Origin of the sequence: Rhodococcus sp. P-2 (genome assembly GCF_016598535.1) — a bacterium.
In the GTDB taxonomy this organism is placed as follows: Bacteria; Actinomycetota; Actinomycetes; order Mycobacteriales; family Mycobacteriaceae; genus Rhodococcus_F; species Rhodococcus_F baikonurensis.
Genome location: NZ_CP066779.1, coordinates 1,265,841 through 1,380,284 on the forward strand (window position 1 = coordinate 1,265,841; position 114,444 = coordinate 1,380,284).

The window sequence follows — 114,444 nt, forward strand, 5'->3', positions numbered from 1 at the left end:
GATGATGACGTGGGGCGGCATCACCGGCATCGCGGCGGTCAACGGATCACCGGCCAAGTTCAAATCGGTACCGCATCCGCTCGTCAAGCCCGCCGAGGACTGACTCGCCCGAGACCGAACTTTCGAGCCACAGGGGTCGATCCTGTGGCACTCTTTCGGCATGGCACAAGACTCGCTGTGGGAAACACCGGCCGCCAAGACACTGCGGGCAGAGCCCGGGTTCGAACTCGATCAACTCGATCGCAACAGCACTCCGGGATTCACCGGAAACAAAGCTGACGGCGAGCGTCTGCTCGAGGAGCGCGGCGCGGTTCTGTCCGACCTGCAGGAGTTGCTGTACGCCAACGGCAGGTCCGGAGACAGCCGTTCGATCCTGCTGGTCCTGCAAGGCATGGACACCGCCGGCAAGGGCGGCATGGTCCGACACGTGATCGGTCACGTGGATCCTTCGGGAGTTCAGCACGCGGCATTCGGCGTGCCGACCGAAGAGGAAAAGCAACACCACTACCTCTGGCGGATCAAGAAGGAACTCCCCCGCGGCGGCCATCTCGGCGTGTTCGATCGCTCCCACTACGAGGACGTCCTGGTCGTGCGCGTCCACGATCTTGTCCCCGAGGATGTCTGGAGCAAGCGCTACGACGAGATCAACCAGTTCGAGAAAGAACTCGTCGACGCCGGAACCACCATCGTCAAGGTGGCGATGTTCGTCTCGCTCGACGAGCAGAAGAAGCGACTCGAAGAGCGTCTCGACCGCCCGGACAAGTACTGGAAATATAACCCCGGCGACGTGACAGAGCGCGGATTGTGGCCGGCTTACCAGCAGGCGTATCAAGCGATGCTCGACAAGACGTCGACCGAACATGCTCCGTGGTACGTCGTGCCGTGTGATCGGAAGTGGTACAGCCGAATTGCGGTCACGGAGCTACTGATCGACGCTCTGGAAAAGCTCGATCTCGACTGGCCGCCTGCCAACTTCGACATCGAGGCGGAGAAGGCGCGACTCGCACAGTCCTGATCAGAAGCAGTCCCGATCAGAACAGGTGTGGGGATTCGCGGTGCACTTTGTGGTCGTGATGAACGGTGCTGGTGTACAGGGCAACCGCCAGTCCGATGGACGCGACACCGGCGAGCCCGGCAATCAACGCCCAACCACCGTGCCCTGAACCGGCGGCCACGAGAAAGCTGCCGAGGCAGACAACTGTGGCCAGCACCAGGAAATACGACGCCCACGCTGCAAAGAGATTGAGCTTCATCTTTCGCTCCTCCGGTCGGATCTCTTTCGTTTCGACCGTACGCCGGAGCATGACGGTCGACAAGACACTCCCGTCGCGAGGTTTCCCGACGTCTACGCCGGGTAGCCGAATTACATGGACATCGGAACTCTTTACCGCGGAATCGAATCCGCTCGCGGACTGGACGGTCCGTCCACTGGCCTTCGGCGCAGAATCCTCGAGATCACCGAGAGATCCGACAGATCGCGCACTGTCGCAGCGCTTCTGCGCGGCGCCGCCGTCGGGCATCCCCTCCACCCCGCTCTCGTGGCCGTTCCGGCAGGCGCATGGACAGCTTCGCTGATCTTCGACACCGTGCTCCGCGATCCGAAGACCGCACGACGATTGATCGGCCTCGGATTGATCTCGACGCCGCCGGTTCTGCTGACCGGCTGGCTGGACTGGTCCGAACGCGGCGACGTCGCCCGTCGTGTGGGCCTGGTGCACGCAGCGTCGAATGCCGTGGGCATCTGGTCGTTTGCCGCGTCATACCGGCTACGCGGAAAGGACTCGCTCGCACTGGCACGTGTTTTCTCGGTGCTGGGACTCGCTGCGGTCGGTGTCGGTGGTGCGCTCGGCGGTCACATCGTCTTCAAACTGATGGACGATCCGGCCGTCGAGGCTGCAGCAACTCCCGTTCTCGATCCCATCCTGGACGTGGTCAACTGAGCGGGCAAGGACTGAATACTGTTCAGGCGTAAGCACTTCCGGAGTAGCTTCGCAGTTCTCGCGCAGTCTCGTCCGAATCCGCCAGGGGTCTGTTCATGACCCAGTGCGGGCTGCGGGTGCCCAGCGTCGCGGCAAAGTCGGCGACGGCGTCCGGGGTCGGCACAGCGTGTTCGCCCAGATATCCGAGAACGATGAGGTCTTCCCCTGAACGAGTCTCCACGGCCAGGGCCCAACCGCATGTTTCCTCCCAGAGCAACGCCACCTCACGCCCTGGAAAACGCGGCACAGTTCGGTCCAACGCGATGTAGGCCTCCAGAGGGTGCTCGCGCCTGCAACACCACTGCTCGATGCCGGCCCCCACGCCGACCGCCACCCGTTGTACGTACCGCTCGAACCCGAGTCCGACGGTTGCGTCGACCAGCATTTGTTCTGTCATCGAACCTCACTCCTCGCCATCGTGTTTGGAATGTGCCCACCGCTGACCACGTCGAAACCCGGTTCAGATCACGGACTCCGGGTATCCCCAGACGAACCGATCAAGTGGAGAGGGGACCCGATGAAGTACTCGCCCGCTATGGCTCCCGGACGAATGCTGAAGATCTCCATGGTGTCGGTGAACGCCGATCCACTCGCACCGGTGGGCTGCTCGGCAGCCGGTGCACAGAACCTGCACGTCGACGAACTGTCCGCGGCCCTGGTGCGAGCCGGACACGACGTCACCGTCTTCACCAGACGGGCACACGTCGGAGGGCCGGACCGCGTTCGCGCCCGCGCCGGGTACTCGGTCGACTACCTCGAGGCCGGCCCGACGCAGGCGCTCCCGGACGCCGACATCCTCCCCCACCTGGGAACCTTCGCCAGCATTCTGCGCGCTCAGTGGAGTACCGACCGGCCCGATGTAGTGCACTCGCACTTCTGGATGTCAGGTGTGGCAACGGAACTCGCGACGCGCTCGCTCGGCATCCCCGTACTGCAGACTTTCCATTCCCTCGGATCTGCGGCGCATCGCCATCTCGGAGCAGCCGACGACAGCCCCTCGGAACGGACTCACCTGGAACCGTTGATCGCCAGGGGCGCAACCCATGTCATCGCGACGAGTTCCGACGAAATCTTCGATCTGGTCCGGCAGGGCTCGCCGCGATCGCGGACCACGATGGTGCCCTCGGGCGTCGACACCGACGCGTTCACCCCGGAGGGCCCCGCCGCGAAGAAGAACGCACCGCACCGATTGATCTGCGTCGGAAGGCTGGTGGAGCAGAAGGGCTTCGATGTTGCCGTCGCCGCGCTGGCTTCGCTGCCGGATACGGAGTTGGTGGTGATCGGCGGGCCACCCGTCGCACAACTGAGCACCGACGAGGTAGCGATCCGCTTGGTCAAGCTCGCCGAGCGACTCGGTGTCGCAGATCGAGTCCAATTATTGGGGAGGGTACCGCACCGCCAATTACCCAAACTGATGCGATCGGCCGACGCCCTCGTGTGCACCCCCAGATACGAACCGTTCGGAATCGCGGCTCTGGAAGCGATGGCATGTGGCGTTCCGGTTGTCGCGACTCCTGTTGGCGGACTGCGGGATACCGTGATCGACGGACTCACGGGGCGCCGGGTCCCGGTCAACAATCCGGTGGAAACCGCGCGTGCAGTCCGCCATCTTCTCGACGACGAGGACGAAGGCGCAGCGTTTGCACGGCAGAGCCGGGCCCGCGCCTGCGAATCGTATTCGTGGGATCACGTCGCCACCGAAGTGGTCCGCACCTACGGCCGTTGCGTCACAGCACCGCCGAGAGCCCGCCAGCACAAGGGCACTCACCGAAGTGAAGTGCACTGACACTGACGGGCTCTACGAAACCGAATTCACGAAGCTGATTTCACGAAGCTGTGGGTGAAACCGCGGGTTCAAGCCGGGAAACGTCGAGTCTCTTCCAGACCGATCGCGTGATCCAAAGACTCGTAGCAGGCAAACATCGACTCCTGACCAGCTGCTTTGAGCAACCTTTGCACCGGGCGGGCGCAGACGAGCGCCAGTGTGCCGCCCACGTCGCGCGATCGCGTCGACAGGACCGACAGCACGGACAAGCCGCAGGTCCCCATGAATTCGAGTTCGGAGAGATCGACCACCAGCGTCCGGTCCGCGGCCACGTGGTACGTCAAGAAGTCACGAAAAGCATTGGCGCTCATCAGATCGATCTCGCCACGAACTTGGATCACAGCGGTGTGTGCACTGATACGGTGCGCGTGAAACGATGCGGTCGCTGTCCCGGTCGCGGGAGGTCCGTAATCTACCGATCCCTTCGCCGCGTTCGTAAAGCCTGAAATTGATGATCCTGGAACAACAGTCATGGTTCTCCCATCCCGCAACGGTTTACACTCTGCAAAAGAGAAGGGACCTCCGAAGGAGACGCACGATGAACGGGTCTCCAGAAATACGGATAAATCCCTCATCGGCTGTGTGCTCAACCTCGGTTTGAAACAGTACGCCAGCATGACGGACGTCACAAGTGCGTTGCGACCATTCGTTTCGGTGTTCCGAACAAAAATGTGGTTTGGTCTGCGGTTCCGCGAGGTAATCCGATGTTGCGATCGCCAACGGTCGTGAGCAGAACTGTGTCGTTTACCCCGGCACCACCATCGACGAAATTTCGTGTTCGGGGGTCACTGTGAAGGTCGGGATGGGTATCGTTCTCGGCACCAGACTTCACGGGGACCCCTGGTACGACGATCCGGAGAACTTATGGCACACCTCAGCGCACTCGAGCCCGATCAAGATCAGACTCAGCCCGTCGTGGAGTTGAGGATTCAAGCGACTCTCGATCAGCTGTCGATTTTGCGTGCACTGGCCGCCACCGTTGCCATTCAGGAAAACTTCGACCTCGACGCCATCGCCGACATCAAACTGGCCATGGACGAAATCTGTACGCATCTGATCGTTCGTGCTGCGCCTGATTCGGTTCTGGTGTGTCGGTTCGTCTTCACTCCCCCGCATTTGCACGTGTCCGTGTCGACGACCACCACGGAGTACGAGGACAGCAGTCAGCGTTCGTTCGGGTGGCACATCCTCACCGAACTCACCGATTCGATTTCGCTCGATCAGGAAGAGAACCTCGGCGGCGTCGGCTACATCACGACCATGAAGTTCACCAAGGCCCTCAGCGGGCGCCTGTGACCGCTTCCGCAGACGGCCCGTCACGCCCGCGTCGGCGGTCCACCGACGAATATCGGGACGTCATACCAGTTTTCGAGGAAATGCGGACCCTCGAGCCACACAGCCCCGAGTACGAACGAGTGCGCACCGCACTCATCACCAGGTGCCTACCGTTGGCCGAACACATCGCCAGACGATTCGACGGGCGCGGCGAGGCGCACGACGATCTGGTTCAAGTGGCGCGGCTCGGTCTGGTCAATGCCGTCGACCGTTTCGATTCCACCCGCGGATCCGATTTCGTCTCGTTCGCGGTGCCCACTGTGATGGGCGAGGTTCGACGACACTTCCGCGACACCGGTTGGGCATTGCGGGTTCCGCGTCGGATGAAGGAATTGCACTTCCAACTCGGGCAAGCCATCAGCGAGCTGTCACAACAACTCGGTCACGCGCCGACCGTCGACGAGTTGGCCGAGACCTTGGGGATCGAACGCGAAGAAGTTGCCCAGGCGCTGATCGCCGGCAACGCGTACCAGACCGTCTCGGTCGACGGGGCCGCGTCCAATCACACCGACGATCTGCCGCTGGTGGAAACACTCGGTGACTACGACGCAGCCCTCGAGAACGTCGAGAATCACGAGGCTTTGCGTCCGCTTCTCGACAAGCTGCCCGAACGAGAGCGGACGGTGTTGATGCTCAGATTCTTCGGAAATCTGACGCAAACACAGATTGCCGAGAAAGTCGGTGTGTCCCAGATGCACGTGTCGAGGTTGCTCGCGAAGACACTGAGTAATCTTCGCGAGCAACTCGACTGAGCTCCGCGAACAATTCGACTGAGCTCCGCGAACAATTCGACTGAGCAGGACCGAGCGGGTCAGATTGTTGCGGTGTCGATCACGAATCGGTAGCGAACGTCGCTCTTGATCACGCGCTCGTAAGCGTCGTTGATGTCGCTCGCCGGGATCAGTTCGATTTCTGCACCGATACCGTGCTCGGCACAGAAGTCGAGCATCTCCTGTGTCTGCGGAATACCGCCCACCATGGAGCCGGCGAGGCTACGACGGTTTGCGGCGAGGGAGAATGCGCGAACTTCGATCGGCTTCTCCGGCAGGCCCAGTTCGACGAGCGTGCCGTTGATGGCGAGCAAGGACATGTAGGCGTCGATGTCGAGATTGACCGAGACCGTGTTGAGGATCAGGTCGAACTCGCCTCGAAGTGCCTTGAACGTCTCGCGGTCGTTGGTCGCGTAGTAGTGGTCGGCACCGAGACGAAGCCCGTCTTCCTTCTTGCCGAGTGTCTGGCTCAGGACGGTGACTTCCGCGCCGAGTGCCTTGGCGATCTTCACGCCGACGTGACCGAGGCCGCCGAAACCGATGATGGCGACCTTCTTGCCGGGTCCGGCGTTCCAGTGCCGCAACGGTGAGTACAAGGTGATGCCTGCGCACAGCAGCGGCGCGGCGACGTCGAGCTCGATGCCTTCGGGGATCGAGAGAACGAAGTGCTCGGTGACGACGATGTGCGTCGAGTAGCCACCCTGAGTGCGTTCGCCGTCGCGTCCGGTGGCGTTGTACGTACCGGTCACACCCTTGCGGCAATACTGCTCTTCGCCGGCCAGGCAGGCGTCGCACTCCCCACACGAGTCGACGAAGCAGCCGACGCCGACGCGGTCGCCGACCTTGTGCTTGGTGACGTCCGAACCCACGGCGGCGACGACGCCGGCGATTTCGTGACCGGGAACGATCGGGTACTTGGCTCCGCCCCACTCGTTGCGAGCGGTGTGGATGTCGGAATGGCAGATGCCGGCAAATTTGATGTCGATGAGAATGTCCAGTGGACCGAGCTCGCGGCGTTCGACGGTGGTCTTCTCGAGGGGACCGTCAGCGGACGTCGCGGCATAAGCAGCAGCAGTAACCATGCACACATGCCTACCCGTGCATGGAGGGACCTGCAAATCGCAGGCCCCTCCATGACTTGTTCTTTACGCGACTTACCCGGCGTCGCGCTCGGCTTGCTCGGCCCGACGACGCAGGCGCCTCGCAGCCGCGACCATGTTGCGCAGCGAAGGCTCGAGCTGCCAGGGATGGCGGGTTTTGAGGCCGCCGTCCGGGTTGGCCCACAAACGATCGAGTGAGATCGATTCGCTTGCCTCCGTGAGCAATTCGTCGAGCTCGTCGATGTCGGGGATCCGAGCCGAACGAGATTCGTAGACACCGGGGCCGACGCCGTGTGTGAGCGCGCCTTCCTTGAGCGCTTCGAGAACCCACGTGATGGAGCGGGTCGCGACGATAGCCGTCACATCGGCGTCCAACCGTTCGATGGCGTCGACCACCGACGACCGAGCGGAGTACGTCAGATGTGTGTGGATCTGTGTTTCCGGCTTCGCTCCACCTGTTGCCAGACGGAACGCGTCGACGGCCCACTCCAGGTAGGCCTCCCGGCCGTCCTCACGCAGTGGCAGCAGTTCACGAATTGCCGGCTCGTCCACCTGGATGATGGCGATTCCGGCGGCTTCGAGATCCGCGATTTCGTCTCGAATGACAAGTGCCAGTTGCTCTGCCGTTTCGTAGAGCGGCTGATCCTGACGAACGAACGAACGAGCGATCATGGTGACCGGACCCGTCAGCATGCCCTTGACCGGCTTGTCGGTCAGCGACTGCGCGTACGCGATCCACTCGACCGTCATCGGCTTCGGACGTGCGATGTCGCCGTAGAGAATCGGCGGACGCGTGCAACGAGATCCGTAGGCCTGAACCCAACCGTTGTGTGTGAAGGCATAGCCCTCGAGCAGTTCGGCGAAGTACTGGACCATGTCGTTGCGCTCGTGCTCGCCGTGCACGAAAACATCGAGACCGATGTCCTCTTGCAGACGGATTGTGCGCTCGATCTCTTCCTGGATGCGCTTGTAGTAGTCGTCCCACTCCAAACGGCCCTGGCCGAGTTCGTAACGAGCCTGGCGAATCGCGTCGGTCTGCGGGAACGAACCCAGTGTCTGGGCCGGAACCAAAGGCAGGTTCAACCGTTCCTGCTGAGCCTTACGACGCTCCTCGTACGGTGCACGCACACGATCTTCGGGCTTGATCGCGTTGACCCGAGCACGGACAGCGTGCTTGAGCTTGAAGTGCACCTTCGTCGGACGCTTACGCCACTTGTCCGAAGGACCTTCGGTGAGCGCCTTCGCCAGTGAGACGACCTCGCCGACCTTCTGCTTCGCAAAAGCCAGACGGTCTGCAACGTCTCCCGGAATGTCGTACTCGGAGAGCACGTCGTACGGCACGTGTAGCAGCGACGACGACGTGGAGACGACGAGGTCAGGTACAACGTCCTTGAGTTCGTTCAGGTACGTCAAGGTGTTGAACCGGTCGACGCGCCAAACATTGCGACCGTCGACGACGCCCGCGTAGATGCGCTTGCGCTTGATGTTCGGCACCGCGGCCAGTTCCTCGGCCGTGATCTTGCCGTGCACCAGGTCCAGACCGAAGGCCTCGATCTTGGTGGGCGCCAAGATATTGAGGGCTTCGCCGAACTTGCCGTACGGACCGGTCACCAACAGACGCGGGCGCAGCGGAGCCGTCGACAGCTTCTCGTATGCACGCCCCAGAGCGGCGAGCTCCTCGGCGGTGCGGTCCTCGGTCACCGAAGGCTCGTCCAACTGAACACAGGTGGCACCGGCCTTGGCGAGCTGCTCGAAGAGCTTCTCGTACTCGGGCAGAAGCGAGTCCAACAGGTCGAGTGGGGTGAAGTTCGGATCGGACTTCTCGGTGGCCGGCCCGACCTTCGAGAGCAGGAGCAGCGAAACCGGTCCCATGATGACGGGGCGCAATTCGATGCCGCGCGCCTTCGCACGATCGAACTCGTCGAGAAGTGCCTCCGAGTTGAGCGAGAACACGGTGTTCGCTTCGATCTCGGGCTGACGGTAGTAGTAGTTCGTGCCGAAGAAGCGCACCAGCTCGAGAGGCGGGAAGTCCGGACGACCGCGTGCCATCGTGAAGTAGAAATCGAGCGGATCGAGGGCGCCCTCGAGCGGCTTGAACCGCTCCGGCACGGCGCCGAAGAGCAGCGCGTTGTCGAGCACGTGATCGTAGAAGGAGAAAGTGTTGCCCGGAACCTGGCTCAATCCCGTCGCAGCCAATTCACTCCAGGTCGATTCCTGGAGTTCCTTGGCGACCGCGAGGAGTGCGTCCTTGTCCGAAGTGCCGTGCCAGTAGGACTCGAGGGCGCGCTTGAGCTCACGGCGCGGCCCGATGCGCGGATACCCCAGGACGCTGGAGCCGAATGCTGCAGTGCTGCTGGACATGCGGTCGACCTTTCTAACCGAGGGGCGCGAGCGCCCTGTGCGCGCTTATGGAGTCTCTACACTCCACAAACGCGCACAGGGGGCTGTGGGCCTTAGCTTGCCTGCTTGGTGGAGCGACCGTTGTCGGCGTATTCGTAGAAGCCCGCGCCGGACTTCTTGCCGGTCAATCCGGCTTCGACCATACGCAGGAGCAGCGGCGGAGCGGAGTACAGCGGCTCCTTGAACTCTTCGTACATTGAGTCGGCGATGGACTTGACGGTGTCGAGTCCGACCAGGTCGGTCAGAGCCAGCGGGCCCATGGGGTGCGCGAGGCCGAGAACGGTTGCCTTGTCGATGTCTTCCTTGGTCGCGAATCCCGACTCGACCATGCGGATCGCCGAGAGCAGGTACGGCACCAGGAGTGCGTTGACGACGAAGCCGGAGCGGTCGGCACTGCGGACGACCTGCTTGCCGAGGATGTCGCTGGCGAAAGCCTCGGCGCGCTGCGAGACGGAGGCACTGGTCTTGAGCGTCGTCACCAATTCGACGAGCGGCAGAACCGGAACCGGGTTGAAGAAGTGCATACCGATGACTCGCTCGGGACGCTTGGTCGAGATGCCGAGCTTCATGATCGGGATCGACGACGTGTTGGACGCGAGAACCGCATCCGGGTCCGTCACGACCGCGTCGAGCTCGGCGAAGATTTCGCTCTTGATCTTCTCGTCTTCGACGACGGCCTCCACGACGAGCTGGCGGTCCGCGAAATCTCCCAGATCGGAGGTGAAACGGAGACGCCATGCGGCCTGCTCACGCTCACGTTCTGTGATCTTTCCGCTGCTCACGCCGCGGTCGAGCGAACGCAGGATGCGTGAACGCCCGGCTGCTGCAAGCTCGCGAGTCTGCTCGAAGACCAGAACATCGACATGTGCGCGGGCGCACACCTCGGCGATTCCGGCACCCATGATTCCGGCGCCGATAACGCCGACGCGCTGAATTTTTTCGCTGGTCACGTCAGCTCCTTGTTTGTCTCGTGGAGTTTGTCTGGTGAAGGTGTTGCAAGAGAAGCACTTCGAACTGCGTCGACGCTGGTGGCCGACGCACTCGGAACTGCCCTGAAGACGAGAGAAGTAGTGCGGTGATACAAGCAGGGGAGAGACCCGAAGCCGAGCCTCTCCCCCACTCGAAGTCAGTTCTTAGTGGAACTGTCCCTCTTCGGTGGAGCCCTTGAGAGCTGCCGTCGAGGTGTTGGGGTCAACGGTGGTGGCGATGGTGTCGAAGTAGCCGGCGCCAACCTCACGCTGGTGCTTGATGGCGGTGAAGCCACGCTCTTCGGCAGCCTTGAACTCGCGCTCCTGCAGGTCGACGAATGCCGTCATGCCTTCGCGGGCGTAGCCGTAGGCCAGGTCGAACATGCCGTAGTTGAGCGAGTGGAAGCCGGCCAGCGTGATGAACTGGAACTTGAAGCCCATTGCGCCGAGCTCCTTCTGGAACTTCGCGATGGTCGCGTCGTCCAGGTGCGCCTTCCAGTTGAAGGAAGGGGAGCAGTTGTAGGCCAGGAGCTGGTCCGGGAATTCGCTGCGAACGGACTCGGCGAACTTCTTTGCAACCTCGAGATCCGGCACGCCGGTCTCCATCCAGATGAGGTCTGCGTACGGTGCGTAAGCCTTGGCGCGAGCGATGCAGGGCTCGATGCCGTTCTTGACGCCGTAGAAGCCTTCAGCCGTGCGGGTTCCGTCGAGGAACGGGCGGTCACGCTCGTCCACGTCGGAGGTGATGAGGGTTGCAGCCTCAGCGTCGGTGCGGGCGATGATGACGGACGGAACGTCCGCAACGTCGGAAGCCAGGCGAGCCGAGGTCAGGGTGCGGATGTGCTGCTGCGTGGGGATGAGCACCTTGCCGCCGAGGTGGCCGCACTTCTTCTCCGAAGCGAGCTGATCCTCCCAGTGGACACCGGCAGCGCCGGCGCCGATCATGGCCTTCTGGAGCTCGTAAGCGTTGAGAGCGCCACCGAAGCCGGCTTCGGCGTCGGCAACGATCGGAGCGAGCCAGTTGCTGACGGAGGTGTCACCCTCGGTCTTGGCGATCTCGTCGGCGCGCAGCAGTGCGTTGTTGATGCGACGAACGACGGTCGGAACCGAGTTGGCCGGGTAGAGGCTCTGGTCCGGGTACGTGTGGCCCGAGAGGTTAGCGTCGCCGGCAACCTGCCAACCGGAGAGGTAGATGGCCTTCAGGCCGGCGCGAACCTGCTGCACAGCCATGTTGCCGGTAAGTGCACCGAGGGAGTTGATGTAGTCCTCGTTGTTCACGAGATCCCACAGGATCTCGGATCCGCGACGAGCGAGGGTCTGCTCCTCGACGACGGTGCCCTGGAGCTTGACGACCTGATCGGCCGTGTAGTTACGAGTAACGCCCTTCCAGCGAGGGTTGGTGTCCCAATCCTGCTGGAGCTCAGCTGCGGTCTTCGGGGTGCCGGTGGTCGACATCAAGACTCCATCTCTTTGATCTGCTGGTCCGGCCTGTTGTGAGCAGTACGTGCGTACTACTTCACATACTTGCCAGGCCCTTCTTGTGTACTTACCGAGAATGGCACATCGAAAAAGTGCCGTCTACCTGTTGCTAATGCCAATCTTCGCTACCTTTTCAACACACTTTGCTAAGTCTGTGAAGATTCCTACACCGCCGACACTGCCCAATCGGACAGATTCCGTACTCGCGAGTAGCAAAGAAACCGCAGGCTGTGAACGAAATGCACACAACTCCGCCGCTTGCGAATTCCGGCAGTTCACGCGGCACTCGGAACAGGCCCGTCCGCTACTTCGGAGCCAACTGCACTACCTGCAAGTGACCGCAATCACTCCGCGGCAACAGCCCTCACTCGGACAATTCCGGGAACTACCCTTCGGAAAGCCACAGACAACCCGTTCGCCAGCCATATGCTGTCGAACCATGACTTGTCGTTCGACACCCTCGACACCACCGACCGGGCGATAAAGCTGTGTCGAACAACTACCAGCAGCCGTCGAACAACCAGGCATGGTCGCAATCCGGTCCGCAACCGCCGCAGTTGGGATATCGAGCCGCCCCACAGTCCTATCCCCCACCGCAAGGGTTCCCACCAGGTCCACCGCGTGGGAACCCTCCGCCACGGCGACCCGGCTGGGTGATTCCGCTAGCTGTCATCGGTGTCGTCACAGTGTTGGTGCTCTTCGGCGGGCTTGCATGGGTTCTCTGGCCGAAGGACGTTCCCAACTCGGCCGCCGGTGGCGCCGCCCACACCACCACCGCCACGAACACACCCGGCACCACGACAACCGCTCCCAGCACGACATCCCCGACGACCACACGCGCCGCGAACTTCCCGGCAGGTGCGGCCGCCTGCCCCGGTGGGCAGGCGGCCGGAAGTTACAAGGAGTCCGCGACCAGTGGAGGCAAAACTTCGTGCGAGTTCGCCGAGGCAGTTCGGATGGCCTACGGAAACTCCGGTGCCGCGGGTACATCCAGGACGGTATCCGCACGTAGTCCGGTGACCGGCAAGGAGTACACGATGGCGTGCAAGGCGGCCTCCGGCATCGTCACCTGCACCGGCGGTGACAACGCGGTTGTGTACTTGCGCTGACGTACGCACTTGCGGCATCGGTTACCCGGGGTTTGTCGTTCCGGTGTCACCCTCGCCGTTCCAGTGTCACCCTCGCCGTTCCAGTGTCGCACTGACGGATCCTCCGATAGCGTGACCGCATGCCTCTGTACGAGTTTCGCTGTACCGGCTGCGGCCCGCTCGAGCGGTCGTTCGCGATGGCCGAAGTGCCCCAGTCGATTACTTGCCCCCAGTGCAGTCTCGAGTCCAAGCGGGTGGTCTCGTCTCCCCGGTTGAGTCACGCGTCGTCGGCCGCGATGGGTCTACTGGACAGCACTGCCCGATCAGCGCACGAGCCTGCCGTGGTCAGTGGGTCACTACCGGGCCGCGGCCAGCGATCTGCCCCGACGACGTCCAATCCGTTGCACCGCAAGCTACCTCGCCCCTGAGCGACATCTTCGCGAGCCCCGATCCGACACGAAAGTCCTGCCGCCACGAGTTTTCCGTTTCGTCGAGAATGAGGAGTGCATATGCCTGAACTACTGTTTCCACTCGATTCCGCCAAGAAATTCACCGACCAGGCAATCGTCGGCCACAATCGGTGGCACCCGGACATCCCCGCGGCGGTGACGGTGAAACCCGGTGACTCGTTTCGTGTCCATTGCCGCGAATGGTTCGACGGCGCAATCCACAACGACGACTCGGCCGACGACATTCTCAATGCACCGCTGACGACTGTCCACACGCTGTCCGGCCCCTTTGCCGTCGAAGGCGCAAAGCCCGGCGACCTCTTGATCGTCGACATCTTGGACATCGGGCCTATCCCCCAAGAGGATTCGGGTCCGTTGGCCGGTCAAGGCTGGGGTTACACCGGCATCTTTCCACGGAACAACGGCGGCGGCTTCCTCACCGAACAGTTCCCCGACGCGTACAAGGCCGTCTGGGACTTCTCCGGGCAAACGGCGACGTCGCGCCACATTCCGCACGTCTCGTTCACGGGCATCGTCCACCCAGGACTCATGGGCACGGCCCCGTCGGCAGCGTTGCTCGCCAAGTGGAATGCCCGCGAGGGAGCCCTCATTGCCACCGATCCCAATCGGGTTCCCCCGCTTGCACTTCCGCCCGAGCCCCGTGATGCAGTACTGGGTACCTTGACCGGCGACGAGTACACACGCGTGGCCGGCGAGGCGGCCCGCACCGCTCCCCCGCGCGAGAACGGCGGAAACCAGGACATCAAGAACCTCACCAAGGGCAGCCGAATCTTCTATCCGGTATTCGTGGACGGCGCGAATCTGTCGGTCGGCGATCTTCACTTCTCCCAGGGCGACGGTGAGATCACATTCTGCGGCGCCATCGAAATGGGCGGCTTCATCGATCTTCGTGTGGACATAATCAAAGGCGGCATGGATACCTACGGCGTTTCCGAGAACGCCATCTTCATGCCGGGAAACACGGATCCGCAGTATTCCGAGTGGCTTGCGTTCTCGGGCACTTCCGTCACGCTCGACGGCGAGCAGAAGTACCTGGATTCACATCTGTCCTACCAGCGTGCGTGCCTGCATGCGATCGAGTATCTGACCAAGTTCGGTTACGCGCCCGAACAGGCGTACCTGCTGCTGGGTGCGGCGCCGATCGAGGGCCGTCTGTCGGGCGTCGTGGATATCCCCAACTCGTGTTCGACGGTGTATCTCCCGACTGCGATCTTCGACTTCCCCCTCGCTCCGTCTTCGAGCGGACCGTTCCAGATCGATCCCGGAATCGGCGCCCCGCGTTCGGAGAACAAGGTCTAGGCCTCCGGCCCGTGCGTGGTTAAGGAGTGCCAGGACTCCTTAACCACTCACGGGGGCGGAGCCCCTGTGCGAAGTCTGCGAACCCACCTTTGCGAAGCCGGGCCGTCACTCGTATCCTGGGGAAATGTCGAAAACCTTTGTCGGTGTCCGGCTCCGCCAACTGCGGACCGAGCGCGGGTTGAGCCAGGCTTCGCTGGCCAAGACGCTGGAGATCTCGGCAAGCTATCTCAATCAGATCGAGCACGACGTTCGCCCGCTCACCGTGCCGGTCCTCCTGCGAATCAGTGAAGTGTTCGGTGTCGACACCACCTTCTTCTCCCCGCAGGACGACACACGTTTGATCGCGGAAATGCGCGAGGTCGCTCTCGATCAGGAGATGGGCATCGACGCCGACGCCCACGAAATCGCGGAGATGGTCTCCACCCACCCCGGCCTCGCCAAGGCGATGGTGAACATGCATCGCCGCTTCCGCAACACGACGGCGCAGCTCGCCGCAGCGACGGAGGACCGATTCTCGGACGGCAGTGGCAGCGGTTCGATCACCATGCCGCACGAGGAAGTGCGCGACTACTTCTATCAGCGGCAGAACTACATTCACGATCTCGACACCGCGGCCGAAGAACTCACTGCCCGGATGCGCTTTCACCGCGGCGACGTCGCCGGCGAGATCGCCAGACGCCTCGAGACCGTCCACGGCGTGCAGATCGTTCGACGAGTCGACCTGGGCGAGAACATACTTCATCGATACGACCCGGACACCAGAGTCCTGGAAATCTCCGCGAGGCTCTCCGGCGGGCAACAGGTCTTCAAGTTTGCGACGGAACTCGCCTATCTCGAGCACGGCGACCTGCTCGACTCGTTGGTGGCCGAGGGCAACTTCACCAGCGAAGCGTCGGTCTCCCTGGCGCGACTTGGATTGGCCAACTACTTCGCGGCGGCCACCGTGCTCCCCTACAGCCAGTTCCACGACGTCGCCGAGGACTTCCGGTACGACATCGAGCGCATGTCCGCCTTCTATTCCGCTAGCTACGAGACGATCTGCCACCGCCTCTCGACCCTGCAGCGCCCCAAACTTCGCGGGGTTCCGTTCATGTTCGTACGTGTCGATCGTGCCGGTAACATGTCGAAGCGTCAGTCCGCCACCGGCTTCCACTTCTCCACCAGCGGCGGTACGTGTCCGCTGTGGAACGTCTACGAGACGTTCTCCTATCCGGGCAAGATCATGCCCCAGATCGCACAGATGCCCGACGGCCGCCGATACCTCTGGGTTGCGCGCACGGTCGAACGTCGAGCGGCTCGATACGGGCAGCCCGCAAAGATCTTCGCCATTGGATTGGGATGCGAGATTCGACACGCGCACCGGCTCGTCTACAGCGACGGTCTGGATCTGGACGAGTCGAATCCGGGAACGCCGATCGGCTCGGGCTGCCGCGTCTGCGAACGCCTCAACTGTCCGCAGCGTGCCTTCCCTCCGTTGGGCAAGGACCTCGACATCAGCGAGCACCGGAGTTCGATTTCGCCTTACGTGATTCGCTGAGCGCGCTACCGCACGTGGTTGCGAAGGAACGCGACTGTGCGATCGAACGCGATCATCCCGTCCACGGTATCGAGGTCGAACTGATATTCGTGGTCCAGCGCAGGCTCGTGGTCGTCGGGGTAGAACAGTGCGTCGACTTCGACGCCGAGATCGGCGAGCCGTTGCGCCATGGGTTTCGACTGACTGGCGGTCAGCGGGTCGATGTTTCCGCCGGTGATGAACGTCGCGGGAAAGGTCGAGGTCACATGCCCGAGTGTCGACATCTGACCCACTGCAGTCGACCCGTCGAAGTCCCTCGTTCCGAGGTATCCCCACAACGATTGCTTGTCGACGCCCCAACCGAGGTACTTCCCCTGTGACAGCAGCGGTTTCAGATCGAACACCCCGCAGTCGAGGACGACTCCACGTATCTGTTCGGGGCGTAGTGCCGGTTCAATCCCCATCTGCGACGCGTAGTCAGGGCTGGTCATGACGGTAGCCAACTGACTGGACAATTGCGCGCCTGCCGAATCTCCCGCAAGGAAGAGATTGTTCGAATCGACATGCAGCCTGTCCGCATTGCTCGAGAGATATCGATACGCGTCGTTCAGCTGATTCACGGCGGTGGGGTAATACGCATTCGGCCCCAGTGAGTAGTCCACCGAAACTACGGTGAACCCTTGATCTGCCAGCAGTTTGTAGTAACCGGACGCATCGGTTCGCGAACCTGAAATCCAGCCACCGCCGTGTACCCAGATCACCGTCGGCAGCGGAGAAGTGGACTCCGACGGGTAGTACACGTCGAGTTGCGCATCGGCGTCGCCGTCGCGATACGACTGTTCGAGGACCGAGACGATTCCTGATGGCGCCTGCCTGTCGAGTTGTGCGTGAGTCGCTTCGGAGCCACCCGCCGACATCCACCGTACGAGGAGAACTCCTGGCCACGGACTGACGAGTGCCGCGGTTACCCCAGACAGCAGAATGACGACGAATACCGCAGCGATTCCGACAATGCGCCTTCGCCGTCTGTCGGGGGAAGACGCGCGCACAACAACTCCTGGGGTCGGATCGGATTCACCCAGGCTAGACCAAAAGGACTAGTCGAGAATTCCCTGGCAACGCATCCGCGGCGCTTTGTCTGAAATGACCATTTATGTAGCGACTCAGCATCATCCGACAACTAGCGGGTATGTGCGTCGAGAAACTGAACCGTGCGATCGAGTGCAGTGAGACCGTCGGCATTGTCCAGATCGAACTGATACTCGTGACCGAGCGCCGGAACGTGATCGGCCGGATAGAACAGTGTGTCGACCCCAACTCCCAACCCCGTCAATTTGTCAGCCAACGGTTTCGACTGAGAATCTGTCAAAGGATCCGCGTTGCCGCCGCTGACGTAGACCGGCGGAAATCGATCGGTGACGTAGTTCAAGGTCGACATCTGATCCGCCGCTTCGGTACTCATGAAGTCGCGCACCCCGGTATACGCCCAGAGGGACCGATCAACTCCCCAGCCGATGATGCCTGGCCCGCCGACCATATTCCCGACATCGTAGATGCCACAGTTGAGGACTACTCCGCGCAACTGATCCGGCCGCAGCGACGGGTTCACGCCCACACGGTCCGCATACGCGGGATCAGTGATGAGAGCGGCGAGCTGACTCGAAAGTTGTGCTCCCGCAGAATCACCGGCGAGAACAATCTTCGTCGGATCAACATGCAGTCGTTCCGCATTCGCGACGACGTACGCGTGAGCGTCGTTGAGCTGCCGCACTGCAGTCGGATAGTGGTGCTCGGGTCCGAGTGAGTAGTCCAGGGACACAACGGTGTAGCCACGAGAGGCCAGCAACTCGTAGTACGGCGCGTAGTTGGACTTGCTTCCCGAGATCCAGGCACCGCCATGAGTCCAGATCACCGTAGGCAGCGCGGTCGTCGTCGCCGCGGGAAAATAGACGTCCAGATATGCGTCGTCGTCATCGGCGCGGTACCGCTGGTCCTTGATCGAGTCGACACCATCCGGAGCGTGCTTCTCCAGCGCCTCGGTGACTTTCACGGCGTCACGATCGAAGACCCAGCGCACGGTGAGCGCGCCGGGTCTCGGGCTGAGCACAAAGGCCAGAACCACGGCGCCGACAAGGACGATCACGATCCCGAGTGTCCACAGTGCTCGCTTGCGCCATCGGTGCGGTGAAGGGTTCGTCATCGGGTTTCCCTCACTCTCGGCACAATGTCCGGATCAGCCTAGCGCGAAGCCGATACCGCCAAAGCGCGATCAGCCGAGTTCAGCGATCCGCCGCTGCGCGAGTGCCTTGACTTCGCCCTTGGCTACTTTGCCGCCTGCCGCCATCGGCAATTCGGCGACCGTCATCACGTACTCGGGTATGTACTCGCGGGTCACTCCTCGGCTCTGCAGCCAGGCGGTCAGGTCCTCCGAACTCAGATCGTCATCGGCGGACACGACGACCGCACAGACCTTCTCACCGAACAGCGGATCGTCGACTCCGACCACGGCAACCAGTTCCACCGAAGGGTGCGCGCGCACGTACTCCTCGACTTCGACCGCGGAGATGTTCTTGCCGCCTCGAATGATGATGTCGGCCTTGCGCCCCACCACCCGCACCCGCCCGGTCTCGTCGATCTCGACGATGTCGCCGAGAAGCATCCAACCGTCGTCGGTGTACAACTCGTCGTTTGCATCGACGTCGCCCCAATAACCCTGACACATCAGCGGGCCGTTGACCCCAGGCTGACCACGACGGACCGAGCCCGTCACTTCCTTTGCCGCATCGTCGAATACACGAACTTGCATACGATCGATGACGTGGCCACACGTCTTCAGTCGGGTATCGGAACCGTCCGAAACCGTCGTCACCGAGACCGCGCCGGTTTCGTTCGAGCCGTAGAACTGCAGAACCGCCGCTCCGGTACGTTGTTCGAAGGCCAGTGCCTCCGAATACGGCACGGCTTCACCACCGGTGAACATGAAACGAAGTGACGAGAGATCGGCGGATTCCGCGGCCTCCGAACGCAACAGCATCTTGAATTGTGTACTCACACAATTCAAAGCAGTCACCCGTTCGCGCTCGATCAACTCGATCATCACCGAAACGTCGAAGCGTTCCATGACGACATTACGAGCACCGAGTAGCGCCGGCAGGAAATGCGAAGTCCAGAGACCGAATCCGAAAGGCGCCGGAACCCCGCCGAGGAACACCTCATCCGGACCGATCGCCGCCGCCTCGGCTGCAATCTCGGAGAAACCAACCCAACGATCCTCGGTTTGTGTGACCAGTTTGGGCAGGCCCGTCGTGCCGGAGGTCGAGTTCAGCATCGAAACGGCTGACGTGACAAAACACGGACTGGTTGCGGGGAACTGCTTTAGCTCGACCGGCAACGAGGTGAGTTCGCCGTTTGCGCTCACGCGTTCGAAACTCACGTCGGCGCGTTCGTCGGCGAAGACGACGTCCAGTCCGGGATGCTCTACCCGCAGACTCGCGACGAGTTCGGCGGTATCGACGCCTCGCAGCGTGCGAGTGGTGACGAGTACGGAGGCTTCCGAGCGGGCGATCAGATGAGAGATCTCGCGAATGCCCGAGCGCGAACCGATTCCGACGGCGACGCGGCCGGTACGAAATGCTGCGCAGAGAGCGGCATGGAATACAGCGGTGTCGGGGAGCAACACGGCTACATGTCCGTACCCCTCACCAGCTAGATCCAGCGCCGACGCGATCGCATCGGCAGCCGCGTCGTACTGTTTCCACGACACCTTCGAATCCGGAGTAACGAAGGCGGTTTCGTCCGGGATGGTCTCAGACCAATGCCTGACCATTTCGCTGATGCTGACGCCGGCGAACCGGTCCGGATTCGTGGCGAATTCACCGACGGTGAAGTCGAGTGTCTTCGTTTCAAGCATGATCGTCGATCATCTCCCGTCGGCGCTGAGGACGCCCATCGATTGTTTGTACGCGTTGTCCAGTGTCGCTGCGGAATCGCATTCGCGGACGAGTTCGCCGCGCTGCATGACATATCCGCGGTCGACAACCGATTTCAGTGCAGTAAGTGCCGGTTCCGTCACGATGACGGTCACGCCCTCGGCGGCCAGACCCCCGACCAGCGCTCGCAGCTCCGCGACGATTTTCGGCGCCAGTCCTGTCATCATCTCGTCGAGGAGCAGCACCTTCGGGGTTTCCAGAAGGGCCCGCCCCAGAACCAACATCTGCTGCTCACCACCGCTGAGGACCCCGGCATAACTCTCCGAGCGTTCACGCAGGATCGGGAACCTCTCGAAAGCTGTTTCCACGGCTTCGGCTTTCAATCCCAGCAGGTCTGCGCCGACGCGTAGGTTCTCGCGAACGGACATTCGCATGAACAGTTGCCTGCCTTGGGGAACGTAGGCAAATCCGCTGCGGACACGATCCAGTGCCGATAATTTCTGGATCTCTCGACCATCGAATCTGATTGTCCCGGTGGCGGGAACCGAGCCGTAGATGGATCCCGCCAAGCTGGTCTTGCCTGCACCGTTCGGTCCGACGATCGCTGTCACTTCTCCGGCGGGGGCGACAAGGGAGACTTCCCGGACGGCGACAGAGGATCCGTATCGAACTGTGACTCTGTCGAGTTCGAGCATGTCAGGCGCCTTCCTCGTATTCGGAACCGAAATAGACTTCTCGCATCGCGTCGCTGGCCAAGCACTCCTGCGGTGGTCCGTAGAACGCCACTGATCCGAAATTGAGCAGCACGATCTTGGTGGCGAGCGCCGCGATGAGATCGACGTTGTGATCGACCAGGACTACTCCTTTGCCCTGCGCGGCAATCGATCGCACGGCACCGGAGATGGCAGCGATGCCGTCGTGATCCGCGCCGGCAAACGGTTCGTCCAACAGGAGAACATCGGGTTCGGTCGCCATCGCCCGCGCCACCTCGACCAGACGCTGCGCGCCCAAACTGAGATCCCCGCAAGCACTCTCGACATCGGTGACCGAGTATCGCACAGCGATCTCCCGGGCCCGCTGTGCTGTCCGGTCCCAGTTCTCGAAAGGTCCTTTGATTGCCCACCACAGCGAGTGCAGCGGTGAGGTGATCTTGTGCCCGTACAGTCCCGGGATGATGTTGTCGACGGCGTCGAGTTCCGCCGCGAGCTGCGGATGTTGAAACGTGCGCGAGAGCCCTTGCCGTGCACGGCGCTCCGACGGCCCGGTCAAGGGAGCACCGGCGAGCGCGACGGTTCCGGAGTCTGCTTGCTGTGTGCCGAAGATGCAGTCCACCAGTGTGGTCTTGCCTGCCCCGTTCGGGCCGACCAGGCCGATCACCTCTCCCGGTCCGACGCTGAACGAGACATCGTCGACAGCGCGGACGCCGCCGTAGGACTTGTGGAGCCCGCTCACTTCGAGTAGCCGCGTCATCGATTGCCACGCTCCTTGTACAGACGGTTCATTCGACCGAGAACGTTCTGACTCCACCCGATCACCCCACCAGGCGCGACGGTGAGGATCACCAGGACGGCTCCGGCAAGCAGGAGTTCGCCGCTTCCCTGGTAGCCGGGCATGTTCAGCGTCACGATCACCACGATCAATGCACCGAGCGGCGCACCCCACGCCGAGCCGCGACCGCCGATGATCGGCATGAAGATTGCGAGGAAAACAATACTGAGAGTGAAGGTTTCAGGGGTGACAGCTTGCACCGACACGGTGAACAGCGATCCGCCGGTCGACGCGATCGCGGCACCGATCGCCAGCGCCACGACGGTCAGGTGCGCAGGATTGACGCCGGAAGACCGTGCGACATTACGATTGTCGCGGGCAGCTTGCAACATCAGCCCCCACACCGATTTCCGGAGTCGATCGACAGCGACCGCGATCAGACACACGAACAAGATCGCGAACACGACCAATGCGTAGCGCGGTGGCTCCCAGCCGAACATCGTCACAGTCTCGACGCCCGAAATCCCGGCCGAACCGCCGGTGAAACTCGGCCCGTCGATCAACCAGTGCTCGAAAGCGATACCGAACAACAAGGTCACCGCGGCAAGGTAGAAGCCGGAGAGTTTCTGCGTTGCCAAGCTGAGGAGTACTGCAACCGCTGCAGCGGCGAGGGCGCCGAGAATCCATCCCCACCACATCGACAACCCGGTCCGAACCGAAATCAGCGCAACGGCATACGCGCCGATCGCCGCGTACGCGCTGTACGCCATCGACAATGATCCCGCGAGAACGAATGGCACGTACATTCCGAGTGCGATCAGCGAATACGTCGCAGCGAGAAACACCAGATCCTGCCGGTACAGACTCGGACCCATCCACAGAAGCACGGCGGCAACCACGGCTACGGTGATCAGCGCTTCTCGTGACACGGCGAGCATCCTCGTCCGGGAACCGCCGGCCGGAGTGGGCGGACGTGACGTCAGCGGACTGGTAGAAAGCGAGGCCATCACACGCGAACCTTCCTCGAGAGCAAGCCTTCCGGACGGAAAGCGAAGAACACCAGGGCAATCAACAGAATGGCGGTTTGAGCAGCACTCGCACCGAAGTAGTACGGGGCGAAAACCTGGACGACGCCCAACACCATTCCGCCGATCAGCGGAGCCCAACTCCGGCCGGTACCACCGATGACGAGTGCGATGAATGCCGTCAGCGTCCATGACAGACCGCTCGTGAACTGAACACCGGCCTTGGGAGCGAACAGAAGTCCGGCGACGGCGGCGATCACGCCTGCGAGGGTGAACGCGATGAGGCGAACCCGATCCACCGGCAAGCCCAGGACGCGGGCGGCATCCGGACTGTCGCCGACGGCGCGAAGCAGACGGCCCGACGTGGACCGGTTCAGCCACAGTCCGATACCGACGAAGATCGCTGCGGTACCGACGACGAGTACAACGGTCGAGCTGTCTACGGTGGCACCGAGCACCGATATCGGATCGAAGTCGAAGATCTTCTGCCCGGGAAGTGGTGTGCGGCCGAAGACAGTACCGGCGAGCTGCTGGATCCCGAACAGTACTGCCGTCACCGCCACCAACGCCGGTAGTTCACCCCGACCCGAACGCTTCTGAACCTGTTTGACCACAAGCTTTTCCGTCAGGACCGACAGCGCCACCGCCACCGCGATCCCCAGCGGCATGGCTATCCAGAGAGCGAGCCCGTAATTGATCGCGACCCAACTCGACGCCATGGCCGCAGCCATCGCGTACGGGCCCATCGCAAAGTTGAAGAAGTCGGCGCCGACCACCACGAGGTACATTCCGAGGGCTATCAGAGAGAAGAAGGCACCGATCTCGATGGCTGCGAGCCACAGTTGTGCATCTGTCATGTCAAGGCTCCTCGGTTATCCGCACGGGGGTTGGTAGGAATCCCACGGATGGGCCGGTTTGTTGTCCTCACCGAATTCGACGAGCACCAGTCCGCAGAGGCTGTCCGGCGCCAGGTGATCCTGAGGGGAAAACGACAGCGTCAATCCGTCCTGGCCGAAGCTCGCGGGAAGTGCCGAAACCTGTTGAAGAGCATCACGAACGGCCGTCCGATCTCGGTGGTCGCCGGCAATCTCGATGGCCTCGGCCAACATCATGACGGCGTCGTACGCCTGAGCGTCGTAGGCGGTCAGTTGATAATCAGACCCCTTCACCGCCTGCACCTTGCTACGCAGTTCGGCGGTTCTCGGGTTGTTCTCACTGAGCGAGCCCATGTACACCATGCCGCTCAACGCCTTCGGGTCTGCCAAAGCCCAAGATGCGGGCTGGTTTCCGATGGAAGCGAGTGAGAAGCGTTGCGTCTGCGGGGTTATCTTCGACAAGGTGTTGTGCGCGAGGATTTCGAAGTGCCCGCCGATACTGGCGACCAGAATCGCGTCCGGTTCGGTTTCCGCGAGACGTGAGACCTGTGCGGTGATGTCCGCGGCATCCACCGGCGCCTTTTCGACGCCCGTCACTCTCGCGCACTTCTCGAGCGCCGGCCGCAGGGTCTTGATGATTCCGTCGATGGATGCACTCGCGTCACCGAGAATTCCCAGGGACTTGTACCCCATCTTCTCGAAAGCCCCGCAGTACACCTGGGCGTACTGCTTCAGGGAGTTCGGAATCATGAACGAGTAGTCGTTGTCGGGCGCCGAGGCAAAGGCGTCGCTGAGAACGACCGGAGCTATCGCGGGAATCTTCGACTGCTGGAGAATCGACTTGGCCTGCAGCACCGACCCGCTGCCGGTAGCGAGGATGACCGCACTGGACCCGTGATCGACCAACTTCCGAATGATCGACGGGGTCTTGGTGGGACTGCTCTCGTCATTCTCGACAACCAATTCGACCTGCTTGCCGTTGATTCCGCCGGCCTGGTTGATCAGGTCGACAGTCATACGCACGGTCTTTCCGGCGATCGTGCTGTACGACGCACCGGGCCCGGTGGAATCCTCGTCCAAACCGATGACGATGGTGTCTTCAGGAATGACACCGGCAGATGCGCACCCGCTCGCCCCGAGGACCACTGCCGCGCAGACGGCGATCGCCTTTCCGAGTCTCACATCGAACTCCCGTCCAAACTCTGCTTGGTAAATCAAACAAGCGCTTGATTTACGAGTGTGGACAGAAGTATGCACTGGGTCACACCGATAGTCAAAATGCGAACTACATGCGCAGGAACTGCGGTGTTACGGCTTCTGCAGCAGCCGGATCGAGGAGCTGAGTTCGCGAATGACGGACTTCAATTCGTCGACATCCGAACGGAGTTCGGCTATTTGGGAGACCGAACGGAGTTCGGCAAGTTCAGAGTCGGGAGATTCGGTCTGCGCTTCCTTCTTCGCCGTGCGTCGCGCAATGCGTGCGACCGGCTCGCCGTCGACGGAGCGTGCGGCGAACCCGTCGAGGAACACCGAGATCAGATTGCGCTGCAGATCGTCCGCCAACTCGGAAAGCTGCGGGCGATACTGCGCGACGGTGGACCAGACGGATTCACGCAGGAGACGGTGAAACTGTTCGGGATCGATGTCTTCCCGAAACTCCGCGTCGGCAATTCCGCGCGTGATGGCCGATCGCCAGTAACTGTGTGCCTTCTGAACCAGAACGGTGATGGGCGCGTCTGCCGGCTGCGACGAAAGTATGGCTCCTCCCTGATACACCTCGGTGGCATACGGGTGATCGACCGCGGAGGCGAAAGACACCGAAACCATCGTGGCCAGGCGATCTCGGGCCGAACCTTCCGGCTCGATCGAGTCCTCGTACCGGACGTTGAGATCTTCGAGGAACCGGACGACGATCTCGTTGGCTATCGCGTCCTTGGAGTCGAAGTAGTGATAGAGGCTGCCGGAAAGGATCCCGACTTCGTCGGCGATGTCTCGCACCGTCGTCGCGGCGATTCCCCGCTCACTGAACAGCTTGGCCGCATGAGCGAGTATTTCGTCCCGTCGGGTCGAGCGCACGAGAAGATCCTTCCGACGTTCCGATCGTCAAGCGAGTGCTTGATCAATTTCTCGTCGATGCTAACACCGCACCCTCTCTGACCTGCGGTGTGAGGTCCTGGATACCCAATCGAAACACCGGACACACACTTGTCATCGACAGTCATTCCACCGCAACAACTTCCACCTACTCTGTGCACTCGACGAATACAGCGTTGTATACGCACTCCGGATACAGATCTGTCAGAGCCATTGTCTGCCAGAGCCATCGACACGAAAGGCCCGTACATGCGAACCTTCTCGAAGCGCACCCTTGCCGCGCCGGCCGCTCTCGCCGCGCTGGGCTTGGTTCTCACCGGCTGCGGAAGCAAGGCGACAGACACCGCATCGGGAGATTCGACGGCTACGTCGTGCGTCGACACCTCGGGAGACACGATCAAGGTCGGTTCCCTGAATTCACTCTCGGGCACCATGGCCATCAGTGAAGTGACGGTCCGCGACTCCATCTCGTTGGCGGTGCAGGAGATCAACGATTCCGGCGGTGTGCTGGGCAAGAAGATCCAGATCGTGGCAGAGGACGGCGCGTCGGAGCCGACAGTGTTCGCCGAGAAGGCCGAGAAACTGATCAGCAGCGATTGCGTCGCAGCAGTTTTCGGTGGCTGGACCTCCTCGAGCCGCAAGGCCATGCTGCCCGTGTTCGAGGACAACAACTCTCTGCTCTACTACCCGGTCCAGTACGAGGGACTGGAAGATTCGAAGAACATCTTCTACACGGGTGCAACGACCAACCAGCAGATCATCCCGGCTCTGGATTACCTGAAGGAGAAGGGCGTCAAGTCGCTGTATCTGGTCGGCAGCGACTACGTGTTCCCGCAGACCGCCAACCGCATCATCAAGGCATACGCGGCAGCAAACGGCATCGAGATCAAGGGCGAGGATTACACGCCATTGGGTTCGACCGACTTCTCGACCATCGTGAACAAGGTCCGCACTGCCGACGCGGATGCCGTGTTCAACACACTCAACGGCGATTCCAATGTTGCGTTCTTCCGTGAATACTCGAATGTCGGCCTGAAGCCCGCCGACATGCCCGTCGTCTCCGTCTCCATTGCGGAGGAAGAGGTCGGCGGTATCGGAGTCCAGAACGTCGAAGGCCAGCTGACGGCGTGGAACTACTACCAGACCATCGACTCCCCCGAGAACAAGAAGTTCGTCGCGGCGTACAAGGCGAAGTTCGGCCAGGACAAGCCGACGTCCGATCCGATGGAAGCGGCATACACCTCCGTCTACCTCTGGAAGAACACCGTCGAGAAGGCCAACTCGTTTGCGGTCAAGGATATTCAGGACAACGCCGACGGTGTGACCTTCCAGGCACCCGAAGGACTCGTCACCATCGACGGCGACAACCATCACATCACCAAGACTGCCCGAATCGGCGAAATCCGTTCCGACGGACTGATCTACACGGTCTGGGATTCGGGACAGCCGATCGAGCCGGATCCGTACCTGAAGAACTACCCCTGGGCCGAGGGACTCGGCAGCTGATCGACGAAAGGCGGAATTGACGGAATCGACGAGTAGAGAGGTGGAGCGTCTGTCATGGATGTTGTGATCGGACAGTTGTTCACGGGTTTGAGTATCGGATCGATTCTCCTGTTGGCAGCGTTGGGATTGTCTCTCACGTTCGGGCAGATGGGTGTCATCAACATGGCACACGGCGAGTTCATCATGGCCGGCTCGTACACCGCATACGTAGTGCAGCAGGTGATCTCGAATGCAACGGGATCGTTGATCATTTCTCTGCTCGTCGGTTTCGTCGTCGGCGGACTGATGGGTGTCGTGCTCGAAGTGGTCCTGGTATCGCGGATGTACCACCGACCCCTCGACACGCTGTTGGTGACCTTCGGCGTCGGATTGATTCTTCAGCAGTTGGCGCGCGACATCTTCGGCGCGCCCGCAGTCAATGTTTCGGCGCCGAGCTGGCTTTCGGGCGGGGTCGATATTTTCGGCGCCGTGGTACCGAAAACCCGCATCTTCATTCTGGTGTTGGCGATCGCAGCGGTGATCGCGCTTTCGGTCGCACTGAAGCAGTCGTCGATGGGTAGACGCATCCGGGCCGTCGTCCAGAATCGCGATCTGGCCGAGACGAGCGGAATCTCTTCTCGTCGTACGGACATCACGACCTTCTTCCTCGGTTCCGGGCTCGCCGGAGTCGCGGGTGTGGCGTTGACGCTCATCGGTTCCACCAGCCCGACCATCGGCCAGTCGTATCTGATCGACGCCTTCCTGGTTGTTGTTGTCGGCGGTCTCGGTCAGATGAAGGGAGCTGTGATCGCAGCCTTCGCCCTCGGCATCTTGAACTCGTTCATCGAGTACTCGACGACGGCGTCGATCGCGAAGGTGATCGTGTTCGTCATCATCGTCGTCTTCCTTCAAGTTCGGCCACAGGGCCTGTTCGCAGTCAAGACGAGGAGCCTCGTATGAGCATCCTGAACAACTCCCGAATTCGGGTGTGGGGCGGTTTTGCACTCGCCGCAATCGTGCTGTTCGCCATCGCTCCGGCTGTGCTCTCGGACTTCAGACTGTCACTGTTGGCCAAATTCCTGTGCTTTGCCATAGTCGCTGTCGGCATCGGTTTAGCCTGGGGCAGAGGCGGAATGCTCACGCTCGGCCAGGGCGTGTTCTTCGGAATCGGCGCATACGTGATGGCGATGCACCTCAAGATCGCCGATGCCGAACTCAAGGGCGACGCGGTCCCGGACTTCATGTCCATCGCCGGCAAGACCGAACTTCCGGGATACTGGCAACCGTTCGCCTCGCCATTCGTGGCGATCTTCGCGATCCTTTTCCTGCCGGCCGCTGTTGCCTTTCTGCTCGGGCTCGGTGTGTTCAAGCGGAGAGTCAAGGGCGCGTACTTCGCGATCCTCTCGCAGGCACTCGCCGCGGCTTTCGCGATCCTCTTGATCGGCCAGCAGTCGATCGGTGGCAGCAACGGCCTCAACCGCTTTCGCACGTTCTTCGGTTTCAACCTCAATGATCCGGCGAACAAGCAGATGTTGTTCTTCATCGCCGCCGGAGTTCTTCTCGCATCGGTCGCCCTGATTCGCCAGCTGATGAACTCCCGATACGGCGAACTCCTCGTCGCCGTCCGCGATCAAGAGGAGCGCGTACGTTTCCTCGGATACGATCCGGCGAACATCAAACTGGTCGCCTACGTGACCGCGGCGTTCCTCGCCGGTATCGCCGGCGCGCTGTTCGTTCCGATCGTGGGCATCATCTCCCCCGCCGACGTCGGGATCGTCCCGTCCATCGCCTTCCTCATCGGGGTAGCGATCGGCGGCCGCGCAACGCTTCTCGGTCCTGTACTGGGTGCGATCGGCGTCGCGTGGGCACAGTCGACGTTCTCGGAGAAACTCCCTTCGGGATGGATCTACGCACAAGGGTTGATGTTCATCGTCGTTGTCGGGTTCTTCCCGGCAGGTGTGGCCGGACTGTTCGCCCTGATGCGCCACCGCAAGAAGCGTGAGACCCCGGCCGACCCGCCGGTCAAGGTCTCCCAACCCGAACCAGTGGAGGTGTCGTCATGACCAACACAACCGCCATCAGCGAACCCACACCGGCACTGGGCGGCAACGCCGGAATGTCGTCCGAGTACCTCGAAGTACGGAACCTTTCGGTCAGCTTCGACGGTTTCAAGGCCGTCGACGGCGTCGACTTGACCCTCATGCAGGGCGACCTCAGGTTTCTCATCGGCCCGAACGGGGCGGGAAAGACAACGCTGGTCGACGCCATCACCGGACTCGTTCCCGCGACGGGTTCGATCACGAAGTCCGGCGAGCAGCTGCTCGGCAAGAAGGTTCACAAGATCGCCCGTCTCGGCGTCGGACGAACCTTCCAGACGGCAAGCGTCTTCGAAGAGCTCTCGGTACTGCAGAATCTCGATATCGCGGCCGGAGCCGGCCGATCACCGTGGAACCTGCTCAGAAAACGCAAAGGTGTGCTTCCCGAGATCGAAGAGGCTCTGGAGACAACTGGGTTGGAGCACCTCAGGAACACTGCCGCGGGCATCCTGGCGCACGGGCAGAAGCAGTGGCTCGAAATCGGAATGTTGTTGGTACAGAACTGTTCCGTGCTCCTGCTCGACGAGCCCGTCGCAGGCATGAGCCTCGAGGAGCGCGAGGAGACCGGGAACCTTCTGCGGCGCATCGGCGGTGCGCGAACCGTCGTCGTGGTCGAGCACGACATGGACTTCATGCGATCCTTCGCCACGTCCGTCACGGTGCTCGCCGCTGGGAAAGTGCTTGCCGAAGGAACTGTGGCGGAGGTTCAAGCCGACCCCAAGGTGCAAGAGGTCTACCTCGGCACAGCCGCTGCCGGAACAGATCTCGGCGCCGACACCGAACCGACCCCGGAGGACTGAATCATGCTCGAACTCGTCGACATCCGCGCCGGCTACGGACGTACCGAAGTGATCCACGGCATTTCCCTGCTGGTTCCCAGTGACGGGGTTGCGGCAGTCATGGGTCACAACGGTGCGGGTAAAACCACCTTGCTGCGCGCCGCCGTCGGTCTGATCAAACCCACACGGGGAAAGGTACTTCTGAACGGTGAGGACATCACCGGATTACGGCCGAGCGCCCGCGTCGCTCGCGGACTCGCCTACGTACCGCAGGGTCAGCAGTCGTTCGGACAACTGACGACTGCCGAGAATCTTCGGGTGGTCGCCGACGGGCGCAAACGCGGAAAGGCACTCATCGCAGAGGCATTGGATCTGTTTCCCGCGCTCACCACACTCCTCGACCGTCGCGCGGGACTTCTCTCCGGTGGGCAGCGACAACAGCTTGCCATCGCTCGCGCCCTGATCACCGAGCCCAAGATCCTCATTCTGGACGAGCCGACCGAGGGCATTCAGCCCAACGTGGTCGCCGAAATCGAAAGGACCGTCATGGAACTCACCGAACGCGGCGATCTCGGTGTCCTCCTCGTCGAGCAGCACATCGGTTTCGCACTCCAATCTGCGCAGCATTACAGCATTCTCGCGGCCGGACACGTGACCTCGACCGGTGAGGGCGGCACCACGTCCACCGACGCGGTTCGTCGAGCGATGGCAATCTGACATGAGTGTGCGCCCGCCGCTGCGCGAGCAGGTCTATCGGTCGATCCGAAGCGATCTGATGTCGGGCCAGATCGCCCCATCCGAACGGCTCGGCGAAGAACGGTTGGCTCATCTGTACGGTGTCTCGCGAACACCGGTCCGCGAGGCGCTCGCGAAGTTGGAATCCGACGGGCTGGTCGAGCGGGACGAACACGGGCTCTTTCCGTACCGACCGCACCTCGACGAGTTGGGTGGCCTCTACGAGCTGCGCATACTCCTCGAGGTGCACGGGCTCCGTCGGGTACTCGACGGTGAGGCCCCCGCTCATGATCGAGACGCGCTCGGTTCCGAGCTCGACAGGTGGTACGCGTTTCGCACACAGATGCCGGTACCGGACGCCGGTTTCGTGACGCTCGACGAGGAGTTCCACATCGCGCTCCTCGCCTCGTCCGGAAACCACGCGTTGGTCGACGCTCTTCAGGCCGTCAACTCGAAACTGCGCCCCGTGCGGATGTTCGACTACCTGACTCCCGACCGTATGAAGGCCACCGTGGACGAACATATCTCCGTCGTCGAGCTGGTGCTCGACGGCAAGATTCCGCAAGCGCACGAGGCACTGGTATCGCACATCGACAGCTCTCGCACGGTCGTCCTCGACCGCGCTCGGCAGGCCCTCTCGTTGGCCGCAATGGCCAACGCTGTGCGGAACTGATCAGCGTCGTGTCGCTGACTTCAGGGTGACTACTTCGGTGACGTGGTCTCTCGTCAGGGGGACCAGCAGGTACTCCCCCGCTACGGTTGGCTGCGGGCCGAGTTCAGAACCGGGGACCGTACCCGTTGTGCCGTCCGAGCATTCGACTGCAACTTCGCGCGAGTAGTCCGCATCAGGAGCAACCTCGCAGGTGAGTCCGTCATCCGTGGTGAAGGCGGAGATACTCGAACCGACCGGCCCCTGGATTACTGTCCCGATCGGGTCCGCCGGAGCCGGTGTACTCGTGGTTGGTGTAGCCGTCGTTGTCGGGGTTGCCGTCGTTGTCGGGGTTGCCGTCGTTGTCGGGGTTGCTGTCGATGTCGGGGTTGCTGTCGGTGTCGGCACAGACGCGGTGGTCGTCATCCCTGCAGTGTTCTCAGCTGCCGTGTTCTCAGCTGCTGTGGTCGAAGAAGTCGTCGATGACGGGGGTTCGCTCACCGAAGTAGGCGTCGGGCTGACCGCACGCGCAGCAAATCCGGTTGGGAGGCTCAGCGGCGTGACCGGGTATGTCGCGCTGCCAATTCCGCATTGGGCCGTTACAAGATTGAACGCGACGTTTGTGGTGCCCAGTATCTGCGCCCCCAGAATCGCAAAAGCTGCCATCGAAAGACTCACGCTCAGCGTCGATTGCGCCGTTGTTGCCGTGGACGTTCGCGTGCTCACGAGCTTGATGTTCGTGTATTGAATCGTCGCCAATCCAGCGGCATTCACAGTGGCGTCCGCCCCTGTCACCGTCACCGATGCGTTCTCGGCAGGCTGTGGAATCGTGAGGACGCGAGATCCCACCGTCACCTGATTCGTAGGGCTACTCGCCGATACCGATGCCCTGTTCGAGATATCGCACGCGGCCCCGGCCGTAATCGGCGATGCCACAGTGACTATCGGCGCACTTACCAGATCAATCCCCAGTAGAGACAGCAAGTTCACTGTCACGGTCATCGATGTGAGTGTCGACGTCGAATCGGTATCCGAAACAATTGCCGACTGGCAGCGGCCGCTCGCAGGCTGCCCGACCGAGTAGGCAGCGCACGACGAGATCGATCCGGTCCGGGACAACGAGTTGACACCCAGCAGCTTTGCAACCACCAGATTGGTTGTGTCCAGGTCCTTTCCAATCGTGTTCTGTTGTGAAACACCTTCGAACATCGAACTGCCGAAAAGATCGATCACGATTCCGCCACTGGACAACCCGAGCCCGCCGGCGCCTCTGCCGTACCCACTCGTCGTCCATGAGCCGGTGGAAATCGGGCCGGTAACGTACTCGGAGTCTGTCCACGCCGCGTCTGTCTCACCGAGTAGTGGGTGAGACGAGAAACCAGAGCCCAGAACAACCGCAACTGCCAATACGATGATTGAGAACAGGTGGCGACGCTTCATTGTCTACCGCCGTCTGGCGGTAGAAGAACCTGAATGGGTTCGGTTTTCGGGTCGGCCGAGTCGGCATCGTCGTCATCGGTATTGCGCGGCCAGAATACGGCGACCACCAAAGCGGCCATGGTCAGCGTGATCGCCCCCAGAACAAGAGGATTCGAGAAGTAGACGATCACCCGCGCCAATCCCGGAACGTGCCAGAGCACCTTTCGGACCGTGGTGACCTCGTATACCGCGGGATCAGCCGAGGCGTTGGCATCACCCTTGAGATCGAGAATCGTGATGCCGTTGTCCTGGGTACGAGCGGAGACGACCCGGTGGGTCACCGGCAGTTCGGACACTCCCCGATCGACGGTGACGACGTCGCCAACCTCGACGGAATCCGCAGGTACTTCACGCACAACGGCGAGCGAACCCGTCGGAATGGTCGGCGACATCGAACCCGTCTTGAACATGATCAGTGTGATGTCGAAGGCGAAGGCACAGATCACCAAAGCGATACAGATGACCCCACCGACTGCAAGAACCTGAAGGATGCAGTCCCCGATGAGCGTGGGGACCGAGCGCTTCTTCGTCCGGGCATGTGTTGTCCGGGCACGTGTTGGCATTGCAGCTCCTTCAGGGTGTTGCACTGAACTGCCAAGTGGGAGTTGCTGTCTTACTGATCAACGCCGGATTACTCCAATTCGCCGAGGTTCCGGGCAGTGAAATCTCGAAGCACAGCGCCACCGGAGCTCCCGGGGACACTCCACCGGTGGGTAGCGCGATGGCCCCGGCTGCGGAACCAATTGAGAGCGACGGAAACACCGTCGCGCTTCCCACCACGAATTGTGGTGTTCCCGTGGAGAAGGCTGACGCATCACAAGTCGTCGACTTGACCACCCGATACCGCAGCGCCGACGCCAGAGTGGGGTCGCCGGCAACCGTGGCCGCCTGCAGAGTGACGGATGCGGCCGGCGAGACCGGCACTGTTCGAAGCGATATCGGGCCGTACGAGAACGCGCCGGGGCGAATCAGGAGCGCCGAGGGCGTGTACGTGAAAACGCCAGGGCCACTGGATGAATGCGACGACCATCCACCGCCGACGTTCGACTCGATTCCGAATGTTCCAGTGCGAAACGATGCATCGCCCATCGTGCTGTCCACCCAACTGGCAGCCACGGTGGTTGCACCGATACCCAGGGCGAGTCCCGAAGCCGCTAGTGCGTACACCTGACGCATTCGCCTTGTGACCACGCAGGCGTCAGGGGGTGGACTGGCCGGTGAACTGCCAGAGCAAGCGCCCGGTGTTCTTGCCCGACACGATCGAAGGGTCGACTCCGGCAGGCAGCGTGACCGCGAAGCACAGTTCCACCGGCACACCCGTGCCCAGCAAGGCGACGTCCGAACCCGAACCTGCCGTCAAGGCCACCGGACTGGCTGTGGTGCCTACCCATGCTGTGCCTGCTCCAATTCCCGCCGCCGTGCAGGTCGTGGAGGGGACACCTCGATACACCGAGTACCGCAGAGCAGGTTTGAGGTCGGCATCACCGCCTGTCGCACCGAGTAGTTGTACCGTCGCGCCGGAAGTGCTGGCCGTGGGACCGATCCGAAGCGCTACCGGCGCGTATACCGTCGTTCCGGGTGAGAGTGCGTCGAATCCCGTGCTGAATTGGAAGTGGCCGGCGGAAGCGTCCACTTGATACTCACCCCAGGTCGTCAGTCCGTCGAAGCTGCCCTGGAGATTCCAACTTCCCGTCTTGAACTGCGCGTCGCCGAAAACGTTGTCTGTCCACGCCGCCAAGGTGACAGCGGCGCCGATACCGAGGACAAGTCCTCCGGCAAGCAATGCACGTACTTTGCGCTTGTTTACAGCCTTCCGATCAGTGGTCATGCTGGTCTCGATTCACTTGGAATGCGAAAGAACCTCCGATTCGGGAAATCTAGCCCCCACTTTCACCCGAAATATCCGAAATGACCGAAATTGAGACAAAGACTTGATGCCTTCTCCTCCCGCCGCCATCCGTGGGCGTTGACCAGGGGGAAATAGGAAAGCCGGCCAGATCGTTGCACCTTCCAACGACACTTGCGTTCTATTCGCTGAGAAAGGCACCACATTCATGGCCGTCCCACTTTCCATCCTCGACCTCGCCCATATCGGCGACAACGAAACCGCCAAAGACAGCTTCGACGCCAGCGTGACCTTGGCGCAGCGAGCCGAGGAGTGGGGCTACAAGCGAATCTGGTACGCCGAGCACCACAACATGGGCTCCATCGCGTCTTCGGCAACCAGCGTTCTGATCAGCCACGTCGCCGCGCACACCAGCAAAATCCGCCTCGGCGCCGGTGGCATCATGCTTCCCAACCACGCACCGCTGACGATCGCCGAGCAGTTCGGCACGCTCGAGACTCTGCACCCGGGGCGCATCGACCTCGGCCTCGGCCGCGCGCCCGGTAGTGATCAGAAGACGATGCAGGCTTTGCGACGCGACCCGAGTTCTTCCGACAGCTTCCCGCAGGACGTACTCGAGCTTCAGGGTTACCTCGGCGACACCTCGCGCGTCCCCGGAATCAATGCCGTTCCCGGTAAGGGCACTCACGTTCCGCTCTACATTCTCGGATCGTCACTGTTCGGCGCCAAGCTCGCCGCGATGCTCGGCCTGCCGTATGCATTTGCCTCGCACTTCGCCCCCAACGCCCTGCGCGACGCCGTCGCAATCTACCGACGCGAGTTCAAGCCGTCGGAGCAGTTGGCGGAGCCGTACGTCATCGCCGGCGTCAACGTCATCGCCGCCGACACCCATGAGCAGGCTCAGCAGGACTTCCTCGCGGCCAAGCGTTCGCGCGTCAGTCTTCTTCTCGGGCGTGGACGCAAATTCACGGACGACGAAGCGGACATGCTGCTCGACTCCCCCGCCGGTCAGCAGGTTCTGCAAATGACCAAGTACAGCGCCATCGGCACGCCTACGGAGGTCCGCGCCTACCTCGACGAGTTCACCGAGCATGCGCAGGCCGACGAGCTGATCACGGTGTCGACCGGCACCAACCGCGAGGCATGGTTGCGCACGTTCGAACTCCTCGCCAACGTGAGCGATCTGGTGCCCGCCTAAGCTGCCGGTATGGGCGATCCATCCCGTCGCGGGTTCATCTCGGTACTGGCCGTACTACTTTCGACGGGTTGGGCCGCCAACCACTTTGCCTCGCTCATCCCGGTTCTCCGGGTGGACGAGGGCCTCTCTCATGCCGTACTCGATGGCGTTTTCGGTATCTACGCGCTCGGACTCCTGCCCGGCCTGTTGACCGGTGGAGCACTGTCGGACCGCGTCGGCCGAGCCGTAGTCGTTCTGCCCGGTGCGCTCATAGCCTCGCTCGGAACCGTGATTCTTCTTCTCTGGCACGACTCGCCCGGGCTCATGGTCGGGCGCCTCGTTGTCGGTATCGGTGCCGGTCTGGCAATCGGCGCCGGTACCGCGTGGGCAGGTGACCTTCGTGGCAAGTCCGGAACCGTGATGGCGGGCGTCGTACTCACCTCGGGCTTTGCACTGGGACCACTGTTTTCGGGTCTGTTGGCACAATTTGCCGCCTTCCCACTCGCTACGCCCTTTGTCGTCTCGGCCGTCTTGTCGGTGGGTTCGGTTGCCGCGGCGGCTGTGTGGAGTCGTACTCCTGCTCCCACCAAAGCTGCGACGTTCACACAGGTTCCCGACCGTGCAGAGCGGTCGGGAACCAATGTGAAGGGCGCACTGCTCTGGGCACTTCCGTTGGCGCCATGGGTGTTCGCCAGCGCAACAGTGTCTTTCGTGACCATGACGGCCAGGCTCGGGGACCGCTACTCCGGTCCTCTCCTTCCGGGTTTCGCGGCGGCGCTGACCTTGGGTGCTGGAATCCTGGTTCAAACTGCTGCGCGCCATCGCAATTGGGGTCCTCAGGCCGGCACGGTCGGCGCCTCGCTCGCGGCGCTCGGATACCTTCTGGTCGCGGTCGGCGGCGCACACCCCGCGCTCGGTTTGTTCATCGTCTGCGCGCTCGTCCTCGGCACCGCCTACGGACTGTGCCTGCGTGAGGGACTGCTCGACCTCGAGTCGCTGGCTCCCCCGGCGTCACGGGGCGCGTTGACCGGGATCTTCTACGTCGGCACCTATCTCGGATTCGGTCTGCCGGTGCTCCTGGTTGTCATCGAACCCACGATGGGTCCGTCACTGCCGTTGGTGATCCTCGCCGCTGTTGCCGCCGTCGTTGCCGTGGTCCGATTCCGTCGATTGCGGTCGACCCAGGCTTCCACGTCACATCCGCGTCTCGAAGCCGCATCGGTCTGAACACCCGTTCGGACGGAGTTGGCGGTACTTGCAGTCGCAGCTACCCGGCGGTGTTAGCGTCGGAGGACCAGAAGGTAACTGCGTAGGGACACAGCACATGGGTAAGAGCGAGGCGGGCAAGGCCGAATCAGGCAAGAGCAATGCCGACGATCTGACTGGTCGGCGCATCCTGATCACCGGTGCCGCCCGCAACATCGGTTCTTCGCTGGCCAGACGCCTCTACGACCGCGGTGCGTCCGTGGGACTGCTCGGCCTCGAGCCTGAACTTCTCGAACAAGTCGCCACTTCCTGCGGCCGCGCACCGTGGCAGTTGTGCGATGTCGCCGACCCCGAGCAGGTATCTCGCGGCGTCAGCTACATCGCTGAGAAGCTGGGAGGCATCGACGTAGTCGTGGCCAATGCCGGTGTCGAGGCAAATTCGTCGATCCTCGGCGGCGACCCTTCGGACATGCGCCGCGCCGTCGAAGTCAACCTCATGGGCACGTACTTCACCCTGCGCGCAGCGGGTCCCCACATCAGTCACGAAGATGGTTACGCCCTGGTGGTCGCCTCGGCCCACGGCGCGGCGAAGCACCCGTTCCGCGGACCGTTCGGTGCTTCGCGCGCCGGCGTCGAAGCGTTGGGTGACGCATTGCGCTTGGAAATGAAACACCTTGGTACCAAGGTGGGCGTCGCGTATATCGGAGACATCGACACCGATACCACCGCACTCTCTTTCGACGGCGCTCGCGGAACCCTCGCCAGCGCCGGCACCACGACCGTCGCCGACGCCGTCGACGCGTTCGAGCGCGGTATCGTCGGCCGGAAGTCACGCGTACACGCGCCCCGCCGCAGCGCTGCGGTTCGCCACATCGCGCAACGAGCTATCGACCTCCGTCCCTCTCACATCCGTGGAGTCGCATGAACCCCCGCATCCCACCCGGCCGATTCAAGGACCTCGGTCCGATCAACTGGGGAATCTGGCGCGTCCTGTCGAAGGCTGCCGGAGCACCCGATGCGCATCTGTTCAGCACCTTGGGGCGCACGGGCGGACTCTTCCGCGGTTGGCTGCACTACTCCGGCTCACTCATGCCCGGCGGCAAGATCTCTCGGCACGACACCGAACTGATCATCCTGCGGGTCGCACATCTGCGGGACTGCGGTTACGAGATGGATCACCACATCAGGCTCGGCCGCAAAGCCGGAATCGACGCAGAAGAACTGGCCCGGATCATCGAGGGCCCTGGCGCTTCCGAGTTGAGTCCGCGTCACCGTGCGATCTTGACTGCGGTAGACGAGTTGGTCACCACCAAGGACATCACCGACGACACCTGGGGAACGCTCTCGCAGCATCTCGACGATCGTCGGTTGATCGAATTCACCTTGCTGGTCACTCAGTACGACGGCCTGGCCACCACGATCGGAACCTTGCGGGTTCAGCGCGACTTCTCCTGAGTCGCACGTCGGCCGTAACTCAGCTCTAACCCGAAGACATCTGGACGAAACACCTGATCAATAGCGTATACAGGTATGTCGACAGGGATGAATACGGCTCCGGAGCCACTGCGTGAGGTGGTCTACCGGGAACTACGCACCGAACTGGTCAACGGGACCATCGGGTTCGATCAGCGCCTGACGGAACCGAAACTCTCCACGCGTTTCGGCATTTCTCGCACGCCCATACGGGAAGCGTTGACGATGCTGTGCGCCGATGGACTCCTGCGCCGGGAAGAGTACGGATTCTCCGCCGTGCGCCCGAGCATCCCGCTGATCCGAGATCTGTACGAACTCCGAATCACCCTGGAATTACAAGGAATTACCCGGGCGATCGCAGATCCGACGATCCGGCACGATCGAACGATCCTCGACGACGAGCTGGTGCGGTGGCGTGCCCTCGCTCTCGATCCGCCCGCTCAGGAACCGGGGTTCGTCGAACGGGACGAGGAGTTTCACGTCGCCGTACTCAGGGCGTCGGGCAACAATGAACTGGTCGCGTCACTGCTGTCGGTGAATTCCCGTATCCGGCACGTTCGGATGTACGACTTCATGGTCAACGGCCGCATCGACACCTCGATCGCGGAGCACATTCGAATCCTCGAAGAACTACGTGCCGGCAATCTGCCCGAGGCCCGCACGCTTTTGCATCAGCACATCGGCGAGTCTCTCGACGTCGTCCTCGACCGGGTGACCCGCGCGATCACCGCGCTCTCACTCGCCAACATCACGGACTGATCGGAGCAGTACACACCATGACCGTCGCAGCAGAAGTTTTCACCCCGACAGCCCGGGTCGAGCAGGCATTCCAGCGGATCGAGGAAGTAGACCGCCCCGAAGTCTGGATCACGTTGCGTTGCAAGGAAGATGTGCTCGCCGACGCCGCCTCGGTGGAGGCCAGACTCGCTGCGGGCGAGCACCTTCCCCTGGCGGGGCGTCTGGTCGCCGTCAAGGACAACGTCGATGTCGCCGGTCTACCGACCACAGCGGCGTGCCCCGAATTCGCGTATGAGCCGGATGAAACGGCCAGTGCCGTTGAACGGTTGATCGAGCACGGGGCTGTTGTTCTGGGGAAGACCAATCTGGACCAGTTCGCCACCGGACTGGTCGGAACGCGTAGTCCGTACGGAGCCGTTCGCTGCGCATGGGACGAGAAGTTGATCTCGGGCGGTAGTAGCTCCGGATCCGCCGTCGCCGTGGCACTGGGGATTGCGGATATCGGAATCGGTACCGACACTGCCGGTTCGGGCCGGGTGCCGGCAGCGTTCCACGGGCTATACGGACTCAAGCTCTCGCTCGGCGTCATTCCCGTCCACGGAGTGGTGCCCGCCTGCATCGACTACGACGCTGTGACGGTATTTGCCGGCGACCTCGAATCGGCAACCGCGGCAGCGGCAATCATGGTCGGCCACGAACCTCGAGATCCCCGCAGCCGAGTCTGGCCTTCCGACGTTCGTCTCGCGGCGGCGCCGAATCCCCGCGTCGCCGTGCCCCGAATCGAGGATCTGACGCAACTGAGCCCGTCGTATCTGGCAGCGTTTCAGGACACCGTGGCAGCTCTGGTAGCCGGCGGCGCCGAGACCGAGACCGTCGACATCTCCGGGCTGCTCGACGCGGCCCGATTGCTCTACGACGGCGCCGTGGTAGCGCAGCGATACGCCGCGGCCGGCCAGTTCCTCGAAACCCGCCCTGCCGGAGCCGATCCCGCGGTGTCCGACATCGTGCTCGGCGCGAAGCACCCCACCGGATACCAGCTGGTCGACGATCTCGACGCTCTCACCCGCGCCAAGGCCGCTGCCAGGGCACTCCTCGCCGGGTTCGACGCCCTACTGCTTCCCACCACCACCGAACATCCGACGATCGCCGCCGTGACCGAGGATCCGTTCGGAATCAACCGCCGGATGGGAACTTTCACCAACTTCTGCAACCTGCTCGACATGGCGGCCGTCGCGGTGCCTGGACACCGCACCGTCGAAGATCACCCGTTCGGCGTCATGTTCGTCGTACCCGCTTTCGACGACCAGATCGCCATCGACCTCGCTGCGCGACTCGGTGGTGTGCCATCACCCACCCTCGTCAATACCGGAATCGACCTCGCAGTATTCGGCGCTCACCTGCGCGGTCAACCCCTCAACACACAGCTGGTCGACCTCGGCGCGCGGTTCGTCGAAACCGTCACGACCTCGGATGCCTACCGGCTCTTCGCTCTCGACACGACGCCACCGAAGCCCGGCCTGGTACGCCGTGGCCCTGGACTCGGCGCACCGGTCGTCGGCGAGATCTTCCGGATCTCACCGGCCGGCCTGGGAGCATTCCTCGCTGCCTTGCCGGCACCGATGGCGCTCACGAGCGTCGAGTTATCCGACGGCAGAACAACTGTCGGTTTCAGCTGCACTCATGACGCCATAGACGGCGCAGCTGACATCACCGGCCACGGCGGTTGGGCCGCGTACCTCTCTCGCTGACAGTCACGGCTTGCAGATTCGAGTGACGGCCTCGCGCACCACTTCACGGCGGCGCGCGATCTCGTCGGCGTCGACGTTCTGGTTGTCGGCTACGCCGGGGGCAACCACCCAGCCGAACACGAGGCCGAACAGCATCGTGATCAGGTCCTGGGGGTCCCAGTGCTTGGAGATGAGGCCGTCTTCTTGAGCCTTGCGGATCGTGGCCATTCGCGGAACCCAACTGGAATGTTCCTCGGCCAGCTTCTTCATCCGTGGTGCCTCACCCTGCAATTGACCCCAGATCATCATCCGTTGAATCTGCGGTTTGCCGAGCATCGCGTCGAACAGTTCGACGGCATGCGCGGGCATGTCCTCACCGGTGAACTCGACGGACTCCATCGCCTGCTCGAAGTCGACGTCGAGCACCGCGTGGAACAACGCGACCTTGTCACCGAAATAGGCGTAGAGGCGCTCCTTACTGGCGTTTCCGTTCTTCGCGATCCGATCGATGCGCGCACCGGCAAGCCCGTAGGTACCGAATTCTTCTTGCGCAGCGTCGAGGATTCGCTGTTTCGTCGCGGTCACGTCAGTGGGAGCCATAGTGATGATGGTAACCGAACGAACTATTTCGTTTGACTCACCCGAGAAGGCTGGAATACCTTTTTCCAATGACCACCACGTCCCACGTCGACGGCGGCACTCTGCCACCGATCCCGGCTGCCTCCGAGAATCCGAATCATCAACGTCGCTGGCTGGTGCTCTGCATCGTCGCGTTCGCTCAACTCATGGTGGTGCTCGACGGCACCATCGTCTCCATCGCACTACCGGCGGCCCAGGAGGAACTGGGCATCAGCGACCTTGACCGTGCGTGGGTGGTCACGTCGTACGCCTTGGCGTTCGGTGCGCTGCTGCTCCTCGGCGGACGTATCGCCGACTACTGGGGCCGCAAGCGATCCTTCATCGTCGGCATGGCCGGCTTCGCGGTTGCCTCCGGCATCGGCGGCATCGCGCAGAGCGGTATCGAACTGTTCATCGCTCGCGCCGGCCAGGGCGTCTTCGCAGCATTGCTCGCGCCCGCTGCGCTGTCGATGCTCACCACCACCTTCATCGGAGAGAAGGAGCGCGCCAAGGCTTTTGCCGTCTACGGCGCGATCTCCGGCGGTGGCGCTGCCATCGGCCTGCTCCTCGGTGGAGTGCTGACGCAGTACGTCGACTGGCGCTGGTGCCTGCTCGTCAACATCCCGATCGCGCTGATCGCCATCGCTGCGGCCGTCCCGATCGTCAAGGAAACCAAGGCGCACGGCGACACGAGCTACGACCTTCCCGGCGCTGTCCTCATCGCCCTGGGGCTCGGCTCACTGGTCTACGGATTCACACGCGCCGAGCACGGCTGGGGTCAGGCTGACACTTTGCTGTTCATCGCACTGGGCCTGGTCTTCCTCGCCATCTTCGTGGTCGTCGAGAGCCGCAGCAAGAATCCGCTTCTACCGCTGAGCGTTCCGTGGCATCGCGATCGCGGCGCTGCTCTGATCGGCTCCATGCTGGTGGGCGCCGCCCTGCTCGGCGGCACGTTGTATCTGACGTTCTACCTGCAGATCGTGCTCGGATTCAGCCCGGTCATGGCCGGCGTCGGATCGCTGCCGATGGCATTCTTCATCGTCTTGGCGTCGACCATCGCAGCGCAGTTGTCCACCAAGATCGGCCCCAAGCCGCTCATGGTCGCGGGCCCGCTGGTGGCTGCGGTAGGACTGCTCATGCTGACCCAGATCGAGGTACACAGCTCCTACTGGACGCACGTGTTCCCCGGCCTCGCGATCTTCGGCTTCGGACTCGGTCTGCTGATGGTGCCGATGCAGAACCTCGCACTGATCGGCGTTCCCGACCACGACGCCGGCGCTGCCAGTGCCCTGGTCAACGCCACCCTGCAGATCGGCGGTGCACTCGGCACCGCACTGTTCACCACGATCTACGCTTCGGCCAAGTCGGCCTTCACCGCCGACAACGCGGCGCCGATCCCGCCGGAAGGCATTCCTGTCGACATGTCGAATGCGACCATCCCGACCGGCGATCAATTGGCACTACTCCCCCAGCCGGTGCAGGACTTCGTCGCCTCGATGACGGACTACTTCTTCGGCGCCGAGGTATCCGGATACTCGGCCGCATTCGGTTGGGCGGCAATCCTGTTGGCGATCATCGCACCGGTAGTGCTGGTGCTGGTCCGCGCAAAGAAGGGTGATCTGCCCGCCGAGGGTGCCGTCCACATGGGGTAACCGCTGTGCGCCTTTATTAACCGCCCGCGGTTAATAAAGGCGCACAGCAGGTCAGGCCTGCTTCAACACCTCAGCCACCGGAGTGCTGCTGCGGCCGATCAACTTCTGCAGGTCACCCGACTCGGTGTCCAACGCCCCCTTGGCAATTGCGGCATCGGAATCGGCGAGGATCTGCGCAACCGGTGCAGGTAGTCCGACACCTTCGAGAATGCCTTCGTATGCCTGCTCGTCCACGAACTGGTACACGACGGGCTTGCCCGCGAATTCGCTGATCTTCTCGGCCAATTCGGCGTAGGTGAGCCTCTCGTCACCGCCCAACTCGTACACTGCCCCTTCGTGGCCATCGGTGGTCGCGACCACTGCTGCGGCGTCGGCGTAATCCGCACGCGCCGCAGCCGCGATCTTGCCTTCCGCTCCCGCACCGACCAGTGCGCCGCGTTCGATCACACCGGCCAGGTCGTTGGTGAAGTTCTCCCAGTACCAACCGTTGCGCAACAGCGCGAACGGAATACCGCTCCGAGTGAGCACGTCCTCGGTCGCCTTGTGCTCGGCAGCAAGCTTCATCGGCGTGTCCTGAGCATTCAAGATGCTCGTGTAGGCGATGAATCCGACGCCGGCAGCCTTCGCCGCGTCGATGATGTTGGTGTGTTGCGCGAGCCGTGACCCCACTTCACTTCCCGAGATCAGCACCAGCTTGTCGACGCCCGCCAGTGCGGTTTCCAACGCCGAGGCATCGGCGTAGTCCGCTTGGCGTACAACTACTCCGCGGGCGGCGAGGCTTTCCGCCTTCTGTGGATTCCGGACGACTGCGACGATGTCGGACGCGGCGGTTCCCCGCTCGATCAACGACTCGACGACCAGTTGTCCGAGGTTTCCGGTTGCGCCGGTGACTGCAATGCTCATGCGAACTCCCGATCCAGGTTGAAGCGTAAATGCGTTCTGCAACCATCATGCACTTATTTTTCGTAAGTGCAACACGTCGAGTTAGCGCTATGGGATCGTGCAGTAGTAGCCTGGGTTCATGACCAGCACCGACTCACCTTCACGTGCTGCCCAGACCCCTGATCCGAATGCCGACGGCGTGGACCCGACCCTCGAGGCTGACGTCTTCGCTCGCGGGTGCAACTCTCGGGCGGCATTGCAGAATGCAACCGGACGCTGGGGCGCACTCGCACTGGCAGCATTGAACGAGGGCCCGTACCGGTTCAGTGCCCTGCGCCGACGCGTCGACGGAGTCAGCGAGCGCATGCTCTCGCAGACCCTGCAAACACTCGAGCGGGATGGCCTCGTGCACCGTGAGGTACTCGAAACCATCCCGCCCAAAGTGGAATACAGCCTGACCGAACTCGGCGCCGACGTCGCCGCAAAGATCACGGCCCTCATCGAACTCCTCGAATCGCAGGTTCCGAAAATCGTTGCGTCACAAGCGTCGTACGACGCTCGGAATCAGCTCAGCTTGTCCGAAAGCTGAGCGATGAACTCGTCGAAGGCGTAGGGAACGCTCAGCACCGTCGGAGCGGACGTAGCCATCGCGTAGTCCATTCCGACCAGGCGAACCAGGCGGCCGTTCGACACCGAGGTCATGTTCGCGAACGGACCGAAGGACATGAGCTTGTCCAGGTTGGTGCCGTCGGCGTCGACGAGAATGAAGACGTCGGAGTCGAGTGTGTCGATGGATTCCATGCCCACGGACACCGAACTGTCGCCGGAAGTGCACACCGCGTCGACACCGGGCGAGGTCTTCAGCCCGAGCTGGCCGAGAAGACGGATCCGCGGGTCGGTGCCGCAGAATACGATCAAACCCTCGTCGGTGCGCATTGCATACGTGGCGGTCTTGCCCTGGAACTGCGGGTGATCTGCGGCCTGCTTCTCGAAGTACGCCCCAGTCTCGTCGATCAGCGTCTGAGCCTGCGCCGGCTGTCCGAGTGCCGCGCCGATCATGCTCATCTGCTTGTCCCACGCCGTATCCCACGGCTGGTCGGGGAACGCGACAGTCGGCGCGATGTCGCTGAGGCGCTTGTACTCGCCCTCGTCGATGCCGGAGTAGACGGCGAGGATCACGTCGGGATCGAGCCCGAGGATCTGCTCGAACGGGATATCGGGATTGGTCGTCATGAGAACGGGCTTGGCACCGTTCAGACGCGAAGCGTCCCAGGGCAGGATGTTGTTCTCGATGCCGTCGCCGGAGAAGCTCTCCATGGCGACCGGAACCTTGTTCAGCGCGATCACCGAATCCTGGCCACTCCATCCGATGGTCACGATGCGCATCGGCTCCGCGTCGATCGTCGTCGAGCCGTAGGCGTGGTCGACGGTCACGGGGAACGCCCCCGCCTCGGCGGCACCCGAAGCTTCGGTGTCCGATCCGGAGTCAGCTGAGGTCCCACAGGCGGAGAGCGTCAGCGCGACGCAAGCCGCGAGCAGTACGGAACGAGTTTTCATGAGTGGTCCTTCGAAAGCCGGATGGTCGACTCGGGACGCTAATGCGTTGCGCGCCTACACCCCGACTCGAAGGCCTCAGATGGCGGTTTCGCAACACAACTCGACACAAAAGACGAAAAACCCCGTGTGCCTTTCCGGTAGAGCGAACTACCGAAAAAGGCGCACGGGGCCGAAGGCCTGCCGTCAGAAGTTGATCATGTGGCCTGCGAGGCCGTGGATCGCTTCCTGCAGAGCCTCACTGAGTGTGGGGTGGGTGTGGACGTTGCGTGCCAACTCGTTGACCGTGAGGTCCCACTTCTGGGCCAAGGTCAGCTCGGGCAGCAGTTCCGAAACGTCCGGTCCGATGAGGTGCCCGCCGAGCAGTTCGCCGTACTTCTTGTCGGCGATCAGCTTGACGAAACCGGTCGGGTCACCGAGACCGTGTGCCTTGCCGTTGGCAGCGAACGGGAAGTTCGCGACCTTGACGTCGTAGCCCTCGGCCTTGGCCTGCTCCTCGGTCAAACCGAACGAGGCGACCTGCGGCTGGCAGAACGTCGCACGCGGCATCATCCGGTAGTCACCGAGTGTCTGCGTCTCCGCGCCGCCGATGGTCTCGGCAGCGACGACAGCCTGAGCTTCTGCGACGTGCGCGAGCTGCAGCTTGGCGGTGACGTCACCGATGGCGAAGATGTGCGGGACGTTGGTGCGCATGTAGTCGTCGATCGCGATGGCGCCGCGATCGGTCAACGCGACACCGGTGTTCTCGAGACCGAAGCCCTCAACACGCGGTGCGAAGCCGACGGACTGCAGAACCTTGTCGACGACCACGGTCTCGATCTCGCCGGACTTGTTGTCCTTGATCGAGACGGTGACCTTGCTGCCGTCGTCGCTGATGGACTGCACAGCGGCACCGGTCTTGATGGTGACGCCGAGCTTCTTGTACTGCTTGGCGATTTCCTTCGAGACGTCGGCGTCCTCGTTGGGCAGTGCCCGATCGAGGAACTCGACGATCGTGACGTCGACGCCGTAGTTCTTGAGGACGTAACCGAACTCCATGCCGATCGCGCCGGCACCGACGATGAGGATCGAACCCGGAAGGTCACGGGTGAGGATCTGCTCTTCGTAGGTCACTACGTTCTCGCTCAGCGAGGTGCCGGGCAGCAGCTTGGTGTACGAACCCGTCGCGATGATCGCGTTGTCGAACGTGATCGTCTCGGTGCCACCCTTGCTCAGCTCCACGCTGATGGTGTTGGCGTCGACGAACGTGCCCTTGCCGTCGTACTCCGGGATCTTGTTCTTCTTCATCAAGAAGTGAATGCCCTTGACTCGCCCGTCCGCGACCTTGCGGCTGCGATCGAAAGCGGAGCCGAAATCGAAGGACACGTCTCCGGACATGCCGAACGTCTTCGCTTCTTTCGTGAAGATGTGCGCGAGTTCGGCGTTACGGAGAAGCGCCTTGGACGGAATGCAGCCGACATTCAGGCATACACCGCCCCAGTACTTCTGCTCGATGATGGCGGTGCTCAGGCCCAGTTGTGCCGCGCGGATAGCAGCGACGTACCCACCGGGGCCGGCTCCGAGGACAACGACGTCATAGTGTGAGGTCACGATTCACCAGGGTAGTCCTGCATCGTTTCGCTGTCCCCAGATGGTCGCATTACCCGTCGGTAGCCCACACTTCTCGGGCAACTCGGGCGAAATTTCCGCCGTACACGGCCTCGATCGACGGCTCGTCGAAGCCCCGGTCACGCAATACCTGATCAAGTGTCAGCACGTCCTCCGGTGGAGTCCACTGCAGTGGCCCCCACGCCGTGTAAGCCTCGGAGAACCACGACGGGTTCTGCTCGATCTCTTCGCGGAAGTCGTCGGCGTCTAAGGAGAAGTCGGAGCCGATCCCGACGTGATCGATGCCGACGAGTCCGACAGCCTCTTCGATGTGGTCGGCCATCGCGGACAGCCGAGCCTGGTCGTCATCCGGTCCGTTGACGCCGAGGAATATGCCCACGCCGTTGATCCCGATGACGCCGCCGGTCTCCGCACACGCTCTGGCCTGATCGTCGGTGATGTTGCGCGGATGCTCCCACAACCTTCGGAGGTTCGAGTGGCTGTAGATCATTGCTCGCTGGGCGATAGCTGAGATGTCCAACCCCGTCTGTACCGAACAATGTGAGCCGTCGACCGTCATTCCGACGCGATTCATCTCGGCAACCAGGTCACGGCCGTATCCACTCAACCCCGTGTCCGCCAGGTCCAAACATCCGCAGCCGGCAGCGTTCATGTAGTTGTACGTCGGCAACATCGAGCGGACTCCGAGGTCGTAGAAGTACGAGACGTTGGCCAGGTCTCCCTCCAGCGGATTCGAGTCCTCCAGGTCGAAGGCCAGGGCGATTCCGCCGGACTCCTGAATCTCGACGACGCCGTCGACGGTGAAGACAGGGGTTATCTCCGGGAACTCGACCCGCGCCTGCCACGCGAAACTCTTGGCGATTGCCGTCGAGTCCGCGCGAGTCTGCGGCGAGTAACCGACGTTCACCGAAACGTAACTCCCCGCTGGGCGCTGATATCGGAGAAGATCTTCGACAGACGCGTTCGACTGCAGAGGTAGGCAACAATGTTGTTCCCATAGTGGATATGTCCGGTTCACTCACTAATCCCGTCGATGATCAGGGAAATTCACCTGAAACTGGTCGTACGTTCAGCAAATCTCTGGTTCACTGGCGGATAACGCACCGATGCGGTAGAACTTACAAGACTCACACGCCCTGTACCTATCGACAGAGCATGTACCCAGCATGAATTCCCGTACGGGAACAGCAACAAAGGACCGTTCACTCCTGGGCGGATTCGAAGGAATTTTAGGTGGAGGTTTCTGAACGTATGCGTGCTCGCACTTTCAAGCGTGGCCGTCTGGTCGCCGCTGTAGCCGCAGTATCCGTGCTGCCGATGCTGATCAGCCCTGCAGTGTCGTCCGCAGGCGGAGATCCGTCGACCACCACGGCAACTGTAGCCAAGGCAAACACAACGGGTTCCAAGCTCTCGAGCCGCACGGACAACGGGCGCATCGCCACCATCAAGGTGTACTCCCCTTCCATGGAACGCGATATTCCGCTCGAGGTCATCCTCCCGGCAGACGGCAGCGAACCCCGCCCGACGCTCTACCTGCTCAACGGTGCAGGCGGCGGCGAAGACCGGGCGACGTGGCAGCGTCAGACCGACGTCAACGAGTTCTTCGCTGACAAGAACGTCAACGTCGTCACCCCGCTCGAAGGTGCATTCAGCTACTACACCGACTGGGTGAACGACGACCCGTCCCTCGGCCGTCAGAAGTGGCAGACGTTCCTGACCCAGGAACTCCCGCCCGTCATCGACGCCGAGTTCAACACCAACGGCGTCCAGTCGATCTCCGCGATCTCGATGACCGCGACCTCGGTCCTCAACCTCGCCATCGCAGCTCCGGGCCTCTACAAGGGCGTCGGTGCATACAGCGGATGCGCCGAGACCAGCACACCGGTCGGCCAGTCCTCCATCGAACTGGTTGTGGGCATGCGCGGCGACGCTGACGTGACCAACATGTGGGGCCCCCTCGACGGCCAGGGCTGGATCGACAACGACCCCGTCGTCAACGCCGAGAAGCTCCGCGGCACCGAGCTCTTCATCTCCACCGGCTCCGGACTCCCCGGCCCGCACGACACCCTGAACAACGAGGCGATCAACGGACAGGTCGGCACACTCGCCAACCAGGTGATCGTCGGCGGTGTCATCGAGGCAGCAGTCAACTACTGCACCCACAACCTCGCCTACCGCCTCAACGATCTCAAGATCCCGGCCACCTTCGACTTCAAGCCGACCGGCACCCACTCGTGGGGCTACTGGGAAGACGATCTCCACAACTCCTGGCCGATGCTCGCTCGCTCGATGGGCATCTGACCGAAATCGATTCAGCTCGACCCCGCTCCCTGCACTTCCGGGAGCGGGGTCGAGTTCTTTTCAGGGCTAGTTCGAGGGTTAATTCCGGGGCCAATTCAATTGTCAGGCAATCGAATCGCGTCACTTTCTGCGCCCGCTCTGCTTTACTGACACATAACAAAAAGTGAACCTGTTCCAGTAAGGGCTCACAGGCACTTCGATCCGTTCCGGATCCGAAGACATTCAGGTGGAGGATCCGAACGTATGCGTGCTCGAATTTTCAAGCGTGGCAGTGTGATCGCCGCTCTCGCAGTGGCCACGGTGCTGCCGATGCTGATCAGTCCGGCGACAGCTTCTGCGGGCGGTGACACGTCCGGATCGCACGTCGTGAGCAACACCAAGACCGGCGACCGCAAGGTCACCATCTCGGTCTTCTCCCCGGCGATGGATCGCAACATCCCGCTCGAGGTCATCCTCCCCGCAGACAACAGCGAACCCCGCCCGACGCTCTACCTGCTCAACGGTGCAGGCGGCGGCGAAGACTCGGCGACCTGGCAACGCAAGACCGACGTCATGAACTTCTTCCAGGACAAGAACGTCAACGTCGTCACTCCACTCGAAGGCGCGTTCAGCTATTACACCGACTGGGTGAACGACGATCCGGTTCTCGGTCGCCAGAAGTGGCAGACGTTCCTCACCAAGGAACTCCCGCCCGTCATCGACGCCGAGTTCAATACCAACAAGGTCCAGTCGATCTCCGCGATCTCCATGACCGCGACCTCGGTCCTCAACCTCGCCATCGCGGCTCCCGGCCTCTACAAGGGCGTCGGCGCGTACAGCGGATGCGCTGAGACCAGCACTCCCGTCGGTCAGAGTGCGATCGAACTTGTCACAGGTACCCGCGGCGGAGCTGACATCACCAACATGTGGGGCCCGCTCGACGGTCAGGGCTGGAAGGACAACGATCCGGTCCTCAACGCCGAGAAGCTCCGCGGCACCGAGCTCTACGTCTCCACCGGCTCCGGACTCCCCGGCCCACACGACACTCTCGCCAATCCCGCGATCAACGGTCAGGTCGGTGCGCTCGCCAACCAGGCGATCGTCGGCGGCATCATCGAGGCAGCGGTCAACTACTGCACCCACAACCTCGCCTACCGCCTGAGCGACCTGAAGATCCCGGCCACCTTCGACTTCAAGCCGACCGGCACCCACTCGTGGGGCTACTGGCAGGACGATCTCCACAACTCCTGGCCGATGCTCGCTCACTCCCTGGGCGTCTGACCCGATTCGTTCTCACTCGACCCCGCTCCAGTGTTTCGGGAGCGGGGTCGAGTGCTGTCGGGAGCGAGCAGTAAGAATGGACGTATGACTTCCGATCAGCAGCCCATCACCGGCGACGACCCCTACCTCTGGCTCGAAGACGTGACCGGTGAGTCTGCACTCGATTGGGTCCGTCAGCACAATGCCGTGACCGAGGAGCAGCTCACCGACAACGAGCGCTTCGATCGACTGCAGAGCGACGTGCGCGAGATCCTCGATACCGACGCGCGAATTCCCTACGTCCGCCGTCGAGGTGAGTTCCTCTACAACTTCTGGCGCGACAGCACCCACGTTCGCGGATTGTGGCGACGCACGACGTTCGATCAGTACGTCACCGACAACCCGGAATGGGACGTCCTCGTCGACCTCGACGCCCTGGCCGAGGCCGAGGGCGAGAACTGGGTCTGGAAGGGCACGCAACTTCTACGGCCACACCGCAACCGTGCATTGATCAGCCTCTCCCGCGGCGGGGCAGACGCGGCGGTCGTTCGCGAGTTCGACATCGACAAGCGCGAGTTCCTCGCTCCCGAGGGCGAGAATCCCGGCTTCTACCTTCCCGAGGCCAAGACCGACGTCGACTGGATCGACATCGATACCGTCTACGTCGGAACGGATATCGGACCAGGGTCGCTCACCGATTCCGGATATCCCCGTCTGGCCCAGCGGTGGAAGCGCGGCACTCCCCTCTCCAGCGCCGAGACCGTCTACGAGGGCCAGGCCACGGACGTGGCCATCTCGGCTTCGCACGATCCGACGCCCGGGTTCGAACGAGACTTCGTCACTCGCTCGGTCGATTTCTACAACTCTCAGCATTTCGAAGTTCGCCCCGACGGTGAACTGGTGCTCGTGGACGTCCCCGAGGACGCCGGGATCTCGATTCACCACGAGTGGTTGTTGATCCGCACCAAGTCCGTGTGGGCCGTCGAGGACACCGAATATCCGACCGGCGCACTGCTTGCCATCCGTTACGACGATTTCCTAGCCGGCTCACGAGCACTGACATCGATCTTCGAACCCGACGCACATTCGTCGCTCGAGCACTACACCTGGACACGCGATCATCTGATTCTGGTGGTCCTGACCGACGTGCGCACGACGCTGCGCATCCTGACGCCAGGCGAAAACGGCTGGGAGGATCGACCTTTCGAAGGGCTTCCAGAACTGACCAGTATCGAAATTCTCGACACCGACCCTGATGTCAGCAACGAGTACTTCGTCAATTCGAGTGGATACACCTCCCCTGCAACTCTTTTGCACGGCGTGATCGGCGAAACCGAACCCACTGCCCTCAAGCAGGCTCCCTCGTTCTTCGACGCCGAGGGCATCACCACGGAGCAGTTCTTTGCCACCTCTGCCGACGGCACCCAGGTTCCGTACTTCGTGGTGCGCAGTCCGCGTAGCGAGCCTGGCCCGACCCTGCTCTACGGGTACGGCGGATTCGAGATCTCGCTGACACCGTCGTACAGCGGTTCCCTGGGCCGCGCCTGGCTGACGCAGGGCGGAACCTATGTGGTCGCGAATATTCGCGGTGGCGGCGAGTACGGACCCGGTTGGCACACACAGGTTCTCAAGGCCGGTCGCCACAAGGTGCACGAAGACTTCGCTGCCGTCGCGAGAGACCTCGTCGATCGCGGAATCACGACCCCGGATCTTCTGGCAGCTCAGGGCGGAAGCAACGGCGGCCTGCTGATGGGCATCATGCTGACCAAGTACCCCGAACTCTTCGGCGCCATCGTCTGCCAGGTCCCGCTGCTGGACATGCGCCGATTCCATCTCCTACTGGCCGGCGCGTCCTGGATGGCCGAATACGGTGACCCCGATGTCCCGGAGGAGTGGGCATTCATCTCGGAGTACTCGCCGTATCAGAACATCGACGCCGCCGCGTCGTACCCACCGATCCTGATCGCGACGTCCACCCGCGACGACCGCGTCCACCCCGCGCATGCCCGCAAGATGGCCGCACGGCTGGAAGAGCTGGGCAAGCCGGTGCTGTATTTCGAGAACATCGAGGGTGGCCACGGCGGCGCCGCGGACAATGCTCAGCTGGCCTTCAAAACTGCGCTCACCTACGAGTTCCTCTGGCAGAAACTCGGCTGATCTTTCAGCGGTCGCGCAACCACGCGACGACGCGCTCGCTCACAGCGGTGGGATTGCGTATCCAACCGTTGTGACCGAGTGGTTCGTCGATGTGCGTCATCGTCACTTGGGCCCCGGAGAGCTTGTCCACCAGGTTCTTTGCCGACCGGCGTGGAGCGAGATCGTCCCCTTCGATCGTGATCGACAGAACCGGCAAGGTCAGGCGAGCGATCCGCTCCTCGTAGTCGATATCCGCACCGACGGGTTCCATGCGACCGGTCCTGGCGAACCGGGCCCAATCGGTGATCAGTACTTTCGACTGTCGACCGAAGCCGCCGACGTTGACCCGGTCTCCAGGCCAGAAGCCGGCGATGTTGGCTGTCACCGACATCGCGGACGAACCCAGATAGAGTCCGGGCGCACGGATTCCGGGGAATCCGCGGTGATACGGCGATCCGGAGGCAACCAGGATCAGTCCGCCGAGCCGGCCCCGAATCCTGGACGCGTACATGACCCCGATCTGGCCGCCCATGCTGTGCCCCATCAGAAATGGTGTGCTGGCCGGAAACCGCTCACGCACCACCTCGAACGTCGCCGGACAATCGATCGAGACCAGTTCCTGATATCCGAAAACACTCGACGCGCTCGGGCGCGGTTTGCTGTCACCTTGGCCGCGCAGTTCACCGATGGCCGCATTGAAGCCGGCGTCGACCAGGGCCTGCGCCACCGGGTCGTAGAACCCGGCGGGAACTCCGAGCCCGGGCAACATCACCACCACGGGTGCGTCGTCGTTCGGTCCGGGAAACAGACGGATCGGGGTCACGGTGCCGTCGGGGAGTTGGATCGGTACGGTCTCCATTCAACTCACACTAACCACCCACGCCGCGGATGGGCAGAGCACACGCGCCGACTATTCGAGGCTTCCCACGATCAGCGGATCCGGAGTACCCACGATCTCGTAATCCTTGTTGTCGTAATCGAACTGACTGAGCACGTGACGCATCGCGTTTATCCGCGCGCGCTTCTTGTCATTGCTCTTGATGACGGTCCACGGAGCGGTGTCGGTATCGGTGAACCGGATCATCTCTTCCTTCGCCGCCGTGTACGCATCCCACTTGTCCAGAGAAGCGATGTCCATCGGCGAAAGCTTCCACTGCCGAACGGGATCGACCTGTCTGATCGCGAACCGCGTGCGCTGCTCCAGCGGGGAAACCGAGAACCAGAACTTGATCAAGCTGATGCCGTCGTCGACGAGCATCTGCTCGAACAACGGCACCTGGCGCAGAAAACGCTCGTGCTCCTCGTCGGTGCAGAAGCCCATGACCCGCTCGACCCCGGCCCGGTTGTACCAAGACCGATCGAACATCACCAGTTCCCCGGCAGCCGGAAGGTGCTGCACGTAGCGCTGGAAGTACCACTGCGTCGACTCGCGGGCCGACGGCTTCTCCAGCGCCACGACGCGAGCGCCTCGAGGATTGAGGTGCTCCATGAATCGTTTGATCGTTCCGCCCTTGCCGGCAGCGTCGCGTCCTTCGAACACGATGGCGTGCCGTGCGCCGGTTTCCTTCGACCAGTTCTGCAGCTTGAGGAGTTCGATCTGCAGCAGACGCTTGGACATTTCGTACTCGTCCCGAGGCATCCGTGCCTCGTACGGGTAGCCCTCCCGCCAGGTGTCGACCTCGAACCCGTCCGGCGACGTCAGCAGCACCGGATCGTCGTCGTCATTGTCGTCGACGGTGAAGGCGGCGGTGTCGGCCAGATCGACGGCGGTCGAGAGATCCGCGAAGGCGCTGAGGAACGGTCGGCGTTCTGCTAAATCGGTCACCGCCGACAAGTTAGTCTCCCGCAGCAACTGTTCGGTGAAGCTGGGATGAACTACCGGGGTATGACACGGCGGCCTCAAAAGATCAGGGTGCAGATGGGGGTCGTCCCCGATGGTGCGCGGCGCCATCTCGCTTCAGAATTGAAGCATGACATTCGAAAGCAACACACCTCGCCCCTTCACCCGTTCCAACGACAAGAAAATGTTCGCCGGAGTGTGCGGCGGAATTGCAGATTACTTCGGCGCCGACGTAAATCTTGTCCGTCTACTCGCCGTTATCGCGGCTATTTGCACGGGCGGAACCGCGGCTTTGGTATATCTCGCCGCCTGGATGCTCATGCCGTTAGGTTGAGAATTCCGACACTTGACATGGCGAGAATTACGCGCCGACAAAAGGTATTTCGGGGCCTACGCGCCAACACGAGCAGGCCCCGAAATCAACAATCTACTTGGCGGCCTTCAACTCTCCACCGCTGAGCGCAGCGAGGGCCTCGAGACCCTTGACGGCCAGGCCACTGACGCTGCCCAACCCCTGACCGATGATCGCACCGACTGAGCCGGCAGCGTCCATGACAGATCCTTCAAGCATGACGTTCTCCTTTAGATGTTCAGTGGTTCACTTGGGACGAGCAAATGACGCCGATCAGAAAACTCAGGGAACGACAGGCGGCGTAAAGCTGAGGGTGTCGAGAGATCCGAAGATTCCACCGGCGGTATCAGCCAGTGAACCGAAGAGGTTTGCACCGACATTGTCCAATCCCAGCAGCATTGTCAGCAAAGCCTGCATCGGTGCACCGTCCCCATTCGGACCACCGAGAATATCCATCAACGAACCCATGTTCAGCTCCTCGCGTAGGTGATTCTTTTTACCGTCGGTGACGATTATCGAACCAGTCCGGCGGTAGACACTCGACGTGTCGACAGTCACATTAATCCGCGAGATAACGACTCGACACCACTACGGACAATTACCTTAATTAGGATGAATTCGACAGAAATTTCCCGAACACAAATCGTCGATTCACCACAAGTTCCGACGCAAGTTGCTCTTTATCGTTCGACTACCTCACGATTTTGGTCAGAAACTGCCTGCAGAAGCGTCGTGAACCCCACCCGCAACAATTCGACGTAGTGCTCGATATCCGGCATCGTCTCTTGCGAGACGATGACATTGAGCGTCAGAGAACCTCCACGCGCGGCAATGAGGAAGTGGCGCAGAATGTCTCCGTCGACCGGCGCCTGCCCGCCGAGAACTGCCACCGCAGGCGCACCTTCGAAGACATTGCCGTCGACCGATACCGGGACATTGCTGATCGTCGTGTTCTGAATGACCTTGTGCGAAGGGTCCAGCTTGTTGAGCCGGCGCGAGAGACCGGTGAGTCTGAGCAGAGCCGCAGGCGAGGTTTCGATGCGCGTGCCGTAACGACGGACGGCTGGGTGTGAACTCCGCCCTTTGGCCCTCAGCGCCGAATCTCTGATTCGTGTCAGCCGCTCGACCGGATCTTCGACGTCTGTGTGCAGATCGACCGTCAACAGCGCCAGTTGGTTGGCCGACTCCCATTCGGCGATCTTCCGCATCGATCGGGGAACCATCGCCGCCAACCCACTGGCCGATTTCTCGCCCTTCTCCGACAGGTATGCGTCGAGAGCACCGGCGACGACGGTCAGGAAGATGTCGTTGACCGTCACGCCCGGAACGGCCGCTCGGATCGCCTTGATGTCTGGGCCGTCCAGCGTCAGGAAATCGATCGTGATGTCTCCGCCCAGCACGCCGTTGAATCGGGTCGGTAGGCGGTCGGCCGAGTACGTAGGTAGCTCTCCGGCCTCTTCCGCCTCCCGAACCGTCTCGGCCGCAACCTTTGTCACGGACAGACCCCGGCCGAAGCGGATCGCCTGGCCGGGCAAACCGACGACCGTGCGCCCGATCAAATCCAGCGACGAAAGCCCCGAACCGGCACGCTTCGTCTCCGGCTTCGGCGGACCGGAGAACAGAAGGTTGGTCAGATCGCGGATCGCCAGACCGTCACCGGCTCCGTGGTGGGTCTTGAGCATGATCAGCGTCAGATTGCCCGGCAGCTCGTCGATCCCGTGCACTCCGGTCATGACGTGCAACTCCCAGGGCGGCCGGGACAGGTCCATCGGCTCCCCGAGCGAGCGCCCGAGCAATTCACGAACCGGCGCCCACCCGGCAACAGGGGCACGATGGACGTGCACATGATCATCGACGTCGAAATCGGCCGGGACCCAATAGGGATAGTCCAGATCCAGCGGAACTCGCTGGAGGCGACTCGTGAACAGTGGCCAGTACCCGAATCTTTCGGTGATCCACCGAACCGCGTCGGCGTGCGTCATCTCTGCGAGCGGATGGCCCGTCGTGTCGAAGAAGTAGGCGCAGACCATGTGGCTCAGATGTCCGCCGGACTCGTTGTAGACGAACTCCGCGTCTCGCGGTCCCATCTGAGATACCGCGGCTGGCAACGAGTTCCGAAAGATCATGCATGCCCCTCAATTCCGACGCTGAACGAATGTCCGAATTGTAGCGAGCTGACATGCAGATCCTCTGGGTTCTGCTCGGAATCGTTGGGTATCACCAAATCCATCAATCGGAGAAGGTGCCTGCGATTCCGATCGATCAGGAGGCAACCTCTTGGTCAGGTGAATCCGCAGTCTGCATCGCGGCTGCCGCCGCCAAATCATCGAAACTTGCTCGCAGTAGTTCGATGTAATGGTGGAGATCGGGCATGGTCGCGGTATCCGCGATGACGTTGAGGGTCAGTCCCCCACCTGCTGCGGCGACCATGAAATGCCGTAGCCCATCCCCGTCGATGGGCGCTTGCACTGCAAGCACAGCCGCGCCCGGAGCGCCGGCAAGCGTCAACCCTTCGACCGAGAGTGGAATGTTACTCACCATCGTGTGCTGGTAACGCGGTCGATCGAGGCTGTGATCGTTCTGCTTGCGCGCATACGCCATCAATCTCATCAACGGCGCCGGCGTGGTCTCGACTGCGGCCCCGGCACGCCTGACCGCGGGATGGGACGTACGCGCCTTCTCCGACCGTGCCGAACTCGAAATGAGCGCCAACCTCTCCAACGGGGACTTGACCTGGGTGTGCATATCCACCAGCAGAGCCACCAACTGATTCGCCGATTCCCACGCTTCGACCTTGCGTACCGAGCGAGGAACCATCGCAATCAAAGAACCGCTTGGCGTGTCATCTTTTTCCGTGAGGTAACGCGTCAGAGCGCCTCCGACAACGGCGAGTAGAACGTCGTTGACAGTGGCACCAGGCACCGAATCCTTGATCTCACGGACCTGCTCCCCGGACATTGTCATCGGTTCCAGTGAGGCAGCTCCACTCACCTTGCCGTTGAATCGAATTGCAGGCCTTTCGTTGAGGCTCTCCACCCATTCTCCGGCCTTCTTCGCAGCGTCAGCATCTCGCTGAGCGCGTCGGTTGCCTGGTACCTGCCTTGCGAAGCGATATATTCGGCCGGGAAACCCCAGTAGCGACTTGGTGAATATCCTCGCTCGCACAAACGGCACAGACGGTTCGGACCCAGCCTGCTGCACCTTGCCCGAAAAGATAGTTTCGCCCAACGTCCTGATGGCGATACCGTCAGCTGCACTGTGGTGAGACTTGAGCACCACCGCCGTCAGTCGGCCCGGCAATTCTTCAAGTCCCTCCAAACCTACGAAGAAGTGCAGTTCCCACGGCGGACGGCGCAGGTCCATCTTGGTGGTCAACAACGCGCTCAACGGCTTTTGCAGTGCTGCCCATCCTGTGTCACTGATCTTGTTGACGTACACGTGCTTTCGGACGTCGAAGTCAGGGTCCGTCACCCAGTAGGGATGGTCCAGTCCCAACGGAGTCCGTTGGACTCGTTGAGTGAACATACGATCACATCCAAGGCGTGCGGTAACCCAGTCCACTGCCTGTTCTGCCGTGAATTCCGCGCTTGGGTGCAACGATGTCTCGAAGAAGTACACAGCGATCAGATGATTCAGGTGACCAGCGCCCTCGTGATAGATGAATTCGGCATCGCGTGGGTTCAGCTGCGCCATCCTTGCGCCTGACGTATTGGACGCGCCCATTGAACTCCTTGTATCGCGGCTGGTTGCCCGCACATTCGCCTGAGTGCAAAGCTTGTGACTATAAATCCGGTGATTGCAAAACCAATGGTCCCCGAAGCCACAAGGCTACGGGGACCAAAGTTTCAAGCAAGTGGAGGTTGTGCAGGTTCGCCTGACTGCTCCGCTACGATGATGTCCTCGACAACCGAACAATATGGTGCAGTCGCTGGAGTGATCACGGCTTCTGTGGAGGATCCTTGATGATCTTGCTTCCAGTGGAAGTGAGACCAAGCATGTTCGATACCCACGTGATCATTCCGGTTATATAGGTTTGCAGCATGACCGATTCCGTTCTTCTATGGCGTGGGGGAAGACGACAGCGCGTTGAAATACTTTACAAACGTGCCCACGAGATCGACCGATCCGAAATCGACGATCTTGGACAGGTAGTCCAGGAAGAGATCGAACATCTTTTCTCCTTCTCCTTCTACAGGCCGGCTACGGAGCCGAGGACCGATTGGACGCTGCCCGCCGCAGCTTCACCGAGCGCACCGCCCATGTTGAGGCTTCCGGTGATCGACACGAAGATTCCGTCAACGACCTTGACCAAGTAGAACAGTGGATCCACGAGGGATCCGACGTCAACGCTTGCGAGCGCACCTATCAAACTAGCTGTGTCCACCGTATTTCACACTCCTTGAGATGATTTCGTTCACTGGGTAAAGCAATTCACTTCTCAGTCGACGTTCGGGAGCCACCCGAAGTCAACCGAGGCGATAAACGGGGTAAACAAAGCCATCCCGAGAATATTTTTGATCAACCCTCCGGCTTCGCCCTCGAGAACATCCGCAATCGATCCCAGATCCATCATTCGCTCCTGTCATCAATAACACTGGAAGAAGAACTTGCAGGTTCCGTCAACTGAGGTCGATTGCCGAAACCAACGATCCGGTGACCCCGTCGATTCCCGGCATGAGCGAACCGGACCAGACGTTACCCAGCAGGTCGGTGAACAATGCCGCCGTTGCCTGCAGGAACATGACGATCATATTGAATCCCACGCTTTCGATTGGCCGCGAATACTCACGGAACATTTACATTGGAATGCTTGATGCAGCCCACAAAGAACCGATCCAAGCAGCAATTAAAGAATCCCAGTCGAACCATAAAACCGAGATCCTCCGGGGCGGGTGCCCACTTTCCGCGGCTGTGACTGACATCAAGGTAGTGCAATAGGATCCGCTTTGGGTACCTTTTGCCCAAGAATTTCAGATGGATCTGAAACCTGTTCCATATTCGCAGGTCCAGCGTCCAAGACGCCTGAAAATCGAGAAAAATGGAATAGCAACCGGAATGCACGTCGTCCGAAAGGCTTAGTACTTTAGGGTATTCAGGATAGAATTATCCAACAAAAGAACTATACGTATCCGCGCTTTACAGGTTAGCGGACGCGAACAATCGGGACGGAAATATCAAACACCCTTCAATGTTCGGATAGATGAAGCTTCTCGTTCCCCACCTTCTCGATGCACGCGTTACGCCGAGGTTGTCCACACACACGCGGCCATCCACAAAGTGGCTTCTGAATCCGCGTCGTCAGGCGCTTGCCGCCACAGTGCATACGTGGACGTTGTCACGAGAAACCAGTTGCTCCAGCAGGGCACTTCGAGCAGTTCGATCTCCCGTTCCACGCGATCAGGGCGACTCCATCGAATCCTGCCGTCGGTGTACTCCACCGAAGAACCTGGGTACTTCGAGCGTTGCGTCGCGGTCACACTGTGGAAGCCCGAGGCCGTCCTCAGCCATACCAGCGCGGCCTGGCTGTGGGATCTCCTGCCGGAGGAACCACGCTTCGTCGAGGCCACCGTGGCTCCCAGCGTCCGAGCAGGCAGTCCGCAGTGGGTACGGCTTCACCGACGAACTGGAGTCTCGTCGGATGAGTGGATGGGTTTACCGATCGTGCCGATCGAGCAGTGCTTCATCGACGTCGCGACCACGTTGCCACGGCCCGAACTCGAGGCCTTCTTCGACGCGGCGGTATCGACCCGAGTGCCGTGGAAGTCGATAGCCCAACTGTGTGGTGCGAGCCGCGGCAGGCACGGGATCCCCGCCGTACGCGAACAACTCCGCACCTGTTGCCCGCTCACTCGTTCGGAACCGGAGCGAGCAGTCGCCCGTGCGCTGACTGCGCGCAACGTCCACCTGGAGATCAACGCTCGGGTCGGGCCCTACTTCGGCGACCTGGTCGACACGCGAGCCCGGGTGATCGTGGAGATCGACGGGCGCGAATTCCACACCGACCCCGCAACTTTCAACAACGATCGACGGCGTCAGAACGCACTCGTTCTCGACGGATGGATGGTGTTGCGTTACTCCGCCGCCACCGCGATGGCCCATCTCGACGCTGTGGCGGACGAAATCATCACAGTGGTCCGAAGACGCCGACACAACCGGGCGTAAGCGCGGGCGTAAACGCACACAGCATCGAGCGTGCAACGGGAAACCGCGATCGCGCCGCAGTAGTGGACAAAAATGCCCACATTCATCTCCAGACAAGCAAAAGCCCGGCCCACCGAATGGTGGGCCGGGCTCTGGGAGCTAGGTGGAGATGGACTCAGAAGTCCATGCCGCCCATGCCGCCGGTCGGATCGCCTGCAGGCGCTCCGGCCTTCTCGGGCTTGTCAGCGACAACGGCTTCGGTCGTCAGGAACAGAGCCGCGATGGACGCTGCGTTCTGCAGTGCCGAGCGGGTGACCTTGACCGGGTCGTTGATGCCTGCAGCGAGCAGGTCGCCGTACTCGTTGGTCGCAGCGTTGAGGCCGTGACCTGCGGGCAGGTTGGAGACCTTGTCCGCAACAACGCCGGGCTCGAGGCCTGCGTTGAATGCGATCTGCTTGAGCGGAGCGGACAGTGCAACGCGAACGATGTTCGCGCCGGTTGCCTCGTCACCTTCGAGCTTGAGGTCGTCCAGTGCGGGAGCTGCCTGGAGAAGTGCAACGCCACCGCCGGCGACGATGCCCTCTTCGACGGCTGCCTTTGCGTTACGCACTGCATCTTCGATGCGGTGCTTGCGCTCCTTGAGCTCGACCTCGGTAGCAGCGCCGGCCTTGATGACTGCAACGCCGCCGGCCAGCTTGGCCAGACGTTCCTGCAGCTTCTCACGGTCGTAATCCGAGTCGCTGTTCTCGATCTCGGCGCGGATCTGGCTGACACGACCGGCGATTGCGTCGGCGTCGCCGGCACCCTCGACGATGGTGGTCTCGTCCTTGGTGATGACGACCTTGCGTGCCTGGCCGAGGAGCTCGAGGCCTGCGGTCTCCAAGGAGAGTCCGACCTCTTCGCTGATGACCTCGCCACCGGTGAGGATGGCGATGTCGGCGAGCTGAGCCTTACGACGGTCACCGAAGCCGGGAGCCTTGACGGCAACAGACTTGAAGGTGCCACGGATCTTGTTGACCACGAGGGTGGAGAGAGCTTCGCCCTCGACGTCCTCGGCGATGATCAGGAGCGGCTTGCCGGACTGGATGACCTTCTCCAGCAGGGGCAGCAGGTCCTTGACCGTGGAGATCTTGGAGCTGACGAGCAGGATGTACGCGTCTTCGAGGACGGCTTCCTGACGCTCTGCATCGGTGGCGAAGTACGCCGAGATGTAGCCCTTGTCGAAGCGCATGCCCTCGGTGAGCTCGAGCTGCAGGCCGAAGGTGTTGGACTCCTCGACCGTGATGACGCCTTCCTTGCCGACCTTGTCCATAGCCTCGGCGATGAGCTCACCGATGGACGGGTCGCCGGCGGAAATACCGGCGGTAGCAGCGATCTGCTCCTTGGTGTCGATCTCCTTGGCGGTCTCGAGCAGGCGAGCTGTGACAGCCTCGACAGCCTTCTCGATGCCGCGCTTGAGGCCGAGCGGGTTCGCGCCGGCTGCGACGTTGCGCAGGCCTTCACGGACCAGAGCCTGTGCGAGAACGGTAGCGGTGGTGGTGCCGTCGCCAGCGACGTCGTCAGTCTTCTTGGCGACCTCCTTGACGAGCTCGGCGCCGATCTTCTCGTACGGGTCGTCGAGTTCGATCTCCTTGGCGATGGAAACACCATCGTTGGTGATCGTGGGGGCGCCCCACTTCTTTTCGAGAACGACGTTGCGACCCTTGGGGCCCAACGTCACCTTGACAGCGTCGGCGAGGGCGTTGAGGCCTCGCTCGAGGCCACGACGTGCCTCTTCGTCGAACGCGATGATCTTTGCCATTGCGAAGTGATCCTCCGGATAGGGGGTGACACACAAGGTGACCGCTCGTCGGGTCACCTCATCGGCACAAGGCGACCGTTTGACCAGTCACCTCGTTACACGGGCGACCGATTTGCCTGGTCACCCATCTACGCCTGTGGTCTAGTCAGTGCCCGCGACGGACGACCGGGGGTGTCTATGGTTCCCGGTCTCACTGCCTCGACCTGGCACTCACGGTTCGCGAGTGCCAACTGCATTTTTAGCACTCGAGCGTGCCGAGTGCAAGGTTGAGCCTCAGCCCGCGATGCAGAACTGTCCGTTACTCAAATTGACCGCAAACGAGAGCACTCCGACGCAGTCGACGCCGTTGGCATCGGCCGTAGCGCCCGCTCCGTAACCGGCGATGGCGAAGGTGACGTTGCCGTCAGCCGCCCCGGCCCGCGCGATCCCGCCGCCGAGCGCAAATGCCTGCGCCTGACCGTTACCGCGAGAAGCCCCCAGCGCGGTTCCGAAGCCGTTTGCATATGAATTGGAGTACCCGTTGTCGGCGGCGACGCTCACGGCGGTACCGCTCTCGGCAGCACCGGCCTGCGAACGGCCGGCTCCGACGGACTGCGCGCCGCAGCTCGCGGTCCCGGAGACCTGGATGTCATTGGCCGACGGCGGCGAGACACACGTGACGGGGGCTGCCGAAGCAGCTCCCGCACCGGTCAGCGCCAGCCCGGCGGCGAGCCCCATACCTACAGTCATCACAGCCCCTGTTCTCGCCAGGCGGCCCCCCAACCGACTACTGGAAATTCCGCTGACTCGAGAGGATGAGCGACGGAACCAGACTGACGAGATCAAGGGCATAGAAAACTCCTTCGTGGAACAAGTTCATTGGATTCGGGCGCGAGAGTACCCGCTCGAGTGAAGTCCGTCACCCCCGCCTGGTCAAGCCTCGAGGACGACCCCGAGAAGGGCCGGAAGATCCGCGACCGAATCGATGACATGATCAGGCTTCTGAACCGACAGGTCGAGCACTGTTTGCCGAAACTTGCCTGTGCGCACCAGAACTCCGGTCAAGCCGACTCGTTGGGAGGAAAGGACGTCCCCGATCAGATCGTCGCCGACCATCACCGTCGCCTCCGGTTCGACATGCATCAGCTCCGTGGCTGTCAGGAACCCCGTGAGAGACGGTTTACCCACTGCGGCGATATTTACACCTGCCACTTCCTCGAAGCCCGGCAAGTACGTTCCTGTATCGATCCGAAGGCCGTCTACGGTCTCCCACATCATGCCGCGGTGCATCGCGACGACGGGCACACCGGCGAGCAGAAGTTCGAGCACTCGGCTCAGCGCCTCGTGGGTGAACTCCGGGCCGGCACCGCCGAGAATCACGACCTCCGGATCGGCATCGTCGAATTCGATTCCCTCGAGATCGGCAGACACGTCACCGTGATTGAGGACCCACGCCCGCGCGTCCGGGTACGTCGCCCGCACGTACTCCCCTGTGAGCCTGGCGGCGGTCACTATCTGGCTCGCCTCGACCTCGATACCCGCATCGCACAATCCCTGCGCGATGAGCGTCGAACTGCGCGAGGTTGTGTTGGTCAGAAATCCACAGGCCAATCCGCGCCGCCGAACTTCGCGTACTGCTTCCCCTGCTCCCTCGATCGGCTGCCAGGACGTGAGCAGGACTCCGTCGATATCGAACAGAACACCTTCGATGTCGGCCATTGCACCAGCCTATATTCGCCATCGAGGTCCTGCCGAGGCGTCGTAACCCGAAATCCGTCGATCGCTCAGTAGGCTCCCACCCATGGACCTGCGCGACGACGACCTCTTCTCCGTTGCCGGTTCTCTGGCCGAATTGCTCGGCGCTCCCGTCACGATCGAGGACGAGAACTCGACTGTCCTCGCGTACTCCGGCGGCGAGCAGGCCGTGGACGAAGCTCGCATCGGCACGATCCTCGGCCGGCAAGTACCCAGTCGATTCCGCCAATTACTCTCCGATGCAGGAGTATTCGATCGCCTCCACCGAGAGAGCGACCCAATCTACGTCGACCTCGAAGACCCTGCGATCACGCCGCGACTGGTCATCGCAGTTCGCGAGAACGATCACCCCGTCGGCTCGATCTGGGTCGCACTCGCCGGAACACCGACGCCCACACAGGAATCGATACTTCGATCCGCGGTATCCGTCGTGGCCGAGAGAATCGCCTCGGAGCGTGACCGGGTCGACAGCACACGCCGTCGCCAATCCCAGCGCGTCCAAGCTCTGATCGGCGGTGGCGAACCCGCATTCCGCGCCGCAGACGACTTGCGGTTGGCAGGCCCGCTCACCGTCGTCGCCGTCGGAACAGTAGCGGGACCACTGCCGGCGGGGTTGGTCGCGTCCTTGAGCTTGTACCTCGACACTCTGGCCGTCGACGCCGTCGCCGCTCAACTGTCCGAGACCATCTACCTTGTCATCGCGACCGACGAGACCAACGCTCGCCGATTGTCCGCCGACTTCCTCACCCGCGCCCGCGGTCGCGAATTCCTGGCAGTGGCCGTCGGCCGGACCGTGAAGTCTGCAAGCGAATCACATCTTTCACGCTCGGACGCCGACCATGTTCTCGGAGCGCTTCGTCATGGCCGGTCCGGCGGAACCGTCGCGGGAATGAGGGACACGTTGGCCTCCGTTCTCGCCCTGCACGTCGCCGACCTCATCGACGGACTCGGCGACTCCACACCACTCGGAAGCCTCGAACGCCACGACTCTCAGCACGGCAGCGATCTGGTCGCGACGGCAAAGGCCTTTCTCGAGCACGGCGGTGACGTGGCGAATTCTTCTGCCGCACTGCATGTTCACCCCAACACGCTCCGCAACCGCCTGCGTCGAGGCAAGGAGATGTGCGGCGTCGACCTGACCGACGCCGACACCCGCTTGATTCTGATGCTGCAGTTCAAACTCGCTCGCTGAGCAGGCGTGGCGGCGCGTTGTGCGAATCCACAACGAGCCGACTCCGACGATGGCCGAACGGCCAGTCCTTTTGCCGCCCCCGCGATTCATGCTTGAGAGAAGAGCCGGATGTGACCGGCGTCTCGGTTCGAGCAGAGTCTGTAGAAGGAGTGCGTCATGGGAACTCGTCAGAGCCCCGATCGTGTGGTCGTGGTCGGTGCGGGTGTTGTCGGATTGTCGACGGCCTGGTTCTTGCAGGAACGTGGAGTCGAGGTCACCGTCGTCGATCGCGACGGCGTCGCAGCCGACGCGAGCTGGGGCAACGCCGGTTGGCTTGCCCCCGCATTGACGCTTCCGCTGCCCGAACCCGCAGTGCTCCAATACGGCTTGCGCGCGATGCTCAGCCCGTCGTCCCCGGTGTACGTGCCACTGACCACCGATCTGAAGCTGATTCGGTTCCTGGTCGGGTTCGCGCGCCACTGCACGCCGTCGAAGTGGCAGGAAGCGATGTCGGTCTACACCGAGGTCAACCGAACAGCCTTGGGCGCGTACGACGAACTCGCCGACGGTGGCGTCAAAGAGCTGACCCGCCTGGCCGATCCTTTCCTCGCCGCGTTTGCGTCCGAGAAGGACCGACAGACCTTGGTGGACGAGTTCCATCACGTCGAGGCCGCGGGCGGAGAAGTCGACTTCGACCTCCTCGACTACGACGCGATTCATTCGCTCGAGCCTTCACTCGGCCAGGGTGTGAAAGCCGGTTTGCGCCTGCGCAATCAGCGTTTCATCGATCCCCCGTTGTTCGTGAACTCGTTGGCGGACGCGGTTCGTGAACGCGGTGGAGAAATCGTCAGCGGTTTCGACGTCACGCAGATCGACGATCGGGTCGGCGGAGTCACTGTTCGCAGTGCACACGGCGATTCACGCGACGGTGACTCCGTAGTCATCTCGAACGGTGCCCGCTTGAACAAGCTCGCAGCACCGTTCGGTGTGCGCAAACTGGTGCAGGCCGGACGCGGATACAGCTTCAGTGTCAAGCCCGAGCACCTCCCCAAGAACCCTGTGTATTTCCCCACCCAGCGCGTCGCATGCACTCCGTTGCACGATCGCTTCCGAGTGGCCGGAATGATGGAATTCCGCAGCCCTGACGCGCCGCTGGATCCGCGCCGCGTGCAGGCGATCATCGATGCGGCCAAGCCGATGCTCAGCGGCATCGACTGGACTGCGCGGGAAGAGGAATGGGTGGGATCACGGCCGTGCACTACCGACGGCTTGCCGTTGATCGGAGCCACGCGCTCGCCGCGCGTGCACGTCGCCGGTGGTCACGGGATGTGGGGAATCGCCCTGGGTCCGTTGACCGGAAAGATGGTGGCCGACTCGATGACCGGCGCTCAGACGCCGACCGTCATGCGCCACTTCGATCCGCTGCGCTGACAGCCGGTTTCACCCACTTGTAGTACGCGCCCGTCAGCAGAACCAGCCATCCGGCACCGACGAGCAAGGCAACTCGGGTATCGGCGATGACGCCGAGCAACACGATGACAAAAGCCAGGAACACGATCGCGAAGATTTGACCGTACGGCCACAGCGGCACTGGAAACTTCAGTGCCGCTGTTTCGTCTGCACTCATCTGAGCGCGGGAACGGAACTGCGAGAGCAGGATCATGATCCAGACGAAAATGGTGGCGAAGGTCGCCAGCGAGGCGATGACGAGGAACACCTGGTCCGGAATCAGGTAGTTGAGCAGTACTCCCACCAACAGGGCACCGGTCATGATGACAACGGTCATCCACGGAACACCGTTGGCGGAGACTCTCTTCATCACCTGCGGGGCCTGACCGGCATGCGACATTCCGAACATCATGCGACCCGCACCGAAAACGTCGCTGTTGATGGCCGACAGGGCCGCGGTGATGACAACGATGTTGAGGATCGAAGCGGCCGTTCCCAATCCGAGGTTCTCGAAGATCTGGACGAACGGACTGTTGTCGGAGTTGATGGTCTGCCACGGAATGATCGCCATGATGACGGCGAGGGTGCAGATGTAAAAGAGAATGATGCGCACCGGGACCGTGTCGACGGCTTTCCTGATGGTCTGCGCCGGATCCTCGGCTTCGCCCGCGGTGATACCGATGATCTCGGTGCCGCCGAACGCGAACATGACGATCGCGAAACACGCGACGAATCCGCCGAAGCCCGTCGCGAAGAACCCGCCGTCCGACCAGAGGTGGCTGATTCCGGCATCGGTGTCGTGGACGCCGAATCCGAACACGATGATCGCGATGCCGCCGGCGATCATCGCGATGATGGCGGTGATCTTCACGAGCGTGAACCAGAATTCCAGTTCGCCGAAAACCTTGACGCTCAACAGGTTTATCGCGCCGATGAAGAAGACGACAGCCAGAACCCAGATCCATCTCGGTACGTCCGGGAACCAGAACTGCATGTACAGGCCGAAGGCGGTGACGTCGGCGAGGCACACGATCACCATCTCGAACGTGTACGTCCACCCGGTCATGAAACCGGCGAGTGGTCCGAGGTGCTTGTTCGCGTACTCGCTGAACGAACCGGAAACCGGGTTACGGACCGCCATCTCGCCGAGCGCTCGCAACACCAGGTAGACCGCGATACCGCCGATCAGGTAGGCCAGGAGCACCGACGGGCCGGCTCGTTTGATGGCCTCGGCGCTGCCGTAGAACAGTCCGGTTCCGATGGCCGATCCGAGGGCGATGAAGCGGATATGGCGCGCTGTCAGCCCTCGCTTGAGGCCATCCTGCGTCGCGGCGTCGCTGTTCACTTCTCGGTACTCCAGTCGGATGGATCGTCATACGTGCGCGAAATACGTGCGCGAACCATTGTCCGCTACCACCGCGCGTGTTCCCGCACGACCCTGTTGGACGGCCGTACAGTGACCTGACACACATGGTCCATTGACGGATCGCTTACGATCGACAAAAGTGTTTGTAACTTTACGTAGCATCAACTCGACTGGAGAGACTGTGTCCAACACCCTCGAAGCAAGCATCGACATCGACGCATCACCGCAGGACGTGTGGGCAATCGTCGCCGACCTGCAGCGTATGGGCGAATGGAGCCCCCAGTGCAAGGTGATGAAGGTGATCGGCGGGACCGTGCGTGAGGGCGCCAAGACGATCAACGTCAACCGCAAGGGCCTGCTGGTCTGGCCGACGTCGTCGAAGGTCGTTCGCTTCGAACCCAACAAGTCGGTGGCGTTCCGTATCGCGGAGAACCGCACGATCTGGTCCTACGAACTCGAGCCGACCGCTACCGGCACCAAGGTGACCGAGCGTCGCGAGGCTCCCACCGGAACGTCGAAGGTCTCGCAGTTCCTCGTCAAGACCGTCCTGGGCGGAAACGCAGACTTCGAGGTCGAACTCGTCGAAGGCATGAACGCCACCTTGAAGCGTGTGAAGAGCGAGGCCGAGGCGGCTGCACGCACCTCTGCTTGACCCTCGACCTGGTCGAGGCATCAGGATCCGTTCCATGGATCCCGTGATGACACAGATAGCGCAGGCACAAGAATTGGCGAGCTCCGGCGATCGAGCCGGGGCTCGCTCTGCGTTCGAGAAGGTGTGGGAAGAGATCAGCGTCGCCCCAGACGCGCTCCACGTCGTCTCCCTCGCGCACTACATGGCCGACGTTCAAGACGATCCGGCTCAGGAGCTCTGCTGGGACCTGCGCGCCCTCGACGCTGCCGATTCGTTGACCGACGCGCGAGCCCAGGAACACCACGCATCGCTGCAGGTGGCCGGTTTCTATCCATCGCTGCACCTCAACCTGGCTGCCGACTACCGCAAACTCGGACGCGACGCCGAGGCCGTCGAGCATCTGACGAAGGCCGAGGCGTCGGTCGGCACACTCGCCGACGACGGTTACGGCCGGATGATCAGGGACGCTATCGAGCGACTGCGGGCAGAATTGATCCGTGACCACTAGTTCCGCCCTCCTGACGATCGGCGAGATGTCCCGGGCGTCGGCGCTCCCGATCAGCGCGCTGCGGTTCTACGACAAGGAAGGCGTGCTCGTCCCGCATTCCGTCGATCCGAACACCGGTTACCGCTGGTACACCGACGACCAGCTCCGCAACGCACGTGTGATCGCCGGTATGCGACGGGTCGGTGTTCCAATCCGCGACATGATGGCCGTCCTGACCGGGCCGGAACCCCATTCGTGCCTGGACGCCCATCTGCGCAACCTCGAGGACGGTCTCGCCGACGCCCGCGCCGAACTGGGGCGAATTCACCGGCTGATCGACTCGCTACCTGCCTCCGGCGGCGTGGACATCGACTCGTGGGATCTACGACGCGCACTCGACGCCGTGCTGTTCGCCGTGAACGAGGAATCTGAGTTCCCGATACTTCGCGGCGTCCACCTCGACATTCACGACGGCGTCGCTGCGTTTGTCACCACTGATCAGTTCCGGCTCGCGGTCGCCGAGGTGAAAGTTCACTCCGCTCTGACGGTGTCCGCTGTCGTTCCCGTGGCCTTCGCGCGATTGTTACGCGATGTCGCCGGCGTCGTGACGCTGACTTTCTCCGCGCGCACGGTGACTGCGTCGTATCCGGGAGGTGAGGTGTCCAGCCCGCTGATCGAGGACGGCGAGTTCCCCGATCACCGAATCCTGCGCGAGCACAACGACGCCGTCGAACTGAGCGGCGACCTACTTGCCGCCCTGCTCAACGGCACCGAGGACAGCGCCGTCGTCAGCGTCGGCGAAGACGGTGGTGCACGGGTGAATCCGGGCGGAATGGATCCCCGTGAACAGTTCCGAGTACTGGTCGACCGACAGCGACTGCGCGACGCCGCCGCAGCCCAACCGGGGCGGCAACTGGTGATCCGAGTAAGCGGTGCGGCGCTACCGCTGGCGATACGCACCGGCGACTGTGTCGGGTACTACTCGTACTTGATGCCACTACAGCCTGTAGGAGAGAAGGCGTTCACGTAATCTATGGATGCTCTACCACCCCGTACTGTCAGTGCGACCAGCAGAAGACCTACCGAGTAGTTAGAGGAGCCTGTGGCACGCCGACCCACACCCCCCGGAACCCCGCAACCCACCGGGATCGGACATATCGTCGATCTGGTTCGCCATGCGATTCCGCCACTTCATCCCGCCGGCCTGCCGTTCGTGCTGGCCCCGCTGGGAGTTGCAGCTCTGGGCCGCAACCGTAAGTGGGTGCGCCGAGCCGGTCTGACCACCGCCGCCGCATGCGCCACGTTCTTCCGTCACCCGCACCGGGTGCCGCCCAACCGCATCGGCGTCGTCGTCGCACCCGCCGACGGCGAGGTGGCGCTGGTCGACAACGCCGTTCCGCCCGCCGAGCTCAATCTCGGAAGCGAGCCGCGCCCGCGCGTCAGCATCTTCCTCTCGGTTCTCGACGTGCATGTCCAGCGCAGCCCTGTCGGTGGAACGGTCAAAGAGGTCGTTCACCAGGCAGGCAAGTTCCTCTCCGCAGATCTCGCCGACGCCAGCGAGGTCAACGAGCGCAACAGCATGCTGATCGAAACCGCCGATGGTCACGACGTTGCGGTTGTCCAGATCGCGGGACTGCTCGCACGCCGCATCGTCTGCTACGCCGGTGTCGGTGACGTCCTGCCGATCGGCGACACGTACGGACTGATCCGTTTCGGCTCACGCGTCGACACCTATTTCCCCGCCGGAACCACACTCCTGGTCGAGCCGGGACAACGCACGATCGGTGCTGAAACAGTTATCGCGCAACTGCCGTGAAGACGCCGAAGATGAAGTCAGCCGTGAAGAAGCCGGGAGCAGCCCAACCCGGCGCGAAGATGCCCAAACGCACCCAGGCGGTGCGGTTGCTGCCGTCCGTCATCACCATCCTGGCGCTGTGCGCCGGGCTGTCCGCCGTCAAATTCGCTCTCGACGGACAACCCGGTACCTCGCTCGCGATGATCGGCGCCGCTGCCGTCCTCGATTCACTCGACGGCCGCATCGCGCGACTGCTCGACGCCACCAGCAAGATCGGCGCCGAACTCGACTCACTGGCCGACTCCATCTCCTTCGGCGTCGCCCCGGCCCTGGTCCTGTACGTGACCTTGCTGGACGGCACCAGCATCGGCTGGATCATCGCGTTGATCTACGCGGTCAGCATCGTGTTGCGACTCGCACGTTTCAACACTCTGCTCGACGACGACGACGTCCCCGCGTATGCACGTGAGTACTTCGTCGGCGTTCCGGCTCCGGCCGGCGCACTCATCGCCCTCACTCCCCTGGCCGCGACGGCTCAGTGGGGTGACGGCTGGTGGTCTTCGCACTTCGTCGTCATCGTGTGGACGCTCTTCTCGGCTGCACTGATCGTCAGCCGCATCCCGACGCTGGCGATGAAGTCGGTATCCGTGCCGCCGCACATGGCGGCCGGCCTGCTCGTCCTGGTGACGTTGGCTGCGGCCGCACTCATCACCTACCCGTACATCCTGCTGATCGTTCTCATCGCGATCTACCTGGTGCACATCCCGTTTGCCGTGCACTCGAAGCGGTGGGTGGCAGCACGTCCCGAAACCTGGGACATCAAGCCTTCCGAACGCCGCGCGATCCGACGCCAACCCAACGTCGGTGGCCGCCGCTCGGCCGCTCGTCTCGGATTGCGGCGACCCCGCTAGTCCACGACGTACTCTCGAGAGGTGACTTCGCCGGAACTCGCCCTCACCGTTCGACTCAACACCTCTGCCGCCGACCTACGCCGCGGGGTAGTGCGCTTGCACCCCGAAGCGTTGGCGGCGTTGGGCATCCGCGAATGGGATGCCATCGCACTCATGGGAGCCCGCGGCACCGCGACCGTCGCGGGCCGTGCGCCCACCGGAACCCCGGCAGGCACGATCCTTCTCGACGACGTCACCATGTCGAACGTCGGCCTGACCGAGAACTCTTCCGTCGTGGTCGGTCCGGTGACGGTGTACGGAGCGCGATCCGTCTCCGTCACCGGCTCGTCCATGGCGACAAATTCGATCAGCTCGACGGTTCTGCGACAAGCCCTTCTGGGCAAGGTCGTCAGCGTCGGCGACACGGTCTCGCTCCTCCCCCGCGATCTCGGTCCGGGTACGAGCACTTCCGAAGCCACCCAAGCGCTTTCCCGTACCTTCGGCGTCGCGTGGACATCCGAACTGCTCACTGTCACGGCCGTCGAACCTGCCGGTGGTCCGGTCAGCGTCCAGCCGAATTCGGCGGTCAACTGGGGTTCCGGCTCGGCGGGCACACTGACACCGAGTGCGCTTGTTTCCAGTCCGGCCGCCGTCGCGATCGAGCCTGCGCCGTCGGTTCCGCTGGATCACCTTGTCGGCGCGCAAGCGCAGGCAGCCAAGCTGACCGAGTGGCTCGGCCTGGCACTCGACGAACCAGAACTGCTCCGTACGCTCGGCGCCTCCCCGCACCTCGGCGTCCTCATCACGGGCCCCGCCGGCGTGGGCAAAGCCACGTTGGCCCGCTCGGTCCTGTCCTCGCGCAAACTGGTCGAACTCGACGGTCCGGGAGTCGGTGCCACCGAGGCGAATACCCGCCTGCAGCGAATCGTCGACGCCGTTGCTGCCGTGCGCGGCGGTGGTGTACTGCTGATCAGTGACATCGACGCTCTGCTTCCGGCCACCGCGGAACCGGTGTCCGCACTGATCCTCGAACAACTGCGCAGCGCCGTCGCAACCCCGGGCGTGGCATTCGTCGCGACCTCCGCTCATCCGGAGACCGTCGACGCGCGCCTTCGCGGCCAGGATCTCTGCGATCGAGAACTCGCACTTACCCTGCCGGACGGCGCAACTCGCAAGGCGTTGCTCGAACTCCTGCTCCGCCGCGTGCCCACCGGAACCCTCGAACTCGACGCCATCGCCTCGCGCGCACCCGGATTCGTGGTCGCCGACCTCGCGGCGCTCTGCCGTGAAGCTGCCTTGCGAGCGGCGACGCGGGCGTCCAAATCCGGTGATTCTCCGGAGATCACGCAGGAAGATCTTGTCGGGGCCCTCGAAGTGATTCGGCCACTGTCCCGTTCGAGTACCGAAGAACTGTCGATCGGCAGCGTCACCCTCGACGACGTCGGCGACATGGTCGAAACCAAACAGGCCCTCACCGAAGCGGTGCTGTGGCCGCTGCAGCACCCCGACTCCTTCGCGCGCCTCGGTGTCGACCCGCCCCGCGGCGTGCTCCTCTACGGCCCTCCTGGCTGCGGCAAGACGTATCTCGTTCGCGCCCTTGCCAGCTCGGGTCACCTCAGCGTCCACGCCGTCAAAGGGGCTGAGCTGATGGACAAGTGGGTCGGCGCCTCCGAAAAGGCCGTACGCGAGTTGTTCCAGCGCGCACGCGATTCGGCGCCCTCGTTGATCTTCCTCGACGAAATCGACGCCCTTGCCCCGCGTCGTGGTCAAAGTTCCGACTCCGGGGTGTCGGATCGCGTCGTAGCCGCGTTGCTGACCGAACTCGACGGCGTCGAGCCGCTACGCGACGTCGTGGTGTTGGGCGCCACCAACCGACCGGATCTGATCGACCCAGCCCTTCTGCGGCCCGGCAGACTCGAACGACTCGTATTCGTGCCGCCGCCGGATGCGGAGGCTCGCAAAGCGATTCTGCGTGCTTCCGGCAAGTCGGTACCGCTCGCCGAAGATGTCGATTTGGACATTCTGGCCGTCGATCTCGAGGGATACTCGGCAGCAGACTGCTCGGCTCTCCTGCGTGAGGCTGCACTCGCCGCCATGCGTCGGAGCATGGACGCGGCCGACGTGACGGCCGCGGACGTGGCAACCGCCCGTGAGAAGGTACGTCCCTCACTCGATCCCGAGCAGGTGGCACACCTACAGGCGTACGCGGACAACCGATAAGGACTGACCATGGCTGCTGATCTGGTTCTGTACGGCGACATCGTGACCATGCACGAGGAATCACCACGCGCCCAGGCGCTCGCCGTGACGGGCGGCCGGATCACGGCCGTCGGCGCGCGCACGGACGTCGAGGAACTGGTGGGGCCGGATACCCGCGTCGTCGACGTCGGAGGTGCCACTGTTCTGCCGGGGTTCATCGAGCCGCACGGTCACCCCCTCGAAGAAGCGATCGTGCTCGGGCCTGACGTCGTCGACATCCGGCCCGTCACGATCGCCGAGGCGGATGCCGTAGTTGCTGCCGTCGTCGACACTGTTCGTTCGCGAGGCGCTGCCGGTGCTTCTCTGAATGGTTGGGACCCGTTGCTGCAGAAGGGCCTACCCGACCCGACCATCGACTGGCTGGACTCCGTCGCGCCGGAGCACCCCCTCGTGATCATGCACAACTCGGGTCACGTCGCGTATTTCAACACGGCGGCAGCAGTGCAGGCCGGGATCACCCGCGATACCCCCGATCCGATCGGCGGATCGTACGGCCACGACGCGACGGGCGCACTCGACGGAGCCGCGTACGAAATGCCTGCGGTGTTCGCAGTCGCGGGCCACGCAGTCACCATCGGTGACGACTTCCCCGCACTGGTGGCGGCCGAATGCGCCCGACTGAACGCCGCCGGAATCACCACCATCGCCGAATTGTCGTTCGACCCCAAGATGCGGCCCGCCCTGGCAGCGATAGCCGACGCCGGACTGCTCACCACCCGCCTGCGGCTCTACGAAATGTCCAACGACGCACGCACTACCGAGGCGTCGCCGGGCGACGGAAACGACCTGGTGCGCCAGATCGGCATCAAGGTCTGGTCCGACGGTTCGCCGTGGGTCGGCAACATCGCCACCAGCTTCCCGTATCTCGATACCGAGGCAACCCGCGCGCTCGGGATCGCCTGCACACACGGGCACGCCAACTACACCGGCGAACAGATCCACGACATCAGTTCCGCCTACTTCGCCAACGGGTGGCAGATGGCATGCCACGCCCACGGCGACGACGCGATCACCATGGTTCTCGACGCGTGGGAGCAACTTCTGAAGGAGCACCCCCGGCCCGATCACCGGTTGCGTCTCGAACACGTCGGCGCGATGCGTCCGGATCAGTTCGTCCGCGCAGCGGAACTGGGCGTCACGGTCAGCATCTTCATCGACCACCTGCACTATTGGGGCGACGTTCTGGTGGATGACCTGTTCGGCCCCGAATACGGATCCGTTTGGGCCGCAGCAGGATCTGCACTCGCTGCCGGACAGCGGTTCACCTTCCACAACGACGGTCCCGTCACCCCCGCCAATCCGCTACGGAATATGCAGGACGCTGTCACCAGACTTTCGCCGAGTGGCCGAGTAGTCGCGCCTCAGGAGCGGATCCCCGTGGACGCCGCCGTGCGCGCCCATACGGTCAACGCCGCGTGGCAGCTGTTCAGCGAAGATCACATCGGGTCCATCTTCCCCGGCGCCTACGCGGATCTTGTTGTGCTGTCGGCGAATCCCCTCGATGTCGAGCCGACCGAGTTGGCCGAGATCACGGTGCTCGCCACCGTCCTGGAGGGCCGGACGGTGTACGGGGATCTGAGCGCGATCGGCTGATCGGTCGCCGAACGCCGTGGACAAAGGCCGTAAACCTTCTCTGCTCGATTTCCAAGGATCGTTGCGAGAACGGAGACGGCGCAAGTGGTCTCAGGGTTCAGTGCGGATGTCGTCAATGACCTGGGCAATCGCATGTTTCGCCCAGATCGTGATCTGCTCGTTCGTGTCGCGGTAGTACGGCAAGGCAACCAATGCAATCGACAGAGCCCATGCGCGGCCACGCGTCCAAGTGTCGTCGTCCACGTCAACACGAAGCCGGAATGTATGCCGAGTGCTCGGCGTCAGCAGAGTCCATGCAATCAGGCAGTCGATTGCCGGGTCTCCGAGAGCGAGTCCACCCCAATCGATCACGGCCGAAAGGCTGCAGTCGCTCACCAGGATGTTTCCCGGGTGCAGATCCGAGTGCATCCACACCGCTGGGCCTGCGTAGTCGATGACGTGGCGCGCCTTTTCCCACGCCACCTCCGTCAGCGCTCCGTTCAGCAGGTCGCCACAGGCTGCAATACTCGCCCGAGTCGCTGAATCTCGTCGCTCAATCGGGTCGGCCCGGTAGGAATGCAGCGATCCCTGTGGGCGCAATCCGAGTGTGTCGATGCGACGTAGACTGTTGACGAAGTCTGCGAGTTGGATGGCCAGGTGGTCATCGACTATGCCGGGCACAGGGTTTCGCCCTGGCACCCACGGGTGCACCGACCATTGCCACGGGTATCCGAAGGCCGCCTCACCCACACCTACTGGAACGGGCACGGGGACCGGTAGGTGTGGAGCCAGATGTGGCACCAACTGTTGCTCCTTTGTGATTCCCTCTGCCGCACCTGGGGTGCGGGGCATACGGATTACCAGCAAATCGCCTAATCTGATCATGACGTTGTCGGTGCCGATCGACTCCACTAAGCGCAACGGCAGATTGGCCCACTGTGGCATCTGACTCGAGAGCAATCGCCGCACCAACGCAACATCGATGTCTGGTTCCTCTATGTGCAACTTCCGAATCTTCATGACATGAGCAAACCACTCCCGCACATTCCGGCGATCAAGAAGTCATGAAGAAGACAACAGTCGCACAGTGCCGACAATGTCCGTCCGCATCACCGACCGCGACACATCCAGACCTCCTTCGCCGTGACTGCCGCACATCGAATGAAGATCCGAAAAGTCCCAAAAATCGGAATTGTCGAAAATTATTGCATAGGAACAGTTTTCGAGATACAAGTCTTGTATTCGAAACTTTGTTCGAATATGATTGCTTCATGAACAGTCGGGAAGCATGGCAGCTGGATGGCGAGGACCTCAAAGGTGAGGTTCTGGGTCTGGTGCGCGCCCGACACGAGTTGCAGTCGCGGATGGTGTTGCTGATCGTGGAGATGTTTTCCCGGGAGATTCTCGGTGGGAAGGGTTTTCGGGCGATCGCGCAGTGGTTACATGGTTCGACGAATCTGGAGATCGGCGAGTGCAGCCTGCTGGTCGGGTTGGCGCGATTGTTGATGCTCGAACCCGTGGTGGGCGATGCGTTTCACCGCGGTGACGTGGATGCGTTGAAGGCCCGGCAGGTGGCGTCGTTTTGTCAGCATCCGCCCAAGAACATGACCCCGGCCGATGTCGACAAGGCGCGGGGGATTTTGCTGTCGTTGGCGTCGAAGAACATCGCGGATTGTGATGCGGTGCGGGCGGCGATCCGTCGAATCGAGAAGCAGTACGGCACACGCGAGGACGGGGTCCCGGTCGGGGAAGACTCTGAGCGCAATGAGTTCTACGCCTCGAAAGGCTTGTACGGGCGGGTCACGGTCAAGGGTGATTTGGATGCTGTGAACGGGGCCCGGTTGATCACGTTGTTGTCGAGCCTGTCGGCTCCGACACCGGAGAAAGACGGCGTCAAAGACACCCGCACGCCGGCATTACGACGCGCGGACGGGTTCTGCGAAATGTTGCGCCGGTACGAGCGGGCGGGGTTGGGTCCGATCGAGGGTGGGGTGAAACCGCACATCACGATCACCGCCAGCGCCAAAGACATGACCGACCTCAAAGCATTGAAGGATATGTTGCCGTCCACTGAGGAACTGGGGTTCGCGTGGACGGATTGGGTGGGCCCGATCAGTATCGACACGGCCCGGATGCTGGCCTGCGACTGCACGGTCACGCGGATCTTGTTGGACGAGAATGGTGTTCCGCTCGACTGCGGCAAGGAAGCCAGAACCGCAACGGTGCCGCAAAGGCGAGCATTGGCCGTCCGGGATGGCGGGTGCGCGTTTCCGGGGTGCGGAACACCATCGGGGTGGTGCGATGCCCACCATATTGTTCACTGGAATGATGGTGGCCCAACAGATCTCGACAATCTGATCTTGTTGTGCGGCCACCATCACCGGACACTGCACCACACCGAGTGGAGGGTGGAGATCGGCCCGGATCGGAAGTCGGTGTTCTATCCACCGATGTCGATCGACCCGTATCAGCAGCCGATCGGCGGGAACAGTCCACCGACCGCGGCGTGAACCGCGACAACTGAAGACGTGAGCACCGAGGCACCTCCATGCCTCGGTGCTCGTGCTGTGTTCTGGCGCCTTCGCGGAGACGTAAGCCTTACCAGCGGTTCCGAACCTCCTCGGCAAATCCGAGGAGATCTCGAACCACCACGGAGATACCGTCGTCGAGGATCACTGTGCCGGAGAACTTTCCGAACACCTGATGCTGAATCGAACGCAGCACCCCGACGTCGAAAGTCGCGGCACGGTCGATGATCGGCTCGAAAGTCATCTCGAAGCGACCGTCGTTGCTCGAGAAGTTCCACGGAGCGCCGTCGTACGTTCCCTGCGGGATATCGAAGTCGATCCTGTCCAGTTTGTGCGCCCGTCCTCCGACAAACACGATGTTCTCGCTGGCTGCCCTGGTATCCCCGAAACCGTACCCGATGTTGAATCCGAACCGCTCGCCGTTCACCAGTCCGGATGCAGAACCCCAGTACCAGGTGTTGTCGTAAGTCCAGACTCCCCTGCCCCAATCGAGAACGCCGAATGAGTCTTCCGAGCGAAATGTGAAGTCGTCGCTCCCGATTCGCACGGTCCCGGCAGCGGGCAGGCAGTTGATCTTCTGGTTGTAGTAAAACGATCGGGACGCCTTCGGAAACGGTGTGGCGATCACCATCCGGTCATCGGCAGGACTCGCCAGGAACAAATCAGCATGAAGACCTCGCCCACCGTCGAAAGCCGGGTAGTCGACGATCAGGTGGCGCCCACCGTCCACATGGCGAAACTCGAAGCGAGCTTTACCTTTCGACACCACCACATCACCGTCGTCCGCGCTTTCGGGCAGACCGAGCCTTCCCATCGGGAACGGCAGCATCACGTTTTCGGTGATCTCGTGTGGTGTTCGGAAATCGAGCCAGGAGACTCCGAGCAAGCCCATGTACCCGTTGTCGGCGACGGTCAACGCGATGCCGTAATCCGCAGTGTGAACGCAGTAGTAGTCCCACTCCTTGATCCGGAACTTGGGAGCGGTGATCGCAGAGCGTCGATACTTGCGAATTTCCGATGGGGCCCAACCCGTCTCGACCAAATGTCCGCGATCGTCGAGAAGCGGGCCGGGCGACATCAGTGTCTGCATTCTTACTTCCAGCGTCCCAATATCTCGTTCGCACGGTTGGCCAAGGCCATCTGGAAGAACGGACCGAAGCTCACACGCGCCACTCCGAGCGGCCCGAAACTTGCCGGGTCATCCTGGTCCGGAATTCCGATCGCATTGATCGGAAGTGGAAGTTCGGACGTCAGGCGGCGCTGGGTCGCGTCGTCATGCCGCCCGACGGGGTAAAGAACGTCGGCACCGGCGTCGGCTGCCAACTTCAGGCGTGCGATGGCGCGATCGACGCGATCGGACTCGTCTCCGACCTGCTTCACGAACAGGTCGGTGCGTGCGTTGACGACGACGTGAACTCCGGCGGCGTCGGCGGCCTGGCGAAGCCCACCCACGAAGTCGGCGTGCTCCTGCGCCTCACGCAAGCGTCCGCCTTCACTGTGGACGGTGTCCTCGATGTTGAGTCCGACAGCGCCGGCATCGATCAACCCGTCGATGAGAACTGCCGGCTCGAGCCCGTAACCACCCTCGATGTCCACCGAGATCGGGGCGTCGACCGCACCGGTGATCTGCTTGATCCGGTGGAGAAGCTCCTCGAAGGTGATGCCCTCGTTGTCCGGCTTGCCGATGGAATCGGAAACCGGGTGGCTGCCCACCGTCAGGGCTGCAAAACCGGCAGCCACCGCAAGATTCGCCGACCATGCGTCCCACACAGTCGGGAGAATGACCGGGTTGCCTGGCTGGTGCAACGCCAGTAGTGCAGTTGCCTTGTCGTTGATCGAAGTCATGCGGTGGCTCCTCGAGATCGTGGGGTGTACCTCTCACCTACCGACTCTAGTGAGCGACCGGGCAGCCTGTGCTCTTGTAATCGACCTGGAACTCCTTGATGCCGTTGATCCAACCCGAGCGCAGACGGCGCGGATCACCGATCTTGGTGATGTCCGGGACGTTGTCGGCAATCGCGTTGAACATCAAGTCGATCTCCATGCGAGCGAGGTTGGCACCGATGCAGAAGTGCGCGCCCGTTCCGCCGAAGCCCAAGTGCGGATTGGGGTTACGAGTGATGTCGAACGTCATCGGGTTCTCGAACACGTCCTCGTCGAAGTTCGCGGAGCTGTACAGCATCACCACGCGCTGACCCTTCTTGATCGACACTCCTGCCAATTCCGTGTCCTCGAGCGCGGTGCGCTGGAATGCGGTGACGGGTGTCGCCCAACGGACGATCTCGTCGGCTGTCGTCTTGGGACGCTCCTTCTTGTACAGCTCCCACTGCTCAGGGTTGTCCAGGAACGCGATCATGCCGTGTGTGATGGCGTTGCGGGTGGTCTCGTTCCCCGCGACCGCCAGAATCAGCACGAAGAACCCGAACTCTTCCGGGCTCAAAGCGTCGCCGTCGATGTCGGCCTGGACCAGAGTCGTGACGATGTCATCTGCCGGGCAGGTACGACGCGCGTCTGCCATTTGGTACGCGTATCCAAGGACCTCGGTGGACGCGACTGCCGGATCACCCTGGTATTCCGGGTCGTCGTAGCCCATCATCTCGTTGGACCACTTGAACAGCTTGTCCCGATCGTCCTGCGGTACACCGATCAGATCCGCGATCGCCTGGAGCGGCAGCTCGCTGGCAACCTGCTTCACGAAGTCGCCCGGGCCTTCGCTCACAGCGGTGTCGACGATGCTGCGCGCACGACGATCCAATTCGTCGCGCATGCCGTTGATCGCGCGCGGCGTGAACAGCTTCGAAATCAGCTTGCGGAGCTTGGTGTGCTCCGGCGCATCCTTGTTGAGCAGAAGATGGCGGAGCATCTCGACGGCCTCGCGAGGCATGTCGTCGGCGAAACGCGCGATCGCGGTGTTCTCCCAGCTCGAGAACACATCACTGCGCTGGCTGACCTCTTTGACGTCAGCGTGACGCGAGACCACCCAGTAGCCCTCGTCCTGGAATCCGCCGACCGTCGGCGGCTGCTCACACCACCACACGGGTGCGTTGCGACGCAGTTCGGCGAACTCCTCGAAAGGGATCCGCTCCCCGAGGACAGCAGGATCGGTGACGTCGAATCCGGCCGGCAGGTCAGGTGTGCGTGTTGTGTCCGAAATGGTCATGGCGTCCTCTGATCGGTCGATTGTGCGCTACACCACAGAGTAGCTTTCACTAACGGCCTGTCAAGTGAAAGACGGCCAGTCTCGTGCAACCGTCCCGCAAGAGCCCCCGCGGCACTAGGATCCCGGTAATGACAGATACCTCCGGCAGACTGACGCTGCGAGAGAAGCAGAAGCAGCGAACCCGCGCAGACCTCGTGGATGCCGCCGGCGCGCTCTTCACCGAACGCGGATACGCGGCTGTCACCGTCGAGGACATCGCCGGCCGGGTCGGTTGCAGCCGAGCCACCTTCTACCTGCACTTCCCCGGCAAGATCGACATACTCAAGGCCCTCGGCTCGAACACTGTCGTATCCAGCACGCTCGCGATATTCCAGGATCTCGACCACGTACTCGATTCCGGTTCGCGCGAAGAATTCGCCGGCTGGATCAACCGCGCCCTCGACTGGTGCCGCGATCACCACCACATGATGCGGGCGTGGGACGAGGCCATGGTCCTCGAACCCGAATTCCGGACACTGGCCCGCGAAGGCATCTCTGCACTGCCCAACGCGATGCCGTCGTACCTCGCCCGGTGGCCGCAGAGCCGACACGACGAGGCGAAACTCCGGGTCGAACTCCTGCTGACACAGGTCGAGCGCTTCTTCATTCGCTGGGCCGAGCAGGGCGCGATCACCGCGGGTGCGGACGTCGCAGCAGACGTTCTCACCGACATCTGGTTTCCGGCACTCACGCCGCCCACGACCGATGTTGCGGCGCCGCGATAGGTTGGCCCGATGCCACTCGATCTTCGAGCGATCCTCACCACCGTCGCTGCACTCCTGTCCGGGATACTCGCGGCGCTGGCCCTGACCAATCCCGTTCTTCGCGACTGGGCCATCGTGGCCTCCCCGTCGGAAGTGGATCGTTGGATCAGCAGTGGACCGACTGCCGTCGGACTCGGCGCCGTGGTTGCCGTGCTCGCGTGCGCCCTCTCTCAGCGTCGCGGTTCCCGTCGGGCAGCCTGGATCGCGATCGCCGTCGGCGTCGCCGTCATCGCGATCGTTCGGGCAGTCGTACCCGAGGTCGCGTCGCTGGACCTGCTGATTGCCTTGATCATCGTCAAAAGTGTTGCAGCCGGCGCGATTCTGGGTTGCGCAGTTGCCGTCAGTTGGGATCGCACTGCCACGAAGAACGCCGTACTCCTCGGTGTGCTTGCCACCTTCCTGGCGGTTCGCACCTTCGCCGGTGGAACAGGCCGGATGAGTACGTCTTCGGTGGGTGAGCCGTCGTGGTGGCTGATCGGTGCCGCAGCCGCAGCAGCGGTCGCCTGCGCAGTCACCGCACAGGCCGGCTTCCGGATCCGGAAACCCGACACGGGCGAAATTCGCATCGCATTGGTGGTGATCGCAGCTCTGGCAATCGGGCATCGCGTGATCGGCGTCGTGGTCGACCGCCAGCAGTACGCATCCGAGGCAACCGCCTGGTTCGTCATGGTTTTGGCGGCAGGCGCTGCGCTCGCGTTGACGTGGATCGCTGCGTACCGTCTCGGCGACACCTCCGGTGCTGGTGGCAAGTTCCTCTGGGCGGCAACCGCACTGGCCGCTGCGTCCGCTCCGTTGTTCGTCGACATCGCGAAGGGATCCGGTCACTGGGGTCAGCTGAAGTCCCCCTGGGTGATGGTGCTTTTCGCGGCCCTGCCGGTCGCCGTCGGATTGCGACTGCACAAGCGAGTTCCTCGGCTCGTGGCCATCGTCGTCCTGGTTGCGGTTCCGCTGTCGGAACTACTGCCCTTCGATTCCGCGCACGGAACATGGTCAATCGCACTGAAGATCGCCGCACTGGGCCTCGCTGCCGGATTGCTGTTCGGTTCCCTGGCTCCCGGCAGCCTGGTCGACGCCACGCTCGGACTCGCGATTCCCTTTGCCGCGATGACCTTCTCGTCGATCGCCATCCTCACCGATCAACTCTCTTTCCTACCGATGATGACGTCGATATACATCCAAGGCCAACTCGACATCGATGCGGTCCCTCCTCACGGCGACGGAGGACTATTCGGACGCGGCGTCGGCATCACCGTCGACTACGTCACCGCTCAGACCGTTGGCGCGGCGGTTCTGTTCACCCTGATCATCGGCTTCTGCGGCGCGGCGATCCTCCGACGATCCCACCCTCCTGTCGATACTGCGGAATCTCGGATCGAACCGGAGCCAGTCGACTGACACACCGTCACCGGACTGAGACCTGCTATTGCGGTGCAACTGGTACCGGATTGACTATTTTGGAGCAGTGCCCATCGCCCGCAGGACGCTGCTCGTCGCTCTGAGTGGTGTGACGGCATTCGTCGTCACCGTCGTCGCTTTGGCACCGTTCGTGAACAGCCAGTCGACGTCGATTTCGACGGGCGATCGCTTCTGGTCGATCTCGACCATCGGCGCCGGCGTTCTGGCTGTGGTCGCGGTCGGGACAGCCGCGATGATGGCCCGTTGCCGATTGCGGACCGCGGCCATGACGGTCTTCGGCGGGCTCCTCCTCGAACTGCCCGGGCTCTACGATCACAACTTCGAGGCACTCTCGCCCGTCGGTGCGGGAGTCGCTGTCGGCGCGGTGACGGTTGCTGCCGCTCCCCGGGTTCGAGCTGCCTCGGTCGCGGGAACGATTGTGGCCGTGCATGTCTCGGATTCACTCCTGGACGAAGACGCAATTCCTCGGCGGTACGCGGACTACATCGCCGACAACACAAACCAGTTTCAACCACCCGTAGTGGGAGCGACACTGCTCGCGCTTGCATTGGCAGCCGCCTGCGTCGCCGCGTTCTGGTTCCACGACTTCGACAAGGACCACCCCAAGGAACGGATGGCCGTTCGGCCCGTGACGATCGCGGCGGTGCTCACGCTCTTCGGCGTCGCGGCGAATTGGTGGTTCGAGATCACCACAGTCTCAGCAGCGGTACCCCTCCTGCTCGTCGCGCTGGTGATCACGGTGATCTGCGCGCGGGTGTTGGGCGACGGCAGTCGAATCCTGCTGATGTGTACCGCAGCCGTCGCAACTCTGGCGGCGGTGTCGGCGAACCGTCCCGCAACCGAGGCGATGGAGTGGTCGAAGACCCCCGCCTCCACCGCCGTCGTGATCGGAGTCGTCATCGTCGCCGCGGCAGCAATCGGCGCGATCGCTCCCTCGCGGGTCGTCGGCTACGGATTGCTCCTGACGGTGACGGTCGCCGGGATCGTCAGCTACGCCACGTCGCCGTCGCCGAAGATCGGTGACGTTCTCACGATCAGCGATCTCTTGTCGCCTTCACTGCAGCGGTAGTCACGTATGCGATCGCCAGCGCGATGTGCCGAGAGCCACCGCGGACCGGAGCGTCGCGAGCCCTTGTCGGACTGGGTGTCATCTTCGGCCCGACGGCGCTGGCACTGCTCGTCTACCCGCAGTTCGACTACGGATGGACGGCGTACACCCCGCTGGACGAGAACAAGCCATTCAACGGCATCACGACGGTCGGTCCGTTCGAAATCTCGACCGACATCCTGATACTCGACGCCGTGGCGCTGATCATCGTGGCCGTCTGCGCCTACACGAGTCTGCGATTGGGCCGGATCAGTCGGTCCGTTCCTCCGCCGATCAGTCGATCAGATCCATCGACGCCAGACGATGGAACACTTTGAGCGATCCCGGCGCCACCTCGTCCATCGCCGCGTATTCGGAGAGCGTGAAGTAGCGGAACTCGGCGATCTCACTTGTCGGGTGCGGGTCTCCGGCCATCTCCGCCAGATAGCAGCTCATGTGCAGGCCGGTGTCCGCGGAATGACCGAAAGCGTGAGCCTCGAAAACGTCGAGGAACGTGACCGTTCCGTCGACCAGATCCACGTCGAGTTCCTCCCTGATTTCTCGGTGCAGCGCCTGCTCGGGCGTCTCGCCCGGGTCGATCTTCCCGCCGGCCATGTAGAACGCGGTCTTGCCCACGGAGCGGGTCTGGATCAGCTTGCGATCGCGAATGTGCGCAAGGGCAGCGGTACGGATGATCGTGGTGGGAGTAGACGAATTCACGTCGTCCAACCTACGTGTATCAGCGAGCGCCGATGATGTCCGAATCGACTCGCTGCACATCGAAACTGCCACGCCCGGTAATATGTACGCAAAGACAACCTCTCCGACTAGGTGAATTGTCTCGTTATTCCGATAGGTTCGATTTTGTTCGGACACCCCGCCGCCCGCTGACAACACGACGGAGTGCCTTTTGCTCGCTATCTTGCTTGCCCATGCCGTTGCCGCCCTCTTGGCTCCGCTTGTGGTGCGCAGGTTAGGGCGAAACGGCTTCTTCCCCCTCGCGATAGTCCCCCTCGCCGGCCTCGGCTGGGTCATCGACAAATGGGGCACCGTCGAGTCGCTGCACATCACCTGGGTTCCCGGCCTGTCGATGGACATCGACTTCAGATTCGACGCGCTCTCGGCCATCATGGCCGTGCTCGTCCTGGGTGTCGGCACGCTGATCCTGATCTACTGCGCCCGCTACTTCAACGACGACGAACCTCGACTCGGCATCTTCGCCGCCGAGATGGTCGCCTTTGCCGGCGCCATGTTCGGGCTCGTGACCAGTGACAACATGCTGCTTCTCTACGTGTTCTGGGAACTGACGACGGTCCTGTCGTTCCTGCTGGTCGGTCACTACGCCGAACGCGCCACCAGTCGCCGCGCCGCGACCCAGGCACTGCTCGTGACCACCGCCGGTGGTCTCGCGATGTTGGTCGGCATGATCATCCTCGGCCAGGTCGGCGGTAGCTACAACCTCTCCGAACTGGTCGCGAACCCGCCGACGGGGTGGCTCCCGTCCGTCGCGATCGTCTTGATCCTGATCGGCGCGCTCTCCAAATCGGCAATCGTGCCCCTTCACTTCTGGCTGCCCGGTGCGATGGCCGCGCCTACCCCCGTCAGCGGCTATCTACACGCTGCAGCGATGGTCAAGGCCGGTATCTACCTCGTCGCGCGCCTGGCTCCCGGGTACGCCGATTCGCCGCCGTGGCGCATCACCATCATCAGTCTGGGTCTGCTGTCGATGATCCTCGCCGGTTGGCGAGCCATGCGCGCATACGACCTCAAACTCGTCCTCGCCTTCGGAACCGTCAGCCAACTCGGCTTCATGATGGTCCTGGTCGGCATCGGTACGCGTGACGCCGCCCTGGCCGGCATGACGATGGTCGTGGCGCACGCGATGTTCAAGGCCGCACTCTTCATGGTGGTGGGCATCATCGATCACACCACCGGCACCCGTGACCTGCGCAAACTTGCTCACCTGGGTAAGGCGGCACCCGCTCTGGCGATCATCGCGAGCCTCGCTGCCGCCAGCATGGCCGGTCTGCCACCGCTACTCGGATTCGTCGGCAAGGAAGCCGCACTCGAATCGGTTCTCGAAACGAACGCGCTCGGCCACTGGTCGTCCATCGCCGTCGTCACGGTGATCGTGTTGGGCTCGATCCTGACCGTCGGCTACAGCGTCCGGTTCATCTGGGGCGCCTTCGGACGCAAGACCCTGAGCAAGCCCAGCCCGGCCGTCAGCAAGATGCACAAGCCGGGCTGGCTGTTCCTGTTCGCGCCCGGCTTGCTCGCCGTTCTCGGTCTGGCCGCCGGCATTCTCTCGCCGCAACTCGAGAAGCTGCTGACGCCGTACTCCACCACGCTGGCCCCTGGCCCGCACGCCGATTACCACCTCGCACTGTGGCACGGATTCAACACTCCACTGCTGCTCACGTGCATCGTCATCGCCGGCGGTGTCGCGCTCTACATCGCACAGCGTCAGATCAGCCGACTGCACTTCGAGCACCCGCCGCTGGGCAACGCCGACCGTATCTACGACGCGACCCTGCGTGGCATGGACACCATCTCGATGCGCCTGACCGGCGCCACTCAGCGTGGTTCGCTCCCCCGCACGCAGTCGACGATTCTCGCGACGCTGGTCGTCGTGCCGCTGTTCCTGCTGATCATCGACACCAAGGACGCCGGCGTCGACCTACGGATGTGGGATTCGCCGATCCAGTTCACGATCGCGCTGATGATGATCTCGGCCGCCATCGCTGCAACGCTGATGCGCAACCGACTCGCGAGCGTCATCCTCGTCGGACTCACCGGCTACGGCTGCGGTGTGTTGTTCGCGCTGCACGGTGCTCCCGACCTGGCTCTGACCCAGTTCCTCGTCGAAACACTGACGCTGGTGATCTTCGTGCTCGTACTTCGGAAGTTCCCCGCCGAAGTCGACGAAAGCAAGGCGATCGGCTTCAAGTGGCCGCGTGCCGCACTCGCCGTCGCCGTCGGAATCACCGTCACCACCATCGCGGCATTCGCCACCAACGCCCGGAACACTCGTCCGATCTACGAACTGCTTCCCGACGCGGCCTACGACCTGGGCAACGGCAAGAACGTCGTCAACGTCCTACTCGTCGATATCCGCGCATGGGACACGCTCGGTGAGATCTCCGTGCTGCTGGTCGCAGCGACCGGCGTCGCCAGCCTCGTGTTCCGCAACCGCCGCTTCGGTATCGCGCCGCGCGTCGCCGACGCTCCCTCCGTCATCGTGGACAAGGCTGCCGCCAACTCCGATACGACGTGGCTGCGCGGCGGAGACCTGATCGATCCGCGGCACCGTTCACTGGTTCTCGAGGTCACCACGAGGTTGATCTTCCCGGCCATCATGGTGTTGTCGATCTACTTCTTCTTCTCCGGTCACAACGCTCCCGGCGGAGGTTTCGCCGGAGGCCTGACGGCGGGCCTCGCCCTCGTGCTGCGTTACCTCGCCGGTGGCCGCTACGAACTCGGTGAAGCAGTACCCATCGACGCGGGCAAGATCCTCGGCCTCGGCCTGGCGCTCTCCGCAGGTACCGCCCTGGTGTCGCTGTTCTTCGGAGCTCCGGCACTCTCGTCGGCCGTCTTCGAGTTCACGCTCCCACTGATCGGCCACGTCAAACTGGTCACCGCACTGTTCTTCGACCTGGGCGTCTACCTCATCGTGGTCGGCCTGGTCCTGGACGTACTCCGAAGTCTCGGCGCCCGCCTCGACGCAGAAATCGAGGTGAAAGCACCATGAGCGCAAACATCGGAATGCTGATCCTGATCGGCGTCCTCACGTCGGCTGGTGTCTACCTGCTGATCGAACGAAGCATCACCCGGATGCTCCTGGGTCTGCTCCTGTTCGGCAACGCCATCAACCTCTTGATCCTGACCGTCGGTGGATCGGACGGGAATCCGCCCATCGTCGGCCGAGATTCGGTCCACGAGGAGATAGCGGATCCGCTCGCCCAGGGCATGATCCTGACGGCGATCGTGATCACGATGGGAATCGCCGGCTTCGTTCTGGCACTGGCGTACCGGTCTTACAAGATCAACACCGCCGACGCCGTCGAGGACGATCCCGAGGACACCAAGGTTCTCAAACGTCGCCTGCCGGCCGACGCTCCCGACCACGACCGCTCCGACGACCCGGTCACCGGTGCCCCGAGCATCGGCGGCGACGCATTCGACAAGGACGGAAACCCTATTCCCCTCGAACAACTGGTCAACCTCGAGGACATCGAATGCTACGACGACCTCCACGACGGCGACTTCGAGGACGAACCGGTACCCGACTGGGCCACCGACCTCGCTCGTAAGAAGGAAACCGAGAAGCGGCGTAAAGACGCTCGCCAGACCGAGATCGAGGGAGGTGGAGGCGCATGACCATCTCGGACAACCTGATGGGAGCCCTTGCGCCCCTACCCGTCCTGATCCCGATGCTGGCCGCAGCCGCGACGCTGGTCGTCGGTCGGCGGCCTCGCTTCCAGCGTGTGATCACCCTGATCGCGCTGGTCGGCGTCGTCGCTGTGTCCGGCCTGCTGCTCTACCTCGCCGACCGCGACGGGACGACCGCTGTTCAGGTCGGCGGCTGGGATTCGCCCATCGGCATCACACTCGTCGTCGACCGTCTATCGGCGATGATGCTGGTGGTCTCGTCGGTGGTGCTGCTCGCCGTCATGATCTACGCGATCGGTCAGGGTATTCGCGACGGCAGCGAGGCCCAGCCGGTCTCGATCTTCCTGCCGACCTATCTGGCGTTGACTGCCGGTATCTCCAACGCGTTCCTCGCCGGTGACCTCTTCAACCTGTACGTCGGGTTCGAGGTTCTGCTTGCCGCGAGTTTCGTGCTCCTGACGCTCGGTGCCAGCGCCGACCGCGTCCGGGCCGGTATCTCGTACGTGATGGTCTCGATGGTGTCTTCGCTGATCTTCCTGGCGGGCATCGCCTTCGCCTATGCGGCGACCGGCACCCTCAACATGGCCGACATGGCCCTGCGCTTCGACAACATTCCGCCGGGCACACGAACGGCCATCTTCGGTGTCCTGCTCGTGGCGTTCGGAATCAAGGCCGCGGTCTTCCCGCTCTCGGCGTGGCTACCCGACTCGTATCCGACCGCGCCCGCACCGATCACCGCCGTCTTCGCGGGGTTGCTCACCAAGGTCGGTGTGTACGCGATCGTCCGCGCGCACTCGTTGCTGTTCCCGCAGGGAGAACTCGACAACGTACTGATGGTGTGTGGCCTGCTCACGATGGTGGTCGGCATCATGGGTGCCATCGCGCAGAGCGACATCAAGCGTCTGCTCTCGTTCACACTGGTCAGCCATATCGGTTACATGATCTTCGGTATCGCGCTGTCCACGACGTCCGGGCTCTCCGGCGCGATCTACTACGTTGCCCACCACATCATCGTGCAGACGACGCTCTTCCTCGTCGTGGGTCTGATCGAACGACAAGCCGGGTCGTCGTCGCTGCGCCGTCTCGGCGGTCTGGCGGCGGCCAGCCCGATCCTGGCGATCGTCTTCCTGATCCCGGCCCTGAACCTCGGTGGTATTCCGCCGTTCTCGGGCTTCATCGGCAAGGTCGCACTCCTGCAAGCCGGTGCGTCCGACGCCAGCGCGTTGGCCTGGATCCTCGTCGCCGGCGGCACGATCACCAGCTTGCTGACGCTCTACGCCGTCGCCCGCGTGTGGACCAAGGCATTCTGGCGAGCCCGCGCCGACGCACCCGAAGGTGACCTCGCCGACGTCAGCCCGTCAGCGTTGATCGACGAATCCGAAGAGGACATCGCGTTCGTCGACCGCGAGGACGTCGGCAAGATTCCGCTCTTCATGCTGATCCCGACCGTCGGTCTCGTCGTCGTCGGCCTGGCGCTGACGGTGTTCGCGGGCCGGATCATCGACATCAGCGACAGAGCGGCGAAGGATCTGCAGGACCGGTCCATCTACATCGACGCGGTTCTCGGCAACCACCGACCCGTGCCGGTGGACGAAGCTCCCGTCGCTGCAGACGACCCTGCTGTAGCTCCCAGTACCGATGCCCCGAACAGCGATGTCCCGAACACCGACGCCCCGAACACCGAGGAGGCTCCGTGATGAAACGCGAACAGGTACTCCGCGTCGGGATCCTGCTGTGGCTGATGGTCGTGTGGATCCTGTTGTGGGGCAACATCAGCTTCGGCAACATCTTCGGCGGACTCGCCGTCGGCCTGATCATCATGGTCCTGCTTCCCCTCCCCCGCGTACCGGTCGAGGGCCGGGTGCATCTGCTGTCGATTCTGCGTCTGCTGTGGATGATCGTGTACTACGCGATCGTGTCGAGCATCCAGGTCGCCTGGCTGGCGATCCGTCCGTCGCCGCCGCCGGTCACCGGAGTTCTGCGGTACCAACTCGGAATCAAGTCGGACCTGGTTCTCACGCTGTGCATCGACGTTCTGAACCTGATCCCAGGCACCATGGTTCTCGAGATCGACCAGAACCGACGCATCGTCTACGTCCACGTGCTCGACGTCGGATCGCAGAAAGCCGTCAGTGCGTTCTACCGCTCGGTGGAGGATCTCGAGCGGTTGTTCATCGCGTCGTTCGAACGTGACTCGGACTGGCAGCCCAGCCCCTGGCACCAGCGCGACTACGAATTCGATGCACCCCGGCAGGAGGACCAACCATGAACGGGTTCATCACCACGATCTTGATCATTTCCGGAGTGATTCTCCTGATCGCCGCAGTACTGACCACGTTCCGACTGCTCGACGGTCCGAGCTCACTCGACCGCCTCGTCGCTCTGGACACGATCATCGCGGTCTCGATGTGTGGACTCGCGGTCTGGGCCGCGTACAGCAAAGACACGACCATCGTTCCCGCCATCGTGGCGCTGGCGCTGGTCGGCTTCATCGGTTCCGTGTCCGTCGCGCGCTTCCGGGTGAGTGACCAGTGATCGGCAACATCCTCGACACGATCGGGGCCGTCTCCATCTTCCTCGGCGCGCTGCTCGCACTGACCGCCGCGGTGGGAATCGTTCGCTTCCCCGACACCCTGCGTCGTATGCACGCGGCCACCAAGCCTCAGGTGGTCGGACTTGTTCTGGTTCTGATGGGTGCGGTGTTCCTGCTTCGTGGCAGCGTCGACATCTGGATGCTGGTACTGGTCGGCATCTTCACGTTGCTGACCGCGCCCGTCATCGCGCACAGCGTCGGACGCGTCGCCTACCGCGAACAGCGTGAAGAGGACGACCTCATGAAGATCAACGAGCTGGAAGACCCGGACTCTCTCCTGTAGCGGCATCCCACTCACCGTCGCGCTCGCCCCACACTGCAAGAGCGGTGCCGGGGCGGGCGAAGAAGGTGGCGAAGTACGCCACCGACATGAGAACCAGGACAGCCATCAACAGCGGCCCGAAGATCGCCGGGTACTCGGCCATCTGCACTGCAGCGAACCGGTACGAAAGCAACAATCCCGCGAGCAGTGCCGAGCCGCCGATCAACAGGCGCACTCGGAACCAACCCCAACCTCGCTCCGGATCCCGCAGCGCCGCATCGAGCGTCAGGCACAGAACCGCACCGGCAATGAGGTCGACGCCGTAGTGGAAGCCGAATCCGAGCGTCGCCGTCAGGGTCGCGACGAGCCAGAACGATCCCAGGCTGCGAATCCACCACGGTCCGCTGCGCGAGTGGATGAACAACGCGACCGCCCACGCGGTGTGCAGGCTCGGCATGCAGTTTCGCGGTGCGGCGTCGTCGAACGGCAGCGACGACGGCGACGCGAAGTCGAAGTTGGGCACGATGTTCGGCCAGTAGTCACCGATCTGGAATCCGAAACCACGCGGACCGAAGGCGAACACCGGACCGACCACCGGGAACAGGACGTAGAAGATCGGGCCGATCAGCCCGATGAGCAGGAACGTTCGCAGCAGGTGATGCGACGGCCATCCCTTGCGTACTTGATAGAGGGCAACCACGATCACTGCGACGGGTAGTTCGACGTAGATCCAGTCGAGCGCTGCGGCACCGACGGGGCCCATGGCGTCGACGATCTGACCCATCACCCACGACGGGTTCCCGAGAGCCTGGTCGGCGAGAAATACGTACTCGTCCCAGACATCGGTGCCGACGAGAATGGTGATCTCCAGCCACGTTTCGGCAACCTTGGCCGCGATGATGAGCAACGCGCCCAGAGCGACGCCGTGCAGAACGCTGATTCGACGCTCGCCGGACAACTTCCACACCGCGTACACCGCGATGGCTGTCAGAACCCAGGTGCCGCCGGTGCCCATCGTCAGCGGTCCACCCGAGAACCAGCGGATCGCGCCGACGACCACGTCGATGACGACGGCCGCGGATACCGCGTAGATGCGTTCTTTGTTGTTCAGCCCGACCAGCGCGAGAGCGAGGCCGACCCACGGCATCGTCGCCGAACGGGGAACGAGGAAGTAGTCACCGAAGAGGCTTTCCACCGGACCGAGATAGCCCTTGTACGACGCGAACGCCTGCACGCCCAGAACCAGGGCGGTCAATGCTGCTGTGCCGATCAGAAGGAGTCGATGAGAACTCGACCACGAACGATCAGATTGTCCGGGTGCGTCCCCTCGTTGGGACCAACTGTCTATCAACACCGGACAATAGTAAACGGCATGTGAACCGAATATGGACACCCACTGGACAAACGGTTGGTATGCCCGGATTTTCAGTCCGCGAAACTGCCCTTCCCGCGGTGAGCCTGCTAGGTGCCCAGCTCTGCGACCAAGGCGTCGACGACCGCGACAAGATCGCCACCGGTCGCTTCCGCAACGCGGCGTTGACGCTGGTAGGACGCACCACGACGGGGAATGTCCGCCACCGATGCCAACTCGTCCGCGCAGCCGAGCGACACCGCGATCGGTGCCAAATCGTCGAGCAGGCGATCCAGATCGTCAGTGACGAGGCACTCGTTCGCGTCGGAGTCGAGAATGATCTCGGCGTCCAGTCCGTATCTTGCTGCGCGCCACTTGTTTTCCTTGACGTGCCACGGCTGCATGTTCGGCAGAGTCTCACCGGCACTCAATCGGCGATCCAGATCGACGATGAGGCAGTGGACCAGCGCAACCAGTGCACCCAGTTCTGCGCGCGTCGAGACGCCGTCGAACACCCGGACCTCGATGGTTCCCCACTTCGGTGCGGGGCGGATGTCCCAGTGCATGCCACCGATCTTGGTGATCACACCGGTCTTCATCTGGTCGTCGATGAACGACTCGTACTCGGCCCAGTTCTCGAACTGGTACGGAAGACCTGCGGTGGGCAACTGCTGGAACATCAACGCGCGATTGGACGCATAGCCCGTGTCCACTCCGGCCCACATCGGCGAGGACGCCGACAGCGCCAGAAGGTGCGGATAGCGCTGCAGCAATGCATTGATGATGGGGAAAACGCGGTCCGCGGACGAGACACCCACGTGAACGTGCACGCCCCAGATCAGCATCTGCCGACCCCACCACTGCGTGCGTTCGATGAGTTCGTCGTAGTCGGGCGTCCGGGTCACCAACTGCGTCGACCATTGCGCGAACGGATGCGTGCCCGCGCTGATGAGGTCGACGCCGAGCGGATTCGCAGCGCGGCGAAGCAGATCCAGTGATCTGTCGAGATCACTCATCGCCTCGCCGACCGTCGAGTGAATACCCGTGACGAGTTCGACGGTATTTCGCAGTAGTTCCTTGGTGATGTGCGGGGTTTCGGAGCCGGCAAGCTCTTCGACCGCCGAAAACACCTCGGCTGCTGTGTTGGAGAGATCTCTGGTCTTGCGATCGACCAGCGCGATCTCCCACTCCACGCCCAGCGTCGGGCGCGGCGAACCTGGAAATGGAACTACCACGCAGAGAATCCAATCACAGTGTCGGTGAAAACACCGTGCTGGCTACTGCGTGGTAGTCGCCGGAAGTGATGCAAAACTCAGGTGAGTTTGTCAGCTCTTGGTGATGACACCGCAAGCGACGCGTCCGCCGGCGTCACCGGTGTCGAGGGTCTGCTGATCCGGTGCCGGCGCGTAACGCGTCGGGATGTTGCCGAAGTTGTCTGCGCCGGCATGGATCATGACGGATGTTCCACCGTTGGCGACCAGTTCGTCGACGGTGAATGCATCGGTCGTGGTGACCAGCGTGGCGGTGCCGTCTTCGAGGACCTGAACCGAAGTGAGGTCGCCGCTGGCCGGATGGCCCGTGTGGCCCTCAGCCTGGAAGTGTCCGCCTGCCGAGAGGAAGTTACCCGGCTCTCCGCCGCTGGGAGCTACGGAATTGGTCTCGCACTTGGCGACCTGGTGCACGTGGAATCCATGGAATCCGGGGGTCAGGCCCTTGGCGTCGAGGGTGACCTTGACGTCGCTGCCTTCCTGAGCGAACGTGACCGTTCCGACCTTGGCGCCGTCGGTGCCGTTCAGCGTCGCGGTGACCGTCTCGGCAGAAGCGCCGGCGTGAGCCGTCTCCGAACCGTGGCCGCCCGCGCTTTCGTGCGCGCTGGGATCGGCTGCACCGGTCCACACCGGAGGAGTCGTGCCGGGGACGCTGCTGGGCTCTTCGCTGTTACTGCAAGCGGTCAAGCCGAAAGCGGCAATCGCGACTACAGGGGCAACGACGCGCCAGGACATACGCCGGGTGCTGCTGGGGGCCATCGAACCGCTCCTTTGAGGTGGCGAGAAAGTGCTTCTGATCATAACGGCGCGTGTAGTAGCTGGAACCGACGGGTCAGTTCCACCTTCACGACCGGTCAGTTGGAGGTCACGATCACGATCACGCCAGGTGACGCGTTCGCAATGCCGGCGAATCGTGGCTCTGCGGTGACTCCGAGTTCAGCTGCGATCTTCTGTGCCGCTGCCTTCTCCGCCGCGGACGATCCGTAGTACACCGTCGTCGTACTGACGGTGCCCTCGCTGTAGTTACCCGTCTCCTCGACGTTCCAACCTGCTGCCGTCAATTCCTCGGCGGTGCCTGCTGCCAGCCCGGAGACGGTGCTGTTGTTGAGTACTCGAACGCTGACATTCGACGTGTCGGTGCCGCTCGCAGAGCTGGAACTCGTGGTCGTCGCAGCTCCCGAGGGCCGTGACGCCGTGGTGGTGGTCTCGCCCGAAGCGGGTTGCGTCGTCGCTGCCGGCTTGGAGGTGGCAGGGGCCGGAGCGGGGGCGCTCGTCGTGGCAGGCGCCGAGGATTCGGTCTGCTCTGCTGCGGTGTTCTCGTCGCCCGATCCACCGTCGCTCGATCCACCCAGAGAGGCTGCTCCGAGACCGATGAACACGATCGCCAGAGCGATCAACACCATGGCGATTGCGCGAAGCGGAGGTCCGGACGGCTGCTCTTTCGGGGTACTCACGATGTCGACCTTATCGCCAGTGCGTGGACAGCCCGCTCATCTGTACGCGTGATTCAGGTGACCTCGAAGCCGAGGCGACGGGCGGCCCTGGCCTTCTGACGGCTGGCACGCAGACGACGCAGGCGCTTGACCAGCATGGGATCAGCCGCCAAGGATTCGGGGCGATCGACCAACGCATTGAGAACCTGGTAGTAGCGGGTTGCCGACATGTCGAACAACTCCTTGATGGCTTCTTCCTTCGCGCCGGCGTACTTCCACCACTGGCGCTCGAAGGAGAGGATGTCGTGTTCGCGGCGGGTGAGGCCGTCTTCGCCGACCTCGTGCATGCCAGCTGTATCTACTACCGAATCGTCGGCGCCAGTGCCTTCGGACTGGTTCCGACTACGCGCGGTTGCGCCGTCCATGTCACTCCTCGACTGCTGTGCTCGGCGTCAGCGAGACTCGTATGCCCGGTGTTCTTTTCCGACCGATATTCTCGCGGCCGTGAGCTACCCGGTCCCCTGACCCCGAAGGTAACTCACAATTTCCCCCGCGGCCCACGTTCCGACCGAGCAACGAATTACATCGCTGTTCTTCAGCAACCATTGAACCATGATCGAGTGTGCGGGCCGTGATAACTACGCGGGCGCGCCGCACTATCCTTGTCCGCATGGCTATCCTCCCCATCCGAATCGTCGGCGACCCGGTACTGCACAAGGCGACAGAGCCGGTCACTCAGTCCCCGGCCGAGATCGCCGAACTGATCGCAGACATGTACGAGACGATGGACGCTGCCAACGGCGTCGGTCTGGCGGCAAATCAGGTCGGTGTTCCCCTCCGAGTCTTCGTCTACGACTGCCCCGGTGACGACCGCACCAGCGAGCGTCGACGCGGCGTCGTGGTGAACCCGGTACTCGAGACCTCCGAAATCCCGCAGACGATGCCTGACCCGGACGAAGACTTCGAGGGTTGCCTTTCCGTTCCCGGCGAGCAGTTCCCGACGGGCCGCGCCGATTGGGCGAAGGTCACCGGCACCGACGCCGACGGCAACCCGATCGAGGTCGAGGGCACCGGATTCTTCGCGCGGATGCTCCAGCACGAGACGGGCCATCTCGACGGGTTCCTGTACACGGACGTGCTGATCGGCCGTAATGCACGCGCCGCCAAGAAGATCATCAAGCGTTCCGGTTGGGGCAAGCCCGGTCTGACCTGGACGCCGGGCACTGTCGACGATCCGTTCGGTCACGACGACGACGATTACGAAGACTGAGAATTCTGCTCTGAACGGCAACATTTCGATCGGTAGCCGGGTGGTTTTGCGATACAAGCTCCCACCCGGCTATTCGCATCCCATGACCGACGTCATCGGCATCCTCGAAGGTGCCGATCCCATCGCCGTCCGCGCCGGCGACGGTCGGCTGGTCCAGGTCTCCGCCGATCAGGTGATCGCACTCAAGACTCTCTCGGCCCGCCCGATTCGCATCGGTGAGATTCGAAACCTCGAAACGGCGGCCGCGGCGGCATGGCCGGGCGTCGAACAGGCGTGGATCGACGGTTGGTTGCTACGCGCCGGTCACGGTTTCACCGGCCGCGCCAATTCGGCTTTGCCGCTCGGTGGTGCGGGGACGGTTGCCGGCTTCGACGCGAGCACTGTCGAACGGATACGCCAGTGGTTCGGTGACCGCGGCCTGCCGACCCTGCTGCTCCTCCCCGATCGCCTCGGCACCTCCCCGGACGGGTGGACCAGTGAGAAGGAAACCATCGTGATGGCCGCCGATCTGGGCAATGTCACCCTGCCGCTCGGTCCTCCGGTCACCTCGTTCGCCGATCGCCCTGACAAAAACTGGCTGTCGACGTACGACGCCCATGGCGACCCGGCGCACGTCGAGGCGGTCCTCACTGCTGTCGTGGGCAGTGCAACTTTCGGCGCGATCGGAAACACCGATACGACGCTTGCCATCGGGCGCGCTGCACTCACCGAGGCGCCCGACCACAAGCGCTGGGTCGGACTCACCGGCATTCACGTCGCCCCCGAACACCGACGCCACGGAATCGGGTCGCTGATCTGCGGAGATCTGCTCTCCTGGGGTCGCGGGAACGGTGCGACGCACGCCTACCTCCAGGTTTCGGTCGAGAACTCCGCGGCGATCGCGCTCTACGAGCGGCTCGGATTCGTCGAACACCACCGCTACCGATACGCCACCGATCCTGTCGGCGGCTGACGCTAGGCTTGCTCTCGTGCGCATCGCTACTTGGAACGTCAACTCCGTCCGTGCCCGTACCGACCGGATCATCGACTGGCTCGGTAGATCCGACGTCGACGTCCTGGCAATGCAGGAAACCAAGTGCAAGGACGAGCAGTTTCCGTACGAGCGCTTCAAGGAAATCGGCTACGAGGTCGCCCACGTCGGTTTGAGCCAGTGGAACGGTGTCGCCATCGCTTCGCGCGTCGGCCTGGACGACGTGCAGATCGGCTTCGAGGATCAGCCCGGGTTCGACAAGGATCCCGAGGCCGACCCGGTCCGCGAGGCACGTGCGATCGGTGCCACCTGCGGCGGTGTGCGGGTGTGGAGCCTGTACGTCCCTAACGGCCGCGAGCTGGAAGACCCGCATTACGCTTACAAGTTGGATTGGCTGGCCAAGCTGCGCGACGACGCGGAGGGCTGGCTCAAGCAGGATCCCGATGCGCAGATCGCCCTGGTCGGCGACTGGAACGTCGCTCCCACGGACGACGACGTCTGGGATCCCGCGTTCTTCGAAGGCAAGACCCACACGTCCGAGCCGGAGCGAGCAGCGTTCACGGCGTTCACCGAGTCCGGGTTCGCGGACGTCGTTCGCCCGTACACCCCCGGCCCTGGCGTGTACACGTACTGGGACTACACGCAGCTTCGCTTCCCGAAGAAGCAGGGCATGCGAATCGACTTCATCCTCGGCTCACCGGCATTCGCAGCCCGCGTCGAAGCAGCCGAGATCGATCGAAACGAGCGAAAAGGCAAGGGCGCCAGCGATCACGCTCCGGTGATCGTGAATCTCGGAGCCTGATCGTCTGTTCGTAGTTGCCGGCGGCTAGTCCTCGACGAGCAATTCCAGGTACTCGGGATGCTCGCCGAGGTACCGCTGAACGTAGGTGCACACGGGCCGTACCGACCATTCACGTTCACGGGCACAGTCCATCGCGAACTGTACGAGTACGGCTGCCAGCCCCTGCCCGCCGTACTCTTCCTTGACGACGGTGTGCATATAGGCGACCACGTCGCCGGCTTCGGCTCCGCTGCCCAGGATCTCGTCCTCGTCGCGGTATCCGAGGATGCCGACCAGCTCGTCGCCGGAGAGCAGTTCGAATCGTTCGTGCGACGGGTTGTCCACGAGCGTGACTTCCGGTGAGGTTCCGGCCTTCGAGTGTTCGGTGTCGTTCATTGCGGCGACCTCCACGGCACGATGTGCACCTGCGCGATCGGCGACAGCTGCGCTCGCACGCTCTCCATAACTGTGATCCATGCCACTCATAGAATCAGCTACCGACGACGCTGTCCCGGATTCGACCAATTTTTGCACCGGAATCGACCGGATCGCAATCGCAGTTCGCGAGGTCGTTTGCGCGAGGGGCGGGGCCGAGATGCTGTTTCCCCAGGTCCGATCGGTAGGCTCGTCGTCGTGAAGCTGCTGCCCCTGACCCCCGCCGGACAGACCCCGATTCGGGCATTGACCATCGCCGGAACCGATTCCGGCGGTGGAGCCGGTATTCAAGCCGATTCCCGCACGATGGCGATGTGTGGAGTTCACGCCTGCGTGGCCGTCGCCGCTGTGACGGTCCAGAATTCGGTGGGAGTCAGCGGATTCCACGAGATTCCGCCGGAGATCGTCGCCGACCAGGTGCGCGTCGTGGTCTCGGACATCGGCGTCGGTGCGGCGAAGACAGGAATGCTGGCGTCGACGACGATCATCGAAGCGGTAGCCGCAGTCGCCGCCGAGGTGGGAATCGGCCGCGACCGACCGATCCCGCTCGTGGTCGACCCGGTATGCGCGTCGATGCACGGTGATCCACTGCTGCACGAAGAAGCTCTCGACGCGGTCCGCAACACCTTGATTCCGGCTGCCACGGTAGTCACTCCGAACCTCGACGAGATCCGGTTGATCACCGGCATCGAGGTCGTCGACGACAAGAGCGCCCGCCAAGCAGCAGAAGCGCTGCATGCGCTCGGCGCTCAATGGTCCATCGTCAAGGGCGGCCACCTTCGTACCTCGGAGCTGTCGACCGACCTGCTGTTCGACGGCGACCGTTTCCTCGAATTCAGCAGTGCCCGGATCGACACCGGCAACGATCACGGCGGCGGAGACACGCTGGCCGCTGCGATCACTTGCGCTCTCGCACATGGCTATTCCGTTCCGGACGCGGTGGCGTTCGGCAAGGAGTGGGTGACCAAGTGCCTCGAGGCGTCGTACGACCTCGGCGCGGGCCATGGTCCGGTGTCCCCGCTCTGGCGGCTTCAGGTTTAGTGCGCTAGTTCCGGCGTACGCGCCAGATACCCAAATCGACGGGGACCCCGTTGGGTGTGGTCGCGAAGAACCCGCGCCGCCACGGACGGATCGTGAGATCGAGATCCTCGAGGGTGCCGGCCTCGAGTTCCTCGAGCGTTGTCGCCGACATCATGATGTTGCCGTCGCCGCCCAAGCCCATCATCCGGGCGGCGATGGTCACGTCGACGCCGAGCCAGTCGTCGCCGATCTGGCGCGGGGTACCGGTGTGGAGGCCGACGCGCATGCGTGGGGTGTATCCGTCGAGGTCGACTTCCGCGAGCGCGTCCTGCGCGGTGAACACCGCCTTCAGGGCCGCGTCCGGGCGAATGAACACGGCCATCAGACCGTCACCCATCCGTTTGACGACGTGTCCGCCGTTGTCGGTGATCGGGGTTTCCACGGCCTGCGCCACCGCACGCAGGAGCGTCAGCGTGGCGCCGTCACCGGCTTCGAGCGACCAGGTGGAGAAGCCCACCAAATCGGTGAAGACGATGGTCAATTCTTGATCACCGCGCCCGCGGCCCATCTTTTCCAGCGCTGCCTGCCATACCTGCAGTGCTCCGAGACTCACTTCGCGAGTGGCTGCCGGCTTCTGATCGAGCAATCTGTCAGCGACGCGGGCCACGGCGCGGGCACCGCCGGGGCCGGCGAGCGAGAGCGGATCTCCGAATCCCGGATCACCGGGTAGTGCCCGCCTCAGCCGTCGTAGCGCGTCGATGAGTTGCTGCCGACGGTTCAGTTCTGCCGCAGAGTTCAAGACGACGTCGACGACGCCTCGAACGGAGGAGGAAGAAGCACCTGCCGTGTCGGTGTCCTCCGGGGACAGATCAGCCATAACTCAAGCGTAACTCAGAGTTACAGACAGTGTGCTGCCGCGGTTCTCGCACAGTGGCCTCCTGGTCGCTCGCCAGTCGATCATTCGGTCAGTCGATCATTCGGTTCTCGCCTGTGTTCGGGCATCTCCGACGGGAACCCCGTTCGGCCCACTCAAATCCTGGGCATACGTCGCAACTCCGAAGGCTACTGCAGAAGCGTTGGCAGCGAGCGCGTCGCGATCGATGTTCGCGAGGTTGTCCTGGGCACTGTGGTAATTCGGGTCGAAGGTCTCCTCCGCTTCGCCGCCCCACTTCTCGGCCTGAGCCGGTGTCTTGCGCTCGTCCGCGCCGCTGAACACACCGCCCGCAGGGATTCCGATCTCGATGAAGGGGCCGTAGTCGGAGCGTCCGTCGAAGTCCGTTCCGTCCGCCGCAATCCCCCGACCGGCGAGAAAGTCGACGAAGGTGCGCTCGATGCCCGCCGAACCCTCGGGACCCGGCCCCTCCCCTACGGCATCCGAGTTGTCGCCGTCGTAGGCCAGGTATCCGGCATTGGGCGAACCGAGCATGTCGAAGTTCAGGTACAGGGCGATGTCGGCCCGTTCCTGATCGCTCAGACCTTCCACATAGCGGGTGGAGCCGACCAACCCCACTTCTTCCGCTCCCCAGAACGCGAAGCGCACGGCATTCTCGATGCTCGGTGAGCTTCCCATCTGCAGCGCGGTTTCCAGCACGGCTGCGGTGCCGCTTCCGTTGTCGTTGATTCCGGGGCCTTCCGGCACGCTGTCGAGGTGGGCGCCCACGACGACCACATTGTCGGTCGCGCCGGTCTTGGTCTGCGCAATCACGTTGCGCGACTTCGTCGTTTCCGTCGAGGTGTCGAGAATCAGCGTGAGATCTCCGGGCGCTGCGGCAAGAGCCTCGCCCGACGCCTTGCTCACGCCGCCGGTCGGGATTCGGGCGTCTTCGGGTTCACCCAAGGTAGCCCCGCCCAGCATTGCGTCCTCGTTGTTGGCAACCAACAACGCTGCCGCGCCGCGGTCCGCGGCGATCTTCTGCTTGTCGCCGAACGGGCACACTCCGCGGGTGACCAGCACGATGGCACCGTTCACGTCGCGTCCGTCGTAATCGGTGGCCTCGCACCCTGGTGTCTCGTCGGCGGGAATCGCCACCAGGCGTGCCGTGATTCCGGTCGGTCCCGTGGACGTGGAATACGTCAACGCTCGCACCGGAACATCGGAGCCGTCAGCAGCTTTCAGGGATTCGGTGCCGGGATCGAAGGAGCTGAAGTCGAATTCCGGGGTAGTGACGTCGAAACCCTTGTCTTCGAGGAGGTTTGCCACGTAGTCGACGCTGGCGTCGTAGCCGGGGGTTCCGGCCGATCGATTGCCGTCGTTGTTACCGGCGATCTTTTCGAGTTGCTCCAGATGCCCGGTCACGGCGTCGACCGTGACGGTCTCGGAGAATGCCACCGGGTCTGTCGGGACGGCTGCTTGACTTCCCGACGAGCACCCACCCACCACGAGTGCTCCAGCCATTGCGACCACAACCACACCGAAGAGTCTCATCTTCGGAGGATATCGGCCGAAGCACAGGAAAGGGACCCAGTACGAATGGTTTTTCGTACTGGGTCCCTACTCTGCTGTCACTCCTCGTTCTCGGTAGGTCTCCCGACAACACCTACCGAGGGAGCGACAAGATCAGGCGTCGCGACGATTCACGATGACAATACTTGCTCCGAAAATCACCAGAACGAAGACCGCGAAGTAGATCAGGCTGCCCCAGGGACCCCAGTGGAAATCAAGGCTTCCGCCGCCCGGGCTGAGGAAGTGGTTTGCATTCGCGAACGGCAGGAACGGGGTGATCTTTTCACCAACACTGCCGAACAGTCCGAACAGGCTCTCGATGAGCAGCGGCCAGAGCAGGAGCAACGCAATAGCGCCGGCCGACTGGCGGATGATCGATCCCACGCCGACAGCGAGGATCACGCACAGGAACGCGTAGATCGGGATGCCGTAGATCGCACGCCAGTCGTCACCAGTCGACAGGGTCAGCCCCGTGCTGGCGTCGGTACCGGCCATGGCCTTGGCCACCGCATATGACCCGAAGGCGAGGGCAAAGGTCAGCACCGCGCCGAAGGCACCGATGAGGCCGGCTTTGGCGATCAGAACCGAGGCACGGTTGGGAACTGCCTGGAATGTGGTTCGGATTGTCCCGAAGCGGTACTCACTGGTGACCGCGAGGGCCGCCATGATCATGAGAACCATGATCCCGAAACCCGAGATCCCGGCCGTGGCGACGGCGGTGTCGAGGTCAGGTGCTCCCTGGACGTCCGAGGATGTCAGAGCCGACTTGGCAACGGCGCCCATGATGGCCGCGAAGCCGAGAGCGAGCACGATGATGATGACCGTGCACCACAGCGGGGACTTGGTCGTGGTGATCTTGATACGTTCAGCACTGAGAACAGCCATTACAGTGCACCTCCCATAGCCTGCTGTGTGTTTGCGTGGTGGGCTCCGGCACCCGGATCGACACCGGATGCGTGGTACTGGACGTCGTCTCCGGTCAACTTCATGAACGCGTCCTCGAGCGATCCCTGCTGGGACGCCAACTCGTACAACACGATTCCCTGTGAACCAGCCAGACCACCGATCACATCGGTCGTCGAATCAACGACCACCAACGCCGGCGCAACACCGGAACCGTCCTCACGCACCGTCAACCCCTGCGAGAGCAGCACACTGCGCAACGCATCGAGCTGTGGGCTACGCACCCGCACCGTCGACTCCGACGAACGATCCACGAACTCCGCCACCGTCGAATCCGAGATCAACCGACCCCGACCGATCACCACCAACTGCTCCGCCGTCAACGCCATCTCCGAGAGAAGGTGACTCGACACCAGCACCGTGCGACCCTCGGCCGCCAACCGCTGCATGAACTTACGAATCCAGACGATGCCCTCCGGATCGAGACCGTTGACCGGCTCGTCGAACAACAACACCTTCGGATCACCCAACAACGCACCCGCCAACCCGAGACGCTGCGACATACCCAACGAGAACCCGCCGGCCTTCTTGCCCGCCACCTCGGACAACCCGACCAACCCGAGCACCTCGTCCACCCGAGACTTCGTCGTCGTCGACTTACCCGCACCGTTCGGGCCCAGAAAGCCCGTCACGATGCCCGGCTTGACCGTGAACGACAAATCGTCCACCGCTTTCGTCGGTCCGTAAACCTTGGTCAATCCCCTCAGCTCGATCATACTGACCAGTCAACCACGAAAACCGAACTGTCGGAACTTTCGGTCACCAAGAGAGAAAGATGTTGCGGGCGTTCATTGTCGAGGCTATTATCGAATGTATGTTCGACACTACCGGGGGGTAAAAGTGACGACGCAAGTATCTGAACAGGCGATATCCAAACAGACGATATCCGAAGAGACAATCGGACAATTCCGAGCGTCACTCGTCAGCATGGATCGTTCCATCGACAACGCAGCACGTGTGGATCTTCTGCGCGCGTTGGAAGAGTTGAAGGCCAGTTGTGCTGGGGCCCAGGCACTACTGGCTGCCGATCTCGACGCGTTCACCCGCAAGGACCGCGGCGAACGGGGAGTTCCGCGCGCATACCAGGGCCGTGGAATCAACGCGCAGATTGCCCTCGCACGGCGAGAGTCGGCATGGTTCGGAACTCAACATCTGAGCTTGGCCCGCGCACTGAACGACGAGATGCCGCACACACGTCGACTACTCGTCCGTGGCTCCATCAGTGAGCATCAAGCGACAATTCTCATGCGTGAGACTGCGTGTCTCACAGTCCAGGATCGCGCTACATTGGATCGCGAGTTCTGCTGCGACGCTGCAATCTTGGACGGATGGGGCAACCACCAACTGACAGAAAGAATCCGCGCACGCACTGCCGAAATTGACTCCGACAGTGTTGCCAGACGAGCACGCAAAGCTGTGGGAGACAGACGAGTAACGTCACGGCCTGCACCCGACACGATGTGCTGGCTCAATGTGCTGCTTCCCGCAGCCGAAGGTATCGCCGTGCACGCCACGCTCAGGCGCGACGCAGATTCCGTACTTGCCGGCGGGGACAAGCGCACACGAGCGCAAATCATGGCTGATCTCCTGGTCGAGCGGGTTACCGGAATCGGTCGCGCCACACCGACACCCGTCACCGTGAATCTGGTTGTCTCCGACCAGTCATTGTTGGGCGACAATTCCGACCCGGCGCACGTTCATGGGTACGGGCCTGTACCAGCCGATATTGCACGCGAATGGATCGCCAAGTGCAGCGAAGACTCCGAAACAATGGCGACGGTCCGAAAACTCTACGCACGCCCCGACACCGGCGCGTTGACCGCAATGGAATCCACGGCGAGAACCTTCCCGAAGGGGTTGGCACGACTGATCGAACTCCGGGATCGCAGCTGCCGTACTCCGTGGTGCGACGCGCCGGTTCGCCACCGTGACCACATTCGCGACCACTCGAGGGGTGGACTCACCAGCGCAGCGAACGGTGCCGGGTTGTGCGCGGCATGCAATTACGCGAAACAGGGCTCGGACTGGTCTGCCGACCCTGTGCCGGGTAACCGGCACACCTTCACCACGACGACGCCTACCGGGCACCGATATTCGTCTGAGGCTCCGCCACTTCCGACACCCTGGACCGGTCCCGGCGCGGCCTGAGTTCTTCGGTGGGGCTCATGATCCTCGGTGAGCCAGTGCATTCACGAACACCTCGGAAATCTCCGAGGGGTCGCGTGCGATATAGGTCGACCCGCCCGTCACGCGGGAGATATCGGCGAGCGCTGCAGCGTCGGCGTCATCGGTGATGCCGATGGTGACGATGATGACCGGACGCGCCGGATCCTGCTCGCGTGCAAGAACATCGAGCAGCTGTTCACGGCTGATGCTGTCGGGATCTTCGTTTGCACCGTCGGTCAAGATGATGACGCTGTTGACCGCTCGCGGATCGTACGATTCCTGGACTTTCCGGAAGGCAGCCAGCGTCGTGTCGTACAAACCTGTGGCACCACGCTTGAGTTCGGTGAGCCGGTTCGCTTGATCAGCCATCAACTTTCGTTGAGTCACGCCGTCGACGATGGTGTCGTAGCGCCTGATCGGCACTAATTCCTGGAAGTCCTGGGTTCCGTTCATACCTTGGGAGAAGGCCCACAGACCGGCAGCGACGCTGTCCGGGAAGACTTGATTGCCGGCGAGAGCAGCAGCAGTGGTCAACTGCATGCGCGTCTTGCCACCTGCCGCCGGATAGTCCATCGATGCAGACACGTCGATCGCGACGAGTGTTCGGATCGGCTTGGCCATCAACGCCCAAGCACCCAGTGTCTGATCGGCCACCGACTGTTCGGAGACAGTCAATGCCGTGACGTCACCAACTCCACCTTCGACGGTTCCACCGCCGGAAGTACGGAAACCGCTGCGTGCCAGTACTTCCTGGGCAGATTCACTGTGCAACAGCTCGGCAATGGCGTCACTCTTCTTGGCTGCGGCGTAGTGCCGGTCCGGTGCCGACGCACTGACCACCAGTGGGTAGTCCATGATCATGGTTCCAGTCGCCGGCACGGTCGCGGAAATCCTCGACTCTGCCTTCGTGAACTCGACCACCTGCTGCTCGGTCGAAACACCAACCTTGCCTGAGCTGACCAATTCGGTGAGCATCTTCTGTCCTACCGGCTGATCTTCGGTACGTACACTTTCGGCTTGGGCATGGGGTACGAGTGCCGCTCGAACCGATTCGGAGGTGGCCCCGGTCTCCGCAAGAGCTCCGAGAATGGGCGCCGATGCAACCCCGGTGAACAATGGATTGCCCAGCGCGAGGTCAGGAACCTGTAGCGCTGTGAGCCAACTGGCAAACTGCTCGCCACCGCCGGAGGCGAGAACGACAGGTGAGGTCGCGATCGAACCGCCGGCCGCAGCGACCGGTCCCTTGGCCGTCAATGACGCTTTGCCGACCCACGCTGTCGAATCCGGTATCCACATGTCCGGCGCGTCCACACCCTTGCCCAAAGTTCCCGCGACGTCGCCGGGCAGCGCAGAGGTGACCGTTATCCGCGAACAGCCCGTCTGCTCCGGCGACGCTTCTGCGAGGATCTCCGTTACTGCAGGCGCGATCGCAGGATCTGCTGCCAGCGAGTACTCGTCGACGCTCTCGCAGGAATCGGACTGTGTTGCCTTGAAGACCACCACCCCGGTGGCGACTACCGCGACGGCAACCAACCCACCCACTGCGTAGAACCCGATCGACCGCCCGCTGTCAGGACTCGAATGCCGTCCGCCCGCCATGAAATCTGCCCTTCCGAGGCCACTCGCACTCAGGCATACCGACGGCATGCGTGCGACTGGAGCTATCCCTACCGGGCGGTAGTGTAGCCAAGAACACAGAATTTCCAACTAGCGCTGAATCATCGACGAACTGGCGGGCCCACATTCCGGGACAGGCGGGCCGAACTCACCAAGACTCGAGCGCCGGAGCGACTTTTCAGCAATCGGTTCCGCTCACCAGAGGTCGCGCTTCTGGACCTTACCCATCGCGTTACGCGGCAGAGTCTCGGCAAAACGAACTTCGCGGGGACGCTTGTGCGCCGACAACTCTGCCCCGACCAACTCGACCAATTCGGCTTCGGTGACCTCGGGACTGCCTGGCTTGCGGACGACGACGGCGATGATCCGCTGCCCCAGATCCGCGTCGGGGACACCGATCACCGCAACTTCGGACACCGAGGGGTGCCCGAGGATGGCAGTCTCGATCTCGCCGGCGCCGACTCTGAATCCGCCGGTTTTGATCAAGTCGATGGATTCGCGGCCGACGATTCGGTGGAACCCACCCTCGTCGATGACGGCGACATCGCCGGTCTTGAAGTAGCCGTCCTCCGTCCAGGACTCGGCGGTTGCGTCTGGACGGTTCAAGTAACCGTCGAAAAGCATCGGCCCACGTACCTGCAGGCCGCCGATGCTCTCGCCGTCGTGTGGAACGTCGTTGCCTCTTTCGTCACGAAGACGAGTCTCGACACCGCGCAGTGGCACTCCGACCCAACCCGGGCGTCGCTCGCCGTCGAATCGTGTACTTAGCGTCAGCATCGTCTCGCTCATGCCGTAACGCTCGATTGGGGTCAATCCTGTTCGCTCACGCAACTTTTCGAAGACTGGGACGGGAAGCGGCGCACTGCCGGAGACCAGCAGCCGAGCGCCGGACAACGCACGGGCCGCCTCTTCGTCTTCGGCGATACGCGACCAGACGGTGGGGACACCGAAGTAGAGGGAGCCTTTGGCTCGTGCGTAGTTTTCCGGCGTCGGCTTGACGGTATGGATCACTCGGCTGCCGATCCGGAGCGGACCGAGGATTCCGAGGATCAGCCCGTGCACGTGGAAGAGCGGAAGCCCGTGCACGAGGGTGTCTCGCCACGTCCAGTCCCAGGCCTCGGCGAGCGCGTCGATCCCGGCTGCGATGGCCGAGCGACTGAGCAGAACACCCTTCGGTGGGCCGGTGGTTCCCGAGGTGTACAGGACGAACGCTGTGGACTGAGGAGCCGGTTCGGGATAGCTGTGCCATGAGCGCGCATGCAACCGGACGGGGACTACCGGCAGAGTGTCGCAGTGCTCGTCCGTTTCACCGAGCCACGCCTGAGCTCCGGAGTCACGCAGAATGTGCTCCCGCTCAGCCCTGCCCGAGTCCGGCGGTACCGGCACAACGGTGACGCCGGCAATCAATGCACCGACGACGGCGAGGATCGTTTTTGCTGTGGGAGTTGCCAATACGGCAACCCGGTCGGCCTGCGCCACTCGTTCCGCGACCGAGGTCGCGGCACCGAGAATGGCACTCCGCGAGAGCACCGTGTCACCGATCGTCGCGGCGTCGTCGAGGTCGTCACCGCGGGCAACAGCAAGGGGGTTCAGTGATCTCAGCAGCACCACGACAGCATCTCACAGCGCGGATGGTCGCAAACTTTCTCCTGCCCGACGCGCATCCATCGAGTGAGGAGGGAACAGCGTCACCAGCGCCGCCCCCAGTAGAGCCCCGGAAAGAACTGCGAATCCGTGCGCGTCGTCGACCGTCACCAGAGTTGCGCCGCCGACGACAATCACGGCAGTCAGGACAATCTCGGGCATTCGCGGGCGCACCAGAACGCCGATTCCCGCCGCCGCCGCTGCCAGAGCCAGTGTCGCACCGGAGTTACCGGCGCCGGTCGACGGGAAGACTGCGGTGGTGAGCAAACCGAACAGCAATTGACCGAGCAGGAAAAGTGCCCAACCACGTGCGGCACCCCAGAGCCGAAAAGCAGGCGGCGCCACCACTGCCAACGTGAGAAGGTTGGCAACCGTCCCGGCAAGGCCGCCGTCCTGGACGAACACCGACGTCAGAATCCGCCACCACTGACCGTCGCGGATCAACGTGGGATCACGGCGAAACATGTCCAACAGTCCCGGCATCAGCGCCTGCAAAATTGACGGCGCTGCCACCACGAGCCAAAGCACAACGGCCGAAAGAGGTAGGTCTCCGAATATTCGACGATCCTTCAGCCACGCGAGCATCAGCGCGATCGAGGCAGCAACGACGGCGACAATCAGTACCGCGTCCAAGCCGCCGGTCCCTGAGGTGGTCACAGCGCGACCTTACATCGGACTGATACCGACATCAGGGAACCTGACACCCGCGAAAGCACACGGTTCAGGCGGAGAGGCGCTTTGCTGCCGCGGCGATTCGTTCGTCTGTTGCGGTGAGAGCGATCCGAACGTGCTTGCTCCCGCTCGGTCCGTAGAACTCACCGGGCGCAACGAGGATCCCGCGATCGGCGAACCAACTGACCGTCGCTCGGCATTCCTCGCCGCGGGTTGCCCAGAGGTACAGGCCGGCCTCGGAATTGTCGACGGTGAATCCGGCACCTCGGACAGCTTCGATCAACACGCTGCGACGCTCGCGGTACCGCTCGCGCTGGACGTTCTCGTGTTGGTCGTCGCCCAAGGCTGCGGTCATCGCAGCTTGGATCGGCAACGGCAGGATCATGCCCGCGTGCTTGCGCACCTCGAGCAGTTCCGACACCAGAGCCGGATCACCGGTGACGAACCCGGCGCGATAGCTTGCGAGGTTCGACGTCTTCGAAAGTGAATGGACCGCAAGCAAACCGGTTAGATCGCCGTCGTTGACCCGAGGATCGAGGATGGAGAGTGCATCGGCTTCCCAGGTCAACCCGAGGTAGCACTCGTCGGAGACGACGACGGCGCCGCGCTCGCGTGCCCAGGCCACGACCTTCTGCAAGTGCTCGAGCCCGAGCACCTTTCCGGTGGGGTTGGACGGCGAGTTCACGAAGATCATCGCCGCCGACTCGGGACCGAGCTTGTTCAAGCCGTCGGCGCGCAGAACGCGCGCACCTGCGAGTTTCGCCGCGACCTCGTAGGTCGGGTATGCCAACTCCGGAATGACCACCAGATCGTCGGCGCCGAGACCGAGCAATTTCGGCAGCCACGCGATCATTTCCTTGGTGCCGATGGCCGGCAGCACCGCTGCCGGATCGACGTCAGGAATGTTGTAACGGCGATCCAGTGACTCCGCCACGGCCTCGCGCAGTGCGAGCGTGCCATGAGTAGTCGGATATCCCGGCACCTCGGCAACAGATGCCAAAGCCTCCTGGATTACCGGATCCACCGGATCAACCGGCGTACCCACGGACAGGTTCACGATGCCGTCGGGATGAGAGTGTGCCTTCGCCGTGACGTCGGCGAGCGAATCCCACGGAAAATCAGGAAGCCCAGCGGCCACCGGAGTACGAGACAAGATCTCTATTCCTCACCCATGGGAGGCAGCGCCTTGATGAACGGCGTGTCGTAGTCGACCTTGCCGAGCTTGGCTGCTCCACCCGGCGAACCGAGATCGTCGAAGAAATCGACGTTGGTGCTGATGTAAGCGTTCCACTGGTCCGGGACGTCGTCTTCGTAGAAGATGGCTTCGACGGGACAGACAGGCTCACACGCGCCGCAGTCGACACACTCGTCGGGGTGGATGTAAAGCATGCGCCCACCCTCGTAGATGCAGTCGACAGGGCATTCTTCGATGCACGCCTTGTCCATCACATCTACACACGGTTCAGCAATCGTGTAGGTCACTGCCGATCTCCCTGCCTTCCTGTCGTGCATCGCCGCCGCAACACGCAGTTGCAAGGGGCCGAAAATCCGATACGACTCTCACGTACCGCGGGAACAGCCTATTATCCCCCTGCCGACCGACTCTGAGCAGGCGGGGGTAACACATTTCAGCCTACTGTGGTGATGTTCCTCGACCGAATCGCGATCCACTTCTCCCCCGCGGCGGCAGCGCGTACCAGTGCGCCGCGTTCACCGAGGTAATCCGCCACGACGCCGATCACCGGAATCTTGCCGAAAACCTCGTACGGCTTTGTCCGCGACGGACGCTTGTGCAGCTCGTCCGTGATGGCGCGAAAAGTCTTGGACGTGCGCCACAACGTGCCGATGAGCGCGAACGGGCGCCAGGTCTCGTCGGCGCCGCCGGCTGATTTCTCGGCGAAGTCCTCTCCGGTGAGAAGCTCTCGGGACTTCGTCTCACGCCGGCACAACACCGACGCCAGGAGGTCCACCTGCTGATCCCGTTCCGTCACTCCGTGTTCACGGGCAACCGCAACGAGCACAACGGCCTGATTCGCGAATGCCAGCAGGTCCTGGATCGGGAGCCGATTGAGGAGGACGCCGAAGATGCCGGGGAACGCGACGGCAACGGTGTTGAGTGCGCCCAACCGGGTCGTCCACCACTTCGAACGCTGCTCGTCGGTCATCACCGACCACGCCGCCGTCCCGGGGAACTTGACGACATCGAGGACCCAAGCGGCTGCGTCCAACACCATCGCGGCAGCATTTCGCTCGGGATCGGTCGGCTCGAAGGTCCGACGCTTGATTCCGAGCGGATCGCTGTAGGCGAGGTCCAGAACGGGATTGATGCCCCACACCGCTCGGTCGAGAACCTCGACGACCTTGCGGTCCCCCAATACGTCAGCCATCAGGCGATCGCTCCTTCGCGTCGTGCGTGTGTGGTGGTTCGTTCGCGTGCCGGACGTCCGATTCCCTCGGCGATGGCGCGCAGCTCTGCGACGGTCTTCTCGGACCCGTGTTCGGAGCCGGCCATCCTCGAGATCGTCTCCTCCATCAGCGTTCCGCCGAGGTCGTTGGCTCCGCCGTTGAGCATCATCTGCGTTCCGGTGATACCGAGCTTGACCCAGCTGGTCTGGATGTTGGGGATACGACCGTGCAGCATGATGCGTGCCAGTGCGTGCGCAGCGCGGTTGTCCCGGTTGGTCGGCCCTGGCCGTGAAGCACCCGCCAGGTACAGCGGCGCGCTCTGGTGAACGAACGGCAGCAGCACGAACTCCGTGAATCCGCCTGTGCGATCCTGGATTCCACGGAGTACGTTCAGGTGCCCGACCCAGTGGTGCGGCTGATCGACGTGTCCGTACATCATCGTCGAACTCGACCGCAGTCCCACCTCGTGTGCCGTGGTGACCACTTCGATCCACTCCGCCGTGGGCAGTTTGCCCTTGGTGAGGATCCAGCGCACCTCGTCGTCGAGGATCTCCGCTGCCGTACCGGGGATGGTGTCGAGTCCCGCCTCACGCAGGGCGGTCAGCCAGTCCCTGATGCTTTCACCGCTGCGCGAAGCACCGTTGACGATCTCCATGGGCGAGAACGCATGGACGTGCATCGACGGCACGCGCTTCTTGACTGCGCGAACAAGGTCGGCGTAACCGGTGACGGGAAGTTCCGGATCGATACCGCCCTGCATGCACACTTCGGTCGCGCCGGCGACGTGCGCTTCCCACGCACGGTCGGCGACCTGGTCCGCCGACAGGGTGAAGGCGTCGGCGTCACCCTTGCGCTGCGCGAACGCACAGAACCGGCAGCCCGTGTAGCAGATGTTGGTGAAGTTGATGTTCCGGTTCACCACGTAGGTGACGTCCTCACCGACAGCATCCTTGCGTAGCGCATCCGCCAGTGCCACAACAGCTTCCAGGCCCGGGCCCTCCGCCGTGGCAAGGGCCAGGTATTCGTCGTCGGAACATCCGGCCGGGTCGCGTTCGGCACTGCGCAATGCAGCCAACAGATCGGTGTCGACGCGAATCGGAGCACTCAACTCGAGTACCTGTTCGCGCACGGTCTCCCAGTCGCCGAACGCACTGCCCAGGTCACTGCGGGTCTCGGTGTTGCGCCCGTCCGTGTCGATCTCGGTATTGAGATCGATGCGTCCGCTCGATTCCCACGACTCGTCCGGCTCCTGCCACGGT

Annotated in this window: 113 protein-coding genes (2 of these 113 running past the window's edge); 55 read left to right on the forward strand and 58 right to left on the reverse strand. The window is 62.6% G+C overall.

What is annotated here, in order from left to right; translation table 11 throughout:
- Positions 1-103, forward strand: the final stretch of a protein-coding gene (locus I7X09_RS05925; RefSeq protein ID WP_003941527.1) for a TetR/AcrR family transcriptional regulator. It extends 632 nt beyond the left edge of the window; the window shows 103 of its 735 coding nt (coding positions 633-735); its start codon lies off the left edge, out of view; its stop codon occupies positions 101-103.
- Between the two features lie 57 nt (positions 104-160).
- Positions 161-1,015, forward strand: coding sequence for a polyphosphate kinase 2 family protein (locus I7X09_RS05930; protein ID WP_200315983.1), 855 nt, complete (start codon positions 161-163; stop codon positions 1,013-1,015).
- Between the two features lie 16 nt (positions 1,016-1,031).
- On the opposite strand, the gene I7X09_RS05935 is transcribed toward I7X09_RS05930, so the two are convergent.
- Positions 1,032-1,253 (reverse strand): hypothetical protein, encoded by a 222-nt coding sequence (locus I7X09_RS05935; protein WP_020968904.1) that lies wholly within the window; start codon positions 1,251-1,253, stop codon positions 1,032-1,034.
- 114 nt (positions 1,254-1,367) lie between these two features.
- Between I7X09_RS05935 and I7X09_RS05940 the strand changes: the two genes are divergently transcribed.
- Positions 1,368-1,940: a DUF2231 domain-containing protein gene (locus tag I7X09_RS05940; protein ID WP_124567904.1), complete on the forward strand. Its 573-nt coding sequence runs from the start codon at positions 1,368-1,370 to the stop codon at positions 1,938-1,940.
- A gap of 22 nt (positions 1,941-1,962) precedes the next feature.
- On the opposite strand, the gene I7X09_RS05945 is transcribed toward I7X09_RS05940, so the two are convergent.
- Positions 1,963-2,376, reverse strand: a complete 414-nt coding sequence (locus tag I7X09_RS05945) for a DUF6292 family protein (protein ID WP_003941464.1) — start codon at positions 2,374-2,376, stop codon at positions 1,963-1,965.
- Positions 2,377-2,496: 120 nt separating this feature from the next.
- Here I7X09_RS05945 and I7X09_RS05950 point away from each other — a divergent pair, with 120 nt between their 5' ends.
- Positions 2,497-3,765 (forward strand): glycosyltransferase, encoded by a 1,269-nt coding sequence (locus I7X09_RS05950; RefSeq protein WP_095970490.1) that lies wholly within the window; start codon positions 2,497-2,499, stop codon positions 3,763-3,765.
- A 68-nt stretch (positions 3,766-3,833) separates the two neighbouring features.
- Here I7X09_RS05950 and I7X09_RS05955 read toward each other — a convergent pair whose 3' ends face one another.
- Positions 3,834-4,145, reverse strand: a complete 312-nt coding sequence (locus I7X09_RS05955; protein WP_234036807.1) for an STAS domain-containing protein — start codon at positions 4,143-4,145, stop codon at positions 3,834-3,836.
- Between the two features lie 523 nt (positions 4,146-4,668).
- Between I7X09_RS05955 and I7X09_RS05960 the strand changes: the two genes are divergently transcribed.
- Both I7X09_RS05960 and I7X09_RS05965 read left to right on the forward strand, forming a co-directional pair.
- A complete protein-coding gene (locus I7X09_RS05960) occupies positions 4,669-5,100 on the forward strand; it encodes an ATP-binding protein (protein ID WP_200315985.1) in 432 nt (143 codons plus the stop codon).
- Positions 5,097-5,891 (forward strand): RNA polymerase sigma factor SigF, encoded by a 795-nt coding sequence (locus tag I7X09_RS05965; RefSeq protein ID WP_020906739.1) that lies wholly within the window; start codon positions 5,097-5,099, stop codon positions 5,889-5,891. The genes I7X09_RS05960 and I7X09_RS05965 overlap by 4 nt, the downstream gene beginning before the upstream one ends.
- A gap of 59 nt (positions 5,892-5,950) precedes the next feature.
- On the opposite strand, the gene I7X09_RS05970 is transcribed toward I7X09_RS05965, so the two are convergent.
- The 4 genes from I7X09_RS05970 to aceA all read right to left on the reverse strand — a co-directional run bounded on the left by I7X09_RS05970 (position 5,951) and on the right by aceA (position 11,832).
- On the reverse strand, positions 5,951-6,991 hold the full coding sequence (locus tag I7X09_RS05970) for an NAD(P)-dependent alcohol dehydrogenase (RefSeq protein WP_019744429.1): 1,041 nt from the start codon (positions 6,989-6,991) through the stop codon (positions 5,951-5,953).
- 72 nt (positions 6,992-7,063) lie between these two features.
- Positions 7,064-9,370, reverse strand: a complete 2,307-nt coding sequence (metE, locus tag I7X09_RS05975) for a 5-methyltetrahydropteroyltriglutamate--homocysteine S-methyltransferase (protein WP_200315987.1) — start codon at positions 9,368-9,370, stop codon at positions 7,064-7,066.
- 92 nt (positions 9,371-9,462) lie between these two features.
- Positions 9,463-10,359 (reverse strand): 3-hydroxybutyryl-CoA dehydrogenase, encoded by an 897-nt coding sequence (locus tag I7X09_RS05980; protein ID WP_003941541.1) that lies wholly within the window; start codon positions 10,357-10,359, stop codon positions 9,463-9,465.
- 183 nt (positions 10,360-10,542) lie between these two features.
- The gene (gene aceA, locus I7X09_RS05985; RefSeq protein WP_003941533.1) at positions 10,543-11,832 is read right to left on the reverse strand and encodes an isocitrate lyase; all 1,290 of its coding nucleotides are present in this window, start codon (positions 11,830-11,832) and stop codon (positions 10,543-10,545) included.
- Positions 11,833-12,509: 677 nt separating this feature from the next.
- On the opposite strand from aceA, the gene I7X09_RS05990 reads away from it, so the two are divergent.
- From I7X09_RS05990 to ramB, 4 genes are all read left to right on the forward strand, one after another.
- The gene (locus I7X09_RS05990) at positions 12,510-12,965 is read left to right on the forward strand and encodes a hypothetical protein (protein WP_234036808.1); all 456 of its coding nucleotides are present in this window, start codon (positions 12,510-12,512) and stop codon (positions 12,963-12,965) included.
- Positions 12,966-13,084: 119 nt separating this feature from the next.
- Positions 13,085-13,372 (forward strand): FmdB family zinc ribbon protein, encoded by a 288-nt coding sequence (locus I7X09_RS05995; protein WP_124567903.1) that lies wholly within the window; start codon positions 13,085-13,087, stop codon positions 13,370-13,372.
- A gap of 81 nt (positions 13,373-13,453) precedes the next feature.
- On the forward strand, positions 13,454-14,713 hold the full coding sequence (gene fmdA, locus I7X09_RS06000) for a formamidase (RefSeq protein ID WP_050656695.1): 1,260 nt from the start codon (positions 13,454-13,456) through the stop codon (positions 14,711-14,713).
- A gap of 124 nt (positions 14,714-14,837) precedes the next feature.
- The gene (ramB, locus tag I7X09_RS06005) at positions 14,838-16,250 is read left to right on the forward strand and encodes an acetate metabolism transcriptional regulator RamB (RefSeq protein ID WP_019744436.1); all 1,413 of its coding nucleotides are present in this window, start codon (positions 14,838-14,840) and stop codon (positions 16,248-16,250) included.
- A 5-nt stretch (positions 16,251-16,255) separates the two neighbouring features.
- Here ramB and I7X09_RS06010 read toward each other — a convergent pair whose 3' ends face one another.
- The 9 genes from I7X09_RS06010 to I7X09_RS06050 all read right to left on the reverse strand — a co-directional run bounded on the left by I7X09_RS06010 (position 16,256) and on the right by I7X09_RS06050 (position 25,622).
- A complete protein-coding gene (locus I7X09_RS06010) occupies positions 16,256-17,278 on the reverse strand; it encodes an alpha/beta hydrolase (RefSeq protein ID WP_200315989.1) in 1,023 nt (340 codons plus the stop codon).
- A gap of 131 nt (positions 17,279-17,409) precedes the next feature.
- Entirely contained in the window at positions 17,410-18,429 is a 1,020-nt protein-coding gene (locus I7X09_RS06015) for an alpha/beta hydrolase (protein ID WP_200315991.1), read from the reverse strand.
- A 69-nt stretch (positions 18,430-18,498) separates the two neighbouring features.
- Complete coding sequence (locus tag I7X09_RS06020; RefSeq protein WP_200315993.1) at positions 18,499-20,139, reverse strand: class I adenylate-forming enzyme family protein; 1,641 nt, start codon at positions 20,137-20,139, stop codon at positions 18,499-18,501.
- Positions 20,140-20,148: 9 nt separating this feature from the next.
- Complete coding sequence (locus I7X09_RS06025) at positions 20,149-20,853, reverse strand: ABC transporter ATP-binding protein (protein WP_200315995.1); 705 nt, start codon at positions 20,851-20,853, stop codon at positions 20,149-20,151.
- A gap of 1 nt (position 20,854) precedes the next feature.
- The gene (locus I7X09_RS06030) at positions 20,855-21,628 is read right to left on the reverse strand and encodes an ABC transporter ATP-binding protein (protein WP_200316004.1); all 774 of its coding nucleotides are present in this window, start codon (positions 21,626-21,628) and stop codon (positions 20,855-20,857) included.
- A complete protein-coding gene (locus tag I7X09_RS06035) occupies positions 21,625-22,653 on the reverse strand; it encodes a branched-chain amino acid ABC transporter permease (protein ID WP_200316006.1) in 1,029 nt (342 codons plus the stop codon). The genes I7X09_RS06030 and I7X09_RS06035 overlap by 4 nt, the downstream gene beginning before the upstream one ends.
- Positions 22,653-23,528, reverse strand: coding sequence for a branched-chain amino acid ABC transporter permease (locus I7X09_RS06040; protein WP_200316008.1), 876 nt, complete (start codon positions 23,526-23,528; stop codon positions 22,653-22,655). Before I7X09_RS06040 ends, I7X09_RS06035 begins: the two co-directional genes overlap by 1 nt.
- 15 nt (positions 23,529-23,543) lie before the next feature.
- Positions 23,544-24,728: an ABC transporter substrate-binding protein gene (locus I7X09_RS06045; protein WP_124567896.1), complete on the reverse strand. Its 1,185-nt coding sequence runs from the start codon at positions 24,726-24,728 to the stop codon at positions 23,544-23,546.
- Between the two features lie 126 nt (positions 24,729-24,854).
- Positions 24,855-25,622, reverse strand: coding sequence for a TetR/AcrR family transcriptional regulator (locus I7X09_RS06050; RefSeq protein ID WP_200316010.1), 768 nt, complete (start codon positions 25,620-25,622; stop codon positions 24,855-24,857).
- A gap of 267 nt (positions 25,623-25,889) precedes the next feature.
- Here I7X09_RS06050 and urtA point away from each other — a divergent pair, with 267 nt between their 5' ends.
- From urtA to I7X09_RS06085, 7 genes are all read left to right on the forward strand, one after another.
- Positions 25,890-27,146 carry an urea ABC transporter substrate-binding protein gene (gene urtA / locus I7X09_RS06055; RefSeq protein WP_007735391.1) on the forward strand — a complete coding sequence of 419 codons (1,257 nt, stop codon included), beginning with the start codon at positions 25,890-25,892 and terminating at the stop codon, positions 27,144-27,146.
- Positions 27,147-27,200: 54 nt separating this feature from the next.
- Positions 27,201-28,085 carry an urea ABC transporter permease subunit UrtB gene (gene urtB, locus I7X09_RS06060; RefSeq protein WP_003941514.1) on the forward strand — a complete coding sequence of 295 codons (885 nt, stop codon included), beginning with the start codon at positions 27,201-27,203 and terminating at the stop codon, positions 28,083-28,085.
- Entirely contained in the window at positions 28,082-29,188 is a 1,107-nt protein-coding gene (urtC, locus tag I7X09_RS06065; protein ID WP_021333894.1) for an urea ABC transporter permease subunit UrtC, read from the forward strand. The genes urtB and urtC overlap by 4 nt, the downstream gene beginning before the upstream one ends.
- Positions 29,185-30,021: an urea ABC transporter ATP-binding protein UrtD gene (gene urtD / locus I7X09_RS06070; RefSeq protein ID WP_200316011.1), complete on the forward strand. Its 837-nt coding sequence runs from the start codon at positions 29,185-29,187 to the stop codon at positions 30,019-30,021. The genes urtC and urtD overlap by 4 nt, the downstream gene beginning before the upstream one ends.
- A gap of 3 nt (positions 30,022-30,024) precedes the next feature.
- On the forward strand, positions 30,025-30,717 hold the full coding sequence (urtE, locus tag I7X09_RS06075) for an urea ABC transporter ATP-binding subunit UrtE (protein ID WP_200316013.1): 693 nt from the start codon (positions 30,025-30,027) through the stop codon (positions 30,715-30,717).
- Between the two features lies 1 nt (position 30,718).
- Positions 30,719-31,408, forward strand: coding sequence for a GntR family transcriptional regulator (locus I7X09_RS06080; protein WP_200316015.1), 690 nt, complete (start codon positions 30,719-30,721; stop codon positions 31,406-31,408).
- A 190-nt stretch (positions 31,409-31,598) separates the two neighbouring features.
- The gene (locus tag I7X09_RS06085) at positions 31,599-32,132 is read left to right on the forward strand and encodes a hypothetical protein (protein WP_166810574.1); all 534 of its coding nucleotides are present in this window, start codon (positions 31,599-31,601) and stop codon (positions 32,130-32,132) included.
- A 688-nt stretch (positions 32,133-32,820) separates the two neighbouring features.
- Here the strand turns inward: I7X09_RS06085 and I7X09_RS06090 are convergent.
- Genes I7X09_RS06090 through I7X09_RS06100 form a run of 3 tightly spaced genes read right to left on the reverse strand, consistent with a single transcriptional unit; the run spans position 32,821 to position 34,691 of the window.
- Positions 32,821-33,426: a signal peptidase I gene (locus I7X09_RS06090; RefSeq protein ID WP_166810657.1), complete on the reverse strand. Its 606-nt coding sequence runs from the start codon at positions 33,424-33,426 to the stop codon at positions 32,821-32,823.
- 10 nt (positions 33,427-33,436) lie between these two features.
- Positions 33,437-34,039 (reverse strand): hypothetical protein, encoded by a 603-nt coding sequence (locus tag I7X09_RS06095; RefSeq protein WP_200317687.1) that lies wholly within the window; start codon positions 34,037-34,039, stop codon positions 33,437-33,439.
- A gap of 22 nt (positions 34,040-34,061) precedes the next feature.
- Positions 34,062-34,691, reverse strand: coding sequence for a SipW-dependent-type signal peptide-containing protein (locus I7X09_RS06100; protein WP_166810656.1), 630 nt, complete (start codon positions 34,689-34,691; stop codon positions 34,062-34,064).
- Positions 34,692-34,917: 226 nt separating this feature from the next.
- On the opposite strand from I7X09_RS06100, the gene I7X09_RS06105 reads away from it, so the two are divergent.
- The 6 genes from I7X09_RS06105 to atzF all read left to right on the forward strand — a co-directional run bounded on the left by I7X09_RS06105 (position 34,918) and on the right by atzF (position 41,051).
- Positions 34,918-35,907 (forward strand): LLM class flavin-dependent oxidoreductase, encoded by a 990-nt coding sequence (locus I7X09_RS06105; RefSeq protein ID WP_200316017.1) that lies wholly within the window; start codon positions 34,918-34,920, stop codon positions 35,905-35,907.
- Positions 35,908-35,916: 9 nt separating this feature from the next.
- Positions 35,917-37,113: an MFS transporter gene (locus I7X09_RS06110; protein ID WP_200316019.1), complete on the forward strand. Its 1,197-nt coding sequence runs from the start codon at positions 35,917-35,919 to the stop codon at positions 37,111-37,113.
- 97 nt (positions 37,114-37,210) lie between these two features.
- Positions 37,211-38,017 carry an SDR family NAD(P)-dependent oxidoreductase gene (locus tag I7X09_RS06115; protein WP_200316021.1) on the forward strand — a complete coding sequence of 269 codons (807 nt, stop codon included), beginning with the start codon at positions 37,211-37,213 and terminating at the stop codon, positions 38,015-38,017.
- Entirely contained in the window at positions 38,014-38,547 is a 534-nt protein-coding gene (locus tag I7X09_RS06120; protein WP_200316023.1) for a carboxymuconolactone decarboxylase family protein, read from the forward strand. Before I7X09_RS06115 ends, I7X09_RS06120 begins: the two co-directional genes overlap by 4 nt.
- A gap of 75 nt (positions 38,548-38,622) precedes the next feature.
- Positions 38,623-39,324, forward strand: coding sequence for a GntR family transcriptional regulator (locus I7X09_RS06125; protein WP_234036809.1), 702 nt, complete (start codon positions 38,623-38,625; stop codon positions 39,322-39,324).
- 17 nt (positions 39,325-39,341) lie between these two features.
- Positions 39,342-41,051, forward strand: a complete 1,710-nt coding sequence (gene atzF, locus I7X09_RS06130; RefSeq protein WP_200316025.1) for an allophanate hydrolase — start codon at positions 39,342-39,344, stop codon at positions 41,049-41,051.
- Between the two features lie 3 nt (positions 41,052-41,054).
- On the opposite strand, the gene I7X09_RS06135 is transcribed toward atzF, so the two are convergent.
- The gene (locus I7X09_RS06135; RefSeq protein WP_003941498.1) at positions 41,055-41,630 is read right to left on the reverse strand and encodes a TetR family transcriptional regulator; all 576 of its coding nucleotides are present in this window, start codon (positions 41,628-41,630) and stop codon (positions 41,055-41,057) included.
- A 68-nt stretch (positions 41,631-41,698) separates the two neighbouring features.
- On the opposite strand from I7X09_RS06135, the gene I7X09_RS06140 reads away from it, so the two are divergent.
- Positions 41,699-43,300 carry an MFS transporter gene (locus tag I7X09_RS06140; protein WP_095970430.1) on the forward strand — a complete coding sequence of 534 codons (1,602 nt, stop codon included), beginning with the start codon at positions 41,699-41,701 and terminating at the stop codon, positions 43,298-43,300.
- A gap of 51 nt (positions 43,301-43,351) precedes the next feature.
- On the opposite strand, the gene I7X09_RS06145 is transcribed toward I7X09_RS06140, so the two are convergent.
- The gene (locus I7X09_RS06145) at positions 43,352-44,203 is read right to left on the reverse strand and encodes an SDR family oxidoreductase (protein ID WP_200316027.1); all 852 of its coding nucleotides are present in this window, start codon (positions 44,201-44,203) and stop codon (positions 43,352-43,354) included.
- Between the two features lie 118 nt (positions 44,204-44,321).
- Between I7X09_RS06145 and I7X09_RS06150 the strand changes: the two genes are divergently transcribed.
- Positions 44,322-44,771: a winged helix-turn-helix transcriptional regulator gene (locus I7X09_RS06150; RefSeq protein ID WP_095970432.1), complete on the forward strand. Its 450-nt coding sequence runs from the start codon at positions 44,322-44,324 to the stop codon at positions 44,769-44,771.
- Here the strand turns inward: I7X09_RS06150 and I7X09_RS06155 are convergent.
- The 3 genes from I7X09_RS06155 to I7X09_RS06165 form a co-directional block, all read right to left on the reverse strand.
- Positions 44,747-45,739 carry an iron-siderophore ABC transporter substrate-binding protein gene (locus tag I7X09_RS06155; RefSeq protein ID WP_095970433.1) on the reverse strand — a complete coding sequence of 331 codons (993 nt, stop codon included), beginning with the start codon at positions 45,737-45,739 and terminating at the stop codon, positions 44,747-44,749. The genes I7X09_RS06150 and I7X09_RS06155 overlap by 25 nt on opposite strands.
- A gap of 183 nt (positions 45,740-45,922) precedes the next feature.
- A complete protein-coding gene (gene lpdA, locus I7X09_RS06160) occupies positions 45,923-47,326 on the reverse strand; it encodes a dihydrolipoyl dehydrogenase (RefSeq protein ID WP_003941477.1) in 1,404 nt (467 codons plus the stop codon).
- Positions 47,327-47,375: 49 nt separating this feature from the next.
- The gene (locus I7X09_RS06165) at positions 47,376-48,362 is read right to left on the reverse strand and encodes a dipeptidase (protein WP_200316029.1); all 987 of its coding nucleotides are present in this window, start codon (positions 48,360-48,362) and stop codon (positions 47,376-47,378) included.
- Between the two features lie 233 nt (positions 48,363-48,595).
- On the opposite strand from I7X09_RS06165, the gene I7X09_RS06170 reads away from it, so the two are divergent.
- The 3 genes from I7X09_RS06170 to I7X09_RS06180 all read left to right on the forward strand — a co-directional run bounded on the left by I7X09_RS06170 (position 48,596) and on the right by I7X09_RS06180 (position 53,041).
- Positions 48,596-49,645 (forward strand): alpha/beta hydrolase, encoded by a 1,050-nt coding sequence (locus tag I7X09_RS06170; RefSeq protein WP_007733735.1) that lies wholly within the window; start codon positions 48,596-48,598, stop codon positions 49,643-49,645.
- A gap of 243 nt (positions 49,646-49,888) precedes the next feature.
- Positions 49,889-50,905, forward strand: a complete 1,017-nt coding sequence (locus I7X09_RS06175; RefSeq protein ID WP_095970436.1) for an alpha/beta hydrolase — start codon at positions 49,889-49,891, stop codon at positions 50,903-50,905.
- Between the two features lie 84 nt (positions 50,906-50,989).
- On the forward strand, positions 50,990-53,041 hold the full coding sequence (locus I7X09_RS06180; protein WP_200316031.1) for a prolyl oligopeptidase family serine peptidase: 2,052 nt from the start codon (positions 50,990-50,992) through the stop codon (positions 53,039-53,041).
- 4 nt (positions 53,042-53,045) lie between these two features.
- Here I7X09_RS06180 and I7X09_RS06185 read toward each other — a convergent pair whose 3' ends face one another.
- On the reverse strand, positions 53,046-53,879 hold the full coding sequence (locus tag I7X09_RS06185; RefSeq protein WP_095970438.1) for an alpha/beta hydrolase family protein: 834 nt from the start codon (positions 53,877-53,879) through the stop codon (positions 53,046-53,048).
- 51 nt (positions 53,880-53,930) lie between these two features.
- Positions 53,931-54,845 (reverse strand): polyphosphate kinase 2, encoded by a 915-nt coding sequence (ppk2, locus tag I7X09_RS06190; protein WP_037129644.1) that lies wholly within the window; start codon positions 54,843-54,845, stop codon positions 53,931-53,933.
- A gap of 145 nt (positions 54,846-54,990) precedes the next feature.
- Between ppk2 and I7X09_RS06195 the strand changes: the two genes are divergently transcribed.
- On the forward strand, positions 54,991-55,194 hold the full coding sequence (locus I7X09_RS06195; protein WP_003941534.1) for a PspC domain-containing protein: 204 nt from the start codon (positions 54,991-54,993) through the stop codon (positions 55,192-55,194).
- 93 nt (positions 55,195-55,287) lie between these two features.
- On the opposite strand, the gene I7X09_RS06200 is transcribed toward I7X09_RS06195, so the two are convergent.
- The 6 genes from I7X09_RS06200 to I7X09_RS06225 all read right to left on the reverse strand — a co-directional run bounded on the left by I7X09_RS06200 (position 55,288) and on the right by I7X09_RS06225 (position 59,975).
- Positions 55,288-55,431, reverse strand: coding sequence for a hypothetical protein (locus I7X09_RS06200; RefSeq protein WP_003941503.1), 144 nt, complete (start codon positions 55,429-55,431; stop codon positions 55,288-55,290).
- Positions 55,432-55,494: 63 nt separating this feature from the next.
- Positions 55,495-55,680, reverse strand: a complete 186-nt coding sequence (locus I7X09_RS06205) for a hypothetical protein (protein ID WP_223304379.1) — start codon at positions 55,678-55,680, stop codon at positions 55,495-55,497.
- 212 nt (positions 55,681-55,892) lie between these two features.
- Entirely contained in the window at positions 55,893-57,338 is a 1,446-nt protein-coding gene (locus I7X09_RS06210) for a wax ester/triacylglycerol synthase domain-containing protein (protein WP_200316033.1), read from the reverse strand.
- A gap of 136 nt (positions 57,339-57,474) precedes the next feature.
- The gene (locus tag I7X09_RS06215) at positions 57,475-58,935 is read right to left on the reverse strand and encodes a wax ester/triacylglycerol synthase domain-containing protein (RefSeq protein WP_200316035.1); all 1,461 of its coding nucleotides are present in this window, start codon (positions 58,933-58,935) and stop codon (positions 57,475-57,477) included.
- Between the two features lie 466 nt (positions 58,936-59,401).
- The gene (locus I7X09_RS06220; RefSeq protein WP_031331808.1) at positions 59,402-59,596 is read right to left on the reverse strand and encodes a hypothetical protein; all 195 of its coding nucleotides are present in this window, start codon (positions 59,594-59,596) and stop codon (positions 59,402-59,404) included.
- A gap of 235 nt (positions 59,597-59,831) precedes the next feature.
- Entirely contained in the window at positions 59,832-59,975 is a 144-nt protein-coding gene (locus I7X09_RS06225) for a hypothetical protein (protein WP_200318151.1), read from the reverse strand.
- 562 nt (positions 59,976-60,537) lie between these two features.
- Here I7X09_RS06225 and I7X09_RS06230 point away from each other — a divergent pair.
- Complete coding sequence (locus tag I7X09_RS06230; RefSeq protein ID WP_234036810.1) at positions 60,538-61,374, forward strand: DUF559 domain-containing protein; 837 nt, start codon at positions 60,538-60,540, stop codon at positions 61,372-61,374.
- 154 nt (positions 61,375-61,528) lie between these two features.
- On the opposite strand, the gene groL is transcribed toward I7X09_RS06230, so the two are convergent.
- The 3 genes from groL to I7X09_RS06245 all read right to left on the reverse strand — a co-directional run bounded on the left by groL (position 61,529) and on the right by I7X09_RS06245 (position 64,852).
- Positions 61,529-63,154, reverse strand: coding sequence for a chaperonin GroEL (gene groL / locus I7X09_RS06235; protein ID WP_003941476.1), 1,626 nt, complete (start codon positions 63,152-63,154; stop codon positions 61,529-61,531).
- 273 nt (positions 63,155-63,427) lie between these two features.
- Positions 63,428-63,985: a DUF6764 family protein gene (locus I7X09_RS06240; protein ID WP_124567879.1), complete on the reverse strand. Its 558-nt coding sequence runs from the start codon at positions 63,983-63,985 to the stop codon at positions 63,428-63,430.
- Between the two features lie 81 nt (positions 63,986-64,066).
- Positions 64,067-64,852, reverse strand: coding sequence for an HAD-IIA family hydrolase (locus I7X09_RS06245; protein WP_003941506.1), 786 nt, complete (start codon positions 64,850-64,852; stop codon positions 64,067-64,069).
- 82 nt (positions 64,853-64,934) lie between these two features.
- On the opposite strand from I7X09_RS06245, the gene I7X09_RS06250 reads away from it, so the two are divergent.
- Together I7X09_RS06250 and I7X09_RS06255 are read left to right on the forward strand one after the other, a co-directional pair.
- Positions 64,935-66,080: a PucR family transcriptional regulator gene (locus I7X09_RS06250; RefSeq protein ID WP_200316037.1), complete on the forward strand. Its 1,146-nt coding sequence runs from the start codon at positions 64,935-64,937 to the stop codon at positions 66,078-66,080.
- A gap of 156 nt (positions 66,081-66,236) precedes the next feature.
- Positions 66,237-67,490, forward strand: coding sequence for an NAD(P)/FAD-dependent oxidoreductase (locus I7X09_RS06255; RefSeq protein ID WP_200316039.1), 1,254 nt, complete (start codon positions 66,237-66,239; stop codon positions 67,488-67,490).
- On the opposite strand, the gene I7X09_RS06260 is transcribed toward I7X09_RS06255, so the two are convergent.
- Positions 67,462-68,853: an amino acid permease gene (locus I7X09_RS06260; protein WP_200316041.1), complete on the reverse strand. Its 1,392-nt coding sequence runs from the start codon at positions 68,851-68,853 to the stop codon at positions 67,462-67,464. The genes I7X09_RS06255 and I7X09_RS06260 overlap by 29 nt on opposite strands.
- A 202-nt stretch (positions 68,854-69,055) precedes the next feature.
- Here I7X09_RS06260 and I7X09_RS06265 point away from each other — a divergent pair, with 202 nt between their 5' ends.
- The 7 genes from I7X09_RS06265 (at position 69,056) to I7X09_RS06295 (ending at position 76,529) form a co-directional block, all read left to right on the forward strand.
- Positions 69,056-69,526, forward strand: a complete 471-nt coding sequence (locus I7X09_RS06265; RefSeq protein ID WP_003941500.1) for an SRPBCC family protein — start codon at positions 69,056-69,058, stop codon at positions 69,524-69,526.
- A gap of 34 nt (positions 69,527-69,560) precedes the next feature.
- Positions 69,561-70,013 carry a hypothetical protein gene (locus I7X09_RS06270; protein WP_166810644.1) on the forward strand — a complete coding sequence of 151 codons (453 nt, stop codon included), beginning with the start codon at positions 69,561-69,563 and terminating at the stop codon, positions 70,011-70,013.
- Positions 70,003-71,022 (forward strand): DNA polymerase III subunit beta family protein, encoded by a 1,020-nt coding sequence (locus tag I7X09_RS06275; RefSeq protein ID WP_095970443.1) that lies wholly within the window; start codon positions 70,003-70,005, stop codon positions 71,020-71,022. Before I7X09_RS06270 ends, I7X09_RS06275 begins: the two co-directional genes overlap by 11 nt.
- 72 nt (positions 71,023-71,094) lie before the next feature.
- Positions 71,095-71,808 carry a phosphatidylserine decarboxylase gene (locus tag I7X09_RS06280; RefSeq protein ID WP_003941540.1) on the forward strand — a complete coding sequence of 238 codons (714 nt, stop codon included), beginning with the start codon at positions 71,095-71,097 and terminating at the stop codon, positions 71,806-71,808.
- Between the two features lie 59 nt (positions 71,809-71,867).
- Positions 71,868-72,698, forward strand: a complete 831-nt coding sequence (locus I7X09_RS06285; RefSeq protein ID WP_029254795.1) for a CDP-alcohol phosphatidyltransferase family protein — start codon at positions 71,868-71,870, stop codon at positions 72,696-72,698.
- Positions 72,699-72,719: 21 nt separating this feature from the next.
- Complete coding sequence (locus tag I7X09_RS06290) at positions 72,720-74,897, forward strand: AAA family ATPase (protein ID WP_003941536.1); 2,178 nt, start codon at positions 72,720-72,722, stop codon at positions 74,895-74,897.
- Between the two features lie 9 nt (positions 74,898-74,906).
- Entirely contained in the window at positions 74,907-76,529 is a 1,623-nt protein-coding gene (locus I7X09_RS06295; protein ID WP_200316043.1) for an amidohydrolase, read from the forward strand.
- 90 nt (positions 76,530-76,619) lie between these two features.
- Here the strand turns inward: I7X09_RS06295 and I7X09_RS06300 are convergent, their stop codons facing one another.
- Positions 76,620-77,528 carry an aminoglycoside phosphotransferase family protein gene (locus tag I7X09_RS06300; protein ID WP_200316045.1) on the reverse strand — a complete coding sequence of 303 codons (909 nt, stop codon included), beginning with the start codon at positions 77,526-77,528 and terminating at the stop codon, positions 76,620-76,622.
- A 251-nt stretch (positions 77,529-77,779) separates the two neighbouring features.
- On the opposite strand from I7X09_RS06300, the gene I7X09_RS06305 reads away from it, so the two are divergent.
- Entirely contained in the window at positions 77,780-79,018 is a 1,239-nt protein-coding gene (locus I7X09_RS06305) for an HNH endonuclease signature motif containing protein (protein WP_200316047.1), read from the forward strand.
- An 88-nt stretch (positions 79,019-79,106) separates the two neighbouring features.
- On the opposite strand, the gene I7X09_RS06310 is transcribed toward I7X09_RS06305, so the two are convergent.
- The 3 genes from I7X09_RS06310 to I7X09_RS06320 are packed head-to-tail and all read right to left on the reverse strand — an operon-like array spanning position 79,107 to position 82,196.
- Positions 79,107-80,126: a DUF2804 domain-containing protein gene (locus I7X09_RS06310; RefSeq protein ID WP_200316049.1), complete on the reverse strand. Its 1,020-nt coding sequence runs from the start codon at positions 80,124-80,126 to the stop codon at positions 79,107-79,109.
- A 2-nt stretch (positions 80,127-80,128) separates the two neighbouring features.
- The gene (locus I7X09_RS06315; RefSeq protein ID WP_124567872.1) at positions 80,129-80,881 is read right to left on the reverse strand and encodes an isocitrate lyase/PEP mutase family protein; all 753 of its coding nucleotides are present in this window, start codon (positions 80,879-80,881) and stop codon (positions 80,129-80,131) included.
- 46 nt (positions 80,882-80,927) lie between these two features.
- The gene (locus tag I7X09_RS06320; protein WP_095970450.1) at positions 80,928-82,196 is read right to left on the reverse strand and encodes a cytochrome P450; all 1,269 of its coding nucleotides are present in this window, start codon (positions 82,194-82,196) and stop codon (positions 80,928-80,930) included.
- Positions 82,197-82,324: 128 nt separating this feature from the next.
- On the opposite strand from I7X09_RS06320, the gene I7X09_RS06325 reads away from it, so the two are divergent.
- The 4 genes from I7X09_RS06325 (at position 82,325) to I7X09_RS29340 (ending at position 85,840) form a co-directional block, all read left to right on the forward strand.
- Positions 82,325-82,960 (forward strand): TetR/AcrR family transcriptional regulator, encoded by a 636-nt coding sequence (locus I7X09_RS06325; protein ID WP_042926208.1) that lies wholly within the window; start codon positions 82,325-82,327, stop codon positions 82,958-82,960.
- A gap of 9 nt (positions 82,961-82,969) precedes the next feature.
- Entirely contained in the window at positions 82,970-84,394 is a 1,425-nt protein-coding gene (locus tag I7X09_RS06330) for a hypothetical protein (protein ID WP_200316051.1), read from the forward strand.
- A gap of 67 nt (positions 84,395-84,461) precedes the next feature.
- Positions 84,462-85,484 carry a hypothetical protein gene (locus tag I7X09_RS29335; protein WP_234036812.1) on the forward strand — a complete coding sequence of 341 codons (1,023 nt, stop codon included), beginning with the start codon at positions 84,462-84,464 and terminating at the stop codon, positions 85,482-85,484.
- Between the two features lie 23 nt (positions 85,485-85,507).
- On the forward strand, positions 85,508-85,840 hold the full coding sequence (locus tag I7X09_RS29340; RefSeq protein ID WP_234036813.1) for a hypothetical protein: 333 nt from the start codon (positions 85,508-85,510) through the stop codon (positions 85,838-85,840).
- Here the strand turns inward: I7X09_RS29340 and I7X09_RS06340 are convergent.
- A complete protein-coding gene (locus tag I7X09_RS06340) occupies positions 85,797-86,222 on the reverse strand; it encodes an NUDIX hydrolase (RefSeq protein ID WP_095970494.1) in 426 nt (141 codons plus the stop codon). The two genes, I7X09_RS29340 and I7X09_RS06340, sit on opposite strands and share 44 nt — an antisense overlap.
- A gap of 190 nt (positions 86,223-86,412) precedes the next feature.
- Here I7X09_RS06340 and I7X09_RS06345 point away from each other — a divergent pair, with 190 nt between their 5' ends.
- Genes I7X09_RS06345 through mnhG form a run of 6 tightly spaced genes read left to right on the forward strand, consistent with a single transcriptional unit; the run spans position 86,413 to position 92,767 of the window.
- Positions 86,413-89,250, forward strand: coding sequence for a Na+/H+ antiporter subunit A (locus I7X09_RS06345; RefSeq protein ID WP_124567869.1), 2,838 nt, complete (start codon positions 86,413-86,415; stop codon positions 89,248-89,250).
- Complete coding sequence (locus tag I7X09_RS06350) at positions 89,247-89,879, forward strand: Na(+)/H(+) antiporter subunit C (protein WP_095970455.1); 633 nt, start codon at positions 89,247-89,249, stop codon at positions 89,877-89,879. Before I7X09_RS06345 ends, I7X09_RS06350 begins: the two co-directional genes overlap by 4 nt.
- Positions 89,876-91,588: a Na+/H+ antiporter subunit D gene (locus tag I7X09_RS06355; RefSeq protein ID WP_200316053.1), complete on the forward strand. Its 1,713-nt coding sequence runs from the start codon at positions 89,876-89,878 to the stop codon at positions 91,586-91,588. The genes I7X09_RS06350 and I7X09_RS06355 overlap by 4 nt, the downstream gene beginning before the upstream one ends.
- Complete coding sequence (locus I7X09_RS06360) at positions 91,588-92,160, forward strand: Na+/H+ antiporter subunit E (protein ID WP_095970457.1); 573 nt, start codon at positions 91,588-91,590, stop codon at positions 92,158-92,160. Before I7X09_RS06355 ends, I7X09_RS06360 begins: the two co-directional genes overlap by 1 nt.
- A complete protein-coding gene (locus tag I7X09_RS06365; RefSeq protein WP_003945061.1) occupies positions 92,157-92,426 on the forward strand; it encodes a monovalent cation/H+ antiporter complex subunit F in 270 nt (89 codons plus the stop codon). Before I7X09_RS06360 ends, I7X09_RS06365 begins: the two co-directional genes overlap by 4 nt.
- Positions 92,423-92,767 (forward strand): monovalent cation/H(+) antiporter subunit G, encoded by a 345-nt coding sequence (mnhG, locus tag I7X09_RS06370; protein WP_372581417.1) that lies wholly within the window; start codon positions 92,423-92,425, stop codon positions 92,765-92,767. The genes I7X09_RS06365 and mnhG overlap by 4 nt, the downstream gene beginning before the upstream one ends.
- Here the strand turns inward: mnhG and I7X09_RS06375 are convergent.
- The 5 genes from I7X09_RS06375 to I7X09_RS06395 all read right to left on the reverse strand — a co-directional run bounded on the left by I7X09_RS06375 (position 92,733) and on the right by I7X09_RS06395 (position 97,223).
- Complete coding sequence (locus I7X09_RS06375; protein WP_200316055.1) at positions 92,733-94,100, reverse strand: phosphatase PAP2 family protein; 1,368 nt, start codon at positions 94,098-94,100, stop codon at positions 92,733-92,735. The genes mnhG and I7X09_RS06375 overlap by 35 nt on opposite strands.
- A 107-nt stretch (positions 94,101-94,207) precedes the next feature.
- Positions 94,208-95,332 carry a glutamate--cysteine ligase gene (locus tag I7X09_RS06380; protein WP_003945034.1) on the reverse strand — a complete coding sequence of 375 codons (1,125 nt, stop codon included), beginning with the start codon at positions 95,330-95,332 and terminating at the stop codon, positions 94,208-94,210.
- Positions 95,333-95,422: 90 nt separating this feature from the next.
- Complete coding sequence (gene sodC / locus I7X09_RS06385) at positions 95,423-96,124, reverse strand: superoxide dismutase[Cu-Zn] (protein WP_007730117.1); 702 nt, start codon at positions 96,122-96,124, stop codon at positions 95,423-95,425.
- 95 nt (positions 96,125-96,219) lie between these two features.
- The gene (locus I7X09_RS06390) at positions 96,220-96,819 is read right to left on the reverse strand and encodes a LytR C-terminal domain-containing protein (RefSeq protein ID WP_095970460.1); all 600 of its coding nucleotides are present in this window, start codon (positions 96,817-96,819) and stop codon (positions 96,220-96,222) included.
- Between the two features lie 53 nt (positions 96,820-96,872).
- The gene (locus I7X09_RS06395) at positions 96,873-97,223 is read right to left on the reverse strand and encodes a DUF3263 domain-containing protein (protein WP_007730120.1); all 351 of its coding nucleotides are present in this window, start codon (positions 97,221-97,223) and stop codon (positions 96,873-96,875) included.
- Positions 97,224-97,468: 245 nt separating this feature from the next.
- Between I7X09_RS06395 and I7X09_RS06400 the strand changes: the two genes are divergently transcribed.
- From I7X09_RS06400 to I7X09_RS06410, 3 genes are read left to right on the forward strand one after another with little or no spacing between them, the layout of a single operon-like run.
- Positions 97,469-98,068 (forward strand): peptide deformylase, encoded by a 600-nt coding sequence (locus I7X09_RS06400; RefSeq protein WP_050655096.1) that lies wholly within the window; start codon positions 97,469-97,471, stop codon positions 98,066-98,068.
- 10 nt (positions 98,069-98,078) lie between these two features.
- A complete protein-coding gene (locus I7X09_RS06405; RefSeq protein ID WP_442800593.1) occupies positions 98,079-99,020 on the forward strand; it encodes an N-acetylglutamate synthase, CG3035 family in 942 nt (313 codons plus the stop codon).
- Positions 99,021-99,036: 16 nt separating this feature from the next.
- Positions 99,037-99,840, forward strand: a complete 804-nt coding sequence (locus I7X09_RS06410; protein WP_095970462.1) for an exodeoxyribonuclease III — start codon at positions 99,037-99,039, stop codon at positions 99,838-99,840.
- Positions 99,841-99,864: 24 nt separating this feature from the next.
- Here the strand turns inward: I7X09_RS06410 and I7X09_RS06415 are convergent, their stop codons facing one another.
- A complete protein-coding gene (locus tag I7X09_RS06415) occupies positions 99,865-100,296 on the reverse strand; it encodes a GNAT family N-acetyltransferase (protein WP_234036814.1) in 432 nt (143 codons plus the stop codon).
- A 156-nt stretch (positions 100,297-100,452) separates the two neighbouring features.
- On the opposite strand from I7X09_RS06415, the gene thiD reads away from it, so the two are divergent.
- Positions 100,453-101,295, forward strand: coding sequence for a bifunctional hydroxymethylpyrimidine kinase/phosphomethylpyrimidine kinase (gene thiD / locus I7X09_RS06420; protein WP_200316059.1), 843 nt, complete (start codon positions 100,453-100,455; stop codon positions 101,293-101,295).
- A gap of 4 nt (positions 101,296-101,299) precedes the next feature.
- Here thiD and I7X09_RS06425 read toward each other — a convergent pair whose 3' ends face one another.
- From I7X09_RS06425 to I7X09_RS06440, 4 genes are all read right to left on the reverse strand, one after another.
- Positions 101,300-102,151, reverse strand: coding sequence for an adenylate/guanylate cyclase domain-containing protein (locus I7X09_RS06425; RefSeq protein WP_124567864.1), 852 nt, complete (start codon positions 102,149-102,151; stop codon positions 101,300-101,302).
- A 96-nt stretch (positions 102,152-102,247) separates the two neighbouring features.
- The gene (locus I7X09_RS06430) at positions 102,248-103,699 is read right to left on the reverse strand and encodes a M20/M25/M40 family metallo-hydrolase (protein WP_200316061.1); all 1,452 of its coding nucleotides are present in this window, start codon (positions 103,697-103,699) and stop codon (positions 102,248-102,250) included.
- Between the two features lie 132 nt (positions 103,700-103,831).
- Positions 103,832-104,602 carry an ABC transporter permease gene (locus I7X09_RS06435; protein ID WP_124567863.1) on the reverse strand — a complete coding sequence of 257 codons (771 nt, stop codon included), beginning with the start codon at positions 104,600-104,602 and terminating at the stop codon, positions 103,832-103,834.
- The gene (locus I7X09_RS06440) at positions 104,602-105,396 is read right to left on the reverse strand and encodes an ABC transporter ATP-binding protein (RefSeq protein ID WP_200316072.1); all 795 of its coding nucleotides are present in this window, start codon (positions 105,394-105,396) and stop codon (positions 104,602-104,604) included. The genes I7X09_RS06435 and I7X09_RS06440 overlap by 1 nt, the downstream gene beginning before the upstream one ends.
- A gap of 211 nt (positions 105,397-105,607) precedes the next feature.
- Between I7X09_RS06440 and I7X09_RS06445 the strand changes: the two genes are divergently transcribed.
- Complete coding sequence (locus I7X09_RS06445) at positions 105,608-106,828, forward strand: HNH endonuclease signature motif containing protein (RefSeq protein ID WP_234036815.1); 1,221 nt, start codon at positions 105,608-105,610, stop codon at positions 106,826-106,828.
- Positions 106,829-106,843: 15 nt separating this feature from the next.
- On the opposite strand, the gene I7X09_RS06450 is transcribed toward I7X09_RS06445, so the two are convergent.
- From I7X09_RS06450 to I7X09_RS06480, 7 genes are all read right to left on the reverse strand, one after another.
- A complete protein-coding gene (locus tag I7X09_RS06450; RefSeq protein ID WP_200316076.1) occupies positions 106,844-108,445 on the reverse strand; it encodes a substrate-binding and VWA domain-containing protein in 1,602 nt (533 codons plus the stop codon).
- A 213-nt stretch (positions 108,446-108,658) separates the two neighbouring features.
- Positions 108,659-110,071 carry an acyl-CoA synthetase gene (locus I7X09_RS06455; protein WP_200317693.1) on the reverse strand — a complete coding sequence of 471 codons (1,413 nt, stop codon included), beginning with the start codon at positions 110,069-110,071 and terminating at the stop codon, positions 108,659-108,661.
- A gap of 12 nt (positions 110,072-110,083) precedes the next feature.
- On the reverse strand, positions 110,084-110,764 hold the full coding sequence (locus I7X09_RS06460) for a rhomboid family intramembrane serine protease (protein WP_200316083.1): 681 nt from the start codon (positions 110,762-110,764) through the stop codon (positions 110,084-110,086).
- A 64-nt stretch (positions 110,765-110,828) separates the two neighbouring features.
- On the reverse strand, positions 110,829-111,932 hold the full coding sequence (gene dapC, locus I7X09_RS06465) for a succinyldiaminopimelate transaminase (RefSeq protein WP_200316085.1): 1,104 nt from the start codon (positions 111,930-111,932) through the stop codon (positions 110,829-110,831).
- A gap of 5 nt (positions 111,933-111,937) precedes the next feature.
- Positions 111,938-112,261: a ferredoxin gene (gene fdxA / locus I7X09_RS06470; protein WP_003945248.1), complete on the reverse strand. Its 324-nt coding sequence runs from the start codon at positions 112,259-112,261 to the stop codon at positions 111,938-111,940.
- Positions 112,262-112,407: 146 nt separating this feature from the next.
- Positions 112,408-113,166: a hypothetical protein gene (locus I7X09_RS06475; protein WP_124567044.1), complete on the reverse strand. Its 759-nt coding sequence runs from the start codon at positions 113,164-113,166 to the stop codon at positions 112,408-112,410.
- On the reverse strand, positions 113,166-114,444 hold the 3' end of the coding sequence (locus I7X09_RS06480) for a bifunctional FO biosynthesis protein CofGH (RefSeq protein WP_095972235.1). 1,280 nt of this gene lie beyond the right edge of the window; only the last 1,279 of its 2,559 coding nucleotides appear in the window; the start codon falls outside the window, past its right edge; the stop codon is at positions 113,166-113,168. Before I7X09_RS06480 ends, I7X09_RS06475 begins: the two co-directional genes overlap by 1 nt.

Excerpts from the sequence above, each read along its gene's own strand:
- groL (WP_003941476.1), bottom strand. The coding sequence starts at position 63,154 with ATGGCAAAGATCATCGCGTTCGACGAAGAGGCACGTCGTGGCCTCGAG.
- I7X09_RS06365 (WP_003945061.1), top strand. The coding sequence starts at position 92,157 with ATGAACGGGTTCATCACCACGATCTTGATCATTTCCGGAGTGATTCTC.
- I7X09_RS06145 (WP_200316027.1), bottom strand. The coding sequence starts at position 44,203 with ATGAGCATTGCAGTCACCGGCGCAACCGGAAACCTCGGACAACTGGTC.
- I7X09_RS06195 (WP_003941534.1), top strand. The coding sequence starts at position 54,991 with ATGACATTCGAAAGCAACACACCTCGCCCCTTCACCCGTTCCAACGAC.
- I7X09_RS06115 (WP_200316021.1), top strand. The coding sequence starts at position 37,211 with ATGGGTAAGAGCGAGGCGGGCAAGGCCGAATCAGGCAAGAGCAATGCC.
- I7X09_RS06320 (WP_095970450.1), bottom strand. The coding sequence starts at position 82,196 with ATGACCATTTCGGACACAACACGCACACCTGACCTGCCGGCCGGATTC.
- I7X09_RS06425 (WP_124567864.1), bottom strand. The coding sequence starts at position 102,151 with ATGGCTGATCTGTCCCCGGAGGACACCGACACGGCAGGTGCTTCTTCC.
- I7X09_RS06105 (WP_200316017.1), top strand. The coding sequence starts at position 34,918 with ATGGCCGTCCCACTTTCCATCCTCGACCTCGCCCATATCGGCGACAAC.
- I7X09_RS06330 (WP_200316051.1), top strand. The coding sequence starts at position 82,970 with ATGCCACTCGATCTTCGAGCGATCCTCACCACCGTCGCTGCACTCCTG.
- urtD (WP_200316011.1), top strand. The coding sequence starts at position 29,185 with ATGACCAACACAACCGCCATCAGCGAACCCACACCGGCACTGGGCGGC.
- fmdA (WP_050656695.1), top strand. The coding sequence starts at position 13,454 with ATGCCTGAACTACTGTTTCCACTCGATTCCGCCAAGAAATTCACCGAC.
- I7X09_RS05960 (WP_200315985.1), top strand. The coding sequence starts at position 4,669 with ATGGCACACCTCAGCGCACTCGAGCCCGATCAAGATCAGACTCAGCCC.
- urtC (WP_021333894.1), top strand. The coding sequence starts at position 28,082 with ATGAGCATCCTGAACAACTCCCGAATTCGGGTGTGGGGCGGTTTTGCA.
- I7X09_RS06035 (WP_200316006.1), bottom strand. The coding sequence starts at position 22,653 with ATGGCCTCGCTTTCTACCAGTCCGCTGACGTCACGTCCGCCCACTCCG.
- I7X09_RS06110 (WP_200316019.1), top strand. The coding sequence starts at position 35,917 with ATGGGCGATCCATCCCGTCGCGGGTTCATCTCGGTACTGGCCGTACTA.
- I7X09_RS06360 (WP_095970457.1), top strand. The coding sequence starts at position 91,588 with ATGAAACGCGAACAGGTACTCCGCGTCGGGATCCTGCTGTGGCTGATG.
- I7X09_RS06255 (WP_200316039.1), top strand. The coding sequence starts at position 66,237 with ATGGGAACTCGTCAGAGCCCCGATCGTGTGGTCGTGGTCGGTGCGGGT.
- I7X09_RS05945 (WP_003941464.1), bottom strand. The coding sequence starts at position 2,376 with ATGACAGAACAAATGCTGGTCGACGCAACCGTCGGACTCGGGTTCGAG.
- I7X09_RS06240 (WP_124567879.1), bottom strand. The coding sequence starts at position 63,985 with ATGCCCTTGATCTCGTCAGTCTGGTTCCGTCGCTCATCCTCTCGAGTC.
- I7X09_RS06150 (WP_095970432.1), top strand. The coding sequence starts at position 44,322 with ATGACCAGCACCGACTCACCTTCACGTGCTGCCCAGACCCCTGATCCG.
- I7X09_RS06315 (WP_124567872.1), bottom strand. The coding sequence starts at position 80,881 with ATGACTTCGATCAACGACAAGGCAACTGCACTACTGGCGTTGCACCAG.
- I7X09_RS06200 (WP_003941503.1), bottom strand. The coding sequence starts at position 55,431 with ATGCTTGAAGGATCTGTCATGGACGCTGCCGGCTCAGTCGGTGCGATC.
- metE (WP_200315987.1), bottom strand. The coding sequence starts at position 9,370 with ATGTCCAGCAGCACTGCAGCATTCGGCTCCAGCGTCCTGGGGTATCCG.
- I7X09_RS06135 (WP_003941498.1), bottom strand. The coding sequence starts at position 41,630 with ATGGCTCCCACTGACGTGACCGCGACGAAACAGCGAATCCTCGACGCT.
- I7X09_RS06245 (WP_003941506.1), bottom strand. The coding sequence starts at position 64,852 with ATGGCCGACATCGAAGGTGTTCTGTTCGATATCGACGGAGTCCTGCTC.
- I7X09_RS06350 (WP_095970455.1), top strand. The coding sequence starts at position 89,247 with ATGAGCGCAAACATCGGAATGCTGATCCTGATCGGCGTCCTCACGTCG.
- I7X09_RS06170 (WP_007733735.1), top strand. The coding sequence starts at position 48,596 with ATGCGTGCTCGCACTTTCAAGCGTGGCCGTCTGGTCGCCGCTGTAGCC.
- I7X09_RS06155 (WP_095970433.1), bottom strand. The coding sequence starts at position 45,739 with ATGAAAACTCGTTCCGTACTGCTCGCGGCTTGCGTCGCGCTGACGCTC.
- I7X09_RS06180 (WP_200316031.1), top strand. The coding sequence starts at position 50,990 with ATGACTTCCGATCAGCAGCCCATCACCGGCGACGACCCCTACCTCTGG.
- I7X09_RS06140 (WP_095970430.1), top strand. The coding sequence starts at position 41,699 with ATGACCACCACGTCCCACGTCGACGGCGGCACTCTGCCACCGATCCCG.
- I7X09_RS06025 (WP_200315995.1), bottom strand. The coding sequence starts at position 20,853 with ATGCTCGAACTCGACAGAGTCACAGTTCGATACGGATCCTCTGTCGCC.
- I7X09_RS05930 (WP_200315983.1), top strand. The coding sequence starts at position 161 with ATGGCACAAGACTCGCTGTGGGAAACACCGGCCGCCAAGACACTGCGG.
- I7X09_RS05940 (WP_124567904.1), top strand. The coding sequence starts at position 1,368 with ATGGACATCGGAACTCTTTACCGCGGAATCGAATCCGCTCGCGGACTG.
- I7X09_RS06400 (WP_050655096.1), top strand. The coding sequence starts at position 97,469 with ATGGCTATCCTCCCCATCCGAATCGTCGGCGACCCGGTACTGCACAAG.
- I7X09_RS06125 (WP_234036809.1), top strand. The coding sequence starts at position 38,623 with ATGTCGACAGGGATGAATACGGCTCCGGAGCCACTGCGTGAGGTGGTC.
- I7X09_RS06215 (WP_200316035.1), bottom strand. The coding sequence starts at position 58,935 with ATGGGCGCGTCCAATACGTCAGGCGCAAGGATGGCGCAGCTGAACCCA.
- I7X09_RS06355 (WP_200316053.1), top strand. The coding sequence starts at position 89,876 with ATGACCATCTCGGACAACCTGATGGGAGCCCTTGCGCCCCTACCCGTC.
- sodC (WP_007730117.1), bottom strand. The coding sequence starts at position 96,124 with ATGGCCCCCAGCAGCACCCGGCGTATGTCCTGGCGCGTCGTTGCCCCT.
- ramB (WP_019744436.1), top strand. The coding sequence starts at position 14,838 with ATGTCGAAAACCTTTGTCGGTGTCCGGCTCCGCCAACTGCGGACCGAG.
- I7X09_RS06095 (WP_200317687.1), bottom strand. The coding sequence starts at position 34,039 with ATGCGTCAGGTGTACGCACTAGCGGCTTCGGGACTCGCCCTGGGTATC.
- I7X09_RS06015 (WP_200315991.1), bottom strand. The coding sequence starts at position 18,429 with ATGACGAACCCTTCACCGCACCGATGGCGCAAGCGAGCACTGTGGACA.
- I7X09_RS06205 (WP_223304379.1), bottom strand. The coding sequence starts at position 55,680 with ATGGGTTCGTTGATGGATATTCTCGGTGGTCCGAATGGGGACGGTGCA.
- I7X09_RS05970 (WP_019744429.1), bottom strand. The coding sequence starts at position 6,991 with ATGGTTACTGCTGCTGCTTATGCCGCGACGTCCGCTGACGGTCCCCTC.
- I7X09_RS06450 (WP_200316076.1), bottom strand. The coding sequence starts at position 108,445 with ATGGCGGGCGGACGGCATTCGAGTCCTGACAGCGGGCGGTCGATCGGG.
- I7X09_RS06430 (WP_200316061.1), bottom strand. The coding sequence starts at position 103,699 with ATGAGACTCTTCGGTGTGGTTGTGGTCGCAATGGCTGGAGCACTCGTG.
- I7X09_RS06175 (WP_095970436.1), top strand. The coding sequence starts at position 49,889 with ATGCGTGCTCGAATTTTCAAGCGTGGCAGTGTGATCGCCGCTCTCGCA.
- I7X09_RS05995 (WP_124567903.1), top strand. The coding sequence starts at position 13,085 with ATGCCTCTGTACGAGTTTCGCTGTACCGGCTGCGGCCCGCTCGAGCGG.
- I7X09_RS05935 (WP_020968904.1), bottom strand. The coding sequence starts at position 1,253 with ATGAAGCTCAATCTCTTTGCAGCGTGGGCGTCGTATTTCCTGGTGCTG.
- atzF (WP_200316025.1), top strand. The coding sequence starts at position 39,342 with ATGACCGTCGCAGCAGAAGTTTTCACCCCGACAGCCCGGGTCGAGCAG.
- I7X09_RS06120 (WP_200316023.1), top strand. The coding sequence starts at position 38,014 with ATGAACCCCCGCATCCCACCCGGCCGATTCAAGGACCTCGGTCCGATC.
- I7X09_RS06250 (WP_200316037.1), top strand. The coding sequence starts at position 64,935 with ATGGACCTGCGCGACGACGACCTCTTCTCCGTTGCCGGTTCTCTGGCC.
- I7X09_RS29340 (WP_234036813.1), top strand. The coding sequence starts at position 85,508 with ATGTGCCGAGAGCCACCGCGGACCGGAGCGTCGCGAGCCCTTGTCGGA.
- I7X09_RS06300 (WP_200316045.1), bottom strand. The coding sequence starts at position 77,528 with ATGAAGATTCGGAAGTTGCACATAGAGGAACCAGACATCGATGTTGCG.
- urtA (WP_007735391.1), top strand. The coding sequence starts at position 25,890 with ATGCGAACCTTCTCGAAGCGCACCCTTGCCGCGCCGGCCGCTCTCGCC.
- I7X09_RS06395 (WP_007730120.1), bottom strand. The coding sequence starts at position 97,223 with ATGGACGGCGCAACCGCGCGTAGTCGGAACCAGTCCGAAGGCACTGGC.
- I7X09_RS06080 (WP_200316015.1), top strand. The coding sequence starts at position 30,719 with ATGAGTGTGCGCCCGCCGCTGCGCGAGCAGGTCTATCGGTCGATCCGA.
- I7X09_RS06090 (WP_166810657.1), bottom strand. The coding sequence starts at position 33,426 with ATGCCAACACGTGCCCGGACAACACATGCCCGGACGAAGAAGCGCTCG.
- I7X09_RS06475 (WP_124567044.1), bottom strand. The coding sequence starts at position 113,166 with ATGGCTGACGTATTGGGGGACCGCAAGGTCGTCGAGGTTCTCGACCGA.
- I7X09_RS06325 (WP_042926208.1), top strand. The coding sequence starts at position 82,325 with ATGACAGATACCTCCGGCAGACTGACGCTGCGAGAGAAGCAGAAGCAG.
- I7X09_RS06305 (WP_200316047.1), top strand. The coding sequence starts at position 77,780 with ATGAACAGTCGGGAAGCATGGCAGCTGGATGGCGAGGACCTCAAAGGT.
- I7X09_RS06285 (WP_029254795.1), top strand. The coding sequence starts at position 71,868 with ATGCCCAAACGCACCCAGGCGGTGCGGTTGCTGCCGTCCGTCATCACC.
- I7X09_RS06020 (WP_200315993.1), bottom strand. The coding sequence starts at position 20,139 with ATGCTTGAAACGAAGACACTCGACTTCACCGTCGGTGAATTCGCCACG.
- I7X09_RS06210 (WP_200316033.1), bottom strand. The coding sequence starts at position 57,338 with ATGATCTTTCGGAACTCGTTGCCAGCCGCGGTATCTCAGATGGGACCG.
- I7X09_RS06415 (WP_234036814.1), bottom strand. The coding sequence starts at position 100,296 with ATGGATCACAGTTATGGAGAGCGTGCGAGCGCAGCTGTCGCCGATCGC.
- I7X09_RS06040 (WP_200316008.1), bottom strand. The coding sequence starts at position 23,528 with ATGACAGATGCACAACTGTGGCTCGCAGCCATCGAGATCGGTGCCTTC.
- urtB (WP_003941514.1), top strand. The coding sequence starts at position 27,201 with ATGGATGTTGTGATCGGACAGTTGTTCACGGGTTTGAGTATCGGATCG.
- I7X09_RS06440 (WP_200316072.1), bottom strand. The coding sequence starts at position 105,396 with ATGATCGAGCTGAGGGGATTGACCAAGGTTTACGGACCGACGAAAGCG.
- I7X09_RS06100 (WP_166810656.1), bottom strand. The coding sequence starts at position 34,691 with ATGACCACTGATCGGAAGGCTGTAAACAAGCGCAAAGTACGTGCATTG.
- I7X09_RS06310 (WP_200316049.1), bottom strand. The coding sequence starts at position 80,126 with ATGCAGACACTGATGTCGCCCGGCCCGCTTCTCGACGATCGCGGACAT.
- aceA (WP_003941533.1), bottom strand. The coding sequence starts at position 11,832 with ATGTCGACCACCGGCACCCCGAAGACCGCAGCTGAGCTCCAGCAGGAT.
- I7X09_RS05950 (WP_095970490.1), top strand. The coding sequence starts at position 2,497 with ATGAAGTACTCGCCCGCTATGGCTCCCGGACGAATGCTGAAGATCTCC.
- I7X09_RS06445 (WP_234036815.1), top strand. The coding sequence starts at position 105,608 with ATGGATCGTTCCATCGACAACGCAGCACGTGTGGATCTTCTGCGCGCG.
- I7X09_RS06185 (WP_095970438.1), bottom strand. The coding sequence starts at position 53,879 with ATGGAGACCGTACCGATCCAACTCCCCGACGGCACCGTGACCCCGATC.
- urtE (WP_200316013.1), top strand. The coding sequence starts at position 30,025 with ATGCTCGAACTCGTCGACATCCGCGCCGGCTACGGACGTACCGAAGTG.
- I7X09_RS06030 (WP_200316004.1), bottom strand. The coding sequence starts at position 21,628 with ATGACGCGGCTACTCGAAGTGAGCGGGCTCCACAAGTCCTACGGCGGC.
- I7X09_RS06295 (WP_200316043.1), top strand. The coding sequence starts at position 74,907 with ATGGCTGCTGATCTGGTTCTGTACGGCGACATCGTGACCATGCACGAG.
- I7X09_RS06435 (WP_124567863.1), bottom strand. The coding sequence starts at position 104,602 with ATGGCTGTTCTCAGTGCTGAACGTATCAAGATCACCACGACCAAGTCC.
- I7X09_RS06270 (WP_166810644.1), top strand. The coding sequence starts at position 69,561 with ATGGATCCCGTGATGACACAGATAGCGCAGGCACAAGAATTGGCGAGC.